General features: G+C 36.9%; 74 protein-coding genes and 3 pseudogenes. 57 read left to right on the top strand and 20 right to left on the bottom strand.

What is annotated here, in order from left to right; genetic code table 11:
* From tuf to alaS, 32 genes and pseudogenes are all read left to right on the top strand, one after another.
* A pseudogene (gene tuf / locus ACFIK7_RS08665) lies at window positions 1–367 on the top strand (elongation factor Tu); the annotation flags it as partial.
* Between the two features lie 159 nt (window positions 368–526).
* Window positions 527–835: a 30S ribosomal protein S10 gene (gene rpsJ / locus ACFIK7_RS08670; protein WP_005773267.1), complete on the top strand. Its 309-nt coding sequence runs from the start codon at window positions 527–529 to the stop codon at window positions 833–835.
* 27 nt (window positions 836–862) lie between these two features.
* A complete protein-coding gene (rplC, locus tag ACFIK7_RS08675; protein ID WP_273791404.1) occupies window positions 863–1,600 on the top strand; it encodes a 50S ribosomal protein L3 in 738 nt (245 codons plus the stop codon).
* Between the two features lie 2 nt (window positions 1,601–1,602).
* A complete protein-coding gene (gene rplD, locus ACFIK7_RS08680; protein WP_273791405.1) occupies window positions 1,603–2,223 on the top strand; it encodes a 50S ribosomal protein L4 in 621 nt (206 codons plus the stop codon).
* On the top strand, window positions 2,220–2,513 hold the full coding sequence (locus ACFIK7_RS08685) for a 50S ribosomal protein L23 (RefSeq protein WP_273723987.1): 294 nt from the start codon (window positions 2,220–2,222) through the stop codon (window positions 2,511–2,513). Before rplD ends, ACFIK7_RS08685 begins: the two co-directional genes overlap by 4 nt.
* Before the next feature lie 20 nt (window positions 2,514–2,533).
* On the top strand, window positions 2,534–3,367 hold the full coding sequence (gene rplB, locus ACFIK7_RS08690; protein WP_273791406.1) for a 50S ribosomal protein L2: 834 nt from the start codon (window positions 2,534–2,536) through the stop codon (window positions 3,365–3,367).
* Between the two features lie 15 nt (window positions 3,368–3,382).
* Window positions 3,383–3,661: a 30S ribosomal protein S19 gene (gene rpsS, locus ACFIK7_RS08695; RefSeq protein ID WP_004855734.1), complete on the top strand. Its 279-nt coding sequence runs from the start codon at window positions 3,383–3,385 to the stop codon at window positions 3,659–3,661.
* A 2-nt stretch (window positions 3,662–3,663) separates the two neighbouring features.
* Entirely contained in the window at window positions 3,664–4,053 is a 390-nt protein-coding gene (gene rplV / locus ACFIK7_RS08700; protein ID WP_273791407.1) for a 50S ribosomal protein L22, read from the top strand.
* Window positions 4,053–4,763 (top strand): 30S ribosomal protein S3, encoded by a 711-nt coding sequence (gene rpsC, locus ACFIK7_RS08705; RefSeq protein WP_273791408.1) that lies wholly within the window; start codon window positions 4,053–4,055, stop codon window positions 4,761–4,763. Before rplV ends, rpsC begins: the two co-directional genes overlap by 1 nt.
* 36 nt (window positions 4,764–4,799) lie before the next feature.
* The gene (gene rplP, locus ACFIK7_RS08710; RefSeq protein WP_273791409.1) at window positions 4,800–5,213 is read left to right on the top strand and encodes a 50S ribosomal protein L16; all 414 of its coding nucleotides are present in this window, start codon (window positions 4,800–4,802) and stop codon (window positions 5,211–5,213) included.
* A 12-nt stretch (window positions 5,214–5,225) separates the two neighbouring features.
* The gene (gene rpmC / locus ACFIK7_RS08715; protein WP_273791410.1) at window positions 5,226–5,426 is read left to right on the top strand and encodes a 50S ribosomal protein L29; all 201 of its coding nucleotides are present in this window, start codon (window positions 5,226–5,228) and stop codon (window positions 5,424–5,426) included.
* An 11-nt stretch (window positions 5,427–5,437) separates the two neighbouring features.
* Entirely contained in the window at window positions 5,438–5,677 is a 240-nt protein-coding gene (gene rpsQ, locus ACFIK7_RS08720) for a 30S ribosomal protein S17 (protein ID WP_012231991.1), read from the top strand.
* A 144-nt stretch (window positions 5,678–5,821) separates the two neighbouring features.
* On the top strand, window positions 5,822–6,190 hold the full coding sequence (gene rplN / locus ACFIK7_RS08725; protein WP_004855715.1) for a 50S ribosomal protein L14: 369 nt from the start codon (window positions 5,822–5,824) through the stop codon (window positions 6,188–6,190).
* A 12-nt stretch (window positions 6,191–6,202) separates the two neighbouring features.
* On the top strand, window positions 6,203–6,517 hold the full coding sequence (rplX, locus tag ACFIK7_RS08730) for a 50S ribosomal protein L24 (protein WP_375663235.1): 315 nt from the start codon (window positions 6,203–6,205) through the stop codon (window positions 6,515–6,517).
* On the top strand, window positions 6,510–7,067 hold the full coding sequence (gene rplE / locus ACFIK7_RS08735) for a 50S ribosomal protein L5 (protein ID WP_273791411.1): 558 nt from the start codon (window positions 6,510–6,512) through the stop codon (window positions 7,065–7,067). Before rplX ends, rplE begins: the two co-directional genes overlap by 8 nt.
* Window positions 7,068–7,091: 24 nt before the next feature.
* A complete protein-coding gene (rpsN, locus tag ACFIK7_RS08740; protein ID WP_273791412.1) occupies window positions 7,092–7,397 on the top strand; it encodes a 30S ribosomal protein S14 in 306 nt (101 codons plus the stop codon).
* Between the two features lie 14 nt (window positions 7,398–7,411).
* Window positions 7,412–7,810, top strand: coding sequence for a 30S ribosomal protein S8 (rpsH, locus tag ACFIK7_RS08745; RefSeq protein WP_375637438.1), 399 nt, complete (start codon window positions 7,412–7,414; stop codon window positions 7,808–7,810).
* A 39-nt stretch (window positions 7,811–7,849) separates the two neighbouring features.
* Window positions 7,850–8,383: a 50S ribosomal protein L6 gene (gene rplF / locus ACFIK7_RS08750; protein ID WP_273791413.1), complete on the top strand. Its 534-nt coding sequence runs from the start codon at window positions 7,850–7,852 to the stop codon at window positions 8,381–8,383.
* 12 nt (window positions 8,384–8,395) lie between these two features.
* Window positions 8,396–8,758 (top strand): 50S ribosomal protein L18, encoded by a 363-nt coding sequence (rplR, locus tag ACFIK7_RS08755; RefSeq protein ID WP_273791414.1) that lies wholly within the window; start codon window positions 8,396–8,398, stop codon window positions 8,756–8,758.
* Between the two features lie 111 nt (window positions 8,759–8,869).
* Complete coding sequence (gene rpsE, locus ACFIK7_RS08760; RefSeq protein WP_273791415.1) at window positions 8,870–9,418, top strand: 30S ribosomal protein S5; 549 nt, start codon at window positions 8,870–8,872, stop codon at window positions 9,416–9,418.
* Window positions 9,419–9,449: 31 nt separating this feature from the next.
* Window positions 9,450–9,656, top strand: a complete 207-nt coding sequence (gene rpmD / locus ACFIK7_RS08765; RefSeq protein ID WP_375631283.1) for a 50S ribosomal protein L30 — start codon at window positions 9,450–9,452, stop codon at window positions 9,654–9,656.
* Window positions 9,657–9,676: 20 nt separating this feature from the next.
* A complete protein-coding gene (gene rplO, locus ACFIK7_RS08770; RefSeq protein ID WP_273791417.1) occupies window positions 9,677–10,144 on the top strand; it encodes a 50S ribosomal protein L15 in 468 nt (155 codons plus the stop codon).
* A 162-nt stretch (window positions 10,145–10,306) separates the two neighbouring features.
* On the top strand, window positions 10,307–11,653 hold the full coding sequence (secY, locus tag ACFIK7_RS08775; protein ID WP_273791418.1) for a preprotein translocase subunit SecY: 1,347 nt from the start codon (window positions 10,307–10,309) through the stop codon (window positions 11,651–11,653).
* Entirely contained in the window at window positions 11,650–12,228 is a 579-nt protein-coding gene (locus tag ACFIK7_RS08780; RefSeq protein ID WP_375631284.1) for an adenylate kinase, read from the top strand. The genes secY and ACFIK7_RS08780 overlap by 4 nt, the downstream gene beginning before the upstream one ends.
* 180 nt (window positions 12,229–12,408) lie before the next feature.
* Window positions 12,409–12,777, top strand: coding sequence for a 30S ribosomal protein S13 (rpsM, locus tag ACFIK7_RS08785; RefSeq protein ID WP_026500557.1), 369 nt, complete (start codon window positions 12,409–12,411; stop codon window positions 12,775–12,777).
* A gap of 115 nt (window positions 12,778–12,892) precedes the next feature.
* Window positions 12,893–13,282 carry a 30S ribosomal protein S11 gene (gene rpsK, locus ACFIK7_RS08790; protein WP_007347762.1) on the top strand — a complete coding sequence of 130 codons (390 nt, stop codon included), beginning with the start codon at window positions 12,893–12,895 and terminating at the stop codon, window positions 13,280–13,282.
* Between the two features lie 94 nt (window positions 13,283–13,376).
* The gene (locus ACFIK7_RS08795; RefSeq protein ID WP_273791420.1) at window positions 13,377–14,390 is read left to right on the top strand and encodes a DNA-directed RNA polymerase subunit alpha; all 1,014 of its coding nucleotides are present in this window, start codon (window positions 13,377–13,379) and stop codon (window positions 14,388–14,390) included.
* A gap of 24 nt (window positions 14,391–14,414) precedes the next feature.
* Window positions 14,415–14,843 (top strand): 50S ribosomal protein L17, encoded by a 429-nt coding sequence (gene rplQ, locus ACFIK7_RS08800; RefSeq protein WP_273791421.1) that lies wholly within the window; start codon window positions 14,415–14,417, stop codon window positions 14,841–14,843.
* Window positions 14,844–15,111: 268 nt separating this feature from the next.
* Window positions 15,112–16,506: a DegQ family serine endoprotease gene (locus ACFIK7_RS08805; protein ID WP_375631285.1), complete on the top strand. Its 1,395-nt coding sequence runs from the start codon at window positions 15,112–15,114 to the stop codon at window positions 16,504–16,506.
* Window positions 16,507–16,514: 8 nt separating this feature from the next.
* Window positions 16,515–17,840 carry a replication-associated recombination protein A gene (locus tag ACFIK7_RS08810; protein ID WP_375654493.1) on the top strand — a complete coding sequence of 442 codons (1,326 nt, stop codon included), beginning with the start codon at window positions 16,515–16,517 and terminating at the stop codon, window positions 17,838–17,840.
* 965 nt (window positions 17,841–18,805) lie between these two features.
* Entirely contained in the window at window positions 18,806–19,849 is a 1,044-nt protein-coding gene (gene recA / locus ACFIK7_RS08815) for a recombinase RecA (protein WP_273791424.1), read from the top strand.
* Window positions 19,850–20,054: 205 nt separating this feature from the next.
* Window positions 20,055–22,721, top strand: coding sequence for an alanine--tRNA ligase (gene alaS, locus ACFIK7_RS08820; RefSeq protein ID WP_375663236.1), 2,667 nt, complete (start codon window positions 20,055–20,057; stop codon window positions 22,719–22,721).
* A gap of 1,211 nt (window positions 22,722–23,932) precedes the next feature.
* Here alaS and ACFIK7_RS08825 read toward each other — a convergent pair.
* Complete coding sequence (locus ACFIK7_RS08825; RefSeq protein ID WP_375637441.1) at window positions 23,933–25,714, bottom strand: glucan ABC transporter ATP-binding protein/ permease; 1,782 nt, start codon at window positions 25,712–25,714, stop codon at window positions 23,933–23,935.
* Between the two features lie 206 nt (window positions 25,715–25,920).
* On the opposite strand from ACFIK7_RS08825, the gene ACFIK7_RS08830 reads away from it, so the two are divergent.
* From ACFIK7_RS08830 to ACFIK7_RS08860, 7 genes are all read left to right on the top strand, one after another.
* Entirely contained in the window at window positions 25,921–26,904 is a 984-nt protein-coding gene (locus ACFIK7_RS08830; RefSeq protein ID WP_375637442.1) for an RluA family pseudouridine synthase, read from the top strand.
* Window positions 26,905–27,683: 779 nt separating this feature from the next.
* Window positions 27,684–28,703, top strand: coding sequence for an ATP-binding cassette domain-containing protein (locus ACFIK7_RS08835; RefSeq protein WP_375631290.1), 1,020 nt, complete (start codon window positions 27,684–27,686; stop codon window positions 28,701–28,703).
* Window positions 28,678–29,502 (top strand): ABC-2 family transporter protein, encoded by an 825-nt coding sequence (locus ACFIK7_RS08840; protein WP_273791429.1) that lies wholly within the window; start codon window positions 28,678–28,680, stop codon window positions 29,500–29,502. The genes ACFIK7_RS08835 and ACFIK7_RS08840 overlap by 26 nt, the downstream gene beginning before the upstream one ends.
* On the top strand, window positions 29,486–30,274 hold the full coding sequence (locus ACFIK7_RS08845) for an ABC-2 family transporter protein (protein ID WP_273791430.1): 789 nt from the start codon (window positions 29,486–29,488) through the stop codon (window positions 30,272–30,274). The genes ACFIK7_RS08840 and ACFIK7_RS08845 overlap by 17 nt, the downstream gene beginning before the upstream one ends.
* Before the next feature lie 3,049 nt (window positions 30,275–33,323).
* Window positions 33,324–33,683: a hypothetical protein gene (locus tag ACFIK7_RS08850; RefSeq protein ID WP_375631292.1), complete on the top strand. Its 360-nt coding sequence runs from the start codon at window positions 33,324–33,326 to the stop codon at window positions 33,681–33,683.
* A 985-nt stretch (window positions 33,684–34,668) separates the two neighbouring features.
* A complete protein-coding gene (locus tag ACFIK7_RS08855; protein WP_273791584.1) occupies window positions 34,669–35,028 on the top strand; it encodes a hypothetical protein in 360 nt (119 codons plus the stop codon).
* 539 nt (window positions 35,029–35,567) lie between these two features.
* Window positions 35,568–35,933, top strand: coding sequence for a response regulator (locus ACFIK7_RS08860; protein ID WP_005773308.1), 366 nt, complete (start codon window positions 35,568–35,570; stop codon window positions 35,931–35,933).
* 311 nt (window positions 35,934–36,244) lie between these two features.
* Here the strand turns inward: ACFIK7_RS08860 and rpsI are convergent, their stop codons facing one another.
* Both rpsI and rplM read right to left on the bottom strand, forming a co-directional pair.
* Window positions 36,245–36,730: a 30S ribosomal protein S9 gene (gene rpsI, locus ACFIK7_RS08865; protein WP_015856545.1), complete on the bottom strand. Its 486-nt coding sequence runs from the start codon at window positions 36,728–36,730 to the stop codon at window positions 36,245–36,247.
* 2 nt (window positions 36,731–36,732) lie between these two features.
* Window positions 36,733–37,197 (bottom strand): 50S ribosomal protein L13, encoded by a 465-nt coding sequence (rplM, locus tag ACFIK7_RS08870; protein WP_015856544.1) that lies wholly within the window; start codon window positions 37,195–37,197, stop codon window positions 36,733–36,735.
* A gap of 296 nt (window positions 37,198–37,493) precedes the next feature.
* Between rplM and recJ the strand changes: the two genes are divergently transcribed.
* Window positions 37,494–39,278, top strand: coding sequence for a single-stranded-DNA-specific exonuclease RecJ (gene recJ / locus ACFIK7_RS08875; RefSeq protein WP_375631293.1), 1,785 nt, complete (start codon window positions 37,494–37,496; stop codon window positions 39,276–39,278).
* 17 nt (window positions 39,279–39,295) lie between these two features.
* On the opposite strand, the gene parE is transcribed toward recJ, so the two are convergent.
* From parE to ACFIK7_RS08895, 4 genes are all read right to left on the bottom strand, one after another.
* A complete protein-coding gene (gene parE, locus ACFIK7_RS08880; RefSeq protein WP_375654498.1) occupies window positions 39,296–41,362 on the bottom strand; it encodes a DNA topoisomerase IV subunit B in 2,067 nt (688 codons plus the stop codon).
* A gap of 81 nt (window positions 41,363–41,443) precedes the next feature.
* On the bottom strand, window positions 41,444–42,181 hold the full coding sequence (lipB, locus tag ACFIK7_RS08885) for a lipoyl(octanoyl) transferase LipB (RefSeq protein ID WP_273791581.1): 738 nt from the start codon (window positions 42,179–42,181) through the stop codon (window positions 41,444–41,446).
* Window positions 42,182–42,327: 146 nt separating this feature from the next.
* Window positions 42,328–43,179 (bottom strand): YgcG family protein, encoded by an 852-nt coding sequence (locus ACFIK7_RS08890; protein WP_273791580.1) that lies wholly within the window; start codon window positions 43,177–43,179, stop codon window positions 42,328–42,330.
* Window positions 43,179–43,811 carry a LemA family protein gene (locus ACFIK7_RS08895; protein WP_273724085.1) on the bottom strand — a complete coding sequence of 211 codons (633 nt, stop codon included), beginning with the start codon at window positions 43,809–43,811 and terminating at the stop codon, window positions 43,179–43,181. Before ACFIK7_RS08895 ends, ACFIK7_RS08890 begins: the two co-directional genes overlap by 1 nt.
* A 390-nt stretch (window positions 43,812–44,201) precedes the next feature.
* Here ACFIK7_RS08895 and ACFIK7_RS08900 point away from each other — a divergent pair, with 390 nt between their 5' ends.
* From ACFIK7_RS08900 to ACFIK7_RS08940, 9 genes and pseudogenes are all read left to right on the top strand, one after another.
* On the top strand, window positions 44,202–45,011 hold the full coding sequence (locus ACFIK7_RS08900) for a class I SAM-dependent methyltransferase (RefSeq protein ID WP_375637446.1): 810 nt from the start codon (window positions 44,202–44,204) through the stop codon (window positions 45,009–45,011).
* A gap of 1,306 nt (window positions 45,012–46,317) precedes the next feature.
* The gene (gene hutH, locus ACFIK7_RS08905; RefSeq protein ID WP_273791578.1) at window positions 46,318–47,856 is read left to right on the top strand and encodes a histidine ammonia-lyase; all 1,539 of its coding nucleotides are present in this window, start codon (window positions 46,318–46,320) and stop codon (window positions 47,854–47,856) included.
* 415 nt (window positions 47,857–48,271) lie between these two features.
* A complete protein-coding gene (locus ACFIK7_RS08910; protein WP_375631298.1) occupies window positions 48,272–48,631 on the top strand; it encodes a hypothetical protein in 360 nt (119 codons plus the stop codon).
* 448 nt (window positions 48,632–49,079) lie between these two features.
* Window positions 49,080–50,456 carry an amino acid permease gene (locus tag ACFIK7_RS08915; protein WP_375663237.1) on the top strand — a complete coding sequence of 459 codons (1,377 nt, stop codon included), beginning with the start codon at window positions 49,080–49,082 and terminating at the stop codon, window positions 50,454–50,456.
* A gap of 737 nt (window positions 50,457–51,193) precedes the next feature.
* Window positions 51,194–51,488 (top strand): annotated as a pseudogene (locus ACFIK7_RS08920) (hypothetical protein); the annotation flags it as partial.
* A 215-nt stretch (window positions 51,489–51,703) separates the two neighbouring features.
* Entirely contained in the window at window positions 51,704–52,117 is a 414-nt protein-coding gene (locus tag ACFIK7_RS08925) for a hypothetical protein (RefSeq protein ID WP_375663238.1), read from the top strand.
* A 363-nt stretch (window positions 52,118–52,480) separates the two neighbouring features.
* Complete coding sequence (locus ACFIK7_RS08930) at window positions 52,481–52,882, top strand: hypothetical protein (protein ID WP_375663239.1); 402 nt, start codon at window positions 52,481–52,483, stop codon at window positions 52,880–52,882.
* Window positions 52,883–53,044: 162 nt separating this feature from the next.
* Window positions 53,045–53,494 (top strand): hypothetical protein, encoded by a 450-nt coding sequence (locus ACFIK7_RS08935; protein ID WP_375663240.1) that lies wholly within the window; start codon window positions 53,045–53,047, stop codon window positions 53,492–53,494.
* A gap of 906 nt (window positions 53,495–54,400) precedes the next feature.
* A complete protein-coding gene (locus ACFIK7_RS08940) occupies window positions 54,401–57,151 on the top strand; it encodes an autotransporter outer membrane beta-barrel domain-containing protein (protein WP_375663241.1) in 2,751 nt (916 codons plus the stop codon).
* Window positions 57,152–58,122: 971 nt separating this feature from the next.
* Here ACFIK7_RS08940 and ACFIK7_RS08945 read toward each other — a convergent pair.
* The 5 genes from ACFIK7_RS08945 to ACFIK7_RS08965 all read right to left on the bottom strand — a co-directional run bounded on the left by ACFIK7_RS08945 (window position 58,123) and on the right by ACFIK7_RS08965 (window position 61,984).
* A complete protein-coding gene (locus ACFIK7_RS08945) occupies window positions 58,123–59,388 on the bottom strand; it encodes an acetyl-CoA carboxylase biotin carboxylase subunit family protein (protein ID WP_375631304.1) in 1,266 nt (421 codons plus the stop codon).
* A 209-nt stretch (window positions 59,389–59,597) separates the two neighbouring features.
* On the bottom strand, window positions 59,598–60,332 hold the full coding sequence (locus ACFIK7_RS08950; protein WP_375663242.1) for a DMT family transporter: 735 nt from the start codon (window positions 60,330–60,332) through the stop codon (window positions 59,598–59,600).
* On the bottom strand, window positions 60,329–60,946 hold the full coding sequence (locus ACFIK7_RS08955; protein WP_375663243.1) for a DUF6421 family protein: 618 nt from the start codon (window positions 60,944–60,946) through the stop codon (window positions 60,329–60,331). Before ACFIK7_RS08955 ends, ACFIK7_RS08950 begins: the two co-directional genes overlap by 4 nt.
* Window positions 60,947–61,019: 73 nt before the next feature.
* Complete coding sequence (locus ACFIK7_RS08960; protein WP_375663244.1) at window positions 61,020–61,535, bottom strand: hypothetical protein; 516 nt, start codon at window positions 61,533–61,535, stop codon at window positions 61,020–61,022.
* Window positions 61,536–61,606: 71 nt separating this feature from the next.
* Complete coding sequence (locus ACFIK7_RS08965; protein ID WP_375663245.1) at window positions 61,607–61,984, bottom strand: hypothetical protein; 378 nt, start codon at window positions 61,982–61,984, stop codon at window positions 61,607–61,609.
* Between the two features lie 741 nt (window positions 61,985–62,725).
* On the opposite strand from ACFIK7_RS08965, the gene ACFIK7_RS08970 reads away from it, so the two are divergent.
* Window positions 62,726–63,508: an ATP12 family chaperone protein gene (locus ACFIK7_RS08970; RefSeq protein ID WP_375657871.1), complete on the top strand. Its 783-nt coding sequence runs from the start codon at window positions 62,726–62,728 to the stop codon at window positions 63,506–63,508.
* A gap of 34 nt (window positions 63,509–63,542) precedes the next feature.
* On the opposite strand, the gene ACFIK7_RS08975 is transcribed toward ACFIK7_RS08970, so the two are convergent.
* The 4 genes from ACFIK7_RS08975 to uvrA all read right to left on the bottom strand — a co-directional run bounded on the left by ACFIK7_RS08975 (window position 63,543) and on the right by uvrA (window position 70,037).
* Window positions 63,543–64,088 carry a hypothetical protein gene (locus ACFIK7_RS08975; protein ID WP_375621407.1) on the bottom strand — a complete coding sequence of 182 codons (546 nt, stop codon included), beginning with the start codon at window positions 64,086–64,088 and terminating at the stop codon, window positions 63,543–63,545.
* Window positions 64,089–64,244: 156 nt separating this feature from the next.
* Window positions 64,245–65,654, bottom strand: a complete 1,410-nt coding sequence (glnA, locus tag ACFIK7_RS08980) for a type I glutamate--ammonia ligase (protein ID WP_273791493.1) — start codon at window positions 65,652–65,654, stop codon at window positions 64,245–64,247.
* Window positions 65,655–65,713: 59 nt separating this feature from the next.
* Entirely contained in the window at window positions 65,714–66,052 is a 339-nt protein-coding gene (locus ACFIK7_RS08985; protein WP_015856528.1) for a P-II family nitrogen regulator, read from the bottom strand.
* Window positions 66,053–67,121: 1,069 nt separating this feature from the next.
* Complete coding sequence (gene uvrA / locus ACFIK7_RS08990; protein WP_375663246.1) at window positions 67,122–70,037, bottom strand: excinuclease ABC subunit UvrA; 2,916 nt, start codon at window positions 70,035–70,037, stop codon at window positions 67,122–67,124.
* Window positions 70,038–70,366: 329 nt separating this feature from the next.
* On the opposite strand from uvrA, the gene ssb reads away from it, so the two are divergent.
* The 7 genes and pseudogenes from ssb to ACFIK7_RS09025 all read left to right on the top strand — a co-directional run bounded on the left by ssb (window position 70,367) and on the right by ACFIK7_RS09025 (window position 80,607).
* Entirely contained in the window at window positions 70,367–70,873 is a 507-nt protein-coding gene (ssb, locus tag ACFIK7_RS08995) for a single-stranded DNA-binding protein (RefSeq protein WP_273791491.1), read from the top strand.
* A 230-nt stretch (window positions 70,874–71,103) separates the two neighbouring features.
* Window positions 71,104–73,887 (top strand): DNA gyrase subunit A, encoded by a 2,784-nt coding sequence (gene gyrA / locus ACFIK7_RS09000; protein ID WP_273791490.1) that lies wholly within the window; start codon window positions 71,104–71,106, stop codon window positions 73,885–73,887.
* Window positions 73,888–73,911: 24 nt separating this feature from the next.
* A pseudogene (coaD, locus tag ACFIK7_RS09005) lies at window positions 73,912–74,431 on the top strand (pantetheine-phosphate adenylyltransferase).
* A complete protein-coding gene (locus tag ACFIK7_RS09010) occupies window positions 74,421–75,014 on the top strand; it encodes a peptidylprolyl isomerase (RefSeq protein WP_375660586.1) in 594 nt (197 codons plus the stop codon). The pseudogene coaD and the gene ACFIK7_RS09010 overlap by 11 nt, the downstream one beginning before the upstream one ends.
* Window positions 75,015–75,032: 18 nt before the next feature.
* Entirely contained in the window at window positions 75,033–75,545 is a 513-nt protein-coding gene (locus tag ACFIK7_RS09015) for a peptidylprolyl isomerase (protein ID WP_273791487.1), read from the top strand.
* Between the two features lie 1,453 nt (window positions 75,546–76,998).
* A complete protein-coding gene (tgt, locus tag ACFIK7_RS09020; protein WP_375663247.1) occupies window positions 76,999–78,117 on the top strand; it encodes a tRNA guanosine(34) transglycosylase Tgt in 1,119 nt (372 codons plus the stop codon).
* A gap of 1,290 nt (window positions 78,118–79,407) precedes the next feature.
* On the top strand, window positions 79,408–80,607 hold the full coding sequence (locus tag ACFIK7_RS09025; RefSeq protein WP_375631313.1) for an MFS transporter: 1,200 nt from the start codon (window positions 79,408–79,410) through the stop codon (window positions 80,605–80,607).
* Window positions 80,608–80,649: 42 nt separating this feature from the next.
* On the opposite strand, the gene ACFIK7_RS09030 is transcribed toward ACFIK7_RS09025, so the two are convergent.
* From ACFIK7_RS09030 to ACFIK7_RS09045, 4 genes are all read right to left on the bottom strand, one after another.
* Window positions 80,650–82,074 (bottom strand): MFS transporter, encoded by a 1,425-nt coding sequence (locus ACFIK7_RS09030; RefSeq protein ID WP_375663248.1) that lies wholly within the window; start codon window positions 82,072–82,074, stop codon window positions 80,650–80,652.
* 119 nt (window positions 82,075–82,193) lie between these two features.
* Window positions 82,194–83,408, bottom strand: coding sequence for an NADP-dependent isocitrate dehydrogenase (locus ACFIK7_RS09035; RefSeq protein ID WP_375631315.1), 1,215 nt, complete (start codon window positions 83,406–83,408; stop codon window positions 82,194–82,196).
* A 917-nt stretch (window positions 83,409–84,325) separates the two neighbouring features.
* Entirely contained in the window at window positions 84,326–85,363 is a 1,038-nt protein-coding gene (locus ACFIK7_RS09040) for a tyrosine-type recombinase/integrase (protein WP_375660082.1), read from the bottom strand.
* A gap of 6 nt (window positions 85,364–85,369) precedes the next feature.
* The gene (locus tag ACFIK7_RS09045) at window positions 85,370–85,588 is read right to left on the bottom strand and encodes a hypothetical protein (protein WP_012755083.1); all 219 of its coding nucleotides are present in this window, start codon (window positions 85,586–85,588) and stop codon (window positions 85,370–85,372) included.
* Window positions 85,589–85,853: the final 265 nt, after the last annotated feature.

Raw genomic sequence — 85,853 nt, forward strand, 5'->3', positions numbered from 1 at the left:
TAATATAGGAGCTCTTCTACGTGGTGTTGATCGTGAAGGGATTGAGCGTGGTCAAGTATTGGCGAAGCCAGGATCCGTTACGCCTCATACACGTTTTAAAGCAGAAGCTTACATTTTGACAAAAGATGAAGGTGGACGTCATACGCCATTTTTTACAAATTATCGTCCTCAGTTTTACTTCCGTACGACGGACGTTACAGGTATTGTTACGCTTCCAGAAGGAACGGAAATGGTTATGCCAGGTGACAATGTTGCGATGGATGTTTCGTTGATCGTTCCGATAGCGATGGAAGAGAAACTTCGTTTTGCTATTCGTGAAGGTGGTCGTACTGTTGGTGCCGGTATCGTCTCTAAGATCATTGAATAAATAATGCTTGTTAAAGGGGTGTTAAAAGTGTTTTAGTTTTGAGAGTTAGGGGTATAGCTCAGTTGGTAGAGCGGCGGTCTCCAAAACCGCAGGTCGCGGGTTCAAGTCCTNGAGTGCTTTAATTATTAATGCACTTTGTATAACAGGGAAATAAAGAGCATGAACAGTCAGAATATTCGCATTCGCTTGAAAGCGTTTGATCATAGAATTCTTGATACGTCGACGCGTGAGATTGTATCGACTGCTAAACGTACCGGTGCAAATGTCCGTGGTCCCATTCCGCTTCCGACGCGGATTGAGAAGTTTACGGTCAATCGTGGACCGCATATCGATAAGAAAAGTCGTGAGCAGTTTGAGATGCGAACACATAAGCGTCTTCTTGACATTGTTGATCCAACGCCGCAAACAGTGGATGCGCTTATGAAGCTCGATCTTTCTGCTGGTGTGGATGTAGAAATTAAGCTCTGAGGTTTGAGGACAGAAGGAACAGACCCGATGCGTTCAGGTGTAATAGCACAGAAGCTGGGCATGACCCGTATTTATAATGATGCTGGTGAGCATGTGCCGGTGACGGTACTTCGTTTGGAGAATTGTCAAGTCGTTGCTCAGCGTACAGTTGAAAAGAATGGTTATACTGCTGTTCAATTAGGTGTAGGCTTTGCTAAGGTTAAGAATACTTCACAAGCTCTTCGTGGACATTTTGCTAAGGCTTCTGTTGAGCCTAAAGCCAAAATAGCAGAGTTTCGTGTGAGTCCCGACAATCTTCTTGATGTTGGTACTGAGATTACAGTGGAACATTTTGTTCCAGGACAAAGAGTTGATGTGACTGGTACCAGTATTGGTAAGGGGTTTGCTGGTGTTATGAAACGACATAACTTTGGTGGGCATCGTGCTTCCCATGGTAATTCGATCACACATCGTGCTCATGGTTCTACAGGGCAGTGCCAAGATCCTGGTAAAGTTTTTAAAGGCAAAAAAATGGCCGGCCATATGGGGCAAGTGCGTGTAACAACACAGAATATTGAAGTTATTTCCACTGATAGTGAGCGTGGTTTAATTTTAGTGCGTGGTGCTGTTTCTGGTTCTAAAGGTTCTTGGATTTTGATACGGGATGCTGTGAAGAAGCGTCTTCCTGATAATGCTCCAAAGCCTGCCGGTATTCGCCGTCTTGTGAAGGAGAAAGCGGAAATGGTTACTCCGGTGACGGAAACCTCTGAAGTTGAGGGAGCCTAATAATGGATCTTGTAATTAAAACTCTTGATGGTAATGAAGCTGGCAAATTAAAGGTTTCTGAAGCTATTTTTGATCTTGTTCCGCGTGAGGATATTTTGCAACGTGTTGTTCGTTGGCAGCTTGCACGTCGTCAGCAGGGAAGTCATCAATCCCAAGGTCGTTCTGATGTGTCGCGAACAGGGGCAAAAATGTTTAAACAGAAAGGAACTGGGCGTGCTCGACATTCATCTGCACGTGCACCGCAGTTTAGAGGTGGGGGTAAGGCACATGGACCGGTGGTTCGCAGTCATGCGCATGATCTTCCTAAAAAGATTCGTGCTCTTGGGTTGCGTCTTGCTTTATCTGCAAAATTAAAAGCAAAAGATTTGATTATTGTGGATGAGTTGACTGTTAAGGATGCTAAAACGAAGATGCTTGTTTCTCATTTTTCTAAGCTTGGATTTAATAACGCTCTCTTGATTGGTGGTAAAGAGATTGATATTAACTTTTTTCGTGCAGCCTCTAATATCCCTAATATTGACATTTTGCCTATTCAGGGAATTAATGTTTATGATATTTTGCGTCGCAGCAAACTTGTTTTATCAAAAGCAGCTGTTGAGGCTCTTGAGGAGCGTTTTAAATGACAGATCTTCGCCATTATGATATAATTATTAGTCCAGTTATTACTGAAAAGGCGACTATGATTTCTGAATATAATCAAGTTGCTTTTAATGTCGCGCCGAAAGCGACGAAGCCTGAGATTAAGGCTGCTATTGAAGCGCTTTTTAGCGTAAAAGTTAAAGCAGTTAACACGATAGTCCGTAAGGGTAAAGTGAAGCGTTTCAAAGGTATAGTTGGTCGGCAGAGTGATGTCAAAAAAGCGATCGTAACTCTGGCCAGTGGTCAGACTATCGACGTTTCGACAGGTCTTTAAGAGGCTCGGAGATAGGAATAATGGCACTTAAGCAATTTAATCCAACTACACCTGGGCAGCGTCAGCTTGTTATTGTGGAACGTTCTTGTCTTTATAAGGGAAAACCTATAAAGATGTTAACTGAAGGTTTGTCTTCAAAGGGTGGACGTAATAATCGCGGTCGTGTTACTGCTCGTTTTCAGGGTGGTGGACATAAACGTAGTTATCGGTTTGTCGACTTTAAGCGTCTTAAACGTGATGTTTCAGCAAAGGTTGAGCGTTTAGAATACGATCCTAATCGTACCGCTTTTATTGCTTTAATCCGCTATGAGGATGGGCAATTGAGTTATATTCTTGCGCCACAGCGTCTTGGTGTTGGTGATTCTGTTATGGCTGGTTTAAATGTGGATGTTAAACCAGGTAATGCTATGCCTCTTGGTAATATGCCTGTAGGCACAATTATTCATAATGTTGAGATGAAGCCAGGAAAAGGAGGGCAGATTGCGCGTTCAGCAGGTGCTTATGCGCAGTTGGTTGGACGAGATCATGGTATGGCTATTCTTCGTTTAAATTCTGGTGAACAGCGTTTGGTTCCGAGTAGTTGTTTTGCAACTGTTGGCGCTGTTTCAAATCCTGATCATGGGAATATTAATGATGGTAAGGCGGGTCGGTCACGTTGGCGTGGTAAACGTCCACATGTTCGTGGTGTTGCTATGAACCCCGTTGATCATCCGCACGGTGGTGGTGAAGGTCGTACATCGGGGGGGCGCCATCCAGTATCTCCTTGGGGTAAACCTACGAAAGGTAAGCGTACGCGCTCCAATAAAGCCACTGATAAATTTATTATGCGTACGCGTCATCAACGCAAGAAATGAGAAAGGTAGTCTGAAGTGGTTCGTTCAGTGTGGAAAGGTCCGTTTGTTGACGGCTATCTTCTTGGTAAAGCAGAGAAGGTACGTGCAAGTGGGCGCAATGAAGTTATAAAAATATGGAGTCGTCGCTCTACTATTTTACCGCAATTTGTTGGTTTAACTTTTGGTGTTTACAACGGTAATAAGCATATTCCTGTTTCTGTTTCTGAAGAGATGGTTGGGCATAAGTTTGGTGAGTTCGCTCCTACCCGGACTTATTATGGTCATGGTGCCGATAAAAAAGCGAAGAGGAAGTAGGAATGGGAAAAGCTAAAGTTTCGCGCCAGCTTAAAGATAATGAAGCAAGAGCTGTCACGCGGACAATTCGTGTTAGTCCGCAGAAGCTTAATTTAGTTGCTGCAATGATTCGTGGTAAAAGAGTTAATGTAGCGCTCGCTGATTTGATGTTTTCACGCAAGCGTATTGCTGCTACTGTGAAAAAAACGCTTGAATCAGCAATTGCAAATGCAGAAAATAACCACGATCTTGATATTGATTCGCTTGTTGTGGCGGAAGCTTATGTTGGTAAGTCGATAGTGATGAAGCGCTTTCATGTTCGTGGTCGAGGGCGTGCTAGTAGAATTGAACGTCCATTTTCGCATCTTACTGTTATTGTTCGTGAAGTTACCGAAAAAGTGGAGGCCGCGTAATGGGGCAGAAGATCAATCCAATAGGACTTCGTCTTGGTGTTAATCGGACTTGGGACTCTCGTTGGTATGCTGATAGTGGTGAATATGGGCGCCTTCTTCATGAAGATTTGAAAATTCGTTCATATGTGCTTGAGGAGCTTAAACAGGCGGCTATTTCTAAGGTTGTTATTGAGCGTCCTCATAAGAAGTGTCGTATTACGATTCATTCTGCACGTCCTGGTTTGATTATTGGTAAAAAAGGTGCTGATATCGAAAAGCTTCGTCGTAAGCTTTCAGAAATGACGGATGCTGAAACTTCATTGAATATTGTGGAGATTCGTAAACCGGAGATTGATGCGACAATTATTGCGCAATCAATTGCTCAACAGTTAGAGCGTCGTGTTGCTTTTCGTCGTGCAATGAAGCGTGCTGTTCAGTCTGCTATGCGTCTTGGTGCGGAAGGTATTCGTATCAATTGTTCTGGCCGTCTTGGTGGTGCTGAAATTGCTCGTATGGAATGGTATCGTGAAGGTCGTGTTCCACTTCATACCTTGCGTTCTGATGTTGATTACGGTACAGCAGAAGCTAAGACCGCTTATGGTATTTGTGGTATTAAAGTTTGGGTCTTTAAGGGTGAGATTCTTGAGCATGATCCGATGGCTTCAGAACGTCGTGCTACGGAAGCTGATCAATCTGGTTCTTCATCGAATCGTCGCCGCGAAAATGCTTAGTTTTTGAGATTGAACTAAAATTTGGAGTAGAGAACAATGTTGCAGCCAAAGCGCACAAAGTTCCGTAAACAGTTCAAAGGCCGTATTCACGGTTCTGCGAAGGGTGGTACGGATTTGAATTTCGGTGCCTACGGTTTGAAGGCTGTTGAGCCGGAGCGGGTTACTGCTCGTCAAATTGAAGCGGCGCGTCGTGCGATTACACGTTATATGAAGCGTTCTGGTCGTGTGTGGATTCGCATTTTTCCAGATCTTCCGGTTACATCTAAACCGACTGAAGTTCGTATGGGTAAAGGTAAGGGAAGTGTTGATTATTGGGCTGCACGTGTTGCTCCTGGGCGCGTCATGTTTGAGCTTGATGGAGTTCCGGAAGATGTTGCACGTGAAGCGCTAAGGTTGGGTGCTGCAAAGTTGCCTATAAAAACGCGTTTCATCCAGCGTATTGCTGAATAATGAGGTTAAGCGATGAGAGCCACAGAATTACGGGCGCAAACGCTCGACCAAATGAAAGATGAATTGGCTAAGTTAAAGAAAGAGCAATTTAATTTGCGTTTTCAAAAAGCAACAGGTCAATTAGAAAAGACTGCGCGTGTTAGACAAGTTCGTCGTGATATTGCGCGTATTAAAACTTTTCTTCGTCAAAAGATAAGTGAAACTAAGGTTTAAGGAAATAAGAGATGCCTAAACGCGTTTTGCAGGGTGTTGTTATTAGCGACAAAAGTGATAAGACTGTTGTTGTCAAAGTTGAACGCCGTTATTCTCATCCGCTTCTTAAGAAGACTGTTCGGCAGTCTAAAAATTATAAAGCGCATGACGAAAACAACCAATTCAAGATTGGGGATCAAGTTTCTATTCAAGAATCTAGACCAATTTCGAAAGATAAATGTTGGATTGTTGTAAAAGACAATGTAGCGTAATGGGTTAAGTTTATTGTTTTAGAATTTAACAGTGTTTTTATCATTGATAAATTTGAAGGCGATGAATTTATCGTTATTTGGCAGGCAAATCCGAGTGTATAAAAGGTACAATCGGATATATGTGTTAAGAGAAGGTGGCCAGTCATGATTCAGATGCAAACAAATCTCGACGTTGCTGATAATTCTGGAGCGCGTCGTGTCATGTGCATCAAGGTGTTAGGCGGTTCAAAGCGGAAATATGCTTCGGTCGGTGACATTATTGTTGTTTCGGTTAAGGATGCAATTCCTCGTGGCCGTGTTAAAAAAGGTGATGTTATGAAAGCTGTTGTGGTTCGTACTGCTAAGGATATTCGTCGCGCAGATGGTAGTGTCATTCGTTTTGATAGTAATGCTGCGGTTTTAGTGGATAATAAAAAAGAGCCGATTGGTACTCGTATCTTTGGACCTGTTCCCCGCGAATTGCGTGGTAGGAATCATATGAAGATCATCTCGCTTGCTCCTGAAGTTCTATAAGGAGTAAATGTTATGCAGAAGATTCGAAAAGGTGATAAAGTTGTTGTTTTGTCCGGTAAGGATAAAGGATGTAGTGGTGAAGTAATTAAGGTTAGTCCAAAAGAGAATAAGGCTTTTGTTCGTGGGATTAATATGATTAAACGTCATCAACGTCAAACGCAGAAGCAAGAGGCTGGAATTATTTCTAAAGAAGCTCCGATTCATCTGTCTAATTTGGCGATTGTTGATCCTAAAGATGGTAAGCCTACACGTGTAGGCTTTCGTATGAATGCAGATGGTAATAAGGTGCGTTTTGCCAAGCGTTCGGGAGAGTTGATTAATGGCTGAGGAAAGACAAGTACCGCGTATGAAAGCGCATTATTTTGAAGTGATTCGTAAAGCGCTTCAAGAGAAGTTTAATTACAGAAATGCGATGCAAATTCCGCGGATTGATAAAGTTGTAATAAATATGGGCATAGGTGAAGCAACTGCTGATTCGAAGAAGCCTTCCCTTGCTGCTGAGGATTTAGGGCTAATAACGGGGCAGAAGGCTGTTGTTACGCGTGCGCGTAATTCTATTGCGACCTTTAAGGTTCGTGAAGGAATGCCTCTTGGGGCTAAAGTTACATTGCGTAAAGATCGTATGTTTGAGTTTTTAGATCGTCTTGTTACGATTGCTCTTCCGCGGGTTCGTGACTTTCGTGGTTTAAATCCAAAGAGTTTTGATGGTCGTGGCAATTTTGCTATGGGTATTAAAGAACACATTGTGTTTCCAGAAATCAACTATGATAAAGTTGATCAAATTTGGGGCATGGATATTATCGTTTGTACGACAGCAAAAACGGATGATGAGGCTCGTGAATTATTGCGTGCTTTTAATTTTCCTTTTCGTTCGTAACGGCAAACATAGTGAGGTGAAATTATGGCCAAAGTAAGTGCCGTTGAAAAAAATAAGCGTCGTGAGGTGATGGTAAAGCGTTATGCTGCCCGTCGTGCACGTTTGAAAGCAATAGTTATGGATCAGAAGGTTTCTCTTGAAGAACGTTTTAAAGCTTCTGTTCAGTTGGCAGAGTTACCGCGTAATTCTTCGAAAGTTCGTATTCGTAATCGCTGTGAGGTTTCAGGTCGTCCGCGGGCTTATTATCGTAAATTAAAAATGTCGCGAATTGCGTTGCGTGAGCTTGGCTCTATTGGCTATATTCCTGGTATTGTAAAATCTAGTTGGTAAGAGGAGATTATTTAATGTCTATGTCAGATCCTCTTGGTGATATGTTAACACGTATTCGTAATGCACTTGGTCGTAAAAAAGGTAAAGTAGTTACTCCAGCTTCGAAGCTTCGTGCGCACGTTCTTGATGTTCTTCAGTCGGAAGGTTATATTCGCGGATATAATCAAATTGATTTAGGTGATGGGAAAGCTGAGATTGAAATCGAATTGAAGTATTTTGAAGGGCTGGCTGCTATTCGTGAGATTGCACGTGTATCAAAGCCAGGGCGTCGTGTGTATGTTTCTGCTAAGTCACTTCCACAGGTGGCTAATGGCCTTGGTATTTCGATTTTATCGACTCCTAAAGGCGTCATGGCAGATCATGAGGCGCGTGAACAGAATGTTGGTGGAGAACTCCTTTGTCGTGTTTTCTAAGTTATGTCAAGAAAACGGAAGAAAAAGTAGGTTAGAACAATGTCTCGTATTGGAAAGAAACCCATTTCAATTCCTTCTGGAGTTACTGCTACTGTTGAAGGTCAGCTGGTTAAGGCAAAAGGTCCAAAAGGTGAGCTGAGTTACGTCGTCAATGATGAAGTCTTAGTCAAACTTGAGGAAAATATCATATCAGTTATGCCGCGGGATCAGTCAAAAGATGCGCGTTCTAAATGGGGGATGTCGCGCTCAATGATTGAGAACATTTTTTGTGGTGTGAAAGATGGTTTTGAAAAGAGGTTGGAGATTAATGGGGTTGGTTATCGTGCTGCTTTGCAGGGTAAGGATGTTCAACTATCTCTGGGCTTTTCGCATGATGTGGTTTATAAAGTTCCGTCGGGTGTTACTGTGACTGTTCCTAAGCCAACAGAAATTGTTGTTTCTGGAATTGATAAACAGCAAGTTGGACAAGTTGCAGCGGAGATTCGGGAGTATCGTAGGCCTGAACCTTATAAAGGTAAGGGTGTTAAGCATGCAGATGAACGTATCTTCCGTAAAGAAGGTAAAAAGAAATAAGGATTTTGTATTATGGTTTCATCTAAGGACATTATCCAGCGTCGTGCAAGGCGTGTTCGTCGTAGAATTAAAATGGTTTCTCATGATCGTCCTCGGCTTAGTGTTTATCGTTCAAATCAGAACATTTATGCTCAAGTTATCGATGATTTGCGGGGATGTACACTTGTTTCAGCCTCTACTCTTGAAAGTGATTTAAAAAAGTCGTTAAAGAGTGGTGCTGATAAAAAGGCAGCTTTTGCTGTTGGTAAGTTAATTGCTGAGCGTGCGAAGAAAGCGGGTGTTAATGAGGTGGTTTTTGATCGTGGAGCGTATGTGTACCATGGTCGCGTCAAAGCTTTAGCTGAGGCTGCTCGTGAAGGTGGTTTGAATTTCTAAAATTTCTTATTTATGAATGAGTAAGGAGAGTTTAGAGTTTTTCGTTTAAGTTCTTCCAGTTTTGTGAGGGACTTTGTTATCGTGCTTCCGGAAAAGAAAAAGGAATGAGGAATGGCACAAAAAGAACGTGGTGATAGAGAAGAACGCGATAATGAATTTGTCGATAGGCTCGTTCATATCAATCGTGTTGCTAAAGTTGTAAAAGGTGGTCGGCGTTTTGGTTTTGCTGCTCTTGTTGTCGTTGGAGATCAAAAAGGACGTGTGGGTTTTGGACATGGTAAAGCCCGCGAAGTTCCCGAAGCCGTTCGTAAAGCAACGGAATCTGCAAAGCGTGGGATGATTTATGTTCCGCTTCGGTCTGGCCGTACATTGCATCATGATCTTGAAGGTCGTCACGGAGCTGGGCGTGTTTTGCTACGTTCGGCTTCTGCTGGTACTGGTATTATTGCTGGGGGACCGATGCGTGCTATTTTTGAAGCTCTTGGTATGCAGGATGTCGTTGCAAAATCGCTAGGTTCATCGAATCCTTATAACATGGTTCGTGCAACATTTGATGCATTGAAACATCAAATGCATCCTAGAGATATTGCTGCTCAACGTGGTATAAAATATTCGACTTTGCAGGCGCGTCGTCGCCATTTAGTCGACCTAGAAGGGTAGTTTCTGAGATTATCAGAAAAGGAATTAGGAAATGGTTCAGAAAAAATCTCAGAGTAATAAAACTGTGACGGTGGAGCAAATTGGAAGCCCTATTCGAAACTCACAGATTCAGCGTGCAACCTTAAAGGGGCTTGGACTAAATAAAATGCGTCGTCGGCGCGTTTTAGATGATACACTTTGTGTGCGGGGTATGATTGCTCGGGTTCGGCATCTTGTTCGCGTTATAGATGAAGGTTAAGGGTTGCGGGAGTATTATATATGAAACTCAATGAACTGCGTGATTGCGAAGGCGCAATAAAAAATCGTAAGCGTGTTGGGCGTGGCATTGGTTCCGGTATGGGTAAGACTGGTGGTCGTGGTGTAAAAGGGCAAAAGTCACGTTCTGGTGTTTCCCTTAATGGTTTTGAAGGTGGGCAAATGCCTATCTATCGTCGTTTGCCAAAACGTGGATTTAGAAATTTCTTTGCCAAAACCTACAATGAAGTTTCACTAGGACGTATTCAGTTGGCAGTTGATGCGGGTAAGTTGAATATTGAAAAGCCTGTTGATATGATTGCTTTGAAAGAGTCTGGTATTATTCGTCGTGAAAAAGATGGGGTTCGTCTTCTTTCTGATGGTGATTTGAAGGCTAAGATTACCTTTCATGTTTCTGGTGCTTCACAAGCTGCTCGTGTTAAGATTGAAAAAGTGGGTGGTCAGGTCATTTTTCCTGATATTGCTCGATAATTTTTTTAATATGAATAGAGACCTAAAGAAGAATTATATTTGTTTTGTGGGATCTTTTGTGGAGACTTGTTTAAGTTCTGCATTTATTTGTGTATGCGTATGTGAATTTTAGGATTATACTTCTGTGATTTAAAGAACTGGAGTGTAAAGTGGAGACGTTTTATGGCATCAGCAGCAGAGCAATTTGCTTCCAATATAAACTTCGGTACCTTTTCGCGTGCAACTGAATTAAAGAAACGCATCTGGTTTACTCTGTTGGCGCTTCTTGTATATCGTTTTGGCACTTACATCTCTCTTCCAGGTATCAATATCGATGCTTTGCGGCAAACATTTGAACATCACGCGTCTGGTGTATTAGGACTCTTTAATATGTTTGCTGGAGGTGCCGTTGGGCGTATGGCTATTTTTGCGCTGGGTATCATGCCTTATATATCGGCATCTATTATTGTGCAATTGTTAACATCTATTATTCCTTCTTTGGAGACTCTTAAAAAAGAAGGGGATTTAGGTCGTAAGATTATCAATCAATATACGCGTTATGTAACAGTCGTATTGGCAATTCTACAAGCTTTTGGTATTGCGGTTGCGCTTGAAAGCGGTATAGGGTCGGGGCTTCAAATTGTTTTAGAACCAGGTCTTATGTTTCGTTTTTCTTCTGTTATTACACTTGTTGGCGGAACGATGTTTCTTATGTGGCTTGGCGAGCAAATTACGTCACGTGGTGTTGGTAATGGGGTTTCTCTTATCATTTTTACAGGGATTGTAGCCAACTTTCCTTCTACTTTTGCTCAGCTTTTGACAGCTCATAGTCAGGCTGATTTATCAACTTTTCTTTTAATAGGAATCGTTCTTATTGCTGTTTTGGTTATTGGGCTTATTGTTTTTATAGAGCGTGCACAACGGCGAATTCTTATCCAATATCCGAAACGTCAGGTCGGTAATCAAATGTTTCAAGGAGATATGTCGCATCTTCCTTTAAAGTTGAATACTGCTGGTGTTATTCCACCTATTTTTGCTTCATCTTTATTATTATTGCCTGCCACTATTAATAATTTTTCTGATAAAATGCCACAATGGGTTCAGGAGATTTCTTATGCTCTTGGTCATGGACAGCCACTTTATATGATTGTTTATGCATTTTTAATGGCGTTTTTTTGCTTTTTTTATACAGCTATTGTGTTTAATCCAAGTGATACTGCAGATCAGTTGAAAAAGCATTCTGGTTTTATTCCAGGGATTCGTCCAGGTGAGCGTACAGCCGAATATATTGATTACGTTTTGACGCGTATTACTGTTGTGGGCGCTGTTTATATTATCTTGGTTTGTTTGTTACCTGAATTTATGATATCTGCATTACAGGTTCCTTTTTATCTTGGGGGAACATCCTTGTTGATTGTTGTTACTGTTACACTTGATACGGTTGCTCAAATTCAGGGGCATCTTGTTGCCCACCAATATGAAGGGTTGATAAAAAAATCAAAACTTCGTGGAGGTAGAAGGAATCGATGAGAGTTATTCTTTTAGGTCCTCCTGGAGCGGGAAAAGGTACGCAAGCAAAAATGTTGACTGAGGAATATAACATTCCTCATTTATCAACAGGGGATATGTTGCGTGAGGTGATTGCCAAAGAAACGGAGATTGGTAAAAAAGCTAAAGCTATTATAAGTTCTGGTGCTTTGGTTCCTGATAGTATTGTTAACCAAATCGTATCAGATCGGATTGATGAAGCTGATTGTGTAAACGGTTTTGTTTTGGATGGATATCCGCGAACTGTGGGGCAGGCGGAAGCGTTGCAACAGATACTGGATTCAAAAAATACGCGGCTTAATGCTGTTATTGAGTTGTGTGTTGATGAAGACGTGTTGATTGAACGTATGAAGAAGCGTGTTGAGGAAACAATAGCGGCTGGTGGACAGGTTCGTTTAGATGACAATCCTGTTGCTTTTGCAAAAAGATTAGTGGAATATCGTGAAAAAACAGCTCCCTTATCAAAGTTTTATTCAGAGAGGGGAATGTTGAAAGTTGTTGATGGAATGATTGGTGTTGCTGAAGTGACACGTATGATTAGAAGTTTTCTTTCATGAGATTTTTTTTAGAAATAAATGAAAAGAGTTGACTTTTGAGATGAAATCTATCAGAAGTAAATTTAATTTATTTTAGTGAAATAAGAGGATTCGGAAGAATTTTTTTCTGAGTCTATTTTTTTCTGTAAGGTATATCAGGTATTTTATAACAATTTGTCAAAATAACTAAGGAGAGTAGGCGTGGCTCGTATTGCTGGCGTCAATATCCCGACAAATAAGCGTGTAATTATTGCGCTTCAATATATCCACGGGATTGGACCAAAATTTGCTCAAGAAATTATTGAAAGAGTTGGCATTCCTTTGGGGCGTCGTGTGCATGAGCTTTCAGATGCTGAGGTGCTGCAGATTCGTGAGGCTATAGATCAGGGCTATCAAGTTGAAGGTGATCTTCGTCGTGAGGTTGCTATGAATGTTAAGCGTTTGATGGACCTTGGTTGTTATCGAGGATTGCGTCATCGCCGGTCTTTGCCTGTCCGAGGACAGCGTACACATACGAATGCCCGTACGCGTAAAGGTCCGGCTAAGGCAATTGCTGGTAAGAAGAAATAAGGGCCTTTGTGGAAGGTTTTTATATATTATTTTTTCTTGTTTGATTTGTTTGACAAGGAAAAAAAGGTGGAGCTGCTGATGTTACGGCAGTGATGAGATCGTTGAAAGGGAAATTATGGCCAAGGAAGCCACACGTGTTCGTCGTCGCGAACGTAAGAATATTTCATCGGGTGTTGTGCATATTAATTCAACATTTAATAACACAATGATTACTATTACTGATGCTCAGGGTAATGCAATTGCTTGGTCATCTGCTGGGGCTCAGGGGTTTAAAGGTGCGCGTAAATCGACACCTTTTGCTGCTCAAGTTGCTGCGGAGGATTGTGCAAGAAAAGCGCAAGAGCATGGTATGCGTTCTTTGGAAGTCGAAGTTTGTGGGCCTGGATCAGGGCGTGAATCTGCTCTACGTGCATTGCAATCTGTTGGTTTTGTCATTACTTCTATTCGCGATGTAACACCAATTCCTCATAATGGATGTCGTCCACGGAAAAGGCGGCGTGTTTAATTGGGTGTTGTTTTTTGTTGTCGGAGATTTCTCTGATGTTCACATTGGTCGTTACGATTGAATGGTAACGGAACTAAAGAACGGGAATAAAAATATGATCCAGAAAAACTGGCAGGAACTTATTAAACCCAATAAGGTTGAATCATGTGCACATGATAATCCAAATATTATAAGTGTGATTGCTGAGCCTCTTGAGCGTGGTTTTGGTTTAACCTTAGGAAATGCGCTTCGTCGCGTGTTGTTATCTTCGCTTCGTGGTGCTGCTATTACTGCTGTGCAGATTGACGGTGTCTTGCATGAATTTTCATCGATTCCAGGTGTGCGTGAGGATGTTACGGATATTATTCTGAATATAAAAGAAATTGCGCTTCGTATGGAAGAAGAAGGGCCTAAACGTGTCGTCGTTTATAAAGAGGGGCCTGGTGTCGTGAAAGCGGGAGATATCAGTACAGTCGGGGATATGGAAATTCTAAATCCAGATCATGTTATTTGTACTCTTGATGAAGATGCTGAGATTCGTATGGAATTTATTGTCAACACAGGAAAGGGTTATGTTCCATCTGATCGTAATTGTGTTGATGATGCACGTATAGGGCTTATTCCAATTGATAGTCTTTATTCACCAATTCGTAAAGTTTCTTATAAAGTGGAAAATACGCGTGAAGGTCAAGTTTTGGATTATGATAAATTGACCTTAACGATTGAAACGAATGGTGCTGTTAATGGAGAGGATGCTGTTGCTTTTGCAGCACGCATTCTTCAGGATCAATTATCGTTATTTATTAACTTTGAAGAGCCACAGAAGGAGCCTATTGAAGAGGTTGATTCTGAGCTTTCTTTTAATCCTGCACTTCTCAAAAAAGTGGATGAATTAGAACTTTCAGTTCGTTCGGCAAATTGTCTTAAGAATGATAATATTGTCTATATTGGTGATCTGATTCAAAAAACAGAATCTGAAATGCTTCGGACACCGAATTTTGGTCGCAAATCGTTGAATGAGATTAAAGAAGTTTTGGCGTGTATGGGTTTACATCTTGGAATGGAAATTCCTGCGTGGCCGCCTGAGAACATTGATGATCTTGCAAAACGTTATGAAGATCAATATTAAAATTAGAATTTAAGGAGAGGGCTTATGCGCCATAGTAAGTCAGGACGCAAGTTGAATCGTACTGCCAGTCACCGTAAAGCGATGTTTGCAAATATGGCAACTTCGTTGATCGAGCATGAGCAGATTGTGACAACGCTTCCAAAAGCTAAAGAAATTCGTCCTATTGTTGAAAAACTCGTTACTCTTGGTAAGCGTGGTGGTTTGCATGCGCGTCGGCAAGCAATTGCAGCACTTCGTGATGCGGGAAAGGTTGCAAAATTATTTGATACGCTTGCGCCACGTTATGCATCACGCAACGGTGGGTATTTGCGTATTATGAAAGCGGGGTTTCGTACCGGTGATAATGCACCCATGGCTGTTATAGAGTTTGTTGATCGTGATGTTGAAGCGAAGGGTGCTGGGGATCGTGCTCGCATGGAGGCTTCTGAGAATGAAAAGGGAACATCTTCGTAGAGTTTTTTTATTCTGTTGGATTTTTAAAGGCCGCCTTGTTTTGGGCGGTTTTTTTGTGAGTATTTTTAAGTTTATTTTAGTTGAGAAATAGGTGCAGAGAGAAAATTATAGAGTATTGAATTATCTTATTTTTATAATATTTATTGTTCAAATAGGTTGTTTTTATTCTCTATTATGAAATATTAATAGAGATCCTTAATTTGCGGGGATGCGTTTTTTTATTCTATTAATCTTCAACAGAATGTGCTGATTTTATAAGGAGTGGATTATGAGGTATTCTTTTTGGGTGCGGATTTTTTTTGCAATTATGATGCAGATATCATTTGATCATGTATATGCTCATGTTCCTCAAACACAAACAGAAATCACTCTTTCATTTTCTCCTTTAGTTAAAAAGACAGTTCCATCTGTTGTAAATATTTATGCAGCTCGACAAATTAGAGCACGATCACCTTTTGAAGGCGATCCATTTTTTGAGCAATTTTTTGGTCGTTTTCAAAATAAATTTCCTGTTCGTAAGCAATCGTCATTAGGATCAGGGGTGATTGTTGATGCACGTGGTTTGATTGTTACAAATTACCACGTCATTAAAGATGCAAGCGAAATTAAAGTGGCTTTTTCTGATGGGCGGGAGTTTGAGAGTAAGGTTGTGCTCAAAGATGAAGCGACTGATATTGCAATTCTTGAAGTTGAGGAAAAAGATGCTCAATTTCCTGTTCTTTCTTTGGGAAATTCTGATGCTGTTGAAGTTGGTGATCTTGTTCTGGCTATTGGTAATCCTTTTGGTGTTGGTCAAACAGTTACAAGTGGTATTGTTTCAGCGCAAGCGCGTACACGTGTTGGGATTTCTGATTTTGACTTTTTTATTCAAACAGACGCAGCCATTAATCCAGGGAATTCTGGTGGCGCTTTAATTGATATGAAAGGTCAGTTAATCGGAATTAATACGGCTATTTATTCGCGTTCCGGTGGTTCGGTAGGGATTGGTTTTGCTATTCCAGTTAATCTTGTAAAAGTAATGCTTAATACTGTTAAACGCGGTGGAAAATATTTTGTGCCGCCTTATATTGGGGCTTCTTTTCAAAATGTTACACCTGATATTGCTGGTGGTTTAGGTTTAGAACGTCCCTATGGTGCTCTGATTATTGAAGTTATCAAAGATAGTCCTGCTGAAAAAGCTGGATTGAAAGTAGGTGATGTTATTTTGAGTGTGCAGGGGGTACGCGTTGACAGTCCAGATAGTCTTGGTTATCGTTTTATGACAGCTGACGTTGAGCATAGTCTTGCCTTGGAATATTTACGAAGTGGAAAAACTTTAAAAACACAAATAACAGTTTCATCAATATCAGAAACTGCATTTTTAAAATCTGAAAAAATTACGGGTGACAGTCCTCTTGCTGGTGCTGAGGTGTTAGATTTAACACCGCAAAATAGTCGACGTTTTCATCTTCCTATATCTGCAAAAGGGGTTGTGATTACCAATCTTGAGGAAATGAGCAATGCAGCTGGAATTTTTCAGTCAGGAGATATTCTACGTGTTGTAAATGGCCATAAAATTCAAACAGTTCATCAGTTGAAAAAGGTTCTTATGCAAGGTCGCTCAAATATGTGGCAATTGGAATATGAACGTGATGGTATGTATATTCGCCAATTTATTCGTTGAGGTTTTTTTTGAAGAAAGATTTTTTTACTTCGTCGTTTGATTTTCAAGTTAATAAAAATCAGCCACTTGCAGAAAGAATGCGCCCTTGTTCTCTCAATGATGTTGTGGGACAAAAGCATTTGATTGGAGAGGATGGTTTGCTTTCACGTATGGCGGCAACTGGCTCAATTGGATCGATGATTTTTTGGGGACCTCCAGGGACGGGAAAAACGACCGTTGCACGTTTGTTAGCCCTTGAAACAAATTTCGCGTTTGAACAGGTTTCTGCTATTTTTACAGGAGTTTCTGAACTTAAAAAGATTTTTGAAGTTGCGCAGAGGCGTTTTATATCTGGGGATAAAACACTTCTCTTTGTTGATGAAATTCATCGGTTTAATCGTGCTCAGCAGGATAGTTTTCTTTCTGTGATGGAAGAGGGTACTGTGGTACTTATAGGTGCAACAACCGAAAATCCTTCTTTTGAACTGAATGCTGCCCTTCTTTCGCGTGCACGTGTTTTAACATTTCTTTCTCATGATCATGAAAGTTTGGACATGCTTTTGAAGCGTGCTGAAGAAGTGGAGGGAAAAATTCTTCCCTTGGATAATGATGCCAGAGACGTTTTGATAGAGATGTCTGATGGTGATGCGCGGGTAGCGTTAACATTGGCAGAGGAAGTTTGGTCTATTGCTCCATTGGGAGAGATTCTTGATGTTGTTGCTTTGCAAAAAGTTATTCAGCGTCGTGCGCCCATTTATGATAAAGGACGAGATGGGCATTATAATCTCATTTCAGCGTTGCATAAATCCGTTCGTGGATCTGATCCTGATGCTGCGCTTTATTATTTGGCACGTATGTTGGATGCTGGTGAAGATCCTCTCTATATTGGGCGAAGATTGGTTCGTATGGCTGTTGAAGATATTGGTTTGGCGGATCCTCAAGCTCTTGTCATTTGTAATGCAGCAAAAGATGCCTATGATTATTTAGGATCACCAGAAGGAGAGTTGGCTTTGGCGCAAGCATGTCTTTATGTTGCAACTGCGCCAAAGTCAAATGCAGCATATCTCGCGTATAAAGCAGCACTGCGTTGTGCGCGCAAAAATGGCTCTTTATCACCTCCTAAGCATATTCTTAATGCTCCTACGAAATTTATGAAGGAAGAAGGGTATGGAAGTGGTTATTGTTATGACCATGATGAACCAGACGCTTTTTCAGGACAAGAATATTTTCCCGAAAAACTTGGGCGTCAGAGTTATTATAAACCAGTTGAGCGTGGTTTTGAGCGTGAAATTGTGAAACGTCTTGAGTGGTGGCAACAGTTGCGCAAAAAACGTAAAGATCAAAATAAAATTTGAGTTGAAATACGTTTTTTATTGATCTCTTATGTTATTGTATGAGAAATTTAGCTTATATTTTAAACATTTATTGCATTGCTTGTAGAGATTTTTTTTGATATCTTCGAAAGTACATAGTTTTTCAAATTTAAATATATCATTCAACTTTTAAGCTGCTTTATTTTTTTTGGTTTTATTAAATAATATATTGACTTATAATAATAGACTGTTTCGTAAGTTGAATGAAAGTTTCAAATACCGTAAATTTCTCTCATCCCAAGTCTGTTATTTGTTGAATCAATCAAATCATTTACTTGCATGTTACAAGCAGGATTACCGTGTGATAAAAACTGTACAAGAAAGGACTAAAAATCCTTCTTATGAATTGTCTCAAGTGCCGAGAACTGTTGCAACATTGGGGGATGATAAATAGTGTGATGGGTGCCGGCTTTCTCCTTCCATAGAGTAAAGATGGTGGCGCCTAAAGGGTTTTGTAGTATACCACATTCATAGGTGTTGTCACAAAACGAGCTTAGAAGTTTTGAGAGATGTTTCTTAAATCAAGTGTATGAATATGCAACACAATGGCGTTTTGTTCTTCGATGCAATAGGGTATGAGGTTGATTGATGATGCGTTTTTTTGTGATCAATAGCAGGAGAATTCTTAGTCTCTCAAGTATTTAATCAAAGGGATAAGCAGAAGGGCTGTAGAACATTGTGTTTAAAATTAAATTGTTCCTTTTCTAGAGAGATATAAATATGTTAACTATGCTCCCATAGAGATATTACTTTATTAGAGTTTATTATGTGTCATAAGATAAGCAATGCCAATTCTTTATTGTGATGGTCATGAATGTTTATGGGCATAATGTGGAGATAGGAATGGAAATAGTCTGTGAAAATCTAAACTCAAGCCTTTAGTTAAATTAAAAGTACAGTGTACACTAAATTTTTAGGTTATTATGAATTCGGTCAAGGATATAATCGTGGATAAAACAAAAGCTCTCGATGCTGCTCTCTCACAAATTGAACGTTCTTTTGGTAAAGGCTCGATTATGCGTCTTGGGCAAAAAGAGCAGGTTGTTGAAATTGAAACAATTCCAACAGGGTCGTTATCCTTGGATATTGCTTTAGGGATTGGTGGATTACCGAAGGGGCGTATTGTTGAGATTTATGGACCAGAAAGTTCTGGGAAAACAACATTGGCTCTCCATGCTATTGCTGAGGCACAGAAAGGTGGTGGGATTTGTGCTTTTATTGATGCAGAGCATGCGCTTGATCCTATTTATGCGCGTAAGCTTGGTGTTGATTTAGAAAACTTGTTCATTTCTCAGCCAGATACCGGTGAACAGGCATTGGAAATTACAGAAACGTTGGTTCGTTCTGGTGCAGTTGATGTGCTTGTTGTGGATTCTGTCGCAGCTTTAACTCCGCGAGCAGAAATTGACGGTGAAATGGGTGATGCTTTGCCCGGATTGCAAGCTCGGTTAATGAGTAAAGCGTTACGAAAATTAACCGCAGCAATTTTTCGCTCTAACTGTATGGTTGTTTTTATTAATCAAATTCGCATGAAAATTGGTGTGATGTTTGGTTCTCCTGAAACGACAACGGGTGGAAACGCTTTAAAGTTTTATGCTTCTGTTCGTTTAGATATTCGTCGCATTGGATCCATTAAAGATAGGGATTCAATCGTTGGTAATCAGACGCGCGTTAAAGTGGTGAAAAATAAATTGGCACCTCCATTTAAGCAGGTTGAGTTTGATATTATTTATGGTGAAGGTATTTCCAAAGTAGGTGAATTGATTGATTTGGGTGTCAAGGTTGGTGTTGTGGAAAAATCTGGTGCATGGTTTTCTTATAATTCTCAGCGTTTAGGACAGGGGCGTGAGAATGCAAAGCAGTTTTTACGTGAACATGTGGAAATAGCTACAGAGATTGAAGCAGCTTTGCGCCAAAATGCTGGTTTGATTGCGATTGAACTGTTAGAAAATGCAGGGTCAGAAAATATAGAAAGTGATGAAGCCATTTGATGGAGTGTTTTTTTCGTCTATAATTTTTTCCCTTTCAGATTTTTCTGTTTTTTTGTTTGAGTTTTTAAATACGCAGTCATTTTTTTCTCAATTTTTTAAAACAAATATTCCATTTTTGATTAAATTGACTCCATGCGTGGCGAAGAGAATTTAATGAGGGGGATTTTTCTTTTATGGTTTTGTGCTGTATTGAGCAGGTGTCAACATGAATAGTGTTAATAATATTCGGTCAATATTTTTGGATTATTTTCATCGTAATGGGCATAAAGTTCTTTCTTCTAGTCCGCTTGTTCCGCGGAATGATCCTACACTTATGTTTACAAATGCAGGAATGGTGCAGTTTAAAAATGTTTTTACTGGACTTGAACAACCTTCTTATACGCAGGCAACAACGGCACAAAAATGTGTTCGTGCGGGTGGAAAGCATAATGATCTTGATAATGTTGGATATACGGCGCGCCATCATACATTTTTTGAAATGCTGGGTAATTTTTCTTTCGGTGATTATTTCAAAGAAGAAGCCATTTTTTTATCATGGAATCTTTTAACAAAGGAATTTTGCCTGCCAAAAGATAAATTGTTGGTGACAGTTTATCAGAGTGATGATGTTGCTGCTGAACTGTGGCGTAAAATTTCAGGTCTTCCAGATGAAAAAATTGTCCGTATTGCGACAGCTGATAATTTTTGGTCGATGGGAGAAACAGGCCCTTGTGGGCCTTGTTCGGAGATTTTTTATGATCATGGTGATGAAATCTGGGGCGGTCCTCCTGGAAGTATGGAAGAAGATGGTGATCGCTTTATTGAGATTTGGAATCTTGTTTTTATGCAGTATGAGCAAGTTTCCAAGGAAAAACGTGTTAACTTACCTCACCCTTCTATTGATACAGGCATGGGATTAGAGCGTATTGCTGCTGTTTTACAGGGCGTTCATGATAATTATGACATTGATCTTTTTCGTGCATTAATTGCTGCATCAGAAGAAATTACAGGGATTGAGGCAAAGGGTGATTTTATTGCCAGCCATCGTGTCATTGCTGATCATCTTCGCTCATCGGCATTTTTGATTGCTGATGGTGTGCTTCCTTCTAATGAAGGAAGAGGATATGTTTTACGTCGTATTATGCGTCGTGCTATGCGTCATGCGCATCTTCTTGGTGCTAAAGAGCCCTTAATGTGGCGACTTTTGCCTGCTTTAAATCGCGAAATGGGACAAGCTTATCCTGAGTTGGTGCGTGCTGAATCTTTGATTTCAGAAACTTTAAGGTTAGAAGAAATACGTTTTCGTAAAACGCTTGAACGAGGACTTGGTTTGTTGAACGAAGCAAGTACCGATCTTAAAGAAGGAGACTATTTGAATGGTGAAGTTGCTTTCAAACTTTATGATACCTATGGTTTTCCGCTTGATTTGACGCAAGATGTTCTTCGTCGTCGCGGAATATCTGTTGACGTTGGTGCTTTTGATAAAGCGATGGAACGCCAAAAAGAGGAAGCACGTGCCAATTGGTCTGGTTCTGGAGAAGCTGTAACAGAGAAAATCTGGTTTTCTGTTCGTGATCAAGTGGGGGCCACAGAGTTTTTAGGTTATGAAACTGAGACAGCGAAAGGTATTCTTACAGCTCTTGTATGTGATGGTAAAATTGTTGATCATATTTCTTCAGATCAGAAAGCTATGCTTGTTGTTAATCAGACACCTTTTTATGGTGAATCTGGTGGGCAAATTGGTGATACCGGTATCATTTCTGGTGAAAATTTTATTTTTAAGGTGCATGATACCCAAAGAAAGGGTGATGGTGTTTTTATCCATATTGGGGAGATGAAATCTGGTCAGGCATCGAGGTCTGATTGTGTAGAATTAACGGTTGATATTGTTCGTCGTAAGAAAATTCGCGCGAATCACTCTGCTACTCATTTGTTACACGAAGCTTTACGCCAAACATTGGGGGACCATGTTACACAAAAGGGCTCTCTTGTATCGCCAGATCGGTTGCGTTTTGATTTTTCACATCCAAAATCCGTTTCACCAGAAGAGTTGAAAAAAATAGAAGATTTAGCCAATGAGATTATTTTGCAAAATAGTAAAGTAATAACGCGCCTCATGGCTGTAGATGATGCAATTTCTGAAGGTGCCATGGCATTGTTTGGTGAAAAATATGGTGATGAAGTTCGCGTTGTTTCTATGGGGGAGCCATTTGAAAAGGGAGGATTTAAAAAGCGTTGGTCAATTGAGCTTTGTGGAGGTACACATGTGGAGCGAACAGGTGATATCGGTTTGATTCATATTGTTTCTGAAAGTTCTGTTTCAGCTGGAGTGCGGCGTATTGAAGCTTTAACAGGCAAAGAAGCACGTCTTTATCTTAGCCGCCAAGATGAACGTATTCATGAAATTGCTGATCTTTTAAAAACTTCTTCTGCTGGTGTGGAAGAACGGGTGCGAATTTTGCTTGATGATCGTCGTAAACTTGAAAAAGAATTGAATGATGTACGCAAGAAAATGATGTTGAGTGGTGGAATAACAGAAAGGAGCCAAGGTGATATTATCATCATCAATGGGTTTTCTTTTACCGGACGCGTTGTTAAAAATATTTTACCACGGGATCTTAAGGCGCTCGTCGATTCTGAGAAAAAACAAATCGGATCTGGAGTGGTTGCATTTATTAGTGTCTCGGAGGATGGAAAAGGGAGTGCTGTTGTCGGCGTTACGGATGATTTAACGGATAAGTTAAATGCTGTAGATCTCGTTCGTATTCTTTCAGAGATGCTTGGTGGTAAAGGTGGAGGTGGCCGTCCTGATATGGCGCAGGCTGGTGGTCCTGAGGGGAACAAAGCTGATGAGGCATTTGCGGCACTAAAAGATTTTCTTGAAAAAAATTAAAGAATGAAATCATTCTGCATAGGTATTTTTTACATTGTTATATTGGGTTGGCATCTATGTATCATGAATATCTGTCTGGTGTATTTCTGAAATGCAGATACAGCGTAATTGGGGAAAAATACAATTGTAAAGATAAAAACAGTGTTTGTCTTTATAACGTCCAAGCGTTTCAGGAGTCACCTTTTTAAGATAAGATAGATTATTCAGCACTTCATGCTTTGCTGTGTATTCTTTTACTAGGAAGACTAGTTATTGTGTTGCTCTTATAGATTTTTTAAAGAAACCTCTCTTTTTATGAAAGGAAAAATCAAGATTTATTGCATACGATTCTCCTTATAAAGTTATAAGCTGTCATTATTCGATTAGTTTTCAAATGAATAAAATCTCTTTCCTTGAAAAGGCTTATAAAAGAGTTGTTATATCTTAGAGCTATTGTTTTCATTTTGCTTGTTATGTACACAGTTTTTTGGTTTATTATTAAAAGGTTTTGAAAAGAATATTCTCCTATCTTTATAAATCTTTATTTAAAGTTATAAAGTAATGAATTATCAATATAAATCAAAGGAATATCACATAAATCTAAAGATTTAGATTAATATTTAATTTATTTATGATAAAATTGCTTTAATACATTGAGTTATAATGATAATTTATCGTTTTATCTTTTGAATAAGAGCTACGAATATTCGTAGGATTTTATTATTTCAAATTCTGGGTATGTTAAATTAATCAAAACCACTCACGAATGTCGTTGTGAAATGGGCTTAAGAGCATTGAAAAATGTTTCTTAAAAAAGTCATATGAATGTGCAAAACAATGATGTTCTGTTCTTTATGAGAGGACTATAAAGAACGTGATAAACAAAAGTGCAAAGCAATACATAATATTCATTATTTAAAAGATGTTTCTTTAGTTCGTTTTGAAATTCGTAAAGCTGAGTAAAAAGAAGACGATAAAACTGGAAATTGTTTTTACCTTTACATTTTCCCTAAATGAGAATGTATACTCGTCAATATGCACAGATATAGGAAAATATTTTTGTTCTAATCTAGTAAAATTGCAATAGCAGAGAAAATACTAAACTGTTTTAATATTTTTCTTAAATACCTAAAATGAATTGTGGCATTTTTAGAAATCTCTTTACTTGTATCATATATAAGAACTCTTGTTATCTTGAGGAGGATTTTTTTGCTTGAAAAAGAGTATCAATTTTATGATGCTATGGCTTCATGTAAGGGGATAACATTTTCTCCTTCTCTTTCTGGTGGTTTGATTGTTAAACCACTTGCCTTTAAAAAATTAGAGAAACGTCCCCCTTTATCGATCAATTCTTGAAAGTTTCCTTTTTCCATTAAGTGACCATGATCCAGAAAGAGTATCACATCAGCATTGCGTACTGTTGAGAGGCGATGTGCTATAATAAAAGTAGTGCGGTTATGGCTTATGCAATCGAGAGCATCTTTGACACGTGCTTCTGTTTCAACATCAAGAGCGCTTGTTGCTTCATCTAGAATGAGAATAGGGGAATTTTTTAAAACAGCGCGTGCAATTGCTAGTCGCTGTTTTTCTCCACCGGATAATTGAGATCCTCGTTCGCCCACCATTGTGTTATAACAATCAGCTTTTTTTAGAATAAAATCGTGAGCTTCTGCTATTTTTGCTGCTTCATAAAGTTCTTCATTTGTTGCGCTCGCTTTTCCTATTGAAATATTGTCATGAATAGTACGGTTGAAAAGACCCGAGTCTTGAAATACTGTTGCTAGAGATTTGCGTAAAGATTCGCGATTGATTGAGCATATATTTATTCCATCAATGGAGATATGCCCAAGGGTAGGGTCGTATACGCGCTGCAACAGATTGATCAATGTTGTTTTTCCAGCCCCTGTTGGCCCTACAATTGCAACAGTTTGTCCTGCTTTAACCTCAAAGGAAATATCAAAAACACCTTGAGAAGAATTGGGGAATTTATAGGTCACGTGATGAAATTGTATGGCGCCTTTAACATTTTGGAGGGAAGGAAGATTTTGCGGTTCGTTGATATGAAAGGTTGAGTCTTCCATTTCAAAAAATTCTTGCAGTTTTGCTTGTGAGGATATTGCACAATTAATAAAATTGCTCATTTGGTCTAGGCGGCTAATCATGAGTTGTGCAAATCCAACAAAAGCAACGACTTCACCTACTCGTAATTGATCTTTTGCAACAAAAAAAGCTCCAAGGAGAAGAACACAAACGATTGAAATTGTTGAAGCCATTCGATTTAAGCCACTGGCGAGCGCCCACCAATTGAGAACAGGATTTTGTGCTTTAAGCAGAGCATTTGTATGTTGATGCAGTATAGAAGCTTCTTCTTTTATTCGGTTATAACTTTGTACAATGGAAACATTAGAGATTGAATCACTGACATGTTTAAAAAGGTTGTGGTGGTAGCATTCCACAGCGGCTTGTCCGTCTTTTGTTTTTCGCATCACTAAACGTGCAATTAATACGTAGGTGATGGCAAGCACAACCAAGACTATTGAAAGACGCCAATTCATATTAAACGCTATGGGGATGAGAACCAATAAGGCGACAAGCGTTGAGAGGTGTTGGCGCATAAAATCAAGCCATATGGTTGACATGGAATCTATTGCGCGCAAAAGTGTATGGAGTGCGTTGGAAGTTCCACGTTGTTGATGCCAAATTAAAGGCATGGCAATGATACGTTCGAAAGATTCCGTTAAAACCGTTAAGCGGCGTCTATGGGCTAAGCGGTCAGCACCGCGAGCAACAAGGACATAAGCAATAATATGTGAAAGTCCAAAACAAACCCAAATGGTAAGAGTAGGAATGATAGCTGATTTTTCTGAAATAGAATCAATAACACGTCCGAATAAAATAGGTTCTGCAATAGTGATAATAGCTAACATAACATTAGCGGTACAGATTAAAAGGGATGCATTTTTTTCTCTATTTAGGTAAGTGAGAACACGTGCATAGGTTTTGAATAAGGACACGGTTAATTATCTCCATTCGCTATTAAGCGTAAAGGCTGTTGATTTTTACAACGCTTAGTTTTTAGCTAATAAAATTTGGACGTTAAGAAAAGGCAATTTTGGATACTAACTGTAATATGGTGTGATAAAACCAACTAAAATATGAATTTTTGTGTTTATAAAGGCGCAAAAATAGATCAATAAAATTATCAGGTAAGGGAATTTTCATGGCAGGCATAGAAATAAAAAAAGTTGAGGCAGATGAAAATGGAATGCGCTTAGATCGCTGGTTTAAAGTGCATTATCCAGGACTTGGTTTTGGAGCTTTGCAAAAATTGTTGCGTTCTGGTCAGATACGGGTTGATAGTGGACGTGTTAAAGCCGATACGCGTCTTTGTATAGGGCAAGCTGTTCGTATTCCACCTCTCCCTATTAATGACAAGGAAAGTCTTTCAATAACCGATAAAACACTTCGTGGGCAGGATGATGGGACCGTTTTGAAAAAAATGCTGCTTTATGAAGATCCAAAGGTATTTGTTTTTAATAAACCCGCTGGGTTGGCTGTACAAGGAGGCTCTGGTTTAACACGTCATATGGATAGTATGCTTGAGGTATGGCGCAATAAAAAAGGTGAAAAGCCGCGTTTGGTTCATCGTCTTGATCGTGAGACGTCGGGGGTGCTTATTGTTGCACGATCAAGGGGAGCTGCTCAGTCCTTAACAGCTGCTTTTAGAGCGCGAGAAACAAAAAAGACTTATTGGGCGTTGGTTCGTGGCGTGCCTAAAAAAAAGCAGGACAAAATTTCAACGTGGATGGTTAAGGAAATGACTGCACAAGGTGACAAAATGCGTGTTTGTGAACATGGGGAGCCAGATTCACATCATGCGGTTTCCTACTATCGCGTTTTAGATACACGAGGGCGGGCTCTTTCGTGGCTTGAAATGGAACCCTATACAGGGAGAACACATCAGCTTCGTGTGCATGCTGCCCATATGGATCATCCTATCATTGGCGATACAAAGTATTTTTTTTCTGATAGTAATTGGACATTACCAGGAGGAATTCAAAATCGTCTTCATCTTCATGCACGTCGTATTCGTATTCCTCATCCTTCAGGAGGAATATTGGACATTGTTGCACCTTTACCACCTCATATGGTTCAAAGTTTTAATCTTTTGTCTTTTAATGAGAGTGATGCTGAAACAGAGTAAAGAAACTTCATTTGTTCTTTTTGATTGATATAAATTTGATAAGATGAATAGGGCATCATTTGAAGGAAGTTTTTGATAAGTCAATCGCTATGAGAAAATTATGTTTTTGAGTGATGAAATTTTCGAATATCATGGCTTTCTTTCTACAGCTCTTTATCCATATTGATTGTATTGTTATTTTTTGGATATGGTGTATCGTTTAATAATCTGAGTTTATGAAGCTGCTCCTTTGAATTATCTATAGAGGTCATATTGGGAAGGCGTGTCTGTTGAGGGAGATGAGTTAGATAAAATCTGAAAGATATTTACTAAAATAGAGAAAGCGATTTTAGTTTTTTTATGGGGAATAATGGAGGCGTTTTATAGTAATGCTGAGGAAAAGTAGACTCTCAAAAAAATCCTGTTGTCAAGGAAGTTTGTTCTGTTATAAATGTGGTTTGATATGCTTATAGTATAGATTTATGCTTTGTATCTTTACTTACACAATGAAGCCTTCTTAGCAAAGTTCTCCTTTCAATGAGCAATTTTTTCTACTTACTTAGTTTATCCAGAAGACTATCTTTCATAAAAGAAGAAATAAGTTTTTAGTATCTTAATGCTTCATTGAAGTGAACTCATCACATTGAAAAAATATCTAGACAAAAAATTGGAGATAAAACGTCAGACGCGTTTTATTGCTCTAGGGAGGGCTTGAACACTTTTGTTTTTTCTAGTGAACAAAACAGATATTTATTATGGGAACATTCAAAAGGGGGATAAATTGAAATTAGGAGTGACTGATGGGATCATTATTGATTGACGTTAATAACGTCTCAAAAATATATCGCAACATTGACAGAGGAATTGGTTTTAAAAACAAGGTGTTTTCTCTCTTCAAGCCGGTTTATACAAATCATCATGTGTTAAAAGATATGAGTTTCACCCTCTTTTCAGGGCAATCGTTAGCAATTCTTGGCCCTAACGGAGCGGGTAAATCGACACTGATTAAAATACTTTCTGGTATACAATACGCTGATGAGGGATGTGTTAAAGTCCTTGGTGTTGATCCTTATAAAGCGAAGAAAAATCTGTTCAAGTCTTTGGGTGTGGTCTTTGGTCACAAGAATTGTTTATGGTGGGATTTGCCCTTACGCTACAGTCTGGATATGGTTCAACCATTATATGGTCTTGAATGCGCCTCTTTTACCCGTGATCTTAAAGAGATCGCTGAGTTGCTGGGTCTTGAGCATATTATGGATAAGCCAGTGCGGATGCTTAGTCTGGGTGAGAGAGTGAAAAGTGAATTGGCATTTAATCTCTCCTTTAGACCTAAACTGTTGTTTCTCGATGAGCCAAGTATTGGTCTTGATATTACATCTAAGCATGAAATCAGGGAGCTTCTTAAAAAACTGAAAAAGGAGCGTGGCACTGGGTATATCATTACAAGTCATGATATGGGAGATATTGATGGATACGTCGATGATATTATTCTTTTGCATAAAGGAAAGAAACAGTTTCATGGTAATCTTCATGCGCTTAAAAATGTCATTCCTTCTTTGGTGAGAATGACACTTTTTTGTGAACACATGGCTGCACCTTCAGCTGTTGTAGAAAAAATTGATGAGATTGCGTTGAAATTATCTACTCCTTTAAAAGATAAGCACTTTAACGCTGAAGAATGCTCGCTGGAGGTTTCGCTGCCCCGTGAGGATTTTGCGCGTTTTGTACGCGAAATTACAACCGAATTGAACTGTACGTTCTCTGTATCCACTCCCTCGCTTGAAGAGATGCTCCGTGTTAAATTTAAAGAATTTATCTAACCACTGCTTTGGTATGTTTCTTTTTGCCAAGAATGGATTACTCACTGTTCTAAGTGATAGAGCAATGTTTTTTACCGATATTATCATTGGGACACTTTCGCCATTTGTTATTCAACTTCTATTATGGAATGCACTTTTCTCTGATACGGGCAACACCATCAATGGCTTTAGCTTTTATGATATGATGTATTATTATGCTTTTGCTTTAGTCCTAGGTCGCTTAAATAATGGTTATAATGTGATTAAGTTTTTCTCTCATCATGTTAAAGAAGGTCAATTAGAAGTATATATTACAAAGCCCTTTAGTTATATGACACAAATGCTTTTTACTTTTTTAGGGGAGAGTGTATTATATAGCATCCCGTTATTGGCTCTTTTTGTTGTTAAGCTTGTTTTATCCTATGAAAATATTCTGGGATTGGTCATCGCTTTTCTGTTCTTTTTTCTGGTTGTTATTCTATCACAATTGCTTTGTTTTTTACTCTCTTTTGGAATTGCCTTATTAAGCTTTTGGGTGATTGAGTACAATATATTACTCTCTTTCAGTATTCTCAGTTCAACGCTTCTTGGGGGTGTTCTTTTACCACCATCTTTTTGGCCGGTGTGGCTTATTCCGCTTATGCAATTTAATCCTTATCGTTTCATGATATCAGCTCCTGCCGAGTTTTTCGCGACGCAAAATTTAGCGTTGTTTCAGCAGTTTATTTTCGGAAGTTTTACTTATATTTTGTGTTTTTTATTCTTAATTTATATTGCTTGGAATAAAGGGATGAAAGCATATAATGGAGCGGGTGGTTGAGATGAAAATAATCCTTCATTTTATCAGTTTGAATATCCGCCGACAGATTGTTTATGGTAAGAATTTGGCTGGGGAGTTTATTCTTTCTCTATGCTATTATTTTATTCAATTCATATTTATTGATAGAATATCTTCTTTTTCAGGAAAGATCGGTAACTATAGCAGAGATGAAATCCATTTTATCTTTGTTGTCTTTGTTTTACTTGGAATATTTTTGAATATTTTTACTAATTCTATTGAAACGTTTTTTGAAAAAGTAGCGGATGGTAAAATTGAACCATACTTGATAAAGCCCGTTTCAATCTGGTTGTTGATGTTGTTTGGTTGGTGTAAACCTCTTAATCTGATCAAGCTCTTTGTTCTTTATGTTAGTGCCTATTTATTTGTATCATTACCGAATATATCCGATCTTAAGCTAAGATGGATCTCTTTTATTGTTGCAATATTTTGTGTTTTTATTGTCAATATTTGTTTTTTCATGATGTTTAATTTTGTAACATTTATTATTAGCCGTAAGATGCCTGTCGAATATTTTCATGAAATGATTTACGAGCTTTCATTTGTGCCAATAGGAATTTATCCTTTAAGCATCGTAAAATGGCTTTTGTTTATGCTTCCCATGGCTTTTTCTGCTTCCTTGCCTGTGTCATTGTTGCTTGGTAAAGGCGAATGGAATATTGGATATCTTCTGTTGAGCGCTTTTCTTTCCATGGTCATGACTTTCATAAGTTATAAGAAAACAATGCGTAAATTTAATGGATTAGGGGGATGAAATGAAAGTCAGCATGATTATAAAAATAAAAAAAATTGAGTGAATAATTCTATTGTACCATAAATTATCGTTATTTATTCTGGCGATATAAGGCATGTAGAATTTTCACATGAGGATTTTTTTATTGTTAGATAAGATTGAACAATAATATAGGCCGCATTCCCACAGTTACTGGCAAGGAGCGTGAAATAGAAATCAGAGGTTTAAACTGTTCGATTTTAGATGGCAGCTTGATGACAAAAGCCAATGGTAAGATGGCATACAATTTAGTATCATTCATAATACGAGCCAGATGTGTTCTTTTTCGGTTATAGTGCTAAAAAATTGTCAAAGTGGGTAATTTTTATATGCGTAGAATGTGGTTATTCGTGCGGATTTTGTTGGTGCATTCAATATATTATTACGTGGATGAGTTTTTTGCTTAAACAATAAGAAAATTGATAGAATAAAGCTTTTAAGTTGCCCGATAGAAAGCTAAGAGTTGTGCTAAACAACATGATAGCAATTATCAAGACAACAATCACATAGAGACTTTCAGCATGCTGAGTAGGCAAAATTCCATCAATAATTGCTTGAAAAATAAAAGTATTCACCAAGTCAAGTAGCTGTAAAACGATAGCAATAAGATTAATTTCAATAACGTAATAAATATATTTCTTTGTTGTGCAAGTAAATCAAGAGAAGGCTCTTAATTTTTCTTATGCATAACTCATTTTAAGTTATGATTTTGTTAAGAAAAAGAAAAATTAATGTGTTATATTTTAATAGTATTTGCGAATATTATTTTTTTTGTACGGTGTTTTTATTTTATTTTAATTTAAAATTAGGTTTGACAATTGTCTAAAACGCGTAATAATCAAATTTAATTGTATCGATATGATGCGTTTTTCTATAAAAGAAAAAGGAGAGTTCAAGCTCATCACGTGCTTCAGGTAATTCATGCCGTCCTTCGGGTTATTATTGGGATACAATAAAATCTACAGGACAAACAGGAGCAATGATAGTGGCGCCTGTTGGGACAGTTGGAGGTGCTGTGCTTGGAGGAATCGTAAGTATAGCGGGTGCAGTTGCAATAGAAAATAGATGGTATAGTTTCTATTAATCGTAGCTGCTGCTGTGGAGGGAGCTATACTAAGAGAAGGCAGTAGGCAGCACTATAAATGGTGCTCTAGGAGGGGGGCCTTTAGAGTTGTGCATCATTTTTATAATTGTGTACGGTAATTTATAGAATATCAGCAATATATCTCTAAAATCATAATAATTTTGTAGATATGTTAATGAAAAATATGTCTAAGAAATATTGTTAGAATATCTTTTAATGGTATATTATTTATAAGTCTATATATTTTAGTTCAGAAATTTTAAGTGTTATAGATACTTTAAATACTATTAATATTATTAATAAATTTATTTAAATTATATTATGCTTTTAAAGCGCATATTAAAACTGATATTATAAAAAATCATCAATAATATTCATTTTATTTTTTATAGTATTCTTTATTTAAGTATCTTTCTATAGAGATTATGAGATATGTTATTAATAAAGTTATGTTTTTAGATTTGGCCAAAAAAATAAAGAGAAATCCAGACAGCTTCTTTTTCAATAAACAAAAATAATGCTTTAATTTGATGTTGTAAAATAACTGATAACGATCATATGTTTTTGATTATCAGTGATGAAAATAATGTGATTTTTGATATAGAGATTGAAAAGATTGAGAACTTTTTCGCGTATCACTCATATTTTCTTACCAAATTTTTTGAAAAATTATATAAAGCAAAAAAATAAATTCTGTTAAGTTATTAGCATTTATAATGAGTTTTTTATTTTCACAGTTTTGTGATTGTTTTTGCATTTAACAATGCATTAACAACATGTGTGGTCCATTTTAAAGTTTTGTTTAAAATTACATAAGTAAGTTCTATTTTGATTTGTTATTGCATCGCTCGTATTGATGTATAACAAAAGCGTTTGAGACAATATAAGATCACAAGAATAAATTTTTAATTGGGTATATAAACTACCGATTGCTTACAGATAAAAAAATCTATGCATATCAAAGTTACGTAAGTTTTTTCTCTTCAAAATGTGTATTTGAGTTAATTTTTGTGATTGATAGCTTTGCTACAATGAAAATACTTGTGAGTTTATTGGTATTCATTAGATAACTATGAATTTTACATATCGATTCAAAAATATAGAATAATATAATTTTACGATTATTGTGGAGTTCATTTTTATAAACTTAAAAACATAATGCTGAGCATTACAAATATTTGCAAAAATGCTTTTATTAGGTATTATTTTGTTTCTTTATAGTTTACATTTTTTATCTTTTTAACCTTGGTTAGAGAGAGAATTTGTATTCATTATCTATTTCTCTATTTTATTTTGAATGCGTGGAGCACTATTAATATCAAAAAGTAATGATCGTGGAAGATAATGAGCTTAAACTGAAGTTATTCTGCGATTCTGTAGAAACGAATTGTCGTAAAATCGTTGAAATGTTTAATGGCTTTATGGATTAAAGTTGGCGGTTTCATCAATATTATCTCTTATCTTATCTCGTTTAGCTTTTCTAATCAAAGAGCGAAATTTTTGTTTACGCTAAATTTTTACTCGGTTAGCTATTTCCTCTCAACATACAATAAGAAAAAAAATTAGCTTACTGTATGCTAGCAATATAAAAAATCCATTATGTGTAATAAAAAAAGACAATTTAGTAATATTTTTTATGTTGTGATTTAAAAATGTTGTGATTAAGAAAATCAATAGTTTTGAAGAAAAAATACAATTTAAACAATAATATAATCATATTATTGTAATAAAATTTTATCATCTAATCAGTCAGCTTAAAACAAAAATAGAATAATTGACAAAACAAATTAAATATGGAAAGAATGAAAATATAATACAAAATGATAATTATTTTTGTGTTATATTATCATTCTCTTCTCAGTAGGAAAATATGAATCATCGGTAGATGATGTGATGTTTTCTGTTTAGAGAGTAAGGTTTTATTAAATATTGTAATAGGTTATTATAATGAGAATATTTAAGCATTGTATATCATGTGTTGTTGCAGTCGCTATTTTCTTTTCACAAGTTTTAGGAGCTAATGCCGATTCTTTAAATGGTAGATCTCAAAACGCTGATTTTATTTCTGTAATGAAACAAGAGAATAGAGTTATTAAATCTGTTAAGGAGATTATTAGTCAATTTTCAGAACAAAGCAGAGAAAAAGATGTCCAAAAGGTGGCTGGTTTGATAGGAATGGAGCCAGCGATTTTTGGTTTAATCGCATTTCTTGTATATTTCTTTACTAGAAAGCCACCGGATCCTAGAAAAAGCGCAGGTGAAAAAGCATTCACTGCTTTTACTCGAAGTGCATGGGCTCTTAATTAAAAATGTTGATTTGATGAATTTTAAATTATTCTGTTTTTGAATCTTTTATAATTAATAAACCGTGATTTCTAATCACGGTTTAGCTATTTTTATATTTATTAATATGCCCATTAAGCTTTAAGTTTTTAGGCTGTACTCTTTTTTTAATATTATTACAGAAATACTTTATTGTACATAATATAGTCTTTTTGAGGTTTAAAATTTTTAATCATTTTATCTTGGTTAGAAAGAATGTGTATTTATTTCTATTTCTCTAAGTCGTAGAATTATATTAATGTTAGAAAGTTAGAATCTTGAAAGACAATGAACTTTATTAAAATTATTCCACGTTCTTGTAGAAACGAATGGCTGTGAAATCTTTGAAATGTGTAATGGCCTTATGGCATTAGATTTGGCGCGTTCACCAAAGTTATCCCTTATCTTACTTAATTTAGCTTTTTCAATCAAAGAGCTAAGTTGATACTTACGCTAATTTTTGCTGGGAAAACTATTTCTTCTCAATCTATACTAAGAAAAAATTATTTTAACAGAATATTTCAATAAAATATTTTTTTGTTTTTTGTAAATTTTAAAAATATTTATCTTACTATATTATACAAAAAATAAAAAACATTACGTGTAACTAAAAAACAATATATTGATATTTTTATGTTATAATATCTAATAATATTTATGATAATAAAGATAAAATTATAATAAAAACAATAAAATAATTTTATTTTAATACATTTTTGCCATTAAATTATACATTATTAAAACACGAATAAAATAATTGACAATATTAAAATAAACATGTAACGGATATATTGTAAATGTAATATAATATAAAATTAACAATTAAAATAAAACTGTTAATTAAATTTTGTATTATATTTTTTGTTATTAGAAGATAAATATACTTTATCGATAGATGATGTAATGTTTTCTATTTAGAGGGGGCGGTAAAGAAAATTTATTTTATTAAATATTGTAATAGGTGTTTATGATGAAAATATTCAAGCATTGTATAGTATGTTTTGTTGCAGTAGCTATTTTCTTTTCACAGGTTTTAGGAGCCAATGCTGATTCTTTAAATGATAGATTTCAAAATGCTGGTTTCATTTCTGTAATGACACAGGAAAATAGAGTTATTAAAGCTGTTGATATGATTATTAGCCAGTTTGGAGGACAAGGGGCTGAGAAAAATGTCCAAAAAGTCGCGGGTTTAATGGGGATGGAGGCAGCGATTTTTGGTTTAATCGCATATCTTGTATATTTCTTTACTAGAAAACCGCCGAGTCCTAACAGAGAGACAGGTGGAAGAGCATTCGATGCTTTTGCTTATAGTGCATGGGCTTTGAATTAAAAGATAATTCCTTGATGAACTTTGAATTATTCTGTTGTTGAATATTTTATATTAAATAAACCGTGATGTTTAATCACGGTTTATTTATTTTTTACTTTTAATAATATGGTAAATTTATCCTTTAATATCATTAAGATATTGTTGGGGGATGGCAGTATAGGGGACATTAAATTTAAATAATCAGCTGCTTTTTAAAGTTAATTAAATTTTTTCTCTTCAAAATACGCATTTGAGCTAAGTTTGTATTTGATATTTTTTCTATGATGAAAATGCATATGCTGGAATTGAGATATTCATAAACGGTGCGTATTCACTCAAAAATATAGGGTAATACAATACTTATGGTTATTGTGGATTTTATACTGATGAACTGAATAAGTATAGCGATGCGTCTTACAAATATTTGTAAAAAATGCTTTTATTGGAATCTTTTAATCTCTTTGTGGTTTACAATTCATTTTATCATTTTATCTTAAGCAAAGAGAATGTGGATTCATTTCTATTTCTCTATTTTATTTGAGAAGGGTGGAGTTATACGAATGTCAAAAAAAGTCATGATCGTGGAAGATAATGAGCTTAATATGAAGTTATTCCGTGATCTTGTAGAAGCGAGTGGTTATGAAACTGTTGAAACGCGTAATGGTCTTATGGCATTAGATTTGGCGCGTTCATCAATGCCATCTCTTATCCTTGTGGATATCCAGTTGCCAGAGGTCTCTGGAATAGATGTTATTAAACAATTAAAAGAAGATGAAGAACTTCGATCAATCCCTGTTGTTGCTGTAACAGCTTTTGCTATGAAAGGCGATGAGGAGCGAATTCGTGCCAGTGGATGTGAAGAATATATGTCAAAGCCTATTTCTGTTCCTCATTTTATCACAATGGTAAAACATTTTGTGGACTAAAGCTTGTTAAGTGATGATAGAAAAAAATATTGAAAAGCTTATAAAATTGCTAAAGTTTTCGTGCAAATATTTTTCTGCTTTAGCACGTGGATATATTCAAGTTAGTAAAACAGATTTTAAAAATTGAAACTGAAGTTTCGAGATTTTTCGGTTTATTTTCTTGCCTTTTATCTTAAGAGAGGAGGTTGTTTTGCATTTTTGTTTTTTCTAATCGGTATAGATTTGTTCCTACATTCATCTAAAAGTCTGTTTTAGTAGGGGAAAAAGCCTCGGTTTTGTCCGAGGCTTTATGCATTGTACAAAAATTGAAATTAACGCTTTGAGAATTGGAAAGAACGACGTGCTTTTGCTTTACCGTATTTTTTACGTTCAACAACGCGGCTATCACGGGTAAGAAAACCACCTTTTTTCAAGATTGAGCGAAGTTCTGGTTCATAATAGGTTAAAGCTTTGGAAATGCCATGGCGCACTGCACCGGCTTGTCCGGAAAGACCACCGCCTGCAACGGTTGCAATAATATCAAACTGGGTATCCCTATTTGTTGCAACAATTGGTTGACGAAGAATCATTCTAAGAACAGGACGAGCGAAATATTTGTCAAATTCCTTATTGTTGATTGTGATTTTTCCAGAACCTGGTTTAATCCATACGCGTGCAACAGCGTCTTTACGCTTTCCTGTTGCATAAGCACGTCCTTGTGAATCAAGCTTTTGCACGTGGACAGGAACAACATTTTCATGTGTTTCTGTAATACTTGTTACTATGCTAAGCTCAGAAAGAGAATTAATTTCAGCCATAATCAAGCAATCCTTTTGTTTTTGCGGTTTAAAGCACCAACGTCAAGAGATTCAGGCTGTTGTGCTTCATGTGGATGTTGGCTTCCAGCGTAAACACGTAGATTCTTCAATTGACGGCGACCAAGAGGCCCTCGAGGAATCATGCGCTCTACTGCTTTTTCAATAACACGTTCGGGAAAACGTCCCTCAAGAAGTTGACGTGCTGTACGTTGTTTGATTCCACCAATATAGCCGGTATGCCAATAATATTTTTTATCCGTATATTTTTTGCCAGTGAGAGCTATTTTATCTGCATTAATGACAATAACGTTGTCACCATCATCAACATGTGGAGTAAATGTAGCTTTATGTTTGCCACGTAAGCGGTTAGCAACAAATGTGGCAAGACGACCCAAAACAAGGTTTTCTGCGTCAATAATAACCCATTTTTTCACCACTTCAGTTGGCTTTTGTGAAAAAGTTGCCATAGAAGTATCCTTTATTAGAACCCTTTTAATATAAGGGAATTTTTACTGTTTTGCGTTGAAAATTGTTACCATAGCGAAATATTTAACGCATACTACTTGCTCTGATATAATGTCTTTTGATTGACGTCAAGAGAAAATAAAAACTTTATAAAACAACATGTTATGAGAAAGGTATTATAATACCCCATTAAAAGAAGTTTGTAGACCATTTAAACTTAAAATGAATGTTGCAAAAAACTATTTTATCTTTAACGCATGATTGTATTTTATTGTTCTTCATTATAAAATAAGAAATAATGCAGTGGTCTCGTTATTTTCTCAATGTTGAATCTTCTGCTTGTGGTCAAGCTTGGTTAGATGCCCTTGATGTTCAAGGGATAAATAATGCGCGCGCTATTTCTCAAAAATTTGGCTTTCCAGATCAGTTAGCTCGAGTACTTTCAGCAAGAGATGTGGATGAAGCTGAGGCTGTTGCTTTTATTAATCCAACATTACGTACGCTTATGCCTGATCCAGAAAGTTTTAGGGATATGCAATGCGCTGCAGAGCGTATTGTTAAGGCTCTTCTCAATCAAGAACAGGTTGCTGTTTTTGGTGATTATGATGTTGATGGTGCTTGTTCATCGGCACTCATAGCGCGTTTTTTTCGTTATTTTGGTATTGAAGTCAAAATTTATATTCCTGATCGTATTGTTGAAGGCTATGGTCCTAATGAACAAGCAATGAGGATGCTTGTGCAAGAAGGCGCTCGGTTAATTATCACTGTTGATTGTGGCGCAAACAGTCCTGATGCCGTAAAAGCAGCGAGGCTTGCTGGTGCTGATGTTGTGATTTTAGATCATCATCAAATGTCAGAGATTCATCAAGAAGCCGTTGCTCTTGTCAATCCTAATCGCCCTGATGATTTTTCTAAACAGGGGCATTTATGTGCAGCTGGCGTTGTTTTTGTTACGTTAGCTTGGGTTCATCATTTGCTGCGGAAAAAACAATTCCAAGGGCAGCTGCCTGATCTTTTAAGTATGCTTGATCTTGTTGCATTGGCAACCATATGTGATGTCGTTCCATTACAGGGGGTTAACCGTGCTTTTGTGATAAAAGGGCTTCAAGTTGCTCGTTCTATGCATAATCTAGGAATAACAGCTTTAACAAAGGTTGCACGAATAGGGGAGCCGCTTAATAGTTTTCACTTAGGTTTTTTGTTAGGTCCTAGAATTAATGCAGGAGGGCGCATTGGTGATCAAGCTTTGGGAGCACGTTTGCTTAGCTGTGAGAATAAAGATGAAGCGGACAGAATAGCAGAACAATTAGATCGGCTTAATCAAGAACGCCAAGAAATGGAGAACATTCAATTAGCACAAGCGGAATCTTACATTACTTCTCTTTATCAAGATCAAGAAATACCATTATCGCTTGTAATTTCACATAAAGAATGGCATCCGGGAATTATTGGTATTCTTGCTTCCCGTCTCAAAGAGCGTTTTTTTTGTCCTGTTTTTGCTATTGCTTTGAAAGAAGATGGAAATGGCGTAGGGTCGGGACGCTCAATTAATGGTATAGATTTAGGAGCACTCGTTCGTGAAGCTGTTACATTAAATTTATTAGAAAAAGGAGGGGGACATAGTATGGCAGCAGGAATTACAATTCAATCAACAAAAATTGAAATTTTTCGAAAATGGCTAGAAGAAAAAGTTTCTTTAATGGTTTCACAGTTGCGTGCAAAAAAATCTCTTAGTATAGATGGTTCTCTTTCTGCTTCTGGTGTTAATGAAGCGCTGTTTGAATTGCTTGAAAAAGCAGGGCCATTTGGGGCAGGGAATGCAACACCTGTTTTTGTTCTTCCCTCTCATCGACTGGTGAATCTATCTGAAGTTGGTAAAGGACATCTTCGCCTCATTGTATCTAATGTTGAAGGAAAAAAACTGCAAGGAATAGCTTTTCGTGCTGTAGGGACATCGCTTGGTGATTTTCTTTTTGAAAATATTGGTGAAATGATTCATTTAGCTGGTCATCTTAGTTTGAATTATTGGAATGGAACGATCAATCCGCAGCTGCGCGTGATTGACGCAGCCGCAGTGGTTTGAAAGGGATATTTTTTACATTAGATGTCTAGATTAGAAGCAAACGTAGAATTTTCTTGTATGAAACGAAATCGTGCTTCTGGTTTTGTTCCCATGAGACTTTCTACAGTCTTTTTCGTTTCTTGCATTTCCACGGCATCAATAGAAACACGAAGCAATGTACGTTTTTGAGGATGCATAGTCGTTTCTTTAAGTTGTTCTGCGCGCATTTCACCCAGCCCTTTAAAACGCCCGATTTCTATTTTAGCTTTTCCAGTAAATTCAGTTTTGAGCAATTCATCCTTATGAATGTCGTCACGAGCATAAGCAACTTTTCCTCCTTGCGATATTCTATAAAGGGGAGGGACGGCGAGATATAAATGTCCCTGATGAATAAGGTCAGGCATTTCTTGAAAGAAGAAGGTAATGAGCAGTGACGCAATATGAGCACCATCAACATCAGCATCTGTCATGATGATAATACGTTCATATCTGAGATCTTTTTCACGATACTTGGAGCGTGTTCCACATCCAAGAGCAAGGATAAGATCGCTAATTGTTTGGCTTGAGTTCATTTTTTCATGTGCAGCACTGGCGACATTTAAGATTTTACCACGAAGAGGTAAAATTGCTTGGTTTGCTCTATTTCTTGCTTGTTTAGCAGATCCTCCTGCAGAATCCCCTTCAACAATGAATAGTTCAGCACCCACAGCATGGTTCTGGCTACAATCTGCAAGTTTACCGGGCAGACGTAATTTGCGGACAGCAGTTTTTCGACTTATTTCTCTATCTTGGCGTCGTCTAACACGTTCTTCAGCACGTTCAATAACCCAATCGAGAAGTTTTGTTGCTTCTTGCGGGGAATTTGCTAACCAATGATCAAAAGGATCGCGGATTGCATTCTCAACGATACGCTGTGCTTCAATGGTTGCTAATCGATCTTTTGTTTGTCCAACAAATTCAGGGTTACTGATAAAGACTGAAAGTATTGCGGCTGTTGAAATCATAATATCGTCAGACGTAATAATCGCTGCGCGCTTGTTTCCTATTAACTCAGCGTAGGATTTCAATCCACGCAAAAGAGCTTGACGTAATCCTATTTCATGTGTTCCGCCTTCTCCTGTAGGAATCGTATTGCAGTAAGATTGCACACAAGAATCACCACCATGCCAAGCGATAGCCCATTCAACGGAGCCATGGCCATTATTGTGTTGTGTTTTGCCAGAAAAAATTTCTGACGTTACTCGATATTCATCTTTTAGTGACGCAAGTAAATAGTCTTTAAGTCCATTGGGAAAATGAAAAACAGCTTTTTCAGGAATATTTTTTACGCCTTCAAGTATGACGGGATCACAAGTCCAGCGAATTTTTACGCCACCAAAAAGATAGGCTTTGGAGCATGTCATCTTATAGATTTTTTCTGGATCAAAAGCTGCTTTTTCACCAAAAATTTCATGATCAGGATGAAAACGAACGCGCGTACCACGACGATTATAAACATCTCCCAGATCTTCCAATCCAGATTGAGGAATACCGCGTGAGAAACGTTGGCGGTACAGTTTTCGTTCTCGTGCAACTTCAACTTCCATATCATCAGAAAGAGCATTGACGACAGAAATTCCTACTCCATGAAGTCCACCTGCAGTTTGATAAGCCTTTCCATCAAATTTTCCCCCGGAGTGGAGTTGTGTCATAATAACTTCAAGAGTAGATTTCTCAGGCATTTGAGGATGATTTTCGACAGGAATACCGCGTCCATTATCTGTAACGGTTATATAACCGTTCCTATCTAATGAGACCTCAATAGAATCTGCATAACCCGCAACAGCTTCATCCATCGCGTTATCAATAATTTCGGCAAATAAATGATGAAGCGCTTTACTGTCTGTTCCACCAATATACATTCCAGGGCGTAAACGCACGGGCTCTAAACCCTCAAGAACTCGAATAGAGAGGGCATTATAGTCATCTTCTTGCGTATCTTTTGCACTTTTTCTTGAAATCATCGCTTTTGATTTCATTGGAGGCTGCAGAGTGTTTTCTTTTGTATTTACCCGAGATTGGGCTTTATTTAAAACACTAAAAAGATCCTTTTTGTTATCGCTCATAGCGTTTAACTATCTACCTCATAAAATAAAATATTTATTAAAATAATTTTATGCCTGTTTTTTATTTAAAAATCAATGCACTTAGAAAACATCAATTGTTGGACCAAAAATTTGTTCAAAAGCGTGTTTGAGAGCGATATCAATATCATGCATTGCTACAGGGCAACCTAGATCAAGAAAGCTCGTTACACCGTGGTTTGTAATTCCACAAGGAACAATTCCTGAATAATGGGCTAAATTAGGATTAACATTGATAGAAACTCCATGAAAACTTATCCATTTTCGCACTCGAATGCCAATAGCTGCAATTTTATCTTCGGAAGAAAGATCATTTTGTTTTGATGGGCAATGAGATTGTTTAATCCAGACACCAACGCGATCTTCTCTGCGTTCGCCTTTAATATTAAAGTTTGCAAGCATCTGTATGATCCATTCTTCTAATGCACTAATGAAAGCACGAATGTCTTGTTTTCGGCGTTTAAGATCAAGCATGATATAAGCAATACGCTGTCCTGGACCGTGATATGTAAATTCACCTCCACGTCCTGCTTCATAAACAGGGAATAAATTAGGCGCCAAAAGATCTTTTTTATTTGCACTCGTCCCCGCTGTATAAAGGGAAGGGTGTTCAAGAAGCCAAACTTGTTCATGCGCGGTTTTTGCAAGAATTTTTTCTACACGTTCTTGCATATAACGCAGAGCTTCAGGATACTCAACTAGATGATCACTTATCTTCCATTCAACGGGTGGATTTCCTAGAATTGCATTAAAATGATGTGATAAGTGATTACGATCCGTATGTTTCAATTCAAATGTCATTGGTAATATTTATCTTGATGTTTGAGTTTATATTGTAATCAATAAAAGTGATTACAGAGTAAGGTATAGAATTGTTGAATAAAAGAGAATACGTTCATAAATTTTATCTTAAGAAGATTTGCTACGCTTAAAAATCCACGTTCCTTTTACCATCTTCCTGTTGCACCGCCCCCACCTGATGATCCACCACCACCCCTAAAGCCCCCTCCACCTCGAGGACCACCGAACCTTCCACCAGGATATCTGCCACCGGCACTTAAGTTAAGAAACCAAGGTGTGAAGATGATCCCCAGCCAGAGATACTTTTGTGGACCCACTTTTTTACCAAAAATCATTGCAAGAATAGGAAGACCAAACATTATAAAAAAGGCTAAAAACATAATTGCATTGATTACCATTTCTTCTTTTTCAGCTTGTTTACGTTGTTCTTCAACGATTTTAGCTTTTTCTTTGATACGAAAAGTAAAATCAGAATTACTTTCTGTAATAACTTTGATAATTGCATCAACTGCTTCAGCAATTCCTTTTTGATAATTTCCTTCGCGAAAATTAGGAATCATGAAGCTATTAATAATGACAGAGGAAAGAGCGTCTGTTAGCTCTCCTTCCAAACCATATCCTACTTCGATACGTGCTGTGCGTTCATTCGGTGCAATGACCAGTAATACACCATTATTGATCTTCTTTTGGCCTAATCCCCATGTACGAAAAAGAGAATTGCTGTATGTTTCTATATCATTGCCCGAAAGAGTAGGGAGTGTCACAAGAACAATTTGATCTCCCGTTTTCTCTTCGAGTGCTGCCAGTTTTTTTGTCAAGTTTTCCTTGGTTGCATTATCGAGCAAATGAGCCACATCATTAACATAACCTGTTAAATGAGGAAATTTTATTTGCGAACAAGCGATACTTCCCAATGCAGCAACTAAATATAGAGAGCAGATAAAAGCCCATAATTGTGGAAATACAATACGTTGCAAAGAGTATCGAAATGATTTCATTAATTAAAATTAACCTTTGGTGTTTGTTGGCTATCAGTATCGATGGTAAAAGTTGGCATAGGTTTAGCATCACGAAACCATAATTTTGCCCAAATCATCGTCGGCATTGTTTTGAGTGCAGTATTGTAGGCACGTACTGTTTCAATATAATCGCGGCGCGCAACGGAAATACGGTTTTCTGTTCCTTCTAATTGTGATTGAAGAGCAAGAAAGTTCTGGTTTGCTTTAAGATCCGGATAGTTTTCAACAACAGCCATAAGCCGCGAAAGTGCACTTGATAAATTTGCTTGATTTTTGAGATATTGCTGCATAACTTCTGGATTATTCAACATATCTGCATTAATGTTGACTTGCGTTGCTTTAGCACGTGCTTCAATTACATTTGTGAAAACGCTTTGTTCATGAGCTGCGTAAGCTTTAACTGTTTCTACAAGATTGGGGATGAGATCTGTACGACGTTGATATTGATTGAGCACTTCACTCCATGCTGCATGTGCTTTTTCTTCATTTGTTGGTATCGTATTAAATCCGCACCCACTTAAAAATGGCACTAACCATGCCAAAAAAATCACGATTGAAAATTGTTTTAATATTTTAAACATTGAAATTGAAGAAGTTTGTACATTTAACATAAAGATGTCTCCACAGATATTTTATGTATTATATAGGGTTTATCTTCTTGGTGGAAAGTATTTTGAATTTTATAAACAGGCATATTTATCAATAAATCGACATCTCTATGCGTTTTAGGCACGCTTAAGTGACTCGTTGATATTAAAATAATAAGGGTAATATAGATGTCATCTTATAAAAGTTCAATAATATTTATATCAATTATTATTACAGAAAATTATATTATTTTCGTAGTATTTTTGTGTTTCACAACGTGCAGATCACAATTGGAAAAGGAAAAAATGTAAGTATCAATCTTATGGAAAGATAGAAGGTAAGGGCAGTTCTTATTTTCACTCCTTTAGAAGTTATGTTTAATATATTGGACAAAAAGGGCTTTTTAACTATGTATGGTAGTAATTGTGAAGGAGGCGGAAAATCCTGTGATAGAAGGTGTTCAACGGCAAAGTGAAAAGTTTGATGGATTGGCTAATGATTATGATCGTTATCGTCCTCGCTATCCCCTTACTTTATTCAAAACCATGCTCCATCCTTTTAAGAACAAAAAGCATTTGTCCATTGTGGATGTGGGTGCTGGGACAGGCATCGCATTAGAGGGAATTGTTAATTTTTTAGGAAATGAGCACCAATATCATGCTATCGATGTATCGGCAGATATGATTAAGCAGGGGCGAAGAAAATTTCCTACGGTGCAGTGGTATCAGGGCCGTGCCGAAGACCTATTGCCTCAAATTGGCGAGGTTGATCTTGTCATTGCAGCGCAAGCGTTTCAGTGGATGGATCGTCCCAAGTTGCTTTGTTCTGTTTCAGATCAACTTCGAGTCAATGGTGTCATGGCGGTTATTCAAAATAATCGCGATTTCAAGCATAGCGAATTTCTAGAGGCTTATGAGACATTGTTAGAAAAAATGAGTCCGAACTATTCCCGTTATTATCGTAATTTTGATTTTTTACAGGAAATGAGTGATGGCTTTGGGGTAGATCCAGAAAAGATTTTTTTTCATACGCATAATTGGATGATGATGATCCCATCTGAAGCTTTTATTGGAATGAGCCGCTCTTCAACGCAAGCGCAACGCGCTATTGCTTGCTATGGGAAAGAATATTTGCGGCAATTGGTCGCATTGATAAAGAAATATGAAGTGCAAGGCAATTTGGAGCTTTTGTATCGAAGTGAGCTCTATATGTATGCGGGATAATCTGATATCGATGATTACTTTTGCTCTTTTAGCACATCAGAGTAGGCGGTATTCAGGAAATTAACGCCTTATTAAGGCAGATTTTGAGGGGGACGGTTTTTTTCTTCAGCATTCACGTTGACATCTTATTACGTCTGATTTTCATTGTTCACTTGATATGAGAGAGTTTAAATAGAAAATTTATTCACTGCATTATAGTATTGAAGCGCTTTCTTTACTGCAGTTTAACAACAGATTATTTTATAAAATAAGAAGAGGTAGATTGAATAGAAATATTTGATAATTCTTTGTTTTTATGATTTTTTTTATTATTAAATGAGAGTGTTTTTAATAAATTTTGACAAAAACAACTGAAAAAGTATAAAAATTATCATAATCAGAAATTTGTAGTAAAAAAGGTAATGGCTTGGAAGCACCTTTAAAAAACAACTCATTTTGAAATTATCTCTAAATTCAGATTCAATATAACAAAAAAGTAAAATATAAATATGTTATATGGAGCATTTCTCTTTTTTAAAGATATAATATAAAAACAATATGTTAATTAAATTTTTTGATATAAGAAAACTTCTTTTATTTTTATTTTAAATAACGGGTTAGGGCGAGTCTTGTGTGGTTTTATTGAAGATGTGCTTTTTAGGTTTAAATCTGGCGCTTTAAATACAATTTTAGAAGTAGCAAAAAAGCTCAATTTCTTCTCTGTTGTGATGTGTTGAATAAGTTTTTTAATTTTCTATAGAGTTTAATTTTTGCAATCATGATAGATTGTGACAGCTGTCTGTCTAAGATTTTTGTAAGTTTAGTAGGAATAGCTTAATGATAAATCCATTGAGTTCTTCATCTTTACGCGTCATAAAAGAATAAGCCTGCACTATCACACACTTTGTCATCTCCCAATGTTGCGACAGCTCTTGACACGGCTCATAAGAGGAGTAGTCCTTTTTTTTTACAGTTTTATCTATACGCCAATTTCGCTTATGACGTGCAAGCGAATGGTGTTGATTGATTCAACATACACAGATTTGGAATGAGAGAGTCTTAAGATATTCCGCTCTCTCATTTAATATGAATCATGCTAGATTATAATTATAAATTAATGGGTTATCTATTTTTAAAATCTATAACCTTGGTTATGCTTGTCAATATTTCATTTATCGTCAACTATTCTACTTTTGGATAATGACTCCATTGTAAGGAATACCTTTAAAAAAGTATTCTCGCTTTAAAGAGTCGTTATAGTTTTTTTGTTTTATAGAAGCATCAATAATGCTAGACATTATACTTTGATTAAAAAAGAAAGTAAATTATGACTATTATACTGAAACCGAGCGAGGTGACGCTTAGTGAACTTGCGGCTATTTATTTTAATGGTGAAGTGAGTAAACTTCATAATGACACGCATTTAGCTATCGAGAAAGGGGCACTGCGCATTGCTGAAATTGCTGCTGGAAGTGAGCCTGTGTACGGTATTAATACTGGTTTTGGGAAGTTGGCTTCCATTAAAATTGATGCGGACGATGTTACTGTTTTACAGAGAAATCTTATTTTGTCCCATTGTTGTGGGGTAGGAGAACCTTTAGCTGAAAATATTGTGCGTTTGATAATGAGCTTAAAGCTTATCTCTTTAGGAAGAGGAGCTTCAGGAGTTCGTCTAGAATTGGTAAATTTGCTGGAAAATATGCTTGCAAAGGGCGTCATTCCTGTCATCCCTGAAAAAGGGTCTGTTGGTGCTTCAGGTGATCTAGCTCCACTTGCTCACATGGCGGCTGTTATGATGGGAGAAGGGGAAGCATTTTTTCAAAATATTCGTATGAGTGGAGCTGTTGCATTAGAGAAAGCGGGATTGTCCCCTATTATTTTAGAGGCAAAGGAAGGTCTAGCTCTTATTAATGGGACTCAAACATCAACAGCCCTTGCACTTGCCGGTCTTTTTCGAGGTTATCGGGCATTGTGTGGTGGATTGTTGGCAGGGGCCTTGACGACAGATGCCATCATGGGATCAACGGCGCCATTTCATCCTGATATTCATATTTTACGAGGACATTATGGGCAGATTGCCGTATCGAAAACATTAGAAAAGCTTGTAGAGGATTCAGAAATTCGTGCAGCACATTTACGGGGTGATGAGCGTGTACAAGATCCTTATTGTATACGTTGCCAGCCACAGGTCATGGGGGCATGTTTTGATATTTTGCTGGCAGCAGCAAAAACACTGATTATTGAAGCAAATGCTGTTACAGATAATCCATTGATTTTAAGGAATGGTGAAGTTGTATCAGGTGGGAATTTTCATGCTGAACCTGTAGCGTTTGCTGCTGATCAGATTGCTCTTGCTTTATGTGAAATAGGATCTATTTCTCAACGGCGTATTGCTCTTATGGTTGATCCAGCAGTTTCTTATGGACTTCCAGCTTTTTTAGCGCATAATGCGGGTCTTAATTCAGGTTTTATGATTGCTGAAGTAACAGCGGCAGCTTTAATGTCTGAAAATAAGCAAATGGCCCATCCTGCTTCCGTTGATTCAACCCCAACTTCAGCCAATCAAGAAGATCATGTTTCAATGGCTTGTCATGGAGCTCGTCGGTTATTGGTAATGAGCGAAAATCTTTTTACACTTATTGGCATTGAAACGCTTGTTGCAGCACAAGGAATTGAATATCGTGCACCTTTAAAAACAAGTACTTTTTTGCAATCTGTTATGGAATGTTTACGCAAAAATGTTGCTTCTCTTAAGGAAGATCGCTATCTGGCTCCAGATCTTCATCAAGCACATATACTTGTGCGTGAAGGGCACTTATTATCTGTTTTACCAGAAACAATTTTTCCTTCATTAAGTTTTCAATAATATTTGTTTTAAGGACAATGATGAAGGGCGGATATTGAATTTTGAAACTTCCTCATATGAAAATATAGAAGATCAATACTATATTTGAATTATTTAATGAATTATGTATATATATGTTATTTATAGTCAACTAGATATTTTATTATTTTATAGGGATCTGATTTAGCATCATAATTTTATAGAAACTATAAATTTAAAGTACCTATACTTTCTTATTTCTATCAGAAATTTTAATCTAAGTTAAATAATATTCACAAATTATATGTTGTAATATTATATTTTTATAAGTACAAATTATAATATATGTATTATATTAAGTAAAAATAAAAAATTTATTGTAGATTCTTCTTATTTGTTAATACTTTATGAATTTTATATTTCATTTTTGATATTTTAAATAAAAAAGGAGAAAGAAATGTTTAAAAGTGCTAGATTATGTGTATCAATAACAGTTATTTTTTTCTCTCAAATTCTTGAGATTCATGCAAATTGTAGGAGAGGTGGCTTTCCAGAGGAAGTTTTCATTACAATAGTGGACCAAGAGAAGGAGCCTCTGATTTTAGCGAAAAACAAAGATTTTATTGCTATCTCAGGGCAAAATCCCGAAGATAAGGAGAATGCTATCATTAGGCCAACAGTCAAAGATTCTATTTTTAGCGCATATTTTTTTTCCATTGGAAAGTTTATCTTTAAGACAGTTGGAGTCCTTAAAAGATGGGTTGTAAATACAATTTCTCATACTTTTGAAGGCTTGCGAGATTCGTATTATCATTGATTGAGCTATTCAATTGGCGTAAAAAGTTTGCTTTGTGAGCTCAAAGAGAGTTTTCTTAAAGTAACAAAAAATTAATTGTACGCATAGTTAATGCGTTTGTTATGAAGTTTTAGGCTTCTATTTCCGCGCACGGAAATAGAAGCCTAAAAGTTTAGATTACATTAAGATTAATTTTCTCTGTAAAAAACTAGAGAATACGAAATGAATTAAATGACAATTATAAAAAAATTCATTATCACTTTATTTAAATAAAATAATACGAAATTGCAGGCTATAAAAGCTGAGTAATTCGCAATAAAAGTATTTTTTATTGTTTAGAACAAAGTGTTTGACGGGCTGGTCTTCGATGTTTTTTGAAATATATTTGTGAAAGAAACATGAGGCTTTATTTATCATAAAGCTGTTATCGTTGTGTGGATTGTCAGCATTTCAAAAAGTAAGGAAAGAAATGGCAATAAATAAACTGAAAAGAGGGATGAGTAAGCGCCAAGTTATTTTTTTAGCTCTTGGCTCTGCTATTGGAACAGGTCTTTTTTATGGGTCTGCACAGGCAATTAAGCTTGCGGGTCCCAGTGTTTTGATTGCCTATTGTATTGCTGGTTTAGCTATTTTTATGGTTATGCGGGCTCTAGGAGAGATGATACTTCATAATCCATTACCTGGTTCTTTTGCTCGTTATGCGGCAAGTTACATATCACCATTAGCAGGTTTTTTAACGGGATGGACATACGTATTTGAGATGATTCTTGTTGGTTTGGCTGATATTACAGCTTTTGCGACTTATATGGGGTTTTGGTATCCTGATGTTGCTCCTTGGGTATGGGCACTGAGTATTACATTAATCATCACAGGTATTAATTTAGCTGCTGTAGAAGTCTATGGTGAACTAGAGTTTTGGCTATCTTCTATTAAAGTTATCGCTATCATTGCGATGATTATTTTAGGAATAGCAATTATTTTTTGGGGGTGGGGTGAAGGTGCAAATTTTTCTACCGTTACTGTTCATAATTTATGGAAAAATGGTGGACTTTTTCCCAATGGTTGGTTTGGTTTTTTAGCTTGCTTTAGTGTTGTTGTTTTTGCTTTTGGTGGCATAGAAATTATTGGCATGGCAGTCATGGAAGTTCAAAACCCTCATCAAACGATTTCAAAGGCAATTAATTCTACTCCAGTTCGTATTTTGCTTTTTTACGTCATGACGTTAGCTATTTTAATGTCTCTTTATCCTTGGAATGAGATTGGTCTTATGGATAGCCCTTTTGTATCTATTTTTGAAAATCTTGGGATTTCGTATGCAGCAAATATTTTAAATATTGTTGTTGTTACAGCGGCTATTTCAGCAATGAATAGTGGAATGTATGGTGCTTGTCGTATGATCCATGGTTTATCGCAGGAAGGTTATGCTTTAAAAAAGTTTCAATATTTATCAAAAAATGGTATACCAGTTTTTGTTATTTTGATGATCTTCGGTATCTTTCTTCTTGGTGCTGTCCTTAATTATTTTTACCATGAAAAGCTTTTTTTTCTTATTGCCGCAATGGCAACATTTGCGACAGTTTTTGTTTGGATGATGATTCTACTTTCACAATTTTTTATGCGAATTAAAATGCCTAAAGAAGCACAGAATGGTTTAAAATTTCCCATTCCATTTTGGCCAATAGGATCGATTTTTTCTATTTTATTTATGGTTTTTATTTTTATTCTGTTATGGTATTTTGATGAGACACGACCGGTTTTAATTATAGGTTTTAGTTGGATTGCTTGGCTTATTATTTGTTTCTATGCACTTAAACTTTATAATTTTAAGCAAAAGAAACAGCAATAAAATGTGAATAGAGATAAAGCTCAAAACAAATAGCTGATGTCATCAGGAAAACAGGTGTTTGATTGTTATTCTCTAAAGGTTAGAACAATCTAGATTGAAAAAATCTGCTCGTTATTATTTTGCTTTGGAAGTTTTGTGAGCCATTGCTTACGGTAACGACCAAATCATATAAATATTAGGCATTTTTTGATGGTGAGTCCTGCAATCAATATAAGTCTTTCAGGTAAAAATGCCTAATAGTGCAAATAGATTTTACCAGATACAAGATTATAGGCAGATATCTTTTTCTAAACGTATTAATGAAGTTCTGTTCCACAAGAGAAGTTATTGTAAGAATTGTTCTTTAAGCTCTTTAAAAAATTGGTTGTTTAAATTTTATTGTTTAGAAAACTACTATTGCTTTTAGAATCGAAGATAAAGTTCTTTATGTATTTTTTCTCAAAGAGGATTGGCGTTGGTAGAAAATAGTGGATAACAAAGTCATTAGAGGCATTGTATGATTGTATTTGCAAAAACTTTAATAAAGAGCAGCAAGGTATCACAATAAAATCTCATAGAAGAGTAAATTAAAGAGAACAATGAACGCGTGACAGTGTTACGACTCTTATTGTTATTGCGCTCACAATAGCAAGGATCAAACTTATTTTTTATAATATTGATACGAGAGTAATTTTTATCACAAGTGGAGGCGGACAAAATGCACTCCGCAACTGTATTGCGGTGCAAAATCATTCAATACTACCATAAAAGGTGCTCAAGAACACTACGATCAGCAAAAACAATCGTCATCAAGTGGCTTTTTGCATGAGAAATCGTCCGATAGTTCTTAATCGCATACCACAACGGTCTCCTCTATTCTTGGGGCGACGGGGCAACATCGTGTTAGACGCACAAGGAGAAGCCAAGATTTCTGCTTCTCATCTGATTTCCGGTCAAGATATCAATGTAATGGGAGAAAGTATGACGATTGTTGGCATGACAGACCATCATAGCAGCCATTCACAGACGCATGAAACAGGTTTTTTGATGGGCATAGATATGACTTTGTAAGCCGATGGATTGGCGGTAATGGCTATACCTACGGGACACTCCCTGCTGGTAGTAACGTTTTGATAGAATGGTTGAGAGTGGCTACAAATCCCATAAGCTCCCATACCTGTCTTGGAGATGTGGGTTATAAATGCCAAAAGTTTTTATGGCACATCTCATCTAGAACAAAAGCCTTGAATTAAATCATGGAGTAAAAAATGAAACAAACTCTAAAATTATTAAGTGCGATAACTCTATTCAGTATCGCTGGATGTCAGTTTAATAAGCCTCCTTCAGGATACTTGACTGCTTGGGAGAAGCCAGGAGCAGATTTTACTGAAATAGGAAAAGCATTATTAGAATGTGGTATGCCAACGCCTTATGATGTATTTCCAGAAAATAGAAAGCAGAGCATCAATGCAAAAGCAACAACTTATGCTTGCATGATTCAATCAGGATTCCGCTATAAAGATGAAGAAGTAGCAAGAGCGGGAGGGTGGTGTTATACTTTTAGAGCCGAAAACTTGCCCATTTGTCGTCCAGGCGCTGTGATCCCTAGGCCCAGTGTCAAGAAGCGCTTGAACAGCCCTTATTGTAAACAGTATAAAAATGCACCTGAATGCAAACCTTAAGTTTTGCTGTTTGTGATGATCAACAATCCCTACCTTCATGCTTCTCATGCCCGTACGGGGATGGCTTAATTCAGCATGTCAATGCTAATTATTTATGAGGACAACAACTGTTGGCGCAATGATATAAAATATCTATTTTGGTTGTAATCAAAATATTGATAATAATTATAAGCATATCGTTGATAGAATATGGTTTTAGTAATAATTTTACCGTATTTTTGCTATAATAATTATGGCATAATCTTCGGAAAGATAAAAATAATATAGGCTGATAATGTTCATCATTGTTTTGGAAATAAAAAACAGCATGTATAATAATTTATAGATTGTTTCGTAATATCAAAATTACTCAAGGATAGGAAAATGAAGCAGATTTTAAAATTATTAAGCGGGATAACCTTATTTGTTATGGCAGGATGTTACGAAGAGCAGCCTTCTCGAACAGCTGTAGATGCATGGGAAAAATCCGGTGCAGATCAGCTTGAGATAAAAAAAGCCCTGTTAGAATGTGGAATACAGCATCTTGATGGTCGTCTTGATACAGAAATAAGTATGGATGAAAAATTCAATGCAGAGGAGTCTGTGAATGCATGTATGATCCAAGCAGGTTTTCAAGATAAATTGGGAAGAATGAAGTGGTGTGAGAAATATGAAAATCTTCCAATTTGTCAGCCTGATGCAGTTATTCCTCAGCGAAGTGTAGAGAGGCGTTTGAATAGTCCTCATTGTAAAGAGCATAAAGAACAACCTGAATGTCAACCTTAAGTATTGAGGCTGCTGTAATCAAAAATCCTTACATTCTTGTTTTTGCATGGGGTGGGTGGGATTGTTTCTTCAATATCTATATGCTAACAAGAGTCATCTTGCGTGTGAGCAAATATTAGAAGACTTATCAGTCTTTCTATCGTAAATATTGAAGGAGGGGGAATGAAAAAAACATTGAAATTATTGAGTGCTATAATTTTATTAAGCACTGCTGGGTGTATTAGCAAACCTCCCCCATCGACATTAGAATTATGGGAAAAGCTCGGTGTCAATAAGTCTATGGTCCAACAAGCACTGTCAAAATGTGGTTGGAAACCAATCTACGCTTCTTCTGAAAATATGGATTTGCGTGCAAGTGATTTTGCAGCAGTTTATGAGTGCATGACTAAAGCAGGTTATCGGTACAAATTACAAGATTCAAAGGGAATCTATTTTTCATCAGCGCCGCGAAGTGATTCATTTTTAGTCAATTTAATGGTAGCAGGGTATCAGCAGGTTATGGACAATGATACTTTTGGTGTAACCAATTCGACAAAACAAGAGCGAGATTTGATGTTACGTTTTGAAAATGATAAAAAGCGCCAGAAAATAAAAAAAGCTTTGCACAAGTGATCGCCAACAGTAGAACGTTGATTTTTAAAGCAATAATTGAATAAAAATATTAAACGGGAGAAGAGAGAAATATCGGTCTTTTGTCTCCAATGTAGTTATATTCATCAGCTACGAGATTGGCAATAGTATTGTTGTCAGATGATGCTAGCGGGGGATAGTGAGTTGTTGTTTAGAGAAATTTATTCAATATAAAGAATGGAAAATAATAGCTTTGCTAAAATATTTGCTTTAACGATAATAAACAGATAGCTTTCATAGAGCTGATTTTGATGAAATTTCATTTTGGTGTTTTTAAATTTCAAAATGGTGAGTGTTTTACTGTATTTTAGATTTTATCAAAAGATCTAAAATATTACATTTATTAATTCAAATTTTTTTGTTAGATGTCTAGCATTTCTAATATAGAAATTATGTAGATTAGCTTATACATTAGTGTGCAATTTCTTGTTTTTTTGTTGTGGTTGAAGGAATAATGCGGTTATAGATTGCGTGTACTGTATCTTATTTGTGCTGTGTTTTATTAAAACGTTTTAATCGTTTAATCTTAAAAGTTATTCTCATTTTGTTGTATTTTAATTTTTCGGTGGTGAGATAAATTGAATATTGTATCTCTTCAAAGTTCGCATTTTTTCACGTTTTTTTAAAGATTGGTGTTTCGGCACTTTGTAATTGCAGTTTTCAGCGGTTTTTGAGATGCCTTCTTTAAAGGGATTGTCATCCTAAATGGTATTTTTAAATTTTTTGTTCTTTCTTTACATAAGACACAAAACATATTATTTAATGCTGTAATTTATCATAAAAAATAAAATAATTTTGTTTGTTTCATTCTTGTTGTGTTTAATTTGTGGTTTATTTTTTTTGCCAGCATTTTTTGTTTTTGTTGAAAAAAGAAAGTTTTGAAAAACAATGATAGTCAAGGTATCTAACAATCACTTGTATTCGTGCGTTTTTACAGCAGCTATTTTTTCTTTTTTGTTAAATATAAATGAGGCACATTCTCATTCATATACATCACTGTCATGTGACAAAAACAAATTACCTTATGAATGCAGTGATGGTTCAAAGCATACAATTAGTGATAAAGTATATAAATTCACGGCACCTGTTAAAGAAAAGAATGGGGAGGGGCGGTCTCTCATGTTACCTGCTGCTATAGTAGTGCAGGAGCCAAATACAGTTATTCAGGCAATGCGTGTAGAGGTTGAAGCTACTGCAGGTATAGAAGATATTTATGGTGTTTTGGTATCACAAGGGGGCAAAATTGTTTTGAGCGATTCAGCTTTTAAAAATGTATCAATAGGTCTTAAAGCTGATAGTGGAATGATTGAGGTTAATCGTGGAACAATTGAGGCTTCTCAGATTGCTGCTTATGCAGAGAATCTAGGAGCATCTGTTACGTTAACGGATACAGAAATTAAAGTGGAAGGTTTGGGTATCGGTCAAGAGAGTGCTCTTTTCGTTAGGGCTGATGCGAGTATTCAGATGAAAAGTGGATTTATTGATGTGAATGATGCTGCTGCGCTTTATGTGGGGAGAGGGGGTAGTGCGACTTTAGATGGTGTTACCATTGCTTCAAAATATCAAAAAACAGAAGACAAAGAAAATACAAATGAAAAAATTACACATACAGTTTTCAATGTAAAACATCATGGTTCTGTTTATGTAAAAAATACGAATATTATTTCTACGGATGTTCATGTTTTAACAGTTGGACAAGATTCTAACACACCATCCAATAATGGCAGGGAAGGAAATATTTTAATTTCACGGGTTAATATTGAAGATTCAACAATTAAAGCAATCGGTAACAAACAGGGTATGTATTTTGAGAGGGATGGGGAAAATGATGCGTATGAACAGGGACTTGTCTTTTTGAAAAGGACAATTTTTGAGGTTCCAGACGGAACAGCTATTCATAGTAATAAAAGTCGTAGTTATATTGGAGTAACAGAAGGTACAAAAATTTTTGGTGATTTATTATTAACAGCTGAAAAGGGGGGGACTGTAGCGATTTTGGCTGATTCCTCTTCATTGATAGGAGGGACTCGTGTTGCCGATGATTCTATTGCTGAACTTTATTTAACAGGGGGATCAAAATGGTTTTTGACAAAAAGAAAAGGGATAGATTTGCAAGTTGCAAACCGTACAAGTTCGTCTATTTCATTTGTGAAAGTTTCTGATAGTTTTATTGCTTTTGAGATTCCAATGTTTCAGGAGTATCAGACACTTTATATTGGGAAGGGAGAAAAAGAAGTTTATAGTGCGCAAGATAGGGCAGATATTTATCTCAATACACATCTCAGTAGTGATGGTTTGCTCGATAATAAAAAAACTGATCGGCTTTTGATACATGGTGATGTTTCTGGAAAAACGACAGTTTATGTGCAATTTGTTTCAGGAAATCAGGGTGAGATAGCAACCGGTGAAAATGCTCATAGTATTTCACTTATTCAGGTTTCTGGAAAAGCGGCAGAGGATTCTTTTCAGTTAAATCGTGCTTATATCGCATTAGAGGGTTTGCCTTACCAATATTATCTTCATGCTTATGGTCCAGCTTCTGCTCTTGGAAATGCACAAACTTCTCAAAGATTGGTTGAAGGAGATGGAGATTTTTGGGATTTCCGCCTTGAAAGTAAATATATTCAGCCTGCTTTAGAGGTGTCTGCTATTCCCCCTTCTGAGTTAAAGATCAGGGAGGTTGTTCCACAGGTTCCCACTTACCTTCTGGTACCAAATGCTTTGTTTCATGTTGGGCTCATGGATATTAGTCATCAACAAAAGCAGTTGCACGTTAGGCGGTCTATTCCTCGTAAATTATTAAAAGTTGAAGGGAATTTTGCTTTATCTGTTCAGAGTTATGGTGGACGTTATCGTTATGTCTCAGATCTTTCTACACTTAAATATGGGTACGATGGACATGTTGATTATAACGCTATAGAAACAGATCTTTTGCTTAAAACGGTAGAGAGTGCACATAATACGACATCTTTTGGGATTATGGGAACCTATGGAAAACTTTCCTTACAACCTCATAATGTGGAACAAAGTCAAAAGAGTACATTTAATAAATGGTCATTTACGGCATATGCTAGTGTGAAACATTACACTGATTTTTACGTAGACGGTCTTTTATCTTATGGCTTGTTTAAAGGGGATGTGCATAGCCGTGTTTGGGGTAAGACGGCGACATTAAAAGCAAAACCTCTCAACGTTTCTTTTTCTGCTGGTAAAGTGTCTATGATAGGACGTGAAGGTCTTATTTTTGATCCGCAATTTCAGCTTATTTATCAACATCTTCAATTTGATAAGTTTCGTGATATTGACGGATTTGATGTTGAGATGAAAAAAATAGATCAATGGTTTATGCGTGTTGGTGGGCGTTTAAGTAAAACATTTACAGCCTCCGAAAAGGATCGTATCATTTCTTTTTATGGCACTATTCATCTTGCTCATTGTTTTGATAAAGAACAATTTGTTCATTTTAAAGATGTTTTCCAGTTGGGTTCTTTCGGGTCTTCTTTAGAAACAGGTTTGGGTATCAATGCGCAGTTTTCTTCTAAAGTTACACTTCACAGTGATCTTAGCTATCAGCATAGGTTAACCAAGGCTGGTTTTTCTGGAGTTCATTTTTCTGGTGGTTTGCGCTATCATTTTTAATAAATCTTTTTAAAAATAATAAATGTAATTTTTAAAGTTTTATTTTATTGCCGGGATTTAAACCATTGATGGTGCAGAATTTTAATTGCTTCTTTTAATAATGCTATCATGTGTTTTAATAAGTATGGAAGGATCACGTTGATTTATTTTTTTATCTGGTTGATAGGGGAGCTTAAATGCTTCAAAAAAAATGATAATGAGACTGTGAATCTATTTGTGTTATTTTGACTATAAATATTGGGGATGTGTTTGTCATCAGCTTTTTAAAATAGTAGCCTTATTATCCGATCATGCTGTAAAGACTGGCGTTTGAGGTCGCTGATATCAATCATGAAAGGCAGGGAGATATTGACTGTTGATTAAAAGCTTTTGCTGTTAAGCAAAGGAGGAGATATGTACAATATACAGCTCGATCGTTTCGTGGATGATGCGTATTTTTATGCTTTAAAATTTTGCAAAAAGCGTTTTTGAAGCTGTTCGTATCGATCGCATTATTGTAGGTGGATAATGAGAAAAGTGGTAAAGCTTGAACACTTTTAACATCAAATTCAATATTTTCAGTTCTTAATAAAGATAAATCCTTTAAAAAAATTGTTCTAATGGCTGTATTGAATATATGAACAAGATCATGTCTTCTTTGTTAAATAGATATGAAATATAAGTTTTAAATCAAAGTGGGGGAGGTAAGATCTTTTGTTCTTCTTTTAAGATGTGGGGAGAAGAGGTTGATCGTATCAAAAAAGTCGTTTAGAAGTTTTTATTATTGTTTCAAATATAGAAACATTGAAGAGCTTTTATTAAAATGGGGTGTAAAAGTAGATTATATCTTCCTCAATTCCTGTTTTTTGAAATATGCACCTTTAATGGAAGATGTTGGCAAAGTTTTAGGCAATCGCATTTGCATTGTGAGTTCGTTTGTATCGATAAGATTTATATTAAAGTTCAGGGGCAGTAAAAATATCTTTATCGGACTATTGATAAACATGGTGTTTCCATATGATGCTTAAGGTGTCATCGAGCCATTTATGGTAATTGCGTGCTTCTTCGTTTGAGTTATGAACAGAGAAAATAAAACCAGGATATCCACCAAATGCTGGTGGAGGTGGTGAAAGATGATTGGTTTCAAAGAAAATGATAGTTCTGGCGGTTTGAGGATGCTGTGCAACCTTATCTAGACCTAAAAATCCAGAAAACCGTCCATGACCACGAAGAGGAATAATATAATTTGCCGCCACTTTTTCAGCTGGGAGTATATCGGGAAGGTCTGGGGTTTGTTCAGCTAAAGCGGCATTCATACATAGTTTTGCAAATGAAATCCCTGTACCTTGCTCAACAATAAAATGGGAGACACCCGATCCACCTATACGAGCGCCAATCTCAATGATATAAGGTAAATTATGAGCATCTAGGCGTAGCTCTACATGGGCAGCACCTATATTTATACCAAGAGCTTTAACTCCAGAGCATGCAGCCTCACATAAAGCAATAATTAAAGGATCATCTATATCACAGCGTTGACGATAAATTGTTTCTTCAAACCATGGTCCCTCAGGCTGTCCCTTGTCTCCAACGGCCAGAACGTGTACACCTGCTGTATCAACAAAGCATTCTACGACAAACTCTTTTCCTGGCAAATACTGTTCTACGACTAAACCTACAGGTTTACTTTTATCATTAAAACGTGCCATGTCTTTATGCTGAACATTCCATACGGCTTTAATGAGATCAGGAAGTTCGGCGGAATTTTTAGCTAACATTACGCCTGTACTTGCCCATCCAGAGACGGGTTTAATAACGAGTGGATAATCCAAGGCTTGTGTTTGTGATAGGTCTTCTGGATGATCTATATAAAAGAATCCTGGTGTTCTTAAGCCTGCTTTAGCGAAAGCTTGACGCATGAGATATTTATTTCTGGTTAATGCTGCTACTTCTGGTTCAATACTTGGAGTATTGATTTTTTTTGCAGCCAAAGCTGTCCATAGGATGGCTTCTTCGCGAAGGGTCATAACCCCAGAAATATTGCGTTCTTTTGCTCCCGTTGCAAAAGTGTCTAGAGCTGCCTCTGGGTTATCAAAAACAGGAAGTTGCCAAGTTGAAGTTACTGCTGCAGGGTGTTGAGAGGGAACGCTTTCAGCGGTATCATAGATCATTACTAATTCGATATTAGCTGCTTGTGCTGCTTCAAATATAAATGGTAATTTTGCATTGCGCTGGCAAATTAACGCGAGTTTTTTCATTTTGTTTCCTCATTAAATTTGGAGTTTTGAGAATGGCGTTTATGTTGCCATGTAGATACCTTTGATGCATCTATAAATAAGAGTGTCATCCCTATAACAACTACAATCATAGCAATTATTTTGATCATATTGAGAGAAGGGCTCGAGCCGATTATCCATTCACATGCAATCACTGCAAAAGGGGATAATACGCCGATAGTGTTGGCGTATTATACGCCTCCTTCGGCTAAAACTTTTTGATATAATACGTAAACTGGTGCCGAGCAAACAGTTCCTAAAATCAATATTTTAAATATATCTTCTAACTTAAGATAGAAGAGTGGGGCAGGATCAAAAATAAATAATGGCATAAATGATGCTGCAGAAATTGTCGTGATCCAAGCCAGTGAGGTGAGCAAAGGTAGATTTTTAAGATAACGTTTAGACAATAAGCCATAAGCAGAGTAAGAAAGTGCTGCTGTTAAGGCAAGCACTACTCCTATCAGGTTATAATATCCACCTTCTCCACTATTTATATTGAATACTACAGCTGCTACACTGACAATTATCACTCCACTAAGCTTCAGCCATGAGAATTTAAGGACATTTGTCAATGCACCTAATATATAAGTAATTCCTGGAATAGTAGCGAGCACCATGGTTAAATCACTGGCTTTGAGTGATTTTAATGCACCAAAACTGCATACAAAATACAGCGAAAATCCTAACACTGAGAGAATTAAAAAAGAAGGTATCATGGAAAGCAATGGTAGGGATCTGAAAACAGCTTTCTCACGAAATATTGCAATCAGCCATAAGGTGGCAGCGGTGGCAAACAACCTAAGTCCAACCGCATGCATGACGGGTATATTGCTAACCAAATTCTTAGATAATAACCAACTTATGGAAAACAATGCTAGAATGGCAAAAGTAAATAATAATAATCGTCCTTTTATAAAACTCAATGATTTAATCCTCTAATCACTCGCTGTGCATAAGATGATGTTGAAAAATTAAATCGTGACTTTGAGGTCTGTGGTTTTCCAAGATTATTTTGGATATAATCTTTAGCTCCTGCCAAATAAGCGCCATCATCTAATGCTTCAAGTGCTTCTATATCTGCTATCATCAATATTATTACTTTTTCAAGACGCTCCAAATCAAATTGAAGATAACCTTGATTTGTTTCAATCAATGCTTTGTTCCGCATCAATATTTCAAAAAGCAAGATCCCTGTACCAGCATCGAATTTCATATGCTGATCAGAATCTTTTGGATAACGAAATATGCGTTCTAATAGGATAAATTCAGTTATTTCTTTCCAAAATTTTGGATGATTTTGTAGCATAATACGCACTGTAATTAAAACAACTTTAGTTTCTTCTAGAAGACCTGTAAACCAATTTAATTTTATATACAGATTTTTATCCAATGGCCGCGGTCCGGTATGATGTGCATAGTCATGATAATAGCCCCACAAACAGCGAGCATCGTAAATGTCTTCTTTAGATAAGTTACGACTATGCAATTGACCGAACAGGAATTTACTATCTCGACCGAGTAAACGTTCAGCTTCCACAATTGTCTGCTTGTTGTAAATATCAAAGAATTTACTGAAAAAAAAACAAAGCCAATGCTTGCTTTGTTTTTTTTTAAGCAGCCGCTACAGATTCTGGGAATAGAACAATGCAATTGCCTTCTAAAAAACCTCTTGATGCTATTCCCATTTTTATACATTGAAAAGGTGATACATAATTATTTGTATATTTTGAGGCGTCAGCAAGATAGGCCGTTTCATGACGATATCCTGTAACTAATTCCAGCCGGAATCCTTCTGGATCAGGTCTATTTGTTGCACGCATTGGAGCCAAGAAAAACAAGGGAGCATCTGGTAATGGGGCTTTGAAAGCAGCCAAAGTGTTATCAAATTTAGGAGGGGTCGTTAAACCGCTGATTATCCACTGATGAAGATCATCAGAAATGGTCGCTAAAAGTTTTGGAGATAATCCGTCAAGAATATTGGCATGGTGGTTCAGCAGAGTGATCAATTCATTGATCATATTATTATCTGCTGAAGTTGGTTCTTTAATGCTCCCATCTCGTTCTTGGCGCATACGGAATTTGTCAACCAAGTTAACAATGGAAAGAAGCGCTTCAGATTTTTTCATGATTAGTTGACTTTAGTGAGTGGGGCAAAAAGGCCATTGGCACTTGTCCAAAATTGTCGACAATATTCAGCCTATAGCGATTTGCCGCAACCGATGTTGTGATACAAGAATCTTGCTTTTTCAGCCTTACAAAGAACGGCTGCATCAGCATTGCTGTTGGCAAATACTTTGTCATATTGATGAGCTACTAGAGATTGTGGGGCAGGATGAGTCGCTACGGTTTTAATTTCATCAGCGTTATTGCGTTTAGCTAAAACCATAGAGTGAGTAGGCATGATAAAGCTGTCAAATAATTGCATATCATCTAAACGGGTAAATATGAGTGTATGCAAATCAGGGTAAGTAGCATGGCTTAGGAGATACCTATCTTTTTTTTTTTGAGCAAGTTCATTAAATGCTTCTTCAAGAGTTGCGTATAAGATAATACGGGATCTCGAGTCAGTGGACAAAATATTTTTATTGTGATTGTTAAGCCACCACTGTGCTGCTGTTGCACAGTTAGTATCTGCAGGGATAAGTGTAAAAGCATAATTTTCAGATTACATGATCTCTATTCTTTTAATTATGCGACTAAATTTAAATTAGTGTAATATGTAGAGTATATAAAGAACAATGCGTTAAGTAATTTAGTGCTTTATAAAATCATGTATATGTGAAAGAAAATTTACGATAAATTTTGTCTTGTCATTATTCTATCATGCCGTAAAACATCGTCGTTTAGGGGAGTGATTGAGCAGAAAAAATTCTATGCAGGGTATTTATTGGATATGTTAGAGAATTATTGGAATGGTTAAGCGAAGGTGAATGACACGTAAACCGTACTGCTCTATCATTTTTTGGATGAGCAGCGTTTTTGAATCTATTCATATTGATAATACTATTGTAGATGAATAATAAGCAAATTGGTAAGGCGTGAACATCTTTGCCATAAAACTCAATATATTTAATTTCTTAATTAAGATCATACTTTTAAAAATTGTTTTACTATTATGATTGTATTGAATATATAAAAGGCAATCATCATTGTCTTGTTTGTAAAAGAAACATGAAATATAACTCTTAAATTAGAGTGGGATTGGCTAGATTTTTTCTTCTTTGGAATCGTTAAGAAGGTCAGATTAAACCTTATTGAAGCTACAGAACCTAAAAAAACAGTCGTTTTTTTTGTGAAAAGATCAGAGGTAAACAATATGCGTGAGATTTTGGATCGTTTTGATATACCATTGAATAAGAAGAGTTCTGTTCAAAAGATTCAAAATCTTTCATGCCAATCACACCCAAAACGGTTTTATAAGCAAGTGAAGATCGCTTGTGAGGAGGTCGGCTTTACGATTTTGTTGGATGAACGTCCCGTAAAAACGCCCGCAAGGCGTCATTTTCATGTGCCAACAGAAGTGTTTGCTGAATATGTTGCTCAGGAATTTGAGAACCAAAAGCACGTTGTTGATCCTGCAAAAATGCCGATGACGCGTTTGGTTAATACTGTTATTGATGGTATCGCTGATGATATGCAGGTGGTTTTTGAAGATTTATTGCGTTTCGTTGCATGTGATATGATCTTTTATCGTGCACAGACACCTAAAGAGTTGGTGCAAAAACAATCTGAGCAATGGGATCCTTTATTAGATTGGGCAGAAAAAAAACTGGGTGCAAGGTTTTATTTGACAGAAGGGCTGATGCATGTGGAACAATCACCAGAAGCACTTCAAGCTGTGAGTCATTATTTACGTAGCGTTGAGTCTCCTTATATGCTTGCTGCACTTCATATGATGACAACCTTAACGGGATCTGCTCTCATTGCTCTTGCTGTTGCTGCGGGAAACATTGATGCTGATCATGCTTGGTCTATTGCCCATTTAGATGAAGATTGGATGATGGAACAATGGGGAATAGATAAAGAAACAATGGTACGTCGTGCTCATAAAAAAGTTGAATTTAAGGCTGCTGCTACAATTGTTACAACTTGTTTATAGGGGTAAATCTTTTATTTACGTGCATTCTTTTGGCTCAGAGTATTTTTGTGACTTTTTGAGGATTGGTTTTTACTTTATCAAGTCCAGGAAATAGTTCATTGGTTATGGTTAAGAGCGCTTCGTCATTGCCACGGATAAAATACCATTGGTTATCGTGAAGTAGGGCAATAATTTCAGTTTGAATAGAGCATTTTTTTCCAGCATTTGTTGTGGTTACAAGCTCCACGGGTATAACAAAATAAGGGGTACCATTATCAAGGGTACCTTCACGTTTTTGTTTTTGATCAATGTTGATCGTTTCAATCTTGTAACTTTCTGCCAACCGTTCTATTTGGCTTTTCATGATTTGTAGAAATTGTGATTGATTAAGATTTTTTTTGGCGGTTAAGCGGTTGATGACTTGGGGAGGAATAGCATTTAAGATGGCATTTGCATCGGCATTTTTAAGTGCTTTACTATAAGCAGATGTTGCTTTCTCAAGAGTTGTAAGTTTTTGGTTGGTTATTGTATGTGCTTTAGTTGTTGATGTGATAAAGACAATGCATAAAAGAACGGGAACGAGAAAACAAATTCGCGGCATTAGAAACCTTTGTTAATTCATTTGAAGAGATTCAACACATTATAAAGGAAAAGCGGACGAGCAAAAAGCCTCTTGCGCTTTTGCATGAGAAGAATATCCACAAAAATGGAGGCTTTTGCCTCCATTTTAAAAATCAAAAGAATGCGTATTGATTGTTTAAACAGAATAGTACATATCAAATTCAACAGGATGGGGTGTTGTTTCGTAACGCAAGACTTCTTGCATCTTTACTTGAATGAAGGAATTAATCTGATCATCATCAAAAACGTCGCCAGCTTTAAGAAAGCCACGATCTTTGTCAAGTGCTTCAAGCGCTTCACGCAGGCTTCCTGAAACAGTAGGGATTTCTTTAAGTTCCTTTAAGGGAAGATCATAAAGATCTTTATCCATAGCATGTCCGGGATGAATTTTGTTTTTGATGCCATCAAGACCAGCCATTAAAAGGGCTGCAAATGCCAAATAGGGATTTGCTGTTGGGTCTGGAAAACGCACTTCTACGCGTTTTGAATTTGGTGAGGAGCTCATAGGAATACGGCAAGATGCAGAACGATTACGTGCTGAATAGGCAAGAAGAACAGGAGCTTCATAACCAGGAACCAAACGTTTATAGGAGTTTGTGGATGGGTTTGTAAAAGCATTGATTGCTTTTGCGTGCTTAATAACACCACCGATAAAAAACAGACAGGTTTCTGATAGTCCGGCATATTCATTTCCTGCAAAAATGGGTTTGCCATCTTTCCAAATGGAAATGTGGACATGCATTCCAGAGCCGTTATCACCAAAAACTGGTTTTGGCATGAAGGTTGCTGTTTTCCCATAACTATTTGCTATTTGATGTACAACATATTTAAAAATTTGCATCTTGTCAGCCTCGCGAACAAGTGTATCAAAACGAATACCCAATTCATGTTGGCCTGCTGCTACTTCGTGATGGTGTTTTTCGACCTGTACGCCCATATCCTTGAGTGCTGTGAGCATTTCAGAACGCATATCTTGGCAGGAATCAATTGGCGGAACAGGAAGGTAGCCTCCCTTTATTCGTGGGCGATGCCCTAGATTTCCTGTTTCATATTCCGTATCATCATTGGAGGGAAGTTCACTTGAATCGAGTTTAAACCCTGTGTTGTAAGGGTCCGTTTTATAGCGCACATCATCAAAGATAAAAAACTCTGCTTCTGGACCTACATTGATTGTATCTCCAATGCCTAAAGATTTCATATAAACCTCAGCCCTTTTGGCGATAGAACGAGGATCTCTACGATAAAATTCACCAGAAACAGGATCAAGTACATCACAAAATATGACCAAAGTAGATTGAGCAAAAAAAGGATCAATGTGTGCTGTTTCTGGATCTGGCATTAAAACCATGTCAGATTCATTAATTGTTTTCCAACCAGCAATTGAAGAACCATCAAACATGACACCATCACTAAAAGTATCTTCGCTGATCTCTGCGATATCCATTGTAATGTGATGCAATTTTCCTCGTGGATCAGTAAAACGTAAATCAACAAAACGGATTTCGTTGTCTGTAATCTGTTTGATAATATCTGATGCGGTTGTCATATTCAATTTCCTTAATGTGGCGTTGAGGTGGATAAAAAAGTGAATTTTCTCGTTATTTATTAAAGGGCATCGATACCGGTTTCGTCCGTGCCTATACGAATTGCATCATCAATGGAAAAGACAAATATTTTTCCATCTCCTATATGTTTGGTTTGAGCTGCTTTACGTATTGCATCAACAGTTTGTTCCAGTTTTTCATCGGACACAACAATTTCAATCTTTACTTTAGGTAGAAAGTCAACAACATATTTCGTACCACGATAAAGTTCTGTATGTTCCCTTTGACGACCAAAACCTTTCGCTTCTGTTACTGTAATACCATGTAACCCAATTTTTTGAAGCGCTTCTTTCACTTCATCAAGTTTGAAAGGTTTTATAATGGCTTCAATTTTTTTCATGCTGAAATTATCTCCAACGTTATTTTGTCTTTTTAGACTGCATCACATTATATTGACAACTGTAAGATGTCCAACAGATACTTTGTGCACAAAAAGTCGCAAATAATGACACTCTAAGCTCTTTTAGGAGAGTTTCTTTTGTAGAATACAGTCAAACACTGTTTTTTGGGAAAAAACCTTACAATTCTTTTACAAGAATTCAAATTATACAATAAAAGAGTTTTGTTTCTTTTTTTTAGATAACACATTTACTTATAAGGATAATTAGACATTTTCCACATTAAATGAGAAACTCTAATAGCGTAGGATTTTCTCATTTTAGATCTTTTTGTCGTCAATCAATCAAAACAATACCTTTATATATCATAAATAGTACGAGTGTGTGGGTAACAACATTTGAAAAAAAATAAAATGCTTTTTATGAAAGCTTTCTATCACTAAAGGCTTTACAATATTAGGGAGTAGGGGAGATAAATATTGGAAAAGAGTGTGATGTTGCTGATTATGCTTCTTCATAAACGTAAAAATGGTGGTGTACAATAAATGAGTTTATCATTATAGCATTCATAGCTGCTGTTGTGAAATGGGCTTGGGAGCATTGAGAAATGTTTCTTTAAAACAGATGTGTGAATTGGCAATGCAAATATATTCCGTTTGGGGCGTTTTGTCCCTTCGTGAGGAATATGATCCCATTAAGGAACGCGATGAATAAAAGCGTGAAGCAATGGCAATCTTCATTATAAGATATTGCCGCGGATTCCTTTGAAATCATAAAGATAAATTAAGAAGTGATGTAAAGATAGGAACTTATTTATACCTTTAAAACTTCGTATTTTTTCCAGTTTAGGCTGTCTGGTCGTTTCAGGTATAAACAAAACAGAGAATAAATATGCAATTATGCGCGCATTCTTATTTGGCAATACGACAACTGAAACAGCTTATAAAGCGCTAAATTGTTTTTAGTCTTTGCTTCAAACGTGTTGCACTACTGGAATTAGGTGTTGGTTTACAGGTAATAATAAAAGTACAGGCTTTGTTAGTATGCTGTATTTTACAATAAAAAGCGTTTCTAAGAATTGGAATTATAGAGAGATGGGCGTAGTAAAACATCTTTTAGAAATTTTCCCGTATAGGAAGCGGGAACCTTAATGATGTCTTCAGGGCGTCCAATTGCAACAATTTCACCACCGCGATCTCCACCTTCTGGTCCTAAATCAATAATCCAGTCGGCTGTCTTTATAACATCAAGGTTATGTTCAATGACTATAACTGTGTTGCCTTGCTCGACTAGTTCGTGAAGCACTTCAAGAAGTTTGGAAATATCATGAAAATGTAAACCTGTTGTCGGTTCATCCAAAATATAGAGTGTACGTCCCGTTGTTTTACGAGAAAGTTCTTTCGCAAGTTTTACACGTTGTGCTTCCCCACCAGAAAGTGTGGTTGCTTGCTGTCCTACTTTTATGTAACCCAATCCTACTTTAATGAGAGTTTCCATTTTATTATGAATAGCGGGAATAGCTTGGAAAAATTCTTCTGCCTTTTCAATTGTCATATCCAAAATATCGGCTATAGACTGTCCTTTGAATTTTATTTCTAGTGTTTCTCGGTTATAACGTTTTCCTTTACAGACATCGCAAGTAACATAGACATCAGGTAAAAAGTGCATTTCAATTTTGATGACTCCGTCGCCTTGGCATGCTTCGCACCGTCCTCCTTTAACATTAAATGAAAAACGCCCAGCTTTGTAACCGCGGGCTTTTGATTCTGGAAGATCAGCAAACCACTCACGAATCGGTGTAAAAGCACCTGTATAGGTTGCGGGATTAGAGCGTGGGGTGCGTCCAATAGGGGACTGGTTGATATCAATGACTTTATCAAGAAATTCTAATCCATCAATTTTGTCATAGCTGGCAGGGCTGTGATGAGAGCCCATGATATGATGTGATGCTGCTTTGAAAAGCGTTTCAATAAGAAATGTTGATTTTCCTCCTCCAGAAACACCAGTTATGCATGTGAAGGTTCCAAGAGGAATATTCGCATTGATATTTTTGAGGTTATTGCCTTTGGCGCCAATGACTTTAAGTGTTTTCGTTTTTGATATTTTGCGTCGCTTTGTCGGCATTTTAACAGCCATTTTTCCTGAAAGGTATTGGCCTGTGAGAGAGGCTGAATTTTCTATAATTTCCTGCGGTGTCCCTTGCGCTATGATTTCTCCACCATGAACGCCCGCGGCAGGCCCCATATCGACAACATAGTCTGCTGTGAGAATAGCATCTTCATCATGTTCAACAACAATAACTGTATTGCCAAGATTGCGCAAATGACGCAGCATTTCCAAAAGGCGTTCATTATCGCGTTGGTGTAAACCGATAGATGGTTCATCTAAAATATAAAGAACGCCTGTAAGACCAGAACCAATTTGGGATGCCAACCGAATGCGTTGGCTTTCTCCCCCTGAAAGCGTTCCTGAATTTCGAGACAAGGTAAGATATTCCAATCCTACATGATTTAAAAAAGCCAAGCGTTCACGAATTTCTTTTAAAATACGTACGGAGATATTACGTTGTTTTTCTGTGAGATATTGATGAACATTGGCAAACCAATCATCTGCCTTTAGAATAGAAAGATCTGATATTTGCCCAATATGCATTCCGTTTATTTTTACAGCAAGTGCCTCTGGTTTTAAACGATAACCGTGACAAGCTGGGCAGGGCGAAGAAGACATATAACGTTCGATTTCTTCTCGAGACCAAGCAGAATCGGTTTCTTTCCAGCGTCTCTCCATATTAGGGATGATTCCTTCAAAGGGTTGGGTCATTTTATGCGAACCAGAATTATTTTTATAGATAAAAGAAATTTCATCTCTTTTTGTACCGTAGAGAATAGCCTGTTGTGCTTCACTAGAGAGTTCACACCATTGATCTGTGAGTTTGAAACCGTAAGCTTTTCCTAATGCTTCTAAGGTTTGACTATAATAAAGTGAATCTGATTTAGCCCAAGGAGCAATGGCTCCATTCTTTAGGGTAAGGTTTTTATTTGGCACAATTTTTAGTGGATCCATTGCCTTTTTGATACCCAATCCATCGCAGAGAGGACAGGCCCCAAAAGGATTATTGAACGAAAAAAGGCGTGGTTCAATTTCAGGAATAGAGAAACCCGATACTGGGCAGGAAAACTTTTCTGAAAAAATGAGCCGTTTGTGTGTATCATTTTTTGATTTATGAGCAGATTCCTTTGTCGTTTCTTTTTGTGCTAAGGGTTGGTCTGCCATTTCAGCTATGGCAAGCCCATTTGCTAGCTGTAAACAGGTTTCTATACTATCAGCCAAGCGAGAGGTGATATCCTTCTGTACAACAATGCGGTCTACCACGACATCGATGTCGTGTTTATATTTTTTATCAAGAGGTGGAATATCAGCGATTTCATAGAATTTTCCATCAACTTTAGCGCGTTGAAATCCTCTTTTTAAAAGTTCTGTTAGCTCTTTTTTATATTCTCCCTTTCGTCCTCGCACTAAGGGTGCCATAATAAAAATTCGTGTTCCTTCTGGTAAGGACATAATTTGATCCACCATTTGACTTACTGTCTGGCTTTCAATAGGAAGTCCTGTTGCAGGAGAATGAGGAATACCAATACGTGCAAAGAGAAGACGCATGTAATCGTGGATTTCAGTAACGGTACCTACCGTTGAACGAGGGTTGCGACTGGTTGTTTTTTGTTCAATGGAGATAGCTGGAGAGAGACCGTCTATGCGGTCGACATCGGGTTTTTGCATGACTTCTAAAAATTGGCGTGCATAGGCTGAAAGGCTTTCGACATAGCGACGTTGTCCTTCAGCGTAAATTGTATCAAACGCTAAAGATGATTTCCCTGATCCAGAAAGTCCTGTTATAACAATGAGTTTGTCACGAGGCAGATCAAGATCAATATTTTTAAGGTTATGCTCACGTGCACCGCGAATGGAGATATATTTTTGATGAGTCATACTTTATCCTTGGCATATGTGGCAAAAATTGAGCACCTAAAATGGAATAAAACTGTTTTTTTAGAATTACAATGTGTTTAACTGCTTTAATGCAAAAGGAAGGTATAAGTTTTGTGAAAAAAATACAAATGAGCAGCTTTTTATTCTCTCGTGGTGGAATAAACTATGCGTTTTTATCATCTTTTGTTATAATTACACTGAATACAGTATTGAGAAAGGATAGCATACCCATATTGATGGTCAATTGCGACATGTAAATTGAAGGTCAAGATGGTTATAACTGTTATAGAACAGAGTACTTTACGAATTAAAATTTTGGAGTTTATACGATGGCTGGTAGCCTTAATAAAGTTATTTTGATTGGTAATCTTGGTGCCGATCCTGAAATCCGCCGTTTGAATTCTGGTGATCAAGTGGCAAATCTGCGTATTGCTACTTCAGAAAGTTGGCGCGATCGGAATACAAATGAGCGAAAAGAACGCACTGAGTGGCATAGTATTGTTATTTTTAATGAAAACCTTGTCAAAGTTGCAGAGCAATATTTAAAAAAAGGCAGCAAAATTTATATTGAGGGGCAGTTACAGACACGAAAATGGCAAGATCAAAATGGAAATGACCGTTATACAACAGAGATTGTTTTGCAAAAGTACCGTGGCGAATTACAAATGCTTGATGGGCGGGGAGCTGCGAGCGGGGAGCAAGGAGCAAGTCAAGGGGGGAGTTATAGTGGTGGCTTTGCCGATAGTCACTCAAATCAGAGAAATACTTTTGGTCAAAATAATAATCAATTGGGAGAAAGTTTTTCACACAAATTAGATGATGATGTCCCTTTTTAAGAGTCTTTAAATTGCAGTATTATGATCATTTTATGGTTTGCTTGTTTCAGATTTTTGAAGTTTAGCGAAGTGAAAATTGTTAATTATTATTGGTAATTTAAAATATAAATTAATAACATCTTGAAAAATATTGTTAAATTTCTTTTTTGTCATGGGAGAGAAATTAGCATTTTGGTGTATTTTTCGCTATAAATAAAGTGAAATGATTCTTTTTTGAAAGTTTTGAAATTGTGACCGATCTTACTCCACACCCAGAACGTGATGTGCTAACCGGTATTGAACCAATCAGTATTATTGATGAAATGCAACGCTCCTATCTCGATTATGCGATGAGCGTGATTGTTTCACGTGCACTCCCTGATGTCCGTGATGGTCTTAAGCCTGTTCATCGACGTATCCTTCATGCTATGAATGAGATGGGGCTTTCTTTTAATAAGTCGTATCGTAAATCTGCTGGTGTTGTTGGTGAGGTTATGGGGAAATTTCATCCCCATGGTGATGCTTCAATTTACGATGCATTAGTGCGTATGGCGCAGGACTTTTCTTTAAGAAATCCATTAATTGATGGTCAGGGAAATTTTGGTTCCGTTGATGGTGATCCACCTGCGGCCATGCGCTATACTGAGTGTCGTTTAGAAAAAGTTTCAGAAGAACTTTTAGCTGATATTGATAAAGATACTGTTGATTTTCAGGATAATTACGATGGGCGTGAGCGTGAACCGGTTGTCTTGCCAGCGCGTTTTCCCAATCTTTTGGTTAATGGGTCAGGGGGGATTGCTGTGGGAATGGCAACCAATATTCCTCCCCATAATCTTGGTGAAGTCGTTGATGGTTGTATCGCTTTGATTGATAATCCCGATATCACACTCGATAAAATAATTGAAATTATTCCTGGTCCGGATTTTCCTACAGGGGGCATTATCCTCGGACATTCTGGTGTTCGTGCAGCTTATGAAACAGGGCGTGGCTCAATCATTATGCGTGCTAAAGTTGAGATCGAAGAGATTCGCAGTGGTCGACAAGCAATTATTGTGAGTGAGATCCCTTATCAAGTTAATAAGGCAACGATGATTGAGAAAATGGCCGAATTGGTGCGCGATAAACGCATTGAAGGAATCTCTGATTTGCGTGATGAATCTGATCGTGATGGATATCGGGTCGTTATTGAGCTGAAGAAAGATGTTGTTGCGGAAGTTGTTTTAAACCAATTATATCGGTATACGCCGCTGCAAACTTCCTTTGGTTGTAATATGGTTGCTTTGAATGGGGGAAAACCCGAACAGATGACGTTGCTTGATATGCTTCGTGCATTTGTTTCTTTTCGGGAAGAAGTTGTCAGTCGGCGAACAAAATATCTTTTGCGTAAAGCGCGTGAGCGAGCACATGTTTTGGTTGGTCTTGCCCTTGCTGTTGCCAATATTGATGAAATTATAGCGCTTATTCGCAAAGCTCCTGATCCGCAGACAGCACGTGCACAGTTAATGGAGCGACGCTGGCCAGCGATGGATGTTGCGCCTTTGATTAAACTTATTGATGATCCTCGTCATATTATTCATGAGGATGGTACTTATAATCTCTCTGAAGAACAGGCGCGTGCTATTTTAGAATTGCGTTTGCAACGATTGACAGCCCTTGGGCGTGATGAAATTGCTGATGAATTGAATAAAATTGGCGTGGATATCGCTGACTATCTTGAGATCTTGGCATCACGCGTGCGGATTATGTGTATTGTTAAGGATGAGTTGAGTGCTCTTCGTGAGGAGTTTGCAACGCCGCGACGTACCGTATTTGGTTTTGGTAGCGCTGAGATGGAGAGTGAAGATCTGATCGCGCCAGAGGATATGGTGGTAACGGTAAGCCATAGTGGTTATATTAAGCGTGTGCCTCTTAATACCTATCGTGCACAGCGACGTGGTGGTAAGGGGCGTTCTGGTATGTCCACGAAGGATGAGGATTTTGTAACGCGGTTGTTTGTTGCCAATACGCATACTCCGGTTCTTTTCTTTTCATCACGTGGGATTGTTTATAAGGAAAAAGTTTGGCGACTGCCGCTGGGGACACCCCAATCGCGTGGGCGGGCTTTGATCAATATGCTTCCCTTACAACAAGGTGAGCGTATTACAACGATTATGCCTTTGCCTGAAGATGAAGCGAGCTGGAGTGCATTAGATATTATGTTTGCGACAACACGTGGAACTGTGCGTCGTAATAAATTATCAGATTTCGTTCAGGTTAATCGTAATGGTAAAATTGCGATGAAACTTGATGAAGAAGATGAAATTCTTTCTGTTGAAACCTGTACAGAACATGATGATGTTGTTCTAACAACAGCCAATGGACAATGTATCCGTTTTCCAGTTGTTGATGTTCGGGTCTTTGCTGGGCGTAATTCTGTGGGAGTTCGTGGTATCAATTTAGCTAAAGGCGATAAAGTCATTTCGATGACAATTTTAGAGCATGTCGAGGCGACGTCCATTGAGCGTTCTGCTTATATTAAACGTGTAATGAATGAACGGCGTGCTTCTGGTGCAGATGCTGATGTTGAAGATGTTATAACTCTTGATGAAGAAGATGGGGGTGCTGAAACAGAGTTAACAGATGAACGTTATGCAGAACTTCATGCACGTGAACAAATGCTTTTGACAGTGAGTGAATTTGGTTATGGTAAACGTTCTTCTTCCTATGAGTTCCGGATTTCGGGACGTGGCGGAAAGGGGATTCGCGCAACAGATCCATCTAAAACAGCTGAAATTGGTAAATTAGTAGCGGCTTTTCCGGTGAAGGCGCAAGATCAAATTATGTTGGTATCAGATGGGGGGCAGCTTATTCGTGTCCCTGTTGAGGGAATTCGTACTGCTGGGCGCTCAACTAAGGGAGTCACAATTTTTAATACAGCCAAAGGTGAAAGAGTCGTATCGGTTGAACGTATTTCTGAACCTGAAGATGATACGAGTTCATTAGATGATGAAGGTGAGAAGCATTCTGATACAGTTGATATGAGCGAAGAAAAATAATTTTTAAGAGGAAGGAGTAAAGTCATGAAAATTGCTCTTTACGCGGGTTCTTTTGATCCTCTTACAAATGGTCATCTTGATGTTTTGAAAGGGTGTTTTGTGTTAGCTGATAAGGTGGTCGTCGCTATAGGGATACAGGCTGACAAAAAAACACTCTTTAGCTTCGAAGAGCGTGTTGATTTCATTACGCAGGTCGGGAAAGACTTGTTTGGTGCAGATTCTAATCGATTGCAGGTTCTTTCATTTAGCAACCTTCTCATTGAGAAGGCGCGTGAAGTTGGTGCTTCATTTCTCATTCGTGGATTGCGTGATGGTACTGATCTTGATTATGAAATGCAAATGGCCGGGATGAATGGCGTTATGGCTCCTGAATTGCAAACTGTTTTTTTGCCGGCAAGTGTTTCTGGGCGTGCGATAACTTCTACATTGGTACGCCAAATTGCCTCTATGGGAGGTGATGTGACACCATTTGTACCGCCCAATGTTGCACAAGCTTTGAGCTCGAAATTCCAATCTTTTAGGGGAGAATAATTGTGTCTCGTAGAACTTTTGCTGTTTTGATATGTGTGTTTTGTTTTTTTTCATTGTCCGCTGTCGCTGGTAATCCTAGACCAGCAAGCGATGCAAGCCTTCTTGTTTTATCTCTCAAAGATGGTGATGTCATTATTCGTCTGCGTCCTGATTTGGCGCCAAAACATGTTGCGCAAATCAAAAGATTAACAGAGGAGGGGGCCTATAATAATGTTGTGTTTCATCGCGTTATTCCTAATTTCATGGCACAAACTGGTGATGTAGAATTTGGAAAAAAAGGCAGTAGAGATTTTGATTTGAAACGCGTTGGTATGGGTGGCTCAAATTATCCCAATATACCGGCAGAGTTTTCAAAGCAGCCGTTTAAGCGTGGTACAGTTGGGATGGCACGGTCACAAGATCCGGATTCCGCGAATTCTCAATTCTTCATTTGTTTTGATGATGCTGCTTTTTTAAACGGTCAGTATACGGTTGTTGGAGAGGTTATAAAGGGGATGGATGTTGTTGATAAAATAAAAAAAGGTACGACAAGTAATAATGGATCTGTAAAAAATCCTGATGTTATTAATGCTGCTACTTTACAAGTTGAGAAATGAATCAAGGGAGCTTTCCATATGGCAGAGAATAAAAATCCAGAAAATACTTTAATTCTTGAAACAACAAAGGGCAGAGTTGTTATTGAGCTTTTTGCTGATTTAGCACCTTGTCATGTTGCACGTATTAAAGAATTGGTACGTGAAGGTGCTTATGATAATGTTATTTTCCATCGCGTTATTGATGGTTTTATGGCGCAAACAGGGGATGTGCAATTTGGAAAGAAGGATAGTGAAAAATTCAATTTATCACGTGCGGGTATGGGGGGGGCAGAAAAACCAAATTTAACAGCAGAGTTTTCAAATCTTTCTCATAAGCGTGGTACAGTTTCTATGGCACGGAGTCAGAATCCAAATTCTGCTAACTCTCAGTTTTTTATTTGTTTTGCAGATGCTCCGTGGCTTGATCGTCAATATTCCATATGGGGGCAGGTTGTTGAAGGTATGGAAAATGTTGATAAAATTAAACGTGGTGAACCTGTTTCAGATCCAGATTCAATTACCAAAGCCATTATTGCTGCGGATGCAAAATAGTATAAACTATACTGATTTTAATTGTAAGTTTCTAAGAAAAAAATACTCTTTTCTGATCAATAAAGGCACACAAAACTCTTTTGTAGTATCACGCTTACCTTTTATAATTTCGAGCTAAGCATTGTCCATATATTTCCTTCAATCGGATCTTCCTTAAGAATATAACGCAAAGGATTTGTACAAACACTTGTCAGAATAAGAAAACGCAAAGTCTGTTGTATTATGGTTGTTGTTTGGCAAAGTGTTTTATAAAAAATTTGGCAGTTCTCTTCCATCCATTGTCGGTCTTAATAGTTTTATGATGTTACTTTCCTGAGAGAGCGTGTGCTTTTGTTTCTGCTTGTAAATCAACATCCAATCCTAATGCAGAAGCATGTTTGAAACACATATTAAGACGGATAAGAGCTTTACTCGCTCATCCAGTTTTCTTAGCAAGGTGGAAAACCAGCATTTATATATATATATTGGCGTAATCTTTAAAATAAGAAGACAGTTTAATCTTAGAAGAATATAATAAAGGCGCAGAAGTGAAATAAATGGCTAGTCTTGCCATCTCCTTTTTAATTCAACTTTACTTTTTTAAGTATCTAACGCAATATCTTTTAAATAATGAAGATTATGCATGGACTTACGCTTTTATTTTTCTCGTTTTTTTATAGAGGAACGCTCCAAACAGAATACACTTGTGTTGCATATTTACGTGTTTTTTTAAGAAGCATTTCTCAGTACATATCAACATTCACTTCCACGATGACATTCATGGCATGTATAGTTTTAAAGCTATAAATAGTATAAAATATTATGCACCACCATCTTTAAAGCTTGTGAAGGAGCAAACGGGTACCATCATACGCTTTTTCAGCCTCCAATGTTACGATAGAGCTTTGGTATTTGAGTATCTTTACAAAAAGCATTTTTAGTTTTTTAAAGTATTTTTATTTACACGTTAATTTCTTTTGTGAATTATCTCCAATGCCAAGAGCTATCTCAATATTGTGAGTGGATAAATGATTATGTTCATTTGCACTTTTATTAAGCGTGAGGATCGCTGTGCCCAGTAGATGAAAAATTTTTATCTGTAAAAGTTAAAGAATATTGTGAGCTGTACAATGCGTTCAAAATTTTCTTTTATGGGTACAAAGTTACTGCTTATGGAAGTATGTGAAGATGAAATTATTGTGATAATAATTTTGCAGTTCTGTTAAGGATAAGCGTAGGTATTTTGATGTATGATATTATAAGGATTTTACTATTTTTCTAGAGTTAGATTATCACTTTTATTATGGTGATTTCTTAACAAGAAATGTTCTTTTATCTCGTTTAATTTTTGATGCTGGTTACAATATTGAGCGAATCAAAAATTAATTCATAAAGCTTATGACAATGCGCGTAAGGGGATATCTTTTTTCTTTCTATAGAGATATGCATTGATGGAATCAAAAAGACGAGAGTTATGATAAAGACATTTCATTATAGAAAAATTGCTCAAGATGGGTATGCACGTCGAGGAGAAATTATAACGGGGCGAGGATGTGTTCGTACACCCGCATTTATGCCTGTTGGGACGGCAGGAACTGTTAAGGCTATGTATATGGATCAAATTCGTGATCTTGGTGCAGATATCATTTTGGGGAATACTTATCATTTAATGTTACGTCCAGGAGCTGAACGTGTTGCGCGTTTGGGAGGATTACATGAATTTTCACGCTGGAGCGGACCTATTTTAACCGATTCTGGTGGCTTTCAGGTTATGTCATTGGCGGGAATCCGTAAAATTACTGAACAAGGTGTGATTTTTCGCTCTTACATTAATGGAGCTTACTATGAAATGAGTCCAGAGCGTTCTATCGAAATTCAAGGACTTCTTGGTGCGGATATCCAGATGCAGTTGGATCAATGTATTGCATTACCAGCAACTGAAAAAGAAATGGAAGAAGCTATGGAACTTTCATTGCGGTGGGCGCTGCGTTGTAAAACAGCTTTTGGAGATCAGCCAGATAAAGCATTGTTTGGGATTGTTCAAGGTGGTGATAATATGAAACTGCGTGAACGTTCTGCTCAAGCATTAAAAGAAATGGATTTAAAAGGTTACGCTATTGGAGGGCTTGCTGTTGGTGAGCCGCAGAGTGTTATGATAGCAGTATTGGATACTACTTGTCCGATTTTACCAGAGGATAAACCACGCTATCTTATGGGAGTAGGGACACCTGATGATATTTTACAAAGTGTTGCACGTGGTGTTGATATGTTTGATTGTGTTATGCCAACGCGTGCAGGACGTCATGGTTTAGCTTTTACCCGCTTTGGTAGAATTAATTTGCGTAATGCGCGTTATGCAGAAGATCCACATCCTCTTGATCCACAGTCACTTTGTCCAGCAGCACATGATTATAGTTGTGCTTATTTGCATCATTTGATCAAATCTGGTGAATCTCTTGGGGGGATGTTGTTGACTTGGAATAATCTTTTTTATTATCAACAACTTATGCAGGGAATTCGTGATGCCATTGAGGAAGGCTGTTATGCTGATTTTTGCGCTGAAACGCGTGCTCTATGGGCACAAGGACGCTAAAATATTAATCGTAATATAGCGCCTCATTTTTTTATTGAATTTATTCTCGCACTTACAAATTTAGTTAAAAATATGAAATCAGAAACATCTTCCAAAATTATAAAATTTTACTATCTTAAAATATAACAGTGCAGTTTTATAAGGGCACATATTCTGTTTCTAATTACTATATAAAAACAGAAACTGTTACTCCGGTACGCGCTACCTGATCCGGAGAAAAACAGTTTTTCTGTTTCTGATGACTGTTTACAGCAACAATGTTAATGAGGCGTTAGCGAACTCTTAAAGAAGTATGAAAATTGTATTTTTATGAGATATTTTGTGTTTTTTATTATTAAAGGTAAATAATGGATTATATACAATCGAACAGATAAATTTTTAGAAAATTAAAATAAAACTAAAATAAGATTACATATTTAAAATGTTATAATTTTATATTGTTATTATTTTTATATATTAATATAAATATTATTTACATAGATTTATATAATATTATTAATATTGTAAAACTAAAAATTTATATTTTTAATGTAATAAAAATTACATATTAATCACAATAATTATCATATATTATAAAATATCAATAGATGTATTTAAACAAAACTTATTATATTTGTTTTATACTTTATTTATAGAATTTATCTGAAAATAATCATAATATATTTACGTGAATATTTTAATTTACAGATAGTGAGTTAGATATCTGATGCGATTCCTCTGTGAGGGAGGGGGAAAGATGCCTAAAAGAGGATATTTAATAAATCTAGAAACCAAGCACTATTATCATGAGAATTTTTAAAAGACTCTATAATAATTTATAAGAATGGCCTAAAGTTGAAATTATAGCTTATCGATTTGGGGGATCTGCATTTAGGTAGCAAAAATAAAGCAACAATAATTGGGGGAGAAGTTTTATCTTTGTATCAAGATAATGATGAGATATTGTTCACTTGTTTGAAATGCATTATTCAGCAAATTTTAGAATTATTTATAGGGTATAGTATATCGTTGTAAAAGTTTTCACTGTAAAATTTCAACGGCTGAAAAGAGGAGACAAAGTTTATTATCTGGTAGATCTGATAGAAATAGGTGAATACGTCTATGATCTTGAGGTTTTCAAAGATTTTCCATTAAAGAATCTTACTTAAAACTCCATAAAATGCTTTATATATAAAAATATTTCTAAAACTTTATTGGGGACTATTGGGCATGCGTATAACAATGTTTTGAATTTTTGTTTGTGTGTATTACAGATATTTACAGTTAAAACTCCTATCCAGAAGTGATGATATGAGGGATTCTTATCAACAAAAGGTTCTTGCATTGGGAATTGATTCGAGAATACGACGTTTAATAATTTTAGCTCTTGCCGTGGGCAGTTTTGCTATTGGTACTGCAGAGTTTGTTGCAATGGGGCTACTGCCAGAGATGGCACGAAGTTCCTATGTTGATATTCCTACCGCTGGTCAATATATTTCTGCTTATGCATTAGGAGTTGTGATTGGAGCACCTCTTTTAGCTGTGGCAACAGCTCAGGTATCACGCAAAACTGTTTTGATAGGCTTGATGCTTTTTTATGCCTTAGCAAATATTGCTAGTGCCTTTGTTTCTGATTTTAGCATATTAGTAGTATTACGCTTTCTCAGTGGACTTCCCCATGGAATTTATTTTGGACTTGCGGCTATGGTTGCCTCTTCAATGGTAGAAATGAAAGAACGTTCTAAAGCTGTTGGATATGTTATGCTTGGCTTAACAATTGCAACCGTTTTGGGAGCACCCAGTGCTACTTGGATTGGTCAACTTATTGGTTGGCAGATTGCTTTTGTCCTTGTGGGGATGATCGCTTTATTATGTTGTTTGCTTATTTGGAATTTTTTTCCTTGTGATTCAAGTTTTCCAAAAACGAATCCTTTGCAAGAAATGGGTGCATTAAAGCAAAAGCAGGTGTGGCTTCTTTTGTTGATGGTGTCGGTGGGAGCGTCAGGATTATTTTCTGTTTTCACTTATATCAAGCCAACATTAATGCATATTTCTGGTGTTTCACTTGAGTTGGTACCATTTATTATGCCGTTAGTTGGATTGGGAATGGTGGTAGGAAATCTCTTGGGGCCTAAATTAGCCGTTAAAATTGGTATTTCGCCGATGATATTTTTTTCTATGCTTTGGAGCGTATTTGTTTTTTTTATTTTTTTATTTTTATCCTATGCTCCGTTAACAGCGGCAATAGGATGCTTTTTTGTTGGAACTTCTTTTGCTGCTATGCCTTCTATACAAACAAAAATTATGGATGTTGCACTACAGGGACAGATTTTGGCAGGAGCATTAATGCAGTCTGCTTTTAATATTGCCAACGCTCTTGGTGCAGAATCTGGAGCATTAGTTTTAAAATTGGGTTATAGTTATGAATATACAGCTGTTTTAGGAAGTGTTCTAACTTTGTGTGGATTAATGGTTTTTTGCGTCTCATGGTATATGGAGAAGCATGCTTAATGTTTTTCATTTTTAAAATGAAGAAGGTATTTTTATGTTTATTTAATTATTGGAATGTCCTGTTGGATTTTTTAACATGCAGTAAGAAATGCGCAGCGCTAATGGAATAGCAAAACAAAATAAAAAACCAATGAGCACTACAAGAAGAGTTTTTGCTGCTAAGATCATTCCTATTGTTCCTCCAGGATTAAAGAGTCCGGCAAGATTGGTGATAACTCCGGCTAGAGTTGCACTCAATGCAGCTGAAAATAGTTGTACGGAGGTAAGGGATTCACTGGCACGGAGAGCATCTTCATCATTTGTACATTGTAAAATTCGTGTGAGCAAATGTGGCCATGCTATGCCTGCACTGATTCCAATAGAAAATAGTGCTAAGCAAATAATAAAAATATATTCAAGCGTGGAAACTTCTGTTGGTATGAGCCATAAAAGAATCGCTATGCCTAACAGTTTTAATAGGGGCGAGTATATAATGATGTTGCGAATTTTTTTTGTGGAGACAGCAGCACTTGAGAGGGCTCCACACGTCCACCCTAGGCTCATAAGTGTTGCTATATAACCGGCTATAAGTGGAGCTTGTCCATGAAGTTCTTGAAGAAAAAGTGGTAAATAAAGTTCTATACTGTACACGACTGTTGTCATAACGAGTATTAATGCGTAAACAGGAAAAATTTCAGAAGAGAAAGAAAAGGATTTGCGCGGCAACATAGGATGAAAGCTATATGATTCGATTTTTGCTAAAACAAAGAGAAGACTAAGTCCAATAACTAATCCGCAAATTTTTGCCATTGTTGTGTCCATAGCTCCTCCAACAGAGATGATAAAAATCAATAAGGTGAGTGTGAGAAGCTGGAGAAGAGGGAGGGAGGATGTTGGAACATAGTTTTCATTCTTTTTGGGTAAAATTTTAAAGGCTATGAGTGAGAAGAATATAGCTAATGCGCCAATGATCCAAAAGGATGCTCTCCATAAGCCATAATATACAGAAATTCCTCCGATTGCTGGTCCTAACAAGGTTGATATTCCCCACATTCCAGAGATAACACTTAATGCGTGTGACCATAAAGATGGGCTGAAAACAATACGTACCATGGAATAGGATAGAGATAACAAAGAACCACTTCCCAATCCTTGAATAAAGCGTCCTATTAAAAATAATGGCATAGATGAAGAAATGCTGCACAGGAAAGTGCCTAGGGTAAAGATAAGACCAGAGATAACATAAGCGTTGCGAGGACCTAATTTCCCTAATATTTTTGTTGCAAGTGAAGTACCAAGGAGTGAAGCTGTAATAAAGACAGTCGCCACCCAAGAATAATATTCATTGCCAATATGATTTATAAGGGAAGGTAAAATAGTAATAACAATATAAACATTGGTAGCGTGTAATATAACACCACCTGTAAACGTTAAAAAGCAAAGACCATTTTTACCTAATAAAAGCTCAGACCAGCTCTGTTGTTTCACTGTTTTTTTGCTATTTAATAAAAATTTATCCTCTTTTTACTTATAAGGTACTTCTTTGAATTTGCCAAGAGAAATTCAAAGCTCTGTTTAGAGCTTTGAATTTTAATTTAATTAATAACTTAATTGCCCATTGCTTTTTTGAGATTCTCATCAATTTTATCGAGGAAACCTGTTGTAGAAAGCCATTTTTGTTTAGGCCCAATCAAAAGTGCGAGATCTTTAGTCATAAAACCTTCTTCGACGGTTTTAATACAAACTTCTTCCAATGTTGTGGAAAAGTTTTTTAATTTCTCATTGTTATCTAGTTTAGCACGGTGCGCCAGTCCACGTGTCCATGCGAAAATAGATGCAATAGAATTTGTTGATGTTTCTTCGCCTCTTTGATGCTGACGGTAATGGCGTGTTACGGTGCCGTGTGCAGCCTCTGCTTCAACAATTTTACCATCAGGTGTCATGAGAACAGAAGTCATGAGACCAAGAGAACCAAAGCCTTGGGCAACAATATCAGATTGGACATCACCATCATAGTTTTTACATGCCCATACGTATCCACCTGACCACTTTAATGCAGAAGCAACCATATCATCAATAAGACGGTGTTCGTAATATAATTTACGGTTTTCAAATTCAGTTTTAAATTCCATATCGAATATTTCTTGAAAGATATCTTTAAAACGACCATCGTAAGCTTTTAGAATGGTATTTTTTGTTGAAAGATAAACTGGAACATTCCGTTGTAGTCCATAATTAAAGGATGCGCGGGCAAAATCACGAATTGACTCATCAAGGTTATACATAGCCATGGCAACCCCTGCGCTTGGAGCATCAAAAACATCATGTTCAATAACTTGATTGTCATCACCTACAAATTTAATACTTAATTTCCCTTTTCCTGGAAATTTAAAATCTGTTGCCTTGTATTGATCGCCAAAAGCGTGACGTCCTATAATAATTGGCTTTGTCCAGTTAGGAATAAGGCGAGGGACATTTTTACAGATAATGGGTTCGCGAAAAATGACTCCTCCTAAAATATTGCGGATTGTACCATTAGGTGATTTCCACATTTTTTTTAGGTTAAATTCTTTAACGCGTGCCTCATCAGGTGTGATGGTTGCGCATTTTATACCAACCCCATATTCTTTTATAGCATTGGCAGAATCGATTGTTACTTGATCATTGGTTGCATCACGATTTTCGACGGAAAGATCATAATACTTTAGATCAATGTCGAGGTAGGGATGGATTAATTTATCTTTGATATATTTCCAGATGATGCGGGTCATCTCATCCCCATCAAGTTCAACAACGGGGTTTTCTACTTTGATCTTTACCATTAGAAATCCTTTTTCTTTTAAGCGATACTACTTGTATAACACTTTCAAGTTTATAATGAAAAGTAAAAACAAGGGAAAAAAGCATTCAAATATGAGCTTTTAGAATATATTATCAATAGAGTGTAAAATTTTGTTGGAGGGTTTAATCTTTGAAAAGAAGTGATGTGTTTATAAATCTATAAGTATTCTATGATTGATGAAGAATCTGTTTAATAGATAAGGTAGTTAGATCACCGAGGGATGGGGATTATGCGTTTTTATTATCAGAGATTCCATTTAATAATTTGATCGTATTCTGAATTATAGTTTCTTGATTTGTTGTGTGAGGTGAATAAGCATCTATTTTTTATATTGCTATTTCAACTCTAAGATTACGGTTTGTTTATTTATAAAAAGTTTAATGTGATAACAAAGGCACTGTAATTAGAAATGCTTCATATAAAATGCGTTTGGGATAAACTTCAGTTTTGAAGGTTGGAAAAAACGTATAAATGATGTGGCTGGTTTAATTTAAAAATTAACAGCATACGCAAGAATATGACTTATAAAATTACCGTATCGCGAGCTAGAATACTCTAATTCTTATATTTTATAGATTCTTATTGTTATAACTGTGCGCAGTAAAGCACTATCCTCGAAATGCAACAAAGAAATTAATCACCTAATGATTCTTGTATCCTTTTTACAAAGAGATTCCTTTTAATTTACGAAGAAATTCCTTTTAAAATCTTGTTCTCTCGTTTTTATTTATGCATCCCTCATTTTTAAAAACACAAATAAAATGAATATATTACACATAGTAAGAAGAAACATGGTACGCCCAAGGGGCGGGTATAGAGTAAATAAAATCAAAGAATTATATAGAATATAAGGGAATTAATGAATTTTGATTCTATTACGTTTTTTTGTCTCTGCCCCTAACTTTTTTGGAGCTTTTTTATAGCTTCAAGAGCTAGTCTTTTACGATCTGCACTCTTTGTATAAAGGGATGCCATCTGATCTTCTGTCCAGCCAAAAATTGCTTTCAATTGTGATACTGTTGCTCCAGAATTAGCTGCACGTGTTGCGGCTAATTTTCTTAATCCATGCGCCGATTTTTTAATTCCAGCCGCATTACAAGCGTCTCTAAATCCATTCCCAAAGCTTTCTTTGGTGAATTTTTGATTCACTTTACTACAGATAAATGTTTCTTCTCCAATAGGACCAGTTTCAAGCGTTTTAGCTAATTCCGGTAAAATGGGAAGAAAAACATCTGTTTGGAATTTACTTTTCTCTGTTTTGAGATGAATAATATTGTCTTTGACATCTTTCCAGCCAATGCGTACCGCATCACCACGACGCAAGCCCGTATATAAAAGAACATCAATCCAGACACGTTCATGGGTACCATGATGCCATCTTTGATAATATTTTTCGACATCTTCTTCTGTCCAAACAGGAAATCCCTCTTTGTTTTTGAGGGGGGGTCTTTTTATTCCTAAAGCTGGATTATTTTCCAAAAGACCTTGATCAATCGCCCAATTAAAAAGTCCATTAAGGGCTTTCAGAAAATTTCTAGCCATTGCTGGTGTTTCTTTACGCCGTTCAACACCGGCTATGATATGTTTCTTTTCAATTGCTTGGTATGGAATGTTTCCTATGGTATCACACACCTTCATAAGGATGAGTTCTTTTTGTTTTTGGGTGACTTTAGAAAGGCTATGCCAATTGGAGCTGTTAAAGTATTGTTTAAGTAGCCATGCAAATGACCCTTCAACAAGTTTACCGGTTTTTGATTTAGGAAGTATGAGTCCTTGTAACTCGGCAAGTGCGCTTTTGTAGTTATCAACAAACTCTTGCGTTCCATAGGTGCCGCGTATTCTAATACGTGGTCCATGACCAATACGTACATACCATATAATTTTACCATGACGTGTGACTTCTTTGACAAGATGAGGAGGACGTGGTTTTGGCATGGTATTTTACATCTTAGAGAGTGCGGTTTCGTAATATTCATTCTTTGACAAGTCTAAAAGTTTGTCTGGGTGGTTAACTGAATTTGGTATTGGAATATCGGATTTAAGATAGATAAGCAGTTCACCGGTAGGTTTGATTTCTACGAGTTCACAACCTTGTTTTTTAGCTTCTCTTAAAGCGCGAGCAATGGCTGGTTGCGTTATAGCAGCTGGACGAGGCGCCATATCTTTTCTCCTTACATTGAGATGCAATTCACGTGTGGCGTGAATCACGCATTACTTGAAAGTGTTAAGAAGGGTGGGGGGGCTAGGAGGCATTTGTGAAGAGAAACACCTCCATATGTAAAAAATCTGTAAGTTTATTTTTTAGATGTGCTTAATTTCATATTTCCAATCAGGCAATTGAGTGAGAGCTAATGCGAGTTGTCCTCTATGACACATGCATACATTGGCTTCAAAACAGGTGATTGCAACGCGCTTTTTGTTTAAA

This window comes from Bartonella sp. CL266QHHD, from assembly GCF_042195355.1.
Classification (GTDB): domain Bacteria; phylum Pseudomonadota; class Alphaproteobacteria; order Rhizobiales; family Rhizobiaceae; genus Bartonella.

Excerpts from the sequence above, each read along its gene's own strand:
- uvrA (WP_375663246.1), bottom strand. The coding sequence starts at position 70,037 with ATGACTCATCAAAAATATATCTCCATTCGCGGTGCACGTGAGCATAAC.
- alaS (WP_375663236.1), top strand. The coding sequence starts at position 20,055 with ATGAATAGTGTTAATAATATTCGGTCAATATTTTTGGATTATTTTCAT.
- ACFIK7_RS09045 (WP_012755083.1), bottom strand. The coding sequence starts at position 85,588 with ATGGCGCCTCGTCCAGCTGCTATAACGCAACCAGCCATTGCTCGCGCT.
- ACFIK7_RS08685 (WP_273723987.1), top strand. The coding sequence starts at position 2,220 with ATGACAGATCTTCGCCATTATGATATAATTATTAGTCCAGTTATTACT.
- rplE (WP_273791411.1), top strand. The coding sequence starts at position 6,510 with ATGGCTGAGGAAAGACAAGTACCGCGTATGAAAGCGCATTATTTTGAA.
- ACFIK7_RS08940 (WP_375663241.1), top strand. The coding sequence starts at position 54,401 with ATGATAGTCAAGGTATCTAACAATCACTTGTATTCGTGCGTTTTTACA.
- rplO (WP_273791417.1), top strand. The coding sequence starts at position 9,677 with ATGAAACTCAATGAACTGCGTGATTGCGAAGGCGCAATAAAAAATCGT.
- lipB (WP_273791581.1), bottom strand. The coding sequence starts at position 42,181 with ATGACATTTGAATTGAAACATACGGATCGTAATCACTTATCACATCAT.
- hutH (WP_273791578.1), top strand. The coding sequence starts at position 46,318 with ATGACTATTATACTGAAACCGAGCGAGGTGACGCTTAGTGAACTTGCG.
- ACFIK7_RS08830 (WP_375637442.1), top strand. The coding sequence starts at position 25,921 with ATGGCAGGCATAGAAATAAAAAAAGTTGAGGCAGATGAAAATGGAATG.
- tgt (WP_375663247.1), top strand. The coding sequence starts at position 76,999 with ATGATAAAGACATTTCATTATAGAAAAATTGCTCAAGATGGGTATGCA.
- ACFIK7_RS08850 (WP_375631292.1), top strand. The coding sequence starts at position 33,324 with ATGAGAATATTTAAGCATTGTATATCATGTGTTGTTGCAGTCGCTATT.
- ACFIK7_RS08960 (WP_375663244.1), bottom strand. The coding sequence starts at position 61,535 with ATGAAAAAATCTGAAGCGCTTCTTTCCATTGTTAACTTGGTTGACAAA.
- rplQ (WP_273791421.1), top strand. The coding sequence starts at position 14,415 with ATGCGCCATAGTAAGTCAGGACGCAAGTTGAATCGTACTGCCAGTCAC.
- ACFIK7_RS09040 (WP_375660082.1), bottom strand. The coding sequence starts at position 85,363 with ATGCCAAAACCACGTCCTCCTCATCTTGTCAAAGAAGTCACACGTCAT.
- rplM (WP_015856544.1), bottom strand. The coding sequence starts at position 37,197 with ATGGCAACTTTTTCACAAAAGCCAACTGAAGTGGTGAAAAAATGGGTT.
- rpsE (WP_273791415.1), top strand. The coding sequence starts at position 8,870 with ATGGCACAAAAAGAACGTGGTGATAGAGAAGAACGCGATAATGAATTT.
- rplN (WP_004855715.1), top strand. The coding sequence starts at position 5,822 with ATGATTCAGATGCAAACAAATCTCGACGTTGCTGATAATTCTGGAGCG.
- ACFIK7_RS08890 (WP_273791580.1), bottom strand. The coding sequence starts at position 43,179 with ATGAAATCATTTCGATACTCTTTGCAACGTATTGTATTTCCACAATTA.
- rpsN (WP_273791412.1), top strand. The coding sequence starts at position 7,092 with ATGGCCAAAGTAAGTGCCGTTGAAAAAAATAAGCGTCGTGAGGTGATG.
- recJ (WP_375631293.1), top strand. The coding sequence starts at position 37,494 with ATGCAGTGGTCTCGTTATTTTCTCAATGTTGAATCTTCTGCTTGTGGT.
- ACFIK7_RS08925 (WP_375663238.1), top strand. The coding sequence starts at position 51,704 with ATGAAACAAACTCTAAAATTATTAAGTGCGATAACTCTATTCAGTATC.
- rplX (WP_375663235.1), top strand. The coding sequence starts at position 6,203 with ATGCAGAAGATTCGAAAAGGTGATAAAGTTGTTGTTTTGTCCGGTAAG.
- ACFIK7_RS08945 (WP_375631304.1), bottom strand. The coding sequence starts at position 59,388 with ATGAAAAAACTCGCGTTAATTTGCCAGCGCAATGCAAAATTACCATTT.
- ACFIK7_RS08915 (WP_375663237.1), top strand. The coding sequence starts at position 49,080 with ATGGCAATAAATAAACTGAAAAGAGGGATGAGTAAGCGCCAAGTTATT.
- ACFIK7_RS08805 (WP_375631285.1), top strand. The coding sequence starts at position 15,112 with ATGAGGTATTCTTTTTGGGTGCGGATTTTTTTTGCAATTATGATGCAG.
- ACFIK7_RS09025 (WP_375631313.1), top strand. The coding sequence starts at position 79,408 with ATGAGGGATTCTTATCAACAAAAGGTTCTTGCATTGGGAATTGATTCG.
- rplD (WP_273791405.1), top strand. The coding sequence starts at position 1,603 with ATGGATCTTGTAATTAAAACTCTTGATGGTAATGAAGCTGGCAAATTA.
- ACFIK7_RS08985 (WP_015856528.1), bottom strand. The coding sequence starts at position 66,052 with ATGAAAAAAATTGAAGCCATTATAAAACCTTTCAAACTTGATGAAGTG.
- ACFIK7_RS08930 (WP_375663239.1), top strand. The coding sequence starts at position 52,481 with ATGAAGCAGATTTTAAAATTATTAAGCGGGATAACCTTATTTGTTATG.
- rplV (WP_273791407.1), top strand. The coding sequence starts at position 3,664 with ATGGGAAAAGCTAAAGTTTCGCGCCAGCTTAAAGATAATGAAGCAAGA.
- rpsJ (WP_005773267.1), top strand. The coding sequence starts at position 527 with ATGAACAGTCAGAATATTCGCATTCGCTTGAAAGCGTTTGATCATAGA.
- rplR (WP_273791414.1), top strand. The coding sequence starts at position 8,396 with ATGGTTTCATCTAAGGACATTATCCAGCGTCGTGCAAGGCGTGTTCGT.
- rpsK (WP_007347762.1), top strand. The coding sequence starts at position 12,893 with ATGGCCAAGGAAGCCACACGTGTTCGTCGTCGCGAACGTAAGAATATT.
- ACFIK7_RS08835 (WP_375631290.1), top strand. The coding sequence starts at position 27,684 with ATGGGATCATTATTGATTGACGTTAATAACGTCTCAAAAATATATCGC.
- rpsI (WP_015856545.1), bottom strand. The coding sequence starts at position 36,730 with ATGGCTGAAATTAATTCTCTTTCTGAGCTTAGCATAGTAACAAGTATT.
- parE (WP_375654498.1), bottom strand. The coding sequence starts at position 41,362 with ATGAGCGATAACAAAAAGGATCTTTTTAGTGTTTTAAATAAAGCCCAA.
- rpmD (WP_375631283.1), top strand. The coding sequence starts at position 9,450 with ATGGTTCAGAAAAAATCTCAGAGTAATAAAACTGTGACGGTGGAGCAA.
- rplF (WP_273791413.1), top strand. The coding sequence starts at position 7,850 with ATGTCTCGTATTGGAAAGAAACCCATTTCAATTCCTTCTGGAGTTACT.
- ACFIK7_RS08855 (WP_273791584.1), top strand. The coding sequence starts at position 34,669 with ATGAAAATATTCAAGCATTGTATAGTATGTTTTGTTGCAGTAGCTATT.
- ACFIK7_RS08895 (WP_273724085.1), bottom strand. The coding sequence starts at position 43,811 with ATGTTAAATGTACAAACTTCTTCAATTTCAATGTTTAAAATATTAAAA.
- rplP (WP_273791409.1), top strand. The coding sequence starts at position 4,800 with ATGTTGCAGCCAAAGCGCACAAAGTTCCGTAAACAGTTCAAAGGCCGT.
- ACFIK7_RS08780 (WP_375631284.1), top strand. The coding sequence starts at position 11,650 with ATGAGAGTTATTCTTTTAGGTCCTCCTGGAGCGGGAAAAGGTACGCAA.
- ACFIK7_RS08900 (WP_375637446.1), top strand. The coding sequence starts at position 44,202 with ATGGTAGTAATTGTGAAGGAGGCGGAAAATCCTGTGATAGAAGGTGTT.
- ACFIK7_RS08935 (WP_375663240.1), top strand. The coding sequence starts at position 53,045 with ATGAAAAAAACATTGAAATTATTGAGTGCTATAATTTTATTAAGCACT.
- ACFIK7_RS08795 (WP_273791420.1), top strand. The coding sequence starts at position 13,377 with ATGATCCAGAAAAACTGGCAGGAACTTATTAAACCCAATAAGGTTGAA.
- secY (WP_273791418.1), top strand. The coding sequence starts at position 10,307 with ATGGCATCAGCAGCAGAGCAATTTGCTTCCAATATAAACTTCGGTACC.
- rplC (WP_273791404.1), top strand. The coding sequence starts at position 863 with ATGCGTTCAGGTGTAATAGCACAGAAGCTGGGCATGACCCGTATTTAT.
- ACFIK7_RS08975 (WP_375621407.1), bottom strand. The coding sequence starts at position 64,088 with ATGCCGCGAATTTGTTTTCTCGTTCCCGTTCTTTTATGCATTGTCTTT.
- rpsC (WP_273791408.1), top strand. The coding sequence starts at position 4,053 with ATGGGGCAGAAGATCAATCCAATAGGACTTCGTCTTGGTGTTAATCGG.
- ACFIK7_RS08970 (WP_375657871.1), top strand. The coding sequence starts at position 62,726 with ATGCGTGAGATTTTGGATCGTTTTGATATACCATTGAATAAGAAGAGT.
- ACFIK7_RS09035 (WP_375631315.1), bottom strand. The coding sequence starts at position 83,408 with ATGGTAAAGATCAAAGTAGAAAACCCCGTTGTTGAACTTGATGGGGAT.
- ssb (WP_273791491.1), top strand. The coding sequence starts at position 70,367 with ATGGCTGGTAGCCTTAATAAAGTTATTTTGATTGGTAATCTTGGTGCC.
- rplB (WP_273791406.1), top strand. The coding sequence starts at position 2,534 with ATGGCACTTAAGCAATTTAATCCAACTACACCTGGGCAGCGTCAGCTT.
- rpsH (WP_375637438.1), top strand. The coding sequence starts at position 7,412 with ATGTCTATGTCAGATCCTCTTGGTGATATGTTAACACGTATTCGTAAT.
- ACFIK7_RS08910 (WP_375631298.1), top strand. The coding sequence starts at position 48,272 with ATGTTTAAAAGTGCTAGATTATGTGTATCAATAACAGTTATTTTTTTC.
- ACFIK7_RS08845 (WP_273791430.1), top strand. The coding sequence starts at position 29,486 with ATGGAGCGGGTGGTTGAGATGAAAATAATCCTTCATTTTATCAGTTTG.
- ACFIK7_RS09015 (WP_273791487.1), top strand. The coding sequence starts at position 75,033 with ATGGCAGAGAATAAAAATCCAGAAAATACTTTAATTCTTGAAACAACA.
- rpsQ (WP_012231991.1), top strand. The coding sequence starts at position 5,438 with ATGCCTAAACGCGTTTTGCAGGGTGTTGTTATTAGCGACAAAAGTGAT.
- rpmC (WP_273791410.1), top strand. The coding sequence starts at position 5,226 with ATGAGAGCCACAGAATTACGGGCGCAAACGCTCGACCAAATGAAAGAT.
- ACFIK7_RS08860 (WP_005773308.1), top strand. The coding sequence starts at position 35,568 with ATGTCAAAAAAAGTCATGATCGTGGAAGATAATGAGCTTAATATGAAG.
- glnA (WP_273791493.1), bottom strand. The coding sequence starts at position 65,654 with ATGACAACCGCATCAGATATTATCAAACAGATTACAGACAACGAAATC.